Origin of the sequence: Tropicimonas sediminicola (assembly GCF_900188335.1) — a bacterium.
In the GTDB taxonomy this organism is placed as follows: Bacteria; Pseudomonadota; Alphaproteobacteria; order Rhodobacterales; family Rhodobacteraceae; genus Tropicimonas; species Tropicimonas sediminicola.
The window spans coordinates 336876-449606 of the sequence record NZ_FZOY01000003.1 but is presented as its reverse complement, the minus strand read 5'-3'; the positions used below and the strand labels follow the sequence as shown (position 1 = coordinate 449606).

The following is a 112731-nucleotide window of genomic DNA, read 5'->3' as shown; positions in this document are numbered from 1 at the left end:
GTGCGGGTAGTTCACCGTGGCCTTGGGCGCGAAGAAGTATTTCAGCCCGAGCTGAAAGCCCTTCAGCATGTCCATCAGCAGGAAGTACTTGGTGGCGCGGGTCCAGTCGATAGCGGTCATGGGATCAGCCTCCAATCGCCCAGCGGGCCCAGAAGCCGCCAAGCACCTCGAATTTCGCCAGGAAGGCCACGATCACCACCCAGCCCAGCGACATCGGCAGGAACACCTTCCAGCCGATCCGCATCAGCTGGTCGTAGCGGTAACGCGGCACGATCGCCTTCACCATCGCGAAGATGAAGAAGAAGAAGCACATCTTGGCGACCATCCAGAGCACGCCGTCGGGCAGCCCCGGGATCGGCGACAGCCAGCCGCCGAAGAACAGCAGCGTGACCAGCGCGCACATCAGCACGATCGCGATCAGCTCGCCCATCATGTAGAGCAGGAAGGGCGTGGAGGAATATTCCACCTGGTAGCCAGCGACGAGTTCCGATTCCGCTTCCGGAAGGTCGAACGGCGGCCGGTTCGTTTCGGCCAGCGCCGAGATGAAGAACAGGAACACCATCGGGAAGTGCGGCAGCCAGTACCAGTTGAAGAAGCCGAAGGAGCCGTCCTGCGCGCGCACGATCTCGGTGAAGTTCATCGATCCGGTGGAGATGATGACGCCCACGATGATCAGGCCGATGGAGACCTCGTAGGAGATCATCTGCGCGGCCGAGCGCAGCGAGCCTAGGAACGGGTATTTCGAGTTCGACGCCCAGCCGCCCATGATCACGCCGTAGACCTCGAGCGAGGACATGGCGAAGACATAGAGGATGGCGACGTTCAGGTTGGCGATGGCCCAGCCGTCGCCGAAGGGGATCACCGCCCAAGCAATCAGCGCCAGCACGAAGGAGATCATCGGCGCCAGGAAATAGACCGGCTTGTCCGCCCCTGCGGGGACGATGATTTCCTTGGCGACGTATTTCAGGAAGTCGGCAAAGCTCTGCAGAAGGCCGAAGGCGCCGACGACGTTCGGGCCCTTGCGCATCTGCACCGCCGCCCAGACCTTGCGGTCGGCATACATCAGGAAGGCGAGCGAGACGAAAAGAATGGTCACGAACAACAGGATCTGCGCTGTCACCAGCACGACGATCCCCAGATTCGTTTGCAGAAAATCAGCCATTTTGCCTCATCTTCCTCAGACCGTAGGTATGCCCCGGGCGGCACAGTCCTCGACGGTCACTTCCGCGTCGATTGTCTGCACCCCGTCCGGGAGCGCTGGCGAGATCGTGTAAACCGCATCCGCACGCCAAACACCAGCCTCTTGTGCAATTCGTGTGCGGACATGCCGCGCGAATCCGTAGCCCCGGATCAGCGTGTACTGGGCGGCGGCACAGCGGGCGTAGTCGGTCACGTCGGCATTCCCGCGCGCGCCCTCCATCTCGACGATGAACCCCACGAGGTTCTCGTCCAGAAGGCGTGTCTCGATGCCGCGGTAGACCGGCGCGAAAGGCTCGGCCGTGTCGACCGCCCCCTCGCTTACGCCACAGCCTGCCAGGGCAGCGGCCAAGGCCGCAGCGCCTGCTGCCCGCCGCCCCATGGGATCACTCCGCCGCCAGCGGTGCCGCGGCGCGCGCCTTTGCCTGCGCGGAAAGCTCGGCCATGAGCTGGCTCGCGCGGGCGATCGGGTTGGTCAGGTAATAGTCCCGGACCGGCAGGCGGAAGGACGCCTCGCCCAGCTTGCCGGGCTCGGGGCGCTCGCCGGTGTTCTCCGGAAGCTCGTCGACCTTGCCCAGATGCGGCACCGCCTTGACCAGCGCCTGGCGGAGCTGGATCAAGCTGTCCCAGGGCTGTGCCGCGCCCAGTTCGGACGACAGCGCGCGCAGGATGGCCCAGTTTTCCTTGGCCTCGCCCGGCGGGAAGCTGGCGCGCAGGGCAAGCTGCGGACGGCCTTCGGTGTTGACGAATAGCCCCTGTTCCTCGACCCAGGCGGCGGCCGGCAGGATCACGTCGGCGCGGTGCGCGCCCCGGTCGCCATGGCTGCCCTGGTAGATGACGAAGGGCCCGTCGGCGATCTCGACCTCGTCGGCGCCGAGGTTGTAGACCACCTCCGCCCCGTCGATCGCGGCCGCCATGCCGCCCTCGGTCACGGCGCCCACATCCATCGCACCGACGCGCGAGGCGGCGGTGTGCAGGACCAGCACCTTCGAGCCCGCGGCCTCGGCCATCTTCAGCGCCGTGGCCAGCACTTCCGCGCCATCGGCCTCGTTCAGCGCGCCCTGCCCGATGATCATGACGCCGGGCACGCCCTGCTTGTCCGAATGATCCATCGCAGCCAGTTCCGCCAGCGCGGCGCGGTCGGCGCCGATATGGCTGTAATCGTAGGTCAGGTCGACCGGCTGGCCGATCAGCGCCACCTTGGCGCCGGCCAGCCAGGCCTTGCGGATGCGCGCGTTGAGCACCGGCGCCTCGTTGCGCGGATCGGTGCCGATCAGCAGGATCATCTCGGCGGTATCGATATCCTCGATCGCGGCGTCGCCGACATAGCCGAGCCGGTTGCCGGCGGGCAGCTTCGCACCGTCGGTGCGGCATTCGACAGACCCGCCCTGCCCCTCGACCAGTTGCTTGAGTGCGAAGGCCGCCTCGACCGGGGCGAGATCGCCCACCAGACCGGCCAGCTTCCTGCCCTTCATCGCGGCGGCGGCGGCGGAGAGCGCCTCGGACCAGCTCGCCGGCTTCAGCTTGCCGTCGACGCGGACATAGGGCCGGTCCAGCCGCTGGCGGCGCAGCCCGTCCCAGACGAACCGCGACTTGTCGGCCAGCCATTCCTCGTTCACGCCGTCGTTGTTGCGCGGCAGGATCCGCATCACTTCGCGGCCCTTGGTGTCGACCCGGGTGTTGGAGCCGAGCGCGTCCATCACGTCGATGGTCTCGGTCTTGGTCAGCTCCCAGGGCCGCGCGGTGAAGGCATAGGGCTTCGAGACCAGCGCGCCGACCGGGCAGAGATCGATGATGTTGCCCTGCAGGTTCGAATCGAGCGTCTCGCCCAGGTAGGAGGTGATCTCCGCATCCTCGCCGCGTCCGGTCTGGCCCATCTGGCTGATGCCCGCGACCTCGGTGGTGAACCGCACGCAGCGGGTGCAGGAGATGCAGCGGGTCATGTGGGTCTCGACCAGAGGGCCGAGATCCAGATCCTCGGTGGCGCGCTTGGGTTCGCGGAAGCGCGAGAAGTCGACGCCATAGGCCATCGCCTGGTCCTGCAGGTCGCATTCGCCGCCCTGGTCGCAGATCGGGCAGTCGAGCGGGTGGTTGATGAGCAGGAACTCCATCACCCCCTCGCGGGCCTTCTTGACCATCGGGCTGTTGGTGCGCACCTGCGGCGGCTCGCCGTCGCGGCCGGGGCGCAGATCCTTGACCTGCATGGCGCAGGATGCGGCGGGTTTCGGCGGGCCGCCGACCACTTCGACCAGGCACATCCGGCAGTTGCCGGCAATCGACAGACGCTCGTGGTAACAGAATCGCGGAACCTCGATTCCCGCCTGTTCACAGGCCTGGATCAAGGTCATCGCGGGGTCGCACTCGACCTCCTGTCCGTCGATGATGATGGTGCGTAGGTCACTCATGCGCTGCCTCCAGCTCCGTCGAAGGATCGCCCCGCAGGGCCACCGGAGGCACGGCGCCGCGCCCGGATCCGGTTTCGGAACCTATCTAGCGATTTCCGATGGCAAGTCCAATCAACGATTTCGCCGCAATATGAATGCCCCTCCCCCCGCCGTTCGCACCCGGGAAACCCGGCATCTCCGGTCTCTGACGCGCCTCGCGCGGCCTGTCCGGGACCGGTCGGTCTGCCCCGCCGCGCCCCGACGCCCCGGACTCCCCGACCGTCGCATGGGCCGCATTGCGAGCGGCGCGCCCGAGGCTCTCACCGGGCGCGCAGAAGCAGGCCGATCTGGGATTTCTCCGCGATCTCTCGCTCGGCGACCCGGCAGACGCTGTCGGGGTCGCTCTCCACCCCGCCTTTCGCCCGCACATAGGCCCGCGCCTGGGCCTTCACCCGCTCCCTCTCGGCCTTCTCCTTCACGTATTGATGGACCTCGTCGCGGGGGTAGCCGAGCGAGACGGCGTGGCGCTCGAGCTGGCGGATCAGCTCGTAGCCGCGCCCGTAGCGGGCCGAGACGCTGGGGCAATGCAGGCTGATGCCGTAGGCCGCCGTCAGATCGGTCAGCGCCCGGTCGATGCGGGCATTCTCACGCAGCGCCCGGTTGGTGTCGGCCTGCCCGGCCAGGGAGTGGCTGGCGGTGACCAGCAGCATGAAGGCCGCAACAAGGGCCGTTCCTATCGTGAGGTACCTGAACATCTCTGCCTCGTCCTTTCTGCCTTGGAACCCGCGATTTGCTCGCGTCTTCAAGGTTCAAGCTGGGGCGAGGCCGCCGGGTTATTCAATAGCGGCGGGATGCGGACGGATAGCGATGGGCGGCGCGGCGCCCTTTCGCGGCGGAACCGGCGGCCGGCCGCCGGTGCGCGGGACCTGCCTGCTCCGTTGACATAAAAAGCCCGTGAGGCGGGCTCACGGGCTGCGGGATTGGGAAGGACCCGGGCGATTCAGAGCAACGAGGCGAAGGTCAGCCAGGCACCGATCACAAGGATCGCGATCAGCGCGACCGGCGCCAGCCACCGGATCCAGTAGGGGATGCGGTCGGCCATCGGATCGCCGGTGAACCGGCGCCCGCAATCGTCGCATCGGATGCTGCCGAAAGCCGGGGGATGCCGGTGCTGGCAATAGGGGCACCGCCCGGTGTTCGGCGTGCGGTTGATCATTCGGCCGCGATGCCCGGCTTGTTCCGGATGCGGTACTCGATCTCGTCGCGGAAGTGGCGAATCAGGCCCTGGATCGGCCAGGCGGCGGCGTCTCCCAGGGCGCAGATCGTGTGGCCCTCGACCTGCTTGGTGACGTCGAGCAGCATGTCGATCTCCTCGACCTCCGCCTCGCCGCGCACCAGGCGGTCCATCACGCGCATCATCCAACCGGTGCCTTCGCGGCAGGGCGTGCACTGGCCGCAGCTCTCGTGCTTGTAGAACTTCGAAAGCCGCCAGATCGCCTTCACCACGTCGGTGGACTGGTCCATCACGATGATTGCGGCGGTGCCGAGCCCCGAGCGTTGCTCGCGCAGCCAGTCGAAGTCCATGATCGCTTCCCGGGCGATATCGGCCGGAAGCAGCGGCACCGAGGAGCCGCCGGGGATCACCGCCTTGAGGTTGTCCCAGCCACCGCGGATGCCGCCGCAATGCTTGTCGATCAGTTCCTGGAACGGGATCGACATGGATTCCTCGACGACACAGGGCCGGTTCACGTGGCCCGAGATCGCGAACAGCTTGGTGCCCGCGTTGTTCGGACGGCCGAAGGAGGCGAACCAGTCGGCGCCGCGCCGCAGGATCGTGGGCACGACGGCGATGGATTCGACGTTGTTCACCGTGGTCGGGCAGCCGTAGAGGCCGGCCCCCGCCGGAAACGGCGGTTTCATCCGCGGCATCCCCTTCTTGCCCTCGAGGCTTTCCAGCAGCGCGGTTTCCTCGCCGCAGATGTAGGCGCCGGCGCCGTGGTGGACGAAGAGGTCGAAATCCCAGCCCGAGCCGGCGGCGTTCTTGCCCAGAAGGCCCGCGTCATAGGCCTCGTCGATCGCCGCCTGCAGCGCCTCGCGCTCGCGGATGAACTCGCCGCGGATATAGATATAGGCCTCGTGCGCGCCCATCGCGAAGGAGGCGATCAGGCAGCCCTCGATCAGCGTATGCGGATCGTTGCGCATGATCTCCCGGTCCTTGCAGGTGCCGGGCTCGGATTCGTCGGCGTTCACCACGAGATAGGCGGGGCGGCCGTCGCTTTCCTTGGGCATGAAGGACCACTTGAGCCCGGTCGGGAAGCCCGCACCACCGCGTCCGCGCAGACCGGAGGCCTTCATCTCCTCGACGATCTTGTCCCGGCCGCGCTTGATGATGTCCGCGGTGCCATCCCAATGGCCGCGGGCGCGGGCTCCGGCCAGGGTGCGCTCCTTCAGGCCGTAGATGTTGGTGAAGATCCTGTCCTTGTCCTGCAGCATCTCTTATCCTCTCATCCCTGATCGCCGGAGCGGCCGCGCCACATCCGAAGTGCCGCCACGAGCGCCCAGAAAAAGGCCGCCAGCGAGGCGAAATAGAACAACATTTCATAACGCGCCGGCAAGCCCGTGAGCTGTACCAGCACCGGCGCGAAGATGGCGAGAAGGCCGGCAGCGGCAATCACAAGCGCCACGATCCGCCCCTGCCGGGCGAAGGCGCTGTCGTTGTCGTGCTTGCCGGTCATCACCCTGCCCCGCGCCTCAGTAGACGTCGCCGTCCTCGACGCGTTCCGAGAACTCGGTCGTGCCGCCGGAGGCCAGGAGCTTCGCCTGCCCGACCCAGTCGTCGCGGGTCACCCGGCCCTTGAAGCCTTCGAGGTTCTGGTCGACCCAGGCGATCTCGTCCTCGCTCCAGCCGGCGATCTGGTCGAAGTGGTAGAAGCCGAGCGAGTGGCAGAGCTCCTCGAGCTTGGGACCGATCCCCTTGATCTTCTTGAGGTCGTCCGCCGTGCCGTCGCGCGGCGCGTCGAGGCTCTGCGGCCGGGTGCCTTCGGTGGCCGGGGTCTCGGCTGCGGGGGCCGGCTTGGCCTTGGCTTTCTTCTTTGCAGGTTTCTTCGCGGGCTTGACCTCGGCCTCGGGCTTCGCCTTGGACTCGGCCGGGGCCTCCTGTTCGGTGACGCCGGTTTCGTCCACCGGCACATCCTCGGCCGGACGCGGTTCGGACGCCGTTTCAGGCGCCGCGACAGGCACCGAGCGCGCGCCCTGATCGGTCCAGGGCTTCAGCAGCGGCACCTCGGTGCCGTCGATGCGCTTGATCGTGTCGCCGATGGCCATGGCCCGGGCTGCGGAGGCGTTGAGCGAGTCGGCGTTCTCGTTGCCCTCGGTCAGCGCGGTCGGCCCGCCGAGCGGCTCGGCGGCATAGCGGCCGTTCTGCGGCCCCGGCGTCGGCACCCGGCCGGCGGACAGCTCGTCGAGGATCCAGCCGAGCTTCTCGGCCGTCAGGTCCTCGTAGAAATCCTTGCCGATCTGGATCATCGGCGCGTTGGTGCAGGCTCCGAGGCATTCGACCTCTTCCCAGGAGAACTTGCCATCCGCCGAGATCTCGTGCGGGCGGTCGGCGATCTTCTCGCGGCAGACGGAGATCAGGTCCTCGGCGCCGCAGATCATGCAGGACGTGGTGCCGCATATCTGGACATGCGCCACCTTTCCAACGGGTTGCAACTGGAACATGAAGTAGAACGTCGCCACTTCGAGCGCCCGGATATGGGCCATGCCCAGCATGTCGGCCACGTATTCGATCGCCGGCCGCGACAGCCAGCCCTCCTGCTCCTGCGCGCGCCACAGCAGCGGGATGATGGCGCTGGCCTGCCGGCCCTCGGGGAACTTGGTGACCTGCGCCTCGGCCCATTCCTGGTTGGCGGGGGTGAAGGCGAAGCTCTCGGGCTGATCGTGATAGAGACGGCGTAGCATCAGCTGGTCCTTTGCGCGACGGTCTTGCAGCCCTCGTTGACGAGGTACTGCGCACCGACGAAGTCACTGAGCGCGGCAAAGATCTCCTTTACCTGCGCATCGGTTTCGGCCTGTCCGGCCAGATTGGGGTTCAGGGTCAGCAGCCGCTCGCCGAGGCCGGCGATCTGCTGGGCGAGAAAGGCGCGGTGCCGGTCGAGCGGGCCGAGGACGGAGGCCTTCATCAGCCCGTTCTCCAGGTGGGCCAGCAAGGGCGGCACACGGGTCTGGAAGCGCACCATCTCGTCGCGGCTGTCGGCCATCACCATCGGCGGCCAGACATCGGCGTGGCGGCCCTCCCGCGCCAGCTGTCGCAGCTCCGTGTCGAGGCGGCTGGCGGCGTCGAACGTGTCGAAACAGATGTCGAGCTGCTGTTCCAGCATCCGCGCGGAGGAGGCGTCGACCACCTGCACCCGGGCGTACCAGGCCTGGATCGCCACGAAGATCGCGGCAGCCACGGTCGAGACGGCGATCCAGAAGGTCGCCGAGCCAAGCCATGTGTTGCTGCCGGTGTCTCCGAACATCCGTCTCCGACCCTACCGGTCCACTTCGCCGAACACGATGTCGAGCGTGCCCACGATGGCGGCCATGTCGGCGAGCTGGTGGCCGCGGCCGATGTGGTCGATCGCCTGCAGGTGGGTGTAGCCCGGCGCCCGCAGCTTGACCCGGTAGGGCTTGTTGGTCCCGTCGGACACGATGTAGACGCCGAACTCGCCCTTCGGCGCCTCGACGGCGGCATAGAACTCGCCGGCCGGCACCTTGAAGCCCTCGGTGTAAAGCTTGAAGTGATGGATCAGCGCTTCCATCGAGGTTTTCATGTCGCCCCGCTTGGGCGGCGTCAGCTTGCCGCGGGCCAGCACGTCCCCCTGCCCCTCCGGCGCGCGCAGCTTGGCGATCGCCTGCTGGCAGATCTTCACCGACTGGCGCATCTCCTCCATGCGGATGAGGTAGCGGTCGTAGCAGCAGCCGTTCTTGCCGACGGGGATCTGGAACTCGAACTCGTCGTAGCATTCGTAGGGCTGCGCGCGGCGCAGGTCCCAGGCGAAGCCGGCGGAGCGGGCCATCGGGCCGGTCATGCCCCAGTCGAGCACGTCCTGCTTGGTGACGACGGCGATGTCGACGTTGCGCTGCTTGAAGATCCGGTTCTCGGTCAGCAGTTCGTCGAGGTCGTCGAGCACCTTGGGAAAGCGCTCGCACCAGGCCTCGATGTCGTCCAGCAGGTCCGGCGTCACGTCCTGGTGGACGCCGCCCGGGCGGAAGTAGTTGCAGTGCATCCGCGCACCAGAGGCACGCTCGAAGAACACGAAGAGCTCCTCCCGGCCGGGTTCGAAGCCCCAGAGCGGCGGGGTCAGTGCGCCCACGTCCATCGCCTGCGTGGTGACGTTCATCACGTGGTTGCCGATCCGGGTCAGCTCGCCGAACAGCACCCGCAGCAGGCTGGCGCGGCGGGGCGGCGTCACGCCGGTCATCTTCTCGATGGCGAGGCAGTAGGCGTGTTCCTGGTTCATCGGCGAGGAGTAGTCCAGCCGGTCCAGGTAGGGCGCGTTCTGCAGGTAGGTGCGGCTCTCCATCAGCTTCTCGGTGCCGCGGTGGAGCAGGCCGATATGCGGGTCGGCCCGCTCGACGATCTCGCCGTCGAGTTCCAGCACCATGCGCAGCACGCCGTGGGCCGCCGGGTGCTGGGGCCCGAAGTTGATGTTGAAGTTGCGGATCTTCTGTTCGCCGGTCAGCGCGTCCGTCGATCCGTCATCGTATCTGTTCACCCGGGTATCGCCGTCCATAGCTCCGCCCCCTATTGCTGCGCCTGCGCGGCCTTCGCGGCCACCTTGGCGTTGAATTTGTTCCAGCGCGTCACCGCCCGCTTGTGGCGGCCCGCGCCGATCATGTCCTGCCCGTCATGGCCCCGCACCCGGAAGGTTATGAAGCGGCCGTCGATCTCCTCGACCTCGGTGTCGACGGTGACCGTCAGCCCCGGCGGCGTCGGAGAGACGTGGGACAGCTCGAAACCGATGCCCAGCGAGCCCTCGCCCTCTTCGTAATAGGGCGCCAGCTGCTCCACGCAGGCCCATTCGAAGAGCCCGATCATGTAGGCGCTGGCCAGCACCTCCGGCATGTCGTCCATGATCCGCGCGTCCGGGAAAAGCCGGCAGACGACCTCCTCGGGGCGGATCTCGCGGCTGAACTGCGCCGTATCGCCAATGGAGAGCCCGGGCCGCATTCAGACGCCCTCCGCGATCACGCGGACCAGCCGAACGCTGGTGGCGCGGACAGTCCCCAGGACGACACATCTGCTACATTGGCGGCTTGCGTTCATCATGCCGGAGCCCTTTCGTCGGTGCTGGCCCCCGCGCGCTGCGGCGCGTCCCATCCGCCGCTGCGGCCCCAGGCCTTCGGCACGACCTCGCCGAATTTCTTCTGGATGAAGTCATAGACCGGAGCAAGCGGCGACCTCGACACCTCCACGAACGCCCGGCTGATCCCCCCGGTACCCTCTCCGACGTTGCGCGCATCGAAACTGGCCTCGACGCTCGGCAATCCGAGAAAGCCGAAGATCCGCGCGACACCCTCGCGGGTGAACAGCGTCTCGAAGAACTCGTAGTGGATCCGGTCCGCCGGAACCGCGGCTTCGAGGCGCGAGATCGTCCGGTCGTATTGCGACCGGGGCGGAAGGGCCCCGCCGTTCTCGCGGATCGTCTCTTTCAGCATCGCCACCACGTTCGCCTCCGAGACGGCAGAATGCCCGTGTCTCTTGCGCAGCTCGTGGCGGCATGCCGAGTGCAGCCGCTCCATCGGGTCCCGCATGAGATAGATGAAACGGGTGTCGGGGTTGAGCGAGGCCATTTCCGCGTAGGTCTCGGTCTGCAGCAGGGCGTAGGCCGGGGTCACCTCGCCCACGACCGGCTGCCTGCGATAGCCGCTGAACATCACGTCGGCATAGGCGGCGTGCCGGGCGTCGTGCCCGTGATGCATCCGCGCGGCGGCGCGGTAGTAGCGATAGGTCGGCGCACGCAGCACCCGTCGCCGCCAGAACGACTGCTTCTCCATCTCCGCCAGCTTGCGGCGAATGCTGTCGCGCGGGCCGGTGTGGAAGGGCGCGCGGACCACGTCCCAGTAGTGCAGCTCGCGCTGGTGGGCCACGTGCATCTTCGGATGGGACCGCAGCAGAGCGTTCAGCCAGCTGGTGCCGCACTTGGCGGCGCCGATGCCGAAGACGAGCGACCTCGGACGGGAAAACCGCGCGTCGCAACGCGCCGCCCCGCCTGCTGTCATCATCTCCGACGCCACCGCCATCAATCAGGCCTCCTCGCCCTTCTCGTCGCCGGGCAGGATGTATTTCGCACCTTCCCAGGGCGAGAGGTAATCGTACTGACGGTAGTCGTGGACCAGCTTCACCGGCTCGTAGACCACGCGCTTCTGCACCTCGTCATAGCGCAGCTCGACATAGCCGGAGGTCGGGAAGTCCTTGCGCAGCGGGTGGCCGCGGAAGCCGTAGTCGGTCAGGATGCGGCGCAGGTCCGGGTGGCCGGAGAACAGCACCCCGAACATGTCGAAGACCTCGCGCTCGTACCAGTTGGCGTTCGGGAACAGCTCGGTGATCGAGGCGATGCTCTCGTCTTCCCGCACCGCGGCGTGGATACGCACGCGCTGGTTCTGGTGCATCGACAGCAGGTGGTAGACGATCGTGAACCGCTTTTCCCGTTCCGGGTGGTCGACGGCGGTGATGTCGATCAGCTGGGTGTAACGGCAGCTGCCATCGGCCTTGAGGAACTCGATCAGCCCGGCGATCGACGCGGGCGCGGCCTCGATCGTCAGCTCGCCGAGCGTCACGTGCCAGCTGACGACGCAATCGGTGCGGCGGCTGGCGATGTGATCTCCAAGAACCTTGAGTGCTTCGTCGCTCATGTCGGCGGTGTCCTTGTCGTCGGTGCGCTTTGATGCGCGTCGTTCCTGCATCCGGTCCTGCGGCCGGCCGGTGCGATCAGCGGGTGATCGTGCCCAGGCGGCGGATCTTGCGTTGCATCTGGAGGATTCCATAGAGCAGCGCCTCGGCCGTCGGCGGGCAGCCGGGCACGTAGACGTCCACCGGCACGATCCGGTCGACGCCGCGCACCACCGAGTAGCTGTAATGGTAATAACCGCCGCCGTTGGCGCAGGAGCCCATCGAGAGCACGTAGCGCGGTTCGGGCATCTGGTCGTAGACCTTGCGCAGCGCAGGCGCCATCTTGTTGGTCAGCGTGCCGGCGACGATCATCAGGTCGGACTGGCGCGGCGAGGCGCGCGGCGCGGTGCCGAAGCGCTCGAGGTCATAGCGCGGCATCGAGACGTGGATCATCTCGATGGCGCAGCAGGCCAGGCCAAAGGTCATCCAGTGCAGCGAGCCGGTGCGCGCCCAGTTGATGACATCGGCGGTCGAGGTGACGAGGAATCCCTTGTCGGAGACTTCCTTGGCCAGCGCGCGGGTCGCGACTTCCTTGTCCGCGCCGGCGTCGTTGAGGGACGTGCTCACTCCCATTCCAGGGCTCCCTTTTTCCATTCGTAGGCGAATCCGACGGTCAGAACGGCCAGGAAGACCATCATCGACCAGAAGGCCGCCATCGAGATCTCGCCGAAGGAGACCGCCCAGGGGAACAGGAAGGCCACTTCGAGATCGAAGATGATGAACAGGATCGAGACGAGGTAGAAGCGGATGTCGAATTTCATCCGCGCGTCGTCGAAGGCGTTGAAGCCGCATTCATAGGCCGAGGTCTTCTCCGGGTCCGGATCCGCCGGGGCGACGAGCCAGGCCGCGACCACGAAAATAAGGCCAAAGATGATGGCGATGGCCAAGAAAATGAGAATGGGGAGGTATTCTCTGAGAAGATCGTCCACGCTTGGCTCCTTGGCTGCCTGCGCATGATGTAATGCGCCGGGTGTCTCGGGCTAGTTTGCGGTTTACGCGCGCCCCTTGGCCGGGTCAACTGGCGCCTTGGCAAAGGCGGCCGGGTAAAGCGTCGCTCCCCGGGAAAGCCGGGCACGCCCCGGCGGGGTCAGGGCGCCCCGTCCCCCTTCCAGCGCGGGCTGCGTTTCTCGAAGAAGGCGGCGATCCCCTCGGCGGCCTCCTCGCTCTCCCAGCGACGGCCGAGCGCCGCGACAGTCTCGGCGATCACGGCATCGTCGATCGGCGGACCGAGCCTGCGCAGTAGCGCCTTGGCCTCGGCGACAGCGCCGGGCGCCACCTGGAGATAAGGCGCGACCTCCGCCTCGACAGCGGCATCGAGGTGGTCGGCCGCGACCGCGCGGGCCAGCAGCCCGAGCGACACCGCCTCCGCCGCATCGAAGAGCCGCGCCGACATGAACACCCGCCGCGCCATCGCCTCGCCCATCCGGGCCACGACATAGGGGCCGATCGTCGCCGGAATCAGCCCCAGCCGGGTCTCGGTGAAGCCGAACCGGGCGCTGTCCGAGGCGACAGCCACATCGCAGACCGAGATCAACCCGAGCCCGCCGCCGAAGGCATTGCCATGGACCCGGCCGATCACCGGCTTGGGGCAGTTGTTCAGCACCCGCAGCATCCGGGCGAGCCGGCCGGCCTCGCGGGCGCGGCCGGCGCTGTCGGTGTCCCGCTGGGCCTGCATCCAGCCAAGATCGGCGCCGGCACAGAAGGAACGCCCCTCTCCGCACAGCACGATCGCCCGGACCGCCGGGTCCGCGCCAAGCCCCTGGGCGGCCTCGGTCAGCTCGTCCATCATGCGCGCCGACATCGCGTTGTGCTTGTCCGCCCGCGCAAGGGTGAGCCGCGCGACGCCGCGCGCATCCACATTCGTCTCGATCGTCTCCATCTTCGCTCCCCTTTCACCGCGCGAGGCCGGAAGCCGGGCTCTCCCGCCCCCTCGGCTCGCGGCAAAGCCGCTGCGCTCGGGGTTGGGCCGGGCAGCGCCTGCGGCGCTGCGGTCCCGCTTCACCCCGGCCGCCCGCGCATCCCTTTCGCCATCTCCGCCGCCCTGGCCACGATGTCCGGATCGAGCCCGGTGCGATATCCGAGCGCCGTGAGTCGCGCCAGCACGGCCTCGGTCGCCACGTTGCCCGCCGCGCCCGGCGCATAGGGGCAACCGCCAAGGCCGCCGACCGAGGCATCGAACACGCGCAGGCCGCGCTCCAGCGACACCTCGATATTGGCGAGGGCCCGCCCGGCGGTGTCGTGGTAATGCCCGGCCAGCCGGTCGGCCGGCGCCTCGCCCAGCACCGCGTCGAGCATCGCGCCGATGCGTTCCGGCGTCGCCTGTCCGAGCGTATCCCCGAGCGAGACCTCGTAGACCCCGAGCGCCGCCAACCGCCGCACGACCGCCGCCACCCGGTCCGGCGCGACAGGCCCGTCGAAGGGGCAGTCGGTGACACAGGAGACATAGCCCCGCACCGGCAGGTCCGACGCCTCGGCGCCAGCGATGACCGGGCCCAGCCGGTCGAAGCTCTCGTCGATGGAGCAGTTCAGGTTGGCCTGGCTGAACCCTTCCGAGGCGCTGACGAAAACCGCCACCTCGTCCGCCCGCGCCGCGATCGCCCGCTCCAGCCCGCGCGCGTTGGGCACCAGCGCCGCGTAGGAGACGCCTGCCTTGCGCGAGATCCGCGCCAGAACCTCGTCGGAGCCCGCCATCTGCGGCACCCATTTCGGACTGACGAAGCTCGCCACCTCGATCCGCCGGAACCCCGCCTGGCTCAGCAGGTCGATCAGCGCCACCTTCTCGGCCAGGGGAATCGCACGCGCCTCGTTCTGCAAACCGTCCCGCGGTCCGACCTCGAATATCTCCACGAACGCGTTCATCGCCGCTTCCCTCCTTCGAGCCGTCGCCGCGCGCGCGCAGCGCGCGCCACGCCCAACCCCGAGCAAGTGCGCCAGCACGCCGCCGAGGGGGCGGGAGCGCCCCGGCTCATGGCTCCCACGCGGCGTAGAAGTCCTGCGCGTAGAGCCGGTCCTCTCCCGGTGTCGGCAGGGCTGCGCGGAAGGCCGGTCGCGCCTCGCAGCGCCAGACCCAGTCCTGCAGGGCCTCGAACGGCTCGATCCTTGCGAAATGCCGGGCCATGTAGACCGCCTGCCCGACTGCCACGTCCGCCGCCGAGAACCCGCCGTCGAGCAGCCATTCCCGCCCGTCGAGCCGCCGCTCCAGCGCGGCGTAGCATTTGCCGAGCCGCGCCGCCTCGAGCTTCATCACCACCGGGCTGCGCATCGCATCCTCGTAGAGCGCGACATGCTGCTGGGTCAGTGCCGCCGAATGCTGGCTCACCGTCTCCGCGAAATGCAGCCAGATCAGCCAGTCCACCCGCTCCGGATCCTCGGTCGCCCGGCCCAGGCCGGCCTCGGGGAACCGCTCGCACAGGATCTCGATCATCGCGCCGCTTTCCCAGATCTTCCGCCCGTCGAGCTCCAGCGCCGGCACCCGGCCGGCGGGGTTCAGTTCGAGGAAGTCGGGGGCGCGCAGATTGCGGCCGAAGGCGTGGGTGACGACCTCGAAAGGGCAGCCGATCTCGTGCAGCAGCCACAGCACCCGCATGGAGCGCGTCTCCGGGCAATGGTGCAGGCGGATCATTTCGTCCCCTCCCCGTCCTCTTCGGCCAGCCGGATCAGCGGCGCATGGGCGGCGACCTGTGTGCCCGGACCGGCCAGCACCTCGGCCACCACGCCGTCGCGCGCCGCCAGCAGCGCATGTTCCATCTTCATCGCCTCCAGCACCGCCAGCCGGTCGCCGGCCCGGACCGCCTGCCCCGGCACGACCAGCACCTCGCGCAGCAGCCCCGGCATCGGCGCCTCCACCAGGTTGCCGGCCGGCCCCGCGTCTCCCTGCTGCGCCAGCGGATCGGGGATCGCGAATTCCCAGGGCTGCCCGGCAAAGACCACCACCGCCCCGTCCAGCAGCCGCGCCGGGCCGGGTTCGCGGGCCTCGCCGATCACCCAGCCGCCGGTCCGCCGGCGACAGCGCAGGACCTCCCCATCGAGGGTCGCATCCACCACGCCACCGCCACGGCAGGCAAGGTGCACCACCTGGGTTTCCCCGGAGCGCTCGAGGACCACGCGGCGCTCCAGCGGCGCCCAGAGCGTGAAGCCCTCCAGCGCCTCCGCCCCGTCGTCGAGCCCGGCCGCCGCCAGCGCCGCGCGCAGCACCACGGCCACGGGCGGCTCCTCCGGCCCGACGAGATGCGCCAGATCCCGCTCGATCAGCCCGGTATCCACGTCTCCCGCGGCGAAACCGGCGTGGCGCGAGAGGGCTTCAAGGAAGGCGATGTTGGTCACGGTGCCCCCGACCTCGGTCTCCGCCAGGGCCCGGGTCAGCCGCGCCAGCGCCACCGACCGCGACGGCCCATGCGTCACCACCTTGGCGATCATCGGATCGTACCACGGGCTGATCTCGTCCCCCTCGCGCACGCCGCTGTCGCTGCGCGCCCCGGGGCTGAACCGGAGGTGCCGCAGGATGCCGGTTGCCGGTAGGAAGCCCGCCGGCACGTCCTCGGCGTAGAGCCGCGCCTCGAAGGCATGGCCCGCGAGGCGGATTTCCTCCTGTGCCAGCGGCAACGGCTCGCCCGAGGCCACGCGGAGTTGCCATTCCACCAGGTCGAGCCCGGTCACCGCCTCGGTCACCGGATGCTCCACCTGGAGGCGCGTGTTCATCTCCATGAACCAGAACCCGTCCGGCCGCGGCGGCCCGCTGCCGTCGACGATGAACTCCACCGTCCCCGCGCCGACATAGCCGATCGCCTGCGCCGCCCGCACGGCCGCCGCGCCCATCGCTTGCCGAGTCTCGAGCGTCATCCCCGGCGCCGGGGCCTCCTCGATCACTTTCTGGTGCCGACGCTGCAGCGAGCAATCCCGCTCGAACAGGTGCACGGCACCGCCATGGCAGTCCCCGAAGACCTGTACCTCGATGTGCCGCGGCCGCAGGACGTATTTCTCGATCAATACCGCCGCATTGCCGAACGCCGTCCGCGCCTCGGCCTGCGCAGACGCCAGGGCGGCCGCGAAATCCTCCGGCCTGTCGACCTTGCGCATCCCCTTGCCGCCGCCGCCGGCCACCGCCTTGATCAGCACCGGGTAGCCGATCCGCTCCGCCTCGCCGGCCAGCAGATCGGGCGCCTGCTCGCTGCCGTGATAGCCCGGCACGACCGGCACACCGGCCTCCGCCATCAGCCGCTTGGCCGCGTCCTTCAGCCCCATCGCCCGGATCGCCGCGGCGGGCGGCCCGACAAAGATCAGCCCGGCCGCCTCCACCGCCTCGACGAAATCCGGGTTCTCGGACAGGAACCCGTAGCCCGGATGGATCGCCTCCGCTCCCGTCGACCGCGCCGCCGCGATCACCGCCGCCCCGTCGAGATAGCTCTCGGCCGGCGCCGCGCCGCCGATATGAACCGCCTCGTCCGCCATCTCCACGTGCAGCGCGCCCGCGTCGGCGTCGGAATAGACGGCCACCGTCGAGATCCCCATCCCCCGCGCGGTCCGGATCACCCGACAGGCGATCTCGCCGCGGTTCGCAATCAGCAGCTTGCGGATCATCTCGCCTCCCGCCGGGCGACAAGACCCGGCCTCCCTTTCTTCTGTCCCGAAATAACCCGGGGAGCACGAGGGGCTGGCCTCTTGCTCCCGCAACCGGCCACGCTCACATCCGGAACACGCCGAAGCGTGTCTCCTCCACCGGCGCATTCAACGCCGCGCGCAGCGAAAGCCCCAGAACCTCGCGGCTCTTGCGCGGGTCGATCACCCCGTCGTCCCAAAGCCGGGCGCTGGCATAGAGCGGATGGGCCTGGCGCTCGAACATCTCCTCGGTGGGCCGTCGGAACGCGGCCTCCTCCTCGGCCGACCACGCCCCGCCCGATTTCTCGATCGCCGCGCGCCGCACCTGGGCAAGGACCCCGGCCGCCTGCGCGCCGCCCATCACCGAGATCCGGCTGTTCGGCCATGTCCAGAGGAACCGGGGCTGGTAGGCCCGCCCCGCCATCCCGTAATTCCCGGCCCCGAAGGAGCCCCCGACAAGCAGGGTGACCTTGGGCACCGAGGTCGTCGCTACCGCCGTCACCATCTTGGCGCCATGCCGCGCGATCCCCTCGTTCTCGTATTTCCGCCCCACCATGAAGCCGGTGATGTTCTGCAGGAAGACCAGCGGAATGCGGCGCTGCGAGCAGAGCTCGACGAAATGCGCGCCCTTCTGCGCGGCCTCGGAGAACAGCACGCCGTTGTTGGCGACGATGCCCACGGGGCAGCCGTGGACATGGGCGAAGCCGGTCACCAGCGTCTCGCCGAACCGCGCCTTGAACTCGTCGAAACGCGAGCCGTCGACGAGACGGGCGATCACCTCGCGGATGTCGTAGGGGGTGCGCAGGTCGGCCGGCACCACCCCGAGGATCTCTTCGGGGTCGTGGGCCGGCGGCTCCGGGCTTGCCCAGTTGGCAGAGACGTCCGGGGCCGGCCCGAGCGAGCCCACCGCCCGGCGCGCCAGCGCCAGCGCATGGGCATCGTCTTCGGCAAGGTAGTCGGCCACGCCGGAGAGCCGCGTGTGCACGTCCCCGCCTCCGAGGTCCTCGGCGCTCACCACCTCGCCCGTCGCCGCCTTCACCAGCGGCGGACCGGCGAGGAAGATCGTCCCCTGGTCGCGCACGATGATCGTGACATCCGACATTGCCGGCACATAGGCGCCGCCCGCCGTGCAGGAGCCCATCACGACCGCGATCTGGGCAATCCCCTGCGCCGACATCCGCGCCTGGTTGTAGAAGATCCGGCCGAAATGGTCGCGGTCGGGAAAGACCTCGTCCTGCATCGGCAGGTTCGCGCCCCCGGAATCCACCAGGTAGACGCAGGGCAGATGGCATTCGGCGGCGATCTCCTGCGCGCGAAGGTGCTTCTTGACCGTCATCGGGTAATAGGTGCCGCCCTTCACGGTGGCGTCGTTGCACACCACCATGACCTCGCGTCCCATGACCCGGCCGATCCCGGCCACGACACCGGCGCAAGGCGCCGCGCCGTCGTACATGCCATGCGCCGCCGTGGCGCCGATCTCCAGAAACGGCGCGCCGGGGTCGAGCAGGTTGGCCACCCGCTCGCGCGGCAGCATCTTGCCCCGCGCGAGGTGCCTCTCCCGGGCGCCGGCGCCGCCGCCGGACGCGGCGAGCGCGGCGGCCTCGGCGACCTGCTCCAGCGCGGCGAGATGGGCGGCACGATTGGCGGAGTAATCCTCCCCGCTGGTGAGCACCGACGAGCGCAGACGCATCAATCGCCTCCCCGAACGGCGGCAGGCGCCGGGCCGGCGCAAAGCGGGGCCAGGCGACAAGCGGCACGGTGCGGCCGCGCGAAGTGGAACGAATGTCCGCCCATCATGCCTCTCCGGCTCCGTCGAGGCTCCGGTCCTCCAGCAGCCGCCGCTCCATCAGCCACCGCATCCGGTAGCCGTAGCGCGCGGCCCGGCTCACGTCGGTCTGGAAACTCGCGTTGACCACGGCGGCAACCGCGCCGCCGACGATCGGCACCACCTGCCCCGCCTTGCGGCTGGCGAGGGTGACGCCAAGCTGCCGGGCGATCCGTTCGATGACCTTTTCGGAGACCCAGCCGCCGCCCTTTTCCAGCACCAGGCGCCCCTCGGGGCTGGCGAGGAAAGCCGCCATGTCGGAGAGCGCCGCCAGCGTCTCGTCGCGCCCCTTGTTGGCCGTCTCCGTCGCGACCTGGAGCACCATCAGCCGATAGGCCCGCTCCTCCTCGCTGTCGCCGTTGAAGCCGAAGGCGGCCCCCGTCGCCCGCACGTTGCGGGCCGCCATGGCGATCGTTGCCGGGATGTCGGCGGTCATGCCGACCGCGCCGAACCAGCCCGCCGCCCCGCCCGAGGCGGCATTGGAACTTGCCGCCCAGGCCTGCACCCGCCGCGCCGCCGCCTCGCAGGCGGCCAGATCCTCCACCGAGTGGCGGGTCATCTCGGCCGGAACGGTGTAGCCCACCATCCGGTCGGCGATCCGCAGGCCCTGCTGCACCAGCCGTGGCGGCACCATCCGGGCCACCAGCCCGCCCACGGGCGCGGTGAACCGCTCCGCCCCCCGGCCCATGCGGGTCGGCTTGCGTTCCTCGAAGGCGCGCTGGCGCTCGAGCGCCTCGCGCAGGATGTCGGCCGCCAGGTGCGGGCGACGCTCGTTCGGCGGGGTCATGGTCTGGCTCCTTCGGCCGCGATGCGGCGCAGCTCGCGCCGAATGATCTTTCCGCTGATGGTCATCGGCAGGCTCTCCGCGAAATGCAGGATACGCGGATATTCATGCGCGGCGAGCCGCGTCTTCACATGCGCCTGGAGGGCGGCGCGGGTCTCGGCGTCAGGCGCGTGGCCCGGGCGCAGGATCACGAAGGCGGTCACCGCCTCGGTGCGCTCCGGGTCCGGCGTTCCGACCACGCCGCAACTCGCCACGGCGGGATGGGTCAGCAGGCAATCCTCGACCTCACCGGGCCCGATCCGGTAGCCCGAGGAGGTGATCACGTCGTCGTCGCGCCCCTTGAACCGCAGGAAAGCGCCCTCGCGGATGCCCCTGTCTCCGGTCAGCATCCAGTCGCCGCGAAACTTGGCTGCGGTCGCCTCCGGGTTGCGCCAGTATTCCAGCATCATCGACGCCGATCCCCGCCGCACGGCGATCTCGCCCTCGCCTCCGGTCGGCGCGCCGTCCGGCCCGATGACGTCGACCGCGTGCCCCGGCACCGGCTGGCCCATCGCGCCCGGCACCGGGTCGAACAGCGCGCCGCAGGCACTGACGATCATGTTGCACTCGGTCTGGCCGTAGAATTCGTTGATCGTGAGACCAAAGGCCCGCCGCCCCCAGTCGAGCATCTCCGCCCCCAGCGGCTCCCCGCCGGACGCAACCGAGCGCAGCCCCGGAATGGACATGTCCGCCGCCTTGAGCGCCCGCAGCGCCGTCGGCGGGAAAAAGACGTTGCGCGCCCCGGTCTGCGCCACGATCCGCGCGCAATCCTCGGGCGTGAACCGCGGCAGCCGCGCCGCGACCACCGGCACCCCGTGCCAGAGCCCCGGCATCAGCACGTCGAACAGCCCGCCGATCCAGGCCCAGTCGGCCGGGGTCCAGAGAACGTCGCCCGGCTGCGGCAGCATGTCGTGCGACAGCTCCACCCCCGGCAGGTGGCCGCGCAGCACCCTGTGGGCATGCAGCGCGCCCTTCGGGTTTCCGGTCGTCCCCGAGGTGTAGATCATCACCGCGGGGTCTTCCGCCCCGGTGTCGGCGGTGGCGAAAGGCGGGCCGCCGAGCGCGAGCCCCTCCGGCGTGACAAGCGCCACATCCGCCCCCAGCGCCGGCGCGAGATCTCCCCCGAGCCGCTCCGCGCCCCCCGCATCCGTCACGATCGCCCGCGCCTCGGCGTCGCCCAGCCGCATCGCCAGCGCCTCCGGTCCAAACAGCGTGAAAAGCGGGATCGAGATCGCGCCGATTTTCCACACAGCGACATGCGCAGCCGCCGTCCAGGGCGACTGGCTGAGAAACACGCCGACCCTGTCGCCGCGCCCGATCCCGACCTCGACCAGCCGGTGCGCCATCGCATCCGCCATCGCCCGAAGGTCCCCGAATGTCGTCCGGCGCAGGCCGCCGTCAGCGAGCGGCTCGATCAACGCCACCCGCTCCGGCTCCGCCTCGGCCCAGCGGTCGCAGACCTCCCAGGCCATGTTGAGCCGCTCCGGGATCTGCCACCCGTGCTCTTTCACGTGGCTGAATGTGGGCCCCTGGATCAAGACCGATGCTCCGGATTGTCATAGTCGAACCGGCACCCCGCGGCCCAGGCACGGCGGTCGTTGCCGTGGTTCGGCAAGCCCCCGGCCTGCTTCAGCATCCGCGCCATGTGCATCAGGTTCCACGTCATGATCGTGGTGTTGCGCTGCGTGAAATCGTTGTCGAACCCGGCGCGGGTGCCGTCCTCCAGCGCATCGCCGAAGGAGGGGCCGGGGCCGGCCTCGCCGATCCAGCCGCAATCGGCCTGCGGGGGGATCGTCACGCCGAGATGGGACAGCGCATAGCCTATGGTCATCGCCGCGTGCTTGATCCCGTCCTCGTTGCCGGTGACCACGCAGCCGCCGACCTTGCCGTAGTAGATCGACTGGCCCTTGTCGTTGAGCATCCCCGACATGCCGTAGAGCCGTTCGATGAGCACCCGGCAGAGCGAGCTTTCCTCGCCGAGCCAGAGCGGCGTACCGATCACCAGGATATCGGCGGCTTGCACCCTGTCCCAGATCGCGGGCCAGCCATCGCTGTCATGCCCGTGCTCGGTCATGTCCGGATAGACGCCCGCAGGCACGCCCGCGGAGGCCATGTTCACATGCTCCACCGCCACGCCATTGCGCTGCATCATCTCCGCGACGACGTTCAGCAGGATCTGGGTGTGGCTGTCGCCTGCATCGAGTTTGAGCGAGGTGTTGAACAGCAAAGCCGAAAGCCCCGAGAAATCGGTCTCGTTGGCGGTGCAAAGGGCTTCCTGTTTCTCGCTCAGCGTCATCGTCACATCCTTCCTTGTCTGTCGCGGCGTTCGCCGGGGAACGCCCGGCGCCACGTCAGAGTTCCGGATCCTCCTTGATCGCACGCACCTCCTGGCCCAGCAGGTGACTGACGGCGAAACGGATACCGACAAGGACACCGAGGAAGATCAGGTCGCCAAGATCGAGGCTCAGCGCGGTGTGGATGATGTCCGAGACGATGAAGATCATCAGCCCCGCAAGGATGTAACGCCCGAGCTGGATTCGCTCGCCGTTGATGATCCGCGCCCGCGCCGGCTCGTCGATCTTGGTTTCCGCACGGACGAACCCTGCCAGGAACCGCAGCGCGCCGACCAGCATGACCAGGATCGCCATCACGTCGATCATCGCCGCGACGAGCTCCAGCCCGTGCGTCAGTGTCGGGAAATCCGTGTGGAGCAGGCTTGGCGTTCCTGCCCAGAATGGTCCTTCGCTTTCCACCACTCACCCCATGGCCGCCATCATTTCGCGACCGATCAGCATCCGCCGGATCTCCGAGGTGCCGGCGCCGATCTCCATCAGCTTGGCATCCCGGAACAGCCGGCTCACAGGCGCGTCGTTCATGAACCCCGCCCCGCCCATCGCCTGCACCGCCTGGTGGGCCTGCGTCATCGCGGCCTCGGAGGAATAGAGCACGCAGGCGGCGGCGTCCGCGCGGGTCACTTCGCCCCGGTCACAGGCCTTGGCCACCTCGTAGACATAAGCACGCGCGGTGTTCATTGCAGCATACATGTCGGCGATCTTGGCCTGCATCAGCTGGAAGCTCCCTATCGGCTGGCCGAACTGCTTGCGGTCCTTCAGGTAGGGCATGATCTCGTCGAGGCAGGCCGCGATGATGCCGGTGCCGATGCCGGCCAGCACCACGCGTTCGTAGTCGAGCCCCGACATCAGCACGCGCACGCCCTTGCCCTCTTCGCCCAGCACGTTCTCGAACGGCACCTCCACGTCCTGGAACACCAGCTCCGCCGTGTTCGAGCCGCGCATCCCGAGCTTGTCGAAATGCTTGCTGGTGGAGAACCCCTTCATGGTCTTCTCGACAATGAAGGCGGTGATGCCGCGACTGCCGGCGTCCGGGTCCGTCTTGGCGTAGACGACCAGCGTGTCGGCATCCGGGCCGTTGGTGATCCAGTACTTGGTGCCGTTCAGCAGGTAGTGGCCGTTGCGCTTCTCGGCGCGGAGCTTCATGGACACCACGTCCGAGCCCGCGCCGGCCTCCGACATCGCGAGCGCGCCCACGTGCTCGCCGGAGATCAGTTTCGGCAGGTAGGTGCGCTTCTGCTCCTCGCTGCCATTCAGCTTGATCTGGTTCACGCAGAGGTTGGAATGCGCGCCGTAGCTGAGCGAGACCGAGGCCGAGGCGCGCGCGATCTCTTCCACCGCGATGGTATGGGCGAGATAGGACATGCCGGCCCCGCCGTATTCCTCCGGCACCGTGATGCCGAGCAGCCCAAGGTCGCCCATCTCGCGCCAGAGCTCGGCCGGGAACTCGTTGCCCGCATCGATCGCGGCGGCCATCGGCTTGACCCGCTCCTGCGCCCAGCGATGCACCATGTCACGCAGCGCCGCGGCCTCCTCGCCGATGTCGAAGCTCATCGTCGCGTTGAACATCGCCACAGGGCCTCCCCTCCCCGTTATTGAACGACTGTTCAAATACTAGACACGAGTCGCGTCAGCGGTCAATCGGGCTGATGCGGCCGGCACGCGGCGCCCCTGACGTGGCCCGGGCGGATCACATATTCAAAAACCGGGTGCTTGCCACAGAAATGCCCGCATTTCGAGCAAGCCTCGGCGGGACGGTCTCGGGGGCGGACCAGTTGCGAAGGGAGAGCGCCATGAAAATTCTCGAGTTGACGCTGGTCGCGGGCCTCGTCCTGACCCTGCCGGTCGCCTTGGGCGGACAGGCATATGTCGACTTCGGCGACCACGGGGCCGCCTATGCGAAAAACGGGGACAAAGGCGACAAGGGTGGCAAGGGCGACCGGGGCGACAAGGGCAACAACGGCCGGGGATCGGACAAGAGCAAGTCCGGCAAGGACAAGTCCGACAAGACGTCGCGCGGAGCCAAGGGCGCCTCGGGCAAATCCGACCGCTCCAGCGCGTCCAAATCCCAGAACGGCAACAACCCCTTCGCGAAGCTGAAGGAGAAGTTCGGCAAGGGATCGTCCGGCAAGTCGAAGGCTGCGGCGCCCGTGAGGACCGCGAAGAGCCCTTCGGTCAAGACCTCCCGGAAACCGTCGCCGACGCTCGTCACCCATTCCCCGAAACCGGCGAAACGGCCCGGATTTTCGCCGGAGAGGGCAGTCGCCGGCGGCGCGCTGGCCTCGCAACTCAAGAGCCTGAACTCTCTCAACCGCAACATCAACGGCCTGATGAACAGCTCCGATCCCAAGATGGCGCCGTTCCGGGACTACGTGATGGCGAGCGCCGACAGCGAGGCCGCGAAAGAGGCGTTGGAGCAGGCGCAGCGCGACCTCCTGGAGACCCAAACCGCCTATGACCAGATTGCCGAAGATCTTGCCCTCCCCGACGATCCCGATGCCGCGCTGACGGATCTGGACCAGCGGCTGCGCGATCACGCGGCGCTCGAACCCGAGGAACCGGTCAAAACGCCCGAGAATGCAGATACCTACGATGAACTGCTCAAGGAATGGGAAACCGCACACAAGGCCTGGGAGGAAGACGGCGCCGCACTGACGGAGGCGCGCGACACCGCCGAAGCCCTGTCCCGCGAGACCGACGCGGTGGCCGAGGCCGAGAAGGTCGCGGAAGAGGCGGCCGACGCCGTATCCGAGGAGGTGATGCGCCAGGCCATGGTCGACTCGCTGAATGCCACCGGCAACGGACCGGTCACCGAGGATGACATCACGCCGGAGATGGAGGATTGGGTGGCCGCACAGCTTGGCGTCGGAGAGGCGGACGGGCTGATCGACGACTACATCGCGCGCCAGCAGGAAGAGATGTCGGAGACGGACACGCCAGAGACCGCGGAAGCGGAGGACAGCGTGGAAACCGAGGCTCCGGAGGAAGAGGCGGAGGATGAGTCGACCACAGCCTCCGACGAGGACGGCGAAACGCCGGAGATCCTCGCGGCCTCGGCAACCGAGTGACGCCCCGCAGGGCAACCTCCCGACGCTGGCGGTTCCATCCGCCAGCGTTTCCCGTTTCCGGGAGCCCGCCTATTCCACTGTGACCGACTTCGCCAGGTTCCTGGGCTGGTCCACATCCGTGCCCTTGGCGATGGCCGCGTGGTAGGCAAGGAGCTGCGCCGGCAGTGCATAGAGGATCGGGGCGAGAAGCGGGTCGACCTCCGGCATGAGGATCGTCTTCCAGCAGCCGTCACCGGCCGCCCGCGCGCCCTTCGCATCGGTGATCAGCAGGACCTTGCCCCCCCGCGCCATCACCTCCTGCATGTTCGACACCGTCTTGTCGAAGAGGTGGTCGGAGGGCGCCATGACGATTACCGGCACCGTCTTGTCGACCAGCGCGATCGGTCCGTGCTTGAGTTCGCCCGACGCATAACCTTCGGCATGTATGTAGCTGATTTCCTTCAGCTTGAGCGCACCCTCCATCGCCAGCGGGAACATCGCGCCGCGGCCAAGGAACAGAACGTCGCGCGCCTCGGAAACGGATTTGGCAACGGCGGCGATCTCGTCCGAACTGGCCATGGCGATGTTCATCAGACCGGGGACCTGCCGCAGCGCCGCGATCCGCGCCTCCAGTTCCTCGGCATCGAGGCGACCGCGGTCATGGGCGGCCTTGAGCGCCAGCAGGAACAGCACGGTGAGCTGGCAGGTGAAGGCCTTGGTCGAGGCCACGCCGATCTCGGCGCCCGCCCGGATCGGCAGGACCAGGTCGCTCTCGCGGGCGATCGAGCTTTCGGTCACGTTCACCACAGAGGCGACGCGCGCGGCCTTGCCCTCGCAGTAGCGCAGCGCGGCGAGCGTGTCCGCGGTTTCGCCCGACTGGCTGACGAACAGCGCCAGGGTCCGGGGCGGGATCGGCGGCTCGCGGTAGCGGAACTCGCTGGCGATATCCACCTCGACCGAGATCCCGGCGAGAGATTCGAACCAGTATTTCGCAACCACGCAGGCGTAGTTGGCGGTGCCGCAGGCGACCATCACCATCCTGTCGAACTCGGTGAAATCGAGACCCGGCTCCGGCATCTCGATCCCCTCGCCTCGCAGGTAATGCGACAGCGCATCGCCCAGCACGATCGGCTGCTCGGCGATCTCCTTGGCCATGAAGTGCCGATAGCCGCCCTTTTCGACCTGGCTCAGGTCGATGTTCACCTTCTTGATCGGACGATTGACCAGCGTGCCTGCGCCGTCGCGGATCTCGACCGAGCTCCGGGTCAGGCAGGCCCAATCCCCCTCCTCGAGATAGGTGATGCGGTCGGTCATCGGCGCCAGGGCCATGGCGTCGGAGCCGACAAAGACCTCGCCGTCGCCGTGGCCGATAGCCAGCGGTGAGCCCCTGCGGGCGACGATCATCAGGTCGTCCTGCCCGTCGAAGAGCAGCGCCAGCGCAAAGGCCCCTTCGAGGCGGGCGATCGCGGCTGCAGCGGCGTCGCGATGGTTCATCCCCTTCGCCAGCATGTGCTGGACGAGGAGCGCAATGGTTTCCGTGTCCGTCTCGGTCTCGAAATGCAGCCCGGCATCGGCCAGGTCGGCGCGGAGTTCCCGGAAATTCTCGATGATGCCATTGTGCACAACCGCCACCGGCCCGGCGCGATGCGGGTGCGCATTGGCGACGCTCGGCGCACCGTGGGTGGCCCAGCGCGTGTGGCCGATTCCGGCCTTGCCCGTCAGCGGTTCATGCACCAGCAGATCCGAAAGGTTGACGAGCTTGCCCACGGCGCGGCGGCGATCGAGCACGCCGTCATTGACGGTCGCGATCCCCGCGCTGTCATATCCGCGGTACTCGAGGCGTTTGAGCGCCTCGACCAGCAACGGGGCCGCTTCGTGCCGCCCCAGAACTCCGACGATCCCGCACATCAGCTATTGCCCCCGCTCTGATTCCGTTTCGCCTCCCGAAGCCGCTCCATCAGCTTGCGGGCAAGATCCGGCTTGTTCTCCTGGCGCGCACGCCCAAGCGCGAGCGCGTCCGCCGGAACATCGGAGGTGATGACCGAACCCGAGGCCGTCATCGCCCCCGCGCCTATCTTAACAGGTGCGACGAGCATCGTATCGGAACCAATGAAGGCCCCGGCCCCGATTTCCGTGAAATGCTTGAAAACGCCGTCGTAATTGCAGGTCACGGTACCGGCGCCGACATTCGTGCCGGCCCCTATGGAGGCGTCGCCGATATAGGTCAGGTGATTCACCTTGGCACCGGCGTCGAGGATGCCGTTCTTGATCTCGACGAAATTGCCGACCTTGACGTCCTCTGCCAGTTCGGTGCCCGGGCGCAGACGTGCATATGGGCCCACCACGGCGCCGCGCGACACATGACACCCCTCAAGGTGGCTGAAGGCGCGGATTCGGGCGCCGGTCTCGATGGTCACGCCGGGGCCGAAGACGACGTGGGGCTCGACCAGCGCATCGCGGCCGATGACGGTGTCGTAAGCAAACCAGACCGTGTCCGGCGCCTGCAGGGTCACGCCTTCCTGCATTGCCTGTGACCGGGCGCGGTTCTGGAAGACCAACTCCGCGGCGGCAAGATCGGCCCGGGAATTGACGCCGAGGGTCTCGGCCTCCTCGCAGGCCACGGCCGTGGCCGACAAACCGCGGCTGCAGGCAATCGCTACGATGTCCGTCAGGTAGTACTCACCCGAGGCGTTGTCCTTGCCGACCGCCTCGATGAGCTCGAACAGCGTCGCGGCATCCACGCAGATCACGCCTGAATTGCAGAGCGTTATGGCGCGTTCCTCGTCCGTCGCGTCCTTGAACTCGACAATCCGTTCCAGGGCGTCGCCATTCATCACCAGCCGCCCGTAGCGGCCGGGATCGGCGGCCTCGAAGCCGAGCACGACGACCGCGTGATCGGCCCGCGCCTCGACCATCCGTTCCAGGGTCTCCGGCCGCACGAAGGGCGTGTCGCCGTAAAGCACGATCACATCGCCCTCCGCGCCCTCGAGCGCGGTGCGCGCCTGGGCGACGGCATGGGCAGTGCCGAGCCGCTCGGTCTGTTCGGCGATCAGGACCTGGGGATCGAAATCCTGCGCGGCGGCGGCGACATCTTCGGCGCCATTGCCGGTGACCACGACCACCCGGTCGGGCTGCAGCGTCGCGCCAGCCTGCATCGCATGGTGCAGGAGCGGCGCGCCGGCGACCTCGTGCAGGACTTTCGGAAGGTCGGATTGCATCCGGGTGCCCTGGCCTGCCGCCAGGATGACGAGGTTTGTCGGCATCGCAAATCTCTTTTCTTCAACCGGCTTCCGTAATACGCGAGGCCGGGCGCGCCGCAAGGGGCTTCCCGGTCAAATGCGGTGACACTCTGAAACATGGCTCGGCGGCGGCCCGCCGAAGCGACCTGGAGGGCACGGATGCGCACGGTGATCTTCGATCTGGACGGAACGCTCGCGGACACCAGCGGCGACCTCATCGCCGCGGCGAACCGGTGCTTCGAGAACCGCGGCCTCGGCGCGCCGCTCGATCCCCGGGCCGACGCCGCCACCGCCTTTCGCGGCGGTCGCGCCATGCTGCGGCTGGGTTTCGAGCGGCTGCAGGCGGACGACGCCGAAACGCAGGTGGACCGGGAATATCCCGCCCTTCTCGCCCATTACGGCGCCGCGATCGACGTGCACACGCGGCTTTACCCGGGTGCGATGGAGGCGGTGGAGGCGCTGACCGGGCGTGGCGTGGCCGTGGGGATCTGCACCAACAAGCCCCAAGGCCTGGCCGAGACCCTGCTGCAGCGGCTCGGCGTGCGTGGGGCCTTTGCCTCGCTGATCGGCGCAGACACGCTGCCGGTGCGCAAGCCCGACCCCGCCCCCTACCGCGCGGCGGTGACGCTGGCCGGCGGCGCGGTCGAACGCTCGCTGCTGGTGGGCGACACGGTTACCGACCGGGAAACGGCACGCGCAACCGGCGTTCCCTGCGTGCTGGTGACCTTCGGCCCCGAAGGCCGCGCCGTCGCCGGCATGGAACCCGAGGCGCTGCTCGACCATTTCGACGAGTTGCCGGCACTGGTCGACCGCCTGCTCGGCTGACACGGTCCGCGCCGGAGCCCTGGCGAGGCGGAACGCCTAACCTGCGAGCGCCTTTGCAAGACGCGGGAGGCGAGCCTTCTTGAGCAGCGGCCGCATCTCGTGCGGAACGTCGTCCATCTGCCGTGCCTGGCGCAGCACCTGTTCCGCCGCGCGGGCGACCTTTTCGGGGTGATCCTGCCAGAGCCGGTGAAGAAAGCCGTCCGGGTCGGCGCGGTCCAACCCTTCCTCGGAGAGGATATTCCGTGGGAAGTCGCGGATATTCAGGGTCAGGATCAGGTCGGCCGAGCCGGCCACGGCGGCGGCAAGAACATGGATGTCGTTCTCGTCGGGCAGCCAGAGCCGCGCAAGATCACCGTCGCGCGGCTGCACGCTGGCTTTGGGCCAGGCCGCGCGGACCAGCGCGATCTCGCCCCGTGCCTGCGCCTCGTCGAGCGGGCCACGGCGGGCGGCGGCGCGGGCCCATTCCTCCAGCAGCCGGTCCGACCAGAGCGGTTCGAACAGCCCCTGCCCCGCGACGCCCAGCACCACCTCCCGCATCACGGTCGGATAGAGCACGCAGGCGTCGATCAGCACCCGCATCAGGGCACGAGCCGGAAGAACAGCGCCTTGAGATAGCCGCTCTCGGCGAGTTGCGGCAGCATCGGGTGGTCCGGGCCGGCGAAGCCGGTGTGCAGCAGTTGCGCGCGCCGGCCGCCACGGCCGATGCCGCGGGCCGAAGCGTTACGGAACTTCGAGAGATCGGCGGCGTGCGAGCAGGAACACAGTCCCAGGTAGCCGCCTGGCGCCACCAGCGGTGCGGCGAGCCGCGCCACGCGCTCGTAGGCGCGCAGGCCGGCGTCCAGCGCCTGCCGGCTGGGCGCGAAGGCCGGCGGGTCGCAGACCACGAGGTCGAAGGTCTGCCCTTCCTCGGCCAGCGCCTCCATCACCGCGAAGGCATCGCCCTTGCGGGTCTCGAACCGGTCCGCGACGCCGGCCGCCGCAGCCCCGGCCTCGGCCAGCTCCAGCGCCGCGGCTGATCCGTCGACGCTGAGCGCCGATGCCGCGCCGGCCGCCAGAGACGCGAGGCCGAAGCCTCCCACATGGGAAAACACGTCGAGCACGCGCCCGCCTCCCGCCAGCCGCGCGGCGAAGGCGTGGTTCGGGCGCTGGTCGTAGAACAGGCCGGTCTTCTGGCCGCCCATCAGGTCGGCCATGTAGGTCGCGCCGTTCATCGGCACCGGCACCGGGCCATCCAGCGCACCTTCGAGCAGCAGGGTCTCCTCCGGCAGCCCTTCCAGCCCGCGGGCACGGCCGGTGCCGTTCTTGACCAGCACCGAGACGCCGGTGACGGCCTTCAGTGCCGCCGCGATCTCGGCGAGCCGCAACTCCGCCCAGGCGGCGTTGGGTTGGATCACCGCCGCGTCGCCGAAGCGGTCGATGACCACGCCGGGAAGACCATCGGCCTCCGCATGGATCAGCCGGTAGAACGGCGCATCGAAGAGCCGTTCGCGCAGCGCCAGCGCCCGCGCGATCCGCTCCTCGAACCAGGCGGCATCGATGGACGCCGCCGGGTCGCGGTCGAGCATACGGGCGATGATCTTGGACTGGCCGTTCAGCGCCACGAGGCCGAGCGGGCGCCGCTCGGCATCCTCCAGCAGGGCGATGGTGCCGGCGTCGAGCGCCCGCGTCCGCCGATCGACGACGAGTTCGTCGGCATAGACCCAGGGGAATCCGTGCCGCAGCGCGCGGGCATCGCCCTTGGGGCGCAGACGGACGGTGGGGAGAGGCAGATCTGTTGTCATGCGCGCGGTCTATCCGCTCGCGGCGGCTTGCGAAAGCCCGCCCGTGCGCGAGCGGCGCAGTTCGTCTACACTGTTCGGGCCGCCTGTGCCTCGCGCCCTAGTGCACGGCTCAGGCGGCGCATTTGCCGCGATCTTCCCGGCTGGGGAAGGATTTGATCCGTTAGCGCTAACCTGCTAAGTCACCGGCATCAGCAAGGGAGAGAGTTCCATGGACCTCAACGCCACGGTCGCCCGCGTCACCGAACGCATCCGCGAGCGCAGCCACGACAGCCGCCACGCCTATCTGGAACAGATGCAGAAGGCGGCGGAGGCCGGTCCGGCCCGGGCGCATCTGACCTGTGGCAACCAGGCCCATGCCTATGCGGCGATGGGCGAGGACAAGGCAGCACTTGCAGAGGGACGCGCGCCCAATATCGGGATCGTTACCGCCTACAACGACATGCTCTCCGCCCACCAGCCGTTCGAACGCTACCCTGACCTGATCCGCCGAGCGGCCCGCGAGGCCGGCGCCACGGCCCAGGTCGCAGGCGGCGTGCCGGCGATGTGCGACGGCGTCACCCAGGGCCAGACCGGAATGGAGCTGTCGCTCTTCTCGCGCGACGTGATCGCCATGGCCTCGGCCGTCGCGCTCAGCCACAACACCTTCGATTCCGCGCTCTTCCTGGGCGTCTGCGACAAGATCGTACCGGGGCTGGTGATGGCAGCGGCGAGCTTCTCGCACCTGCCGGCGGTGTTCCTGCCCGCCGGCCCCATGACGAGTGGCCTGCCGAACGACGAGAAGGCCCGCGTCCGCCAGCAATTCGCCACCGGCGAGGTCGGTCGCGACAAGCTGATGGAGGCCGAGATGGCCTCCTACCACGGGCCGGGCACCTGCACCTTCTACGGCACCGCGAACACCAACCAGATGCTGATGGAATTCATGGGGCTGCACCTGCCCGGCGCCAGTTTCGTCACCCCGAACACGCCGCTGCGCGATGCGCTGACCGTCGCCGGCGCCAAGCGCGCGGCCGAGATCACCGCGCTCGGCAACGAATACACCCCGGCGGGCGAGGTGCTCGACGAGCGGGCCTTCGTCAACGGCATGGTCGGGCTGATGGCCACGGGCGGGTCGACCAACCTGATCCTGCACCTGCCCGCGATGGCACGGGCGGCGGGGATCCGGCTCGGCCTGGAAGACTTCGCGGACCTCTCCGACGTCGTCCCGCTGCTGGCCAAGGTCTATCCCAACGGCCTCGCGGACGTGAACCATTTCCACGCCGCGGGCGGCCTCGGCTTCATGATCGGCGAGCTTCTCAAGGCCGGTCTGCTGCACCCCGACACACGCACCGTCGCCGGCGACGGGCTCGCACTCTACACCCGCGAGCCGAAGCTCCAGAACGGCGAACTGGTCTGGGAGGAAGGCGCCGGCGAGACGCTCAACGACAAGATCCTGCGCCCCGCCGCCAGCCCGTTCCAGCCGACGGGCGGCCTGAAACAGCTCAAGGGCTCGTTGGGCCACGGAGTGATGAAGGTCTCGGCCGTCGCGCCCGAGCGGCACGTGATCGAAGCCCGCGCCCGCGTGTTCCACGACCAGGAGGTAGTCAAGACGGCCTTCAAGGCCGGTGAGTTCACCGAGGACACCGTCGTCGTCGTCCGCTTCCAGGGCCCCGGCGCCAACGGGATGCCGGAACTGCACAGCCTGACCCCGACCCTTGCCGTCCTTCAGGATCGCGGCCTCAAGGTGGCACTGGTCACCGACGGGCGGATGTCCGGCGCTTCGGGCAAGGTGCCGGCGGCGATCCACGTCACACCCGAAGCCGCCTCCGGCGGTCCGATCGCCAGGGTGCGGGACGGCGACATGGTCCGCGTCGATGCGGTCGCGGGCACGCTGGACGTTCTCGAAGACGGTTTTGCCGAGCGCGCGCCCGTCCAGGCAGACCTCTCTGCCAATACCCACGGCCTCGGACGCGACCTTTTCGAGACCTTCCGCCGCAATGCAGGCCCCGCCACGGAAGGCGCCTGCGCCGTGCTCTGACCCGTGGCGCGGCAATAGTGCACTTGACTGATATGCTAGCTCAGGGTCTTTCTGCGCGCGTCAGGGTATTTTTGCCAAAGAGACGGAACAGAGGTCCTGCGCGGACAGTGATGGGGGGAGCAGACCGGCGGTGGCCGGCCTGTCTTCTTGGCTGAAATACCCAACCCGGCGCCGCGCTGACACGTGCCGTCCGGCCAATCAGAGGAACAGAGAATGACACCACAGGAAGCCAGCCTGAAGACCGCCGAGATCTGCCGCCTGGCGCCGGTCGTCCCCGTCCTGGTGATCGACGACGTCGCCAGCGCCCGGCCGCTCGCCGAGGCGCTCGTGGCCGGCGGCCTGCCGGCGCTCGAGGTGACGCTGCGCACGCCGGTGGCGCTCGACGCGATCCGCGAGATGTCGAAGGTCGAGGGCGGCGTCGTCGGTGCCGGCACCCTGCTCACCCCCGAGGACGTCGCGGCGGCCAAGGCGGCCGGGGCGCGGTTCGGCGTGTCTCCCGGCGCGACCGACCGGCTGCTCGATGCCTGCGAGGCGCAGGACCTGCCACTGCTGCCCGGCGCGGCAACCGCGAGCGAGGCGATGGCGCTCCTGGAACGCGGCTACACGACCCTGAAGTTCTTCCCCGCCGAAGCCGCCGGCGGCGCCGCGGCGCTCAAGGGCATCGGCGCGCCGATCCCGCAGATCAAGTTCTGCCCGACCGGCGGCGTCACGCCCCAGAACGCGCCGACCTATCTCGGCCTGTCCAACACGATCTGCGTTGGCGGAAGCTGGGTCGCACCGGCCAAGCTCGTCGCCGCAGGAGACTGGAAGGCGATCGAGGAACTGGCCCGCGAGGCCGCGGCGCTCAGCGCCTGATCTTCGTCAGGGTGCCGCGCTAATCTGCCGGCGGCACCCGCCCCCCGCGCCGTCCGCGCCATCCGCCCCGGCGGCTGGCGGGCCGGCCCTCCGCCAGCCCCTCGATCAGGACCCGGCTCATCGGATGCTCGGGCGCCTCGGCGCCATGGCGCGCCAGAAGCGCCTCCAGCGCGCCGCGCTGGTCGGTTTCCTCCGGCAGCGAAAGCGCCCAGTCCATGAAGATCGACCGGCATTCCGGCGCGCCGATCCCCTCGATACGATAGGCCTCGGCGATCAGCGCCTTGGGATCAGCCCAATCTCCCTTCACGCCGCACCCTCCGCCGTATCCGGCGGCAGACGCTCCAGCGTCGCATCGATGATGCCAGCAGCCGCCGAACGCTTCTCGGCGAGCGCAGCGGTCAGCGCCTCCACGCTCTCCAGCCCGGTCTCCCGCAGCAGCACCTCGCAGCAGCCTTGGCCGAGCGTCTCGGGATCGAGCGGCCCCTCCAAGATGAGCCGGCCCACGCTCTGCACGGAGCGCGCCAGCCTGTAGGCCGCGGCGAGCTGTTCGGCCTCCTCGCGGGTCAGCCAGCCAAGCCGCGCCCCCGCCTGAAGCTGCGCCACGGTCCGCCGGGCGCGCGCGCCGGAGAGCAGAGCGCCCGCCTGGGCCACCAGTTCGATGTCCTGCATCCCGCCGGGGCCGGTCTTGACGTCGAGCGGCCCCTGCTGGCCCTTGGCCTCGGCAAGCCTGCGGCGCATGTCGCGCACATCCTCCAGCACCTTTCCGGCGTCCCGCTTCGCACCGAGAACGGACAGCCGGATGCGCTCCACCTCCTCGCCCACGGCCGCATTGCCCGCCATCGGGCGGGCGCGGGTCAGCGCCAGGTGCTCCCAGGTCCAGGCCTCCTTGTGCTGGTAACTGTCGAAAGCCGAAAGCGAGGTCGCTACCGGCCCCTGCTTGCCCGAGGGCCGGAGCCGCATGTCGACCTCGTAGAGCCGGCCCTCCGCCGTCGGTGCCGTCAGCGCGGTCAGGATCGCCTTGGTCAGCCGCGCGTAATAGGTCGTGGCCGGCAAAGGGCGCGGGCCGTCGGACGTATCGGCCTGCTCGGCGTCGTAGATCATGATCAGGTCGAGATCCGACCGGGCGTTGATCCAGTGCGCACCGAGCGACCCCATCGCCACCGCCACCCCGCCGCGCCCGGGCGGCCGGCCGTGGCGTCGCGCGAAATTCTCGACGATTCGCGGCATCAGCCCGCAGAGCACGGCCTCGGCGACATCGGCGAACTGGCGGCCCGCCTCGGAGGCATCGACGATCCCGCGCAGGTGGTGCACACCGGCCCGGAAATGCCAGTCCTTCTGCCAGCGCCGGGCCGCATCGAGCTGTTGCTCGTAATCACCCGCGGCCTCCAGCCGATCGGACAGGGAGCGGGCAAGCTTGGCGCTTCCGGGCCACGGCTCGAAAAAGCTGCCGCCGATGACCGCGTCGAGCACGCCGGAGTTCTTCGACAGGTAGCTCGCCAGCGCCGGCGCGGTCGAGGCGATATCGACGATAAGCGCCCGGAGGTTGGGGTTCGCCTCGAACAGCGAGAAAAGCTGCACACCCGCCGGAAGCCCCGAGAGGAAGCCGTCGAAGGCGGTCAGCGCTTCGTCAGGCCGGGGCGCCTCGTTCAGGCGGGCCAGCAGATCGGGCTTCAGCCGCTCGAAGATTTCCTGCGCCCGCTCCGAACGCAGCGCCGGGTAGTGCCGCCAGCGCGAAACGATCTCCGGCTCCTCGACCGTCTCTCCCTCGCCCTTCGCCCCCTTCAGCCCCGGCGCAAAGAAGCTCTCCGCATCGGCGCGCACCTCGGCGAGGCGGTCCGAGATCTCGCGGCGGAACCGTGCCGTGTCGCCCTCGCCGCACATCCGCGCGATCCGGTCGAACCCCTCGTCGCTGCTTGGCAGGGCATGGGTACGGGCGTCGGCCACCATCTGGACCCGATGTTCCAGCTCCCGCAGCGCCCGGTAATGGCCGGTGAACCGCTCCGCGAGGTCCGCCGGGATCCAGCCGGTCTCGGCCAGCCTGCGCAGCGCGGGCACGGTAGCCCGGACCCGCAGGCTGGGATCGCGCCCGCCGGCGATGATCTGCCGGGTCTGGGTAAAGAACTCGATCTCGCGAATGCCGCCCGGACCGAGCTTCAGGTTGCGGCCCTCGAGGCAGCCGGTCTCGTGCAGGCCCTTGTGCTCCTTGATCTTGAGCCGCATGTCGTGGGCGTCCTGGATCGCTGCGAAATCGAGGTGCCTGCGCCAGATGAACGGCCGCAACCGCTCGAGGTAAGCCTCGCCGGCCGCGATGTCGCCGCCACAGGGACGCGCCTTGATATGAGCCGCACGTTCCCAGGTGCGCCCGACCGACTCGTAGTACCGCTCCGCCGCCTCCATCGACAGGCAGACCGGCGTGACCGACGGGTCCGGCCGCAGCCGCAGGTCGGTGCGCCAGACATAGCCGTCGCCGGTGATTTCGCTCAGCAGCGCCGTCATCCGCCGCGTTGCCTTGATGAATGCCGCGCGCGCTTCCTGGTAGTCGTCGTCCGAAAAGCGGGTGTCGTCGAACAGCATGATCAGGTCGATATCGGAGGAATAGTTCAGCTCCCCCGCGCCCATCTTGCCCATAGCCAGCGCGACCATCCCCGCCGCCGTCCCGAGATCCTCTTCACCCTGTCCGGGAAACTTGCCGCGCCTCAGCTCGCTCGCCATCGAGGCCTTCATTGCCAGATCGACGGAGAGATCGGCGAAATCCGTGAGCCCCCCGGTGACCTGCTCCAGTGTCCAGACACCGGCGAGGTCGGCCAGCCCGACATAGAGCGCCACCCGGCGCTTCGCCTGCCGCAGCGCGCCCTTGAGAGCAGTCCATTCGACCTGCCGGAGCGCCTCGAACTCGGCTTCCAGCACGCTTGCGGGATCGGCGGCGAGCGCGGCCTCCAGCCAGCCGGTTTCCTTCTCCATCAGGCCGCGCAGGAAACTGCTGCAGCCCGCCGCCCCGGCCAGCACCTCGCGCGTCTCCGCCGGCAGCGCGGCAAACCGGGCCGCGGCATCGGCCCCGGCAGCGGCGTCGAACGGGATGGGCGAGCGGGTGATGGCGCGGGCGAAGCTCATGCAGGAGTGATGGCGCGGCGGCGCGCGCCGGTCAATCCGCTTGACCGCCCCCCCGCCCGCGGCCCATGCACTCTGTCAAGGTGCGCTGCACCGGCCCAACCCACCGTCCGAACGGAGTCGCCGCGAGATGAGCAAGAGCCTGAAACGTGTCATCGCCGCCCTCGACGCGGCCGACACCCCCTACGATCTGCGCGAGATGCCCGACAGCACCCGCACCGCCCGCGAGGCCGCCGACGCGGTGGGCTGCGCACTCGACCAGATCGCCAAGTCGATCGTCGTGGAGGGCGAGATCAGCGGCAAGCTGACCCTCTTCGTCACCGCCGGCGGCAACCGCGTCTGCACGGAGACGGTGGCCGAGCTGCTTGGCGAAGGCAGCCATCCGGCCAGCGGATCGCGGATACGCGAGGTCACCGGCTTTGCCATCGGCGGCGTCTCCCCGGTCGGGCACCTCAACCCGATCCGCGCCTATTTCGATCCGCGGCTGACCGATTTCGAGGAGGTCTGGGCCGCCGCCGGCACGCCGCGCCACGTCTTCGGCATCGCGCCTGACCGCCTGCGGCGGCTCTGCCGGGGCGAACTTGCCGATTTCGTCGAAACCGACGCCTGAGCCCCGGAGGCCGGCCCCTACAAGAAAAAACCGCCGCTCGTCCGGGCAGGACGGCGGCGGCGAAGTGGCGACTCTGGTGGACCGGGTGGCAGGGTGCAGAGGCAGAGCACCGAGGCCGTTGGGGACAGGCAGAAACCAGGCAGCACATCGGTTTGGGGACGAAGATGTGCGCCGCCGGGCAGCAGGTCGCAGGCAGAAAACGGGTCAGACGAGCCCGGGCAGGTGCAACCCTCCGACCAGGATCACCATGAGCGCCACGACGCCAATGGCATCTTCAAGCAGCGTGGCTTCGGAGCGGGCAAGCAGGGCTTTGATCTCGGCGAGCATGGCGGTGTCCTCGTTTCGATATGGGCGCGTCTGTTGCTCCTTTGTTCTCACGCAGGGGAACAAAAGTAAAGAACTTTTTAAGAACAAACGTGAACAAGAAGGAACGCGGGTGTTCCACTTAGGGCGTGAACATCCCCGTCCTGCCACCGAAGTCCCCATGTAATCAGCGTCTTCCGCAGCGCAGCGCGCCCGCTACCCGACCGAGATCAGCCGGATCGCCTTGTCCTGTTCCATCAGCCAGAGCAGAACACGCACCGCCTGCCCGCGCTCGCCCTGCAGGGTCGGATCGTAGGCCAGCAGACGTCGGGCGTCCTGCTGCGCCATCTGCATCAGGCCGGTCTGCCGCTCCATGTCGGCGATTCGGAATTTCGGAAGGCCGGATTGCGCGGTGCCGATCAGGTCGCCCGCCCCGCGCATCGCAAGGTCCTCCTCTGCGATGCGGAAACCGTCCTCTGTCTCGCGCAGGATCTCCAGCCGCCGCCGCGCCGTTTCGCCCAGCGGCCCCTGGTAGAGCAGCAGGCAGGTCGACGCCGCCGCGCCGCGCCCGACACGGCCACGCAACTGATGCAACTGCGCCAGGCCGAAGCTCTCCGCCTGCTCGATCACCATGATCGAGGCGTTGGGCACGTTAACCCCGACCTCGATCACCGTGGTCGCGACGAGGACCGAAGTCTCGCCCTCCACGAAGCGCGCCATCGCGGCATCCTTCTCGGCCGGTGGCATCTGGCCGTGCACCAGCCCCACCCTGCCCTCGCCGAGCGTCGCGCGCAGGTGACGGAACCGGTCCTCGGCGGCCGTCATCTCGACCGTCTCGCTTTCCTCGACCAGCGGGCAGACCCAATAGGCCTGCTTGCCCTCTGCCACCGCACGCCGCAGGTGATCCACCACCTCGTCGATGCGGTCGGTGGAGACCAGCGCCGTCTTGACCGGGGTCCGCCCCGGCGGTTTCTCGTCCAGCACCGAGAGGTCCATGTCGCCATATTGCGCCAGCGCCAGGCTGCGCGGGATCGGCGTGGCGGTCATCACCAGAACGTCCACCGCATGGCCCTTGGCGCCCAGTTCCATCCGCTGCGCGACACCGAAGCGGTGCTGCTCGTCGATCACGGCGAGCCGCAGATCCTTGAACTCCACGTCCTTCTGGAACACCGCATGGGTGCCGACGAGGATCTGGATATCGCCCCGCGCCAGCGCCGCCAGCTTGGCCTGCCTCTCCGCGCCCTTGTCGCGCCCGGTGAGGATCTCGAGAACGACGCCGGCGCTCTCGGCCAGCGGCCGGATCGAGTCGAGATGCTGGCGGGCGAGGATCTCGGTCGGGGCCATCATCACGCCCTGCCCGCCGGCCTCCACCGCCACCAGGAGCGCCATCACCGCAACCAGCGTCTTGCCCGCGCCGACATCGCCCTGCAGCAGCCGTGCCATCCGCTTCGGCCCGCCCATGTCCTCCGATATCTCGCGCACCGCGCGCTCCTGCGCTCCGGTCGGGTGATAGGGAAGCGCCGCCAGCACCTTGCCCTGCAGCCGCCCGGTCGCCACCGAAGCGCGCCCCTTGCCGCGCCGCTCGACGCTCCGCGCCAGTGCCAGGGTCACCTGGTGCGCGAACAGCTCGTCATAGGCCAGCCGGCGCCGCGCCGGTGCGTCGGGCGACAGGTCGCGCACGCCCTGCGGCGCATGGGCCCCGGTCACCGCTGCGTGCCAGTCCGGCCAGCCCTCGCGCGCCGCCAGCGCCGGGTCGATCCATTCCGCCAGCTCCGGCGTCCGCGCCAGCGCCGAGCGCGCCGCCTTCGTCATCGTCTTCAGCGTGACCCCGGAGGTGAGCGGATAGACCGGCTCGTAGTCCGGGATCTCGCCGGCCTGCTCGGGGCGCAGGATGTGATCGGGATGGACCATCTGGGCCACGCCGTCGAAAAGCTCGATCTTGCCCGACACGATCCGCCGCTGGCCGGTGGGAAGTTGCCGCTGCAGGTATTCGCCATTGGCATGGAAGAACACGAGCTGAAAACTCGTTTCGGCATCCTCCACGTCCACCCGGTAGGGCCGTCCGCGGGACGCGGGCTGCCGGTGACGGCCGATCTCGACCTCGACCGTCCCGGTTCCCGGCAGGGTCAACGCCCGCACAGACGGAACAAGCCGCCGGTCGACGCCCGTGTGCGGCAGCGTGAACAGCAGATCGCGCGGCCGCTCGATGTCGATCTGCGCGAGGTGCTTGGCCGTTTTCGGCCCGACGCCCTCCAGCGTCTCCAGCTCCGCGAAAAGCGGGAACAGGATCGACGGACGGCCGCTCATGCCTGCCCGATCAGGGCCAGCCAGCCGTCTTCGTCGAGTGTCTCGATCCCCAGCTCGGCGGCCTTCTTGGCCTTGGAACCGGCCCCCGGCCCGGCAACCAGCAGGTCTGTCTTGGAAGAGACCGAACCGGAGACCTTCGCGCCAAGCGCTTCCGCCCGTGCCTTGGCCTCGGCGCGGGTCATCTTCTCCAGCGTGCCGGTAAAGACCACGGTCTTGCCCGCCACGGGGGAATCGGCCGTTGCCGGGGCCGCCACGTCCTCGATCTCGAGTTGCGCCACCAGACGGTCGATGACCGCCCGCTCCGCCGGCTGGCGCATGGCCGCGACCAGGGTCTGCACCAGCGCGTCGCCGATCCCGTCGACCGAGATCAGCTCCGACCAGGCCGGGCTCCCGGCCAGCGCGGCGCGGCGCGCCTTGGTGTCCATCGCCTCCACCGCCTCGGCCGCGGGCTCATCGCTGGCGCGGTCCACGGTGTCGCGCAGCGTCTCCCAGCTTCCGAAATGGCGGGCCAGGGTCTTGGCGGCGACCTCGCCCAGGTGACGGATGCCGAGCGCGAACAGGAAGCGGTTCAGCGGGATGCGCCGGCGCTCTTCGATCGCGGCGAAAAGGTTGGTGGCGGATTTCTCGCCCCAGCCTTCGCGGTTCTTCAACTGCTGCATCCCGCTGCCATAGCGCTCCTGCAGCGTGAAGATGTCGGCAGGCTCGGCGATCCAGCCGTCGGTGTGGAACTGCTCCACCTGCTTGGCGCCCAGACCTTCGATGTCGAAGGCGGCGCGCGAGACGAAATGCTTCAGCTTTTCGACGAGTTGCGCGGCACAGATCATGCCTCCGGTGCATCGGCGCACGGAATCGCCCTCCTCGCGGATCGCCTCCGAGCCGCAGATCGGGCAATGCGTCGGGAATTCGTAAGGCACGGACCCGTCGGGTCGCGCCGAGAGATCCACGTCGGCGATCTTGGGGATCACGTCCCCCGCGCGATAGACCTGCACCCGGTCGCCCACACGGATGTCGCGGCCCTCCCGGATCGGCGCGCCGGAGCTGTCGCGGCCGGCGATGTAATCCTCGTTGTGCAACGTCGCGTTGGAGACCACCACACCGCCCACCGTCACCGGCGTTAGCCGCGCCACCGGGCTCAGCGCGCCGGTGCGGCCGACCTGGATGTCGATCCCCTCGAGCCGTGTCCAGGCTAGCTCGGCCGGGAACTTGTGGGCGATGGCCCAGCGGGGCGTGGTCGAGCGAAATCCGAGGCGGCGCTGGAAGCCGAGATCGTCCACCTTGTAGACAACCCCGTCGATGTCATAGCCGAGCGCAGCCCGCCGGGCCTCGATGTCGTGGTAATGCGCCAGCATCTCCTCGGCGGAGGTGCAGAGCCGGGTCAGCGGGTTGGTGACGAAACCGAGCGTGGCCAGCCGCTTGATGGCAGCCATCTGGCTCTCTGCCAGTGGCTCGGAGGTCTCGCCCCAGGCATAGGCGAAGAAGCGCAAAGGGCGCGCTCGGGTGATCTGGGCGTCGAGCTGGCGCAGCGAGCCGGCGGCGGCGTTGCGTGGGTTGGCGAAGGTCTTGCCACCCGCCTCCGCCTGGCGTTCGTTCAGAGCCGAGAAATCGGCGTGGGTCATGTAGACCTCGCCGCGCACTTCCAGCACCTCGGGCGCGCCGTCGATCTGCTGCGGAATATCGTCCACGGTGCGGGCATTGGCGGTCACGTTCTCGCCGGTCGCCCCGTCGCCCCTGGTCGCCGCCTGCACCAGCCGTCCGTGCTCGTAGCGCAGCGACAGCGACAGCCCGTCGATCTTGGGCTCGGCCGTGTAGGCGAGCGGCGCATCGGGCGCGAGGCCGAGGAAACCGCGCACTGAGCGGTCGAATTCCGCAACATCCTCGTCCTCGAAGGCATTGCCGAGCGACAGCATGGGGACCGCGTGGGTCACCTTTGCGAACCCCTCCGCCGGGGCCGCGCCGACCTGGGCCGACGGGCTGTCGGAGCGAATCAGGTTCGGAAAGCGCGCTTCGATCTCCGCGTTGCGCCGGCGCAGGGCATCGAACTCCGCGTCGGTCATCACAGGCGCATCCTCGGCGTGATAGGCCCGGTTCGCCTCGCCCAGCACGTCTGCCAGGCGCGCCAGTTCCGCGCGGGCCTCCGCCTCGGTCAGCGTCTCGACGCTTCTCGTCTCGCTCATGATCCCTCCGCCTGATGCGCGCCCCAGAGATAGGCGGAGCGGTCGAAGGCGTCCAGTTCGAGTCGCGCCGGTCGGCAAACGCCAGTGGGCGGCCGGCGCGTCGGCGTATCGCGCTGCATCGTCCTCCGCATCAACTGGGTTCGGCGCGCTCGACGCCCCTCTGCATCGCACCGGTTCGACAGTGACAGCCGTTCGCCCACCGCCTCTGTCTCCAGAGCGCCCGGCTCATGCCGCCGCATGTCGCGCTGTACCGCCACATCCGAGGTCATTCCCCGAAAAAAAGGGCATGCCATGTCGCCATGAGCATGCCCAGAGATACACTGGAGTGGAATTTTTCTGTTCTTTTCCCGCGGAGAGGCCGCGCGGTGTCGTCTCGTGAGTGGTGCTGTCGTGAGTGGTGGGTATTGCGGGCTGCGAGCCCCGGCGCGCTCAGGCGCCGACGGCGTATTTCGCCCCCATTTCCATTGGCTCCGGGTCGCGCAGCACGTAGCCGCGGCCCCAGACTGTCTCGATATAGTTCTCGCCGCCGGTCGCCTGGCTGAGCTTCTTGCGCAACTTGCAGATGAACACGTCGATGATCTTGAGCTCGGGCTCGTCCATGCCGCCATAGAGATGGTTGAGGAACATCTCCTTGGTGAGCGTCGTGCCCTTCCGCAGGCTCAGAAGCTCCAGCATCTGGTATTCCTTGCCGGTCAGGTGCACGCCCTTTCCGTCGACATCCACCGTCTTGGCGTCGAGGTTGACCGTCACCTTGCCGGTGCGGATGACCGATTGCGCATGGCCCTTGGAGCGCCGGATGATCGCGTGGATCCGGGCCACCAGCTCCTCGCGGTGGAACGGCTTGGTCAGGTAGTCATCAGCCCCGAAACCGAAGCCTTTCACCTTGTTATCCGTATCGTCGGCGCCCGACAGGATCAGCGTCGGCGTCTCGACCCGGGCGAGACGCAGCTGGCGCAGAACCTCGTGCCCGGTCATGTCCGGAAGCCCGAGATCGAGCAGGATCAGATCGTAGTCGTAGAGTTTCGCGAGATCGATCGCCTCTTCACCAAGATCGGTGCAATAGACGTTCAGGTTCGCATGGGTGAGCATCATTTCGATGCTCTTGGCGGTCGCCGGGTCATCTTCGACGAGCAGGATGCGCATAATTGTTACTCCGCTTCGGTCCCTCTACTCGCGACCATGGCCCGAATTGGTTAATCCCCGATTACCGCTTCCGCACCCGATCACTCTCAACTGAAAGTTGCATTTTTCGGCGCATGGTTAACCTCGCTATTTCTGGGGACCTCGGAACTGCTGAAGGCACGTCGTTTTCAGGGCTGCCTCGCCAAATCGGGCAACCGCGCTCTGCCAGCTGTCGTATTCCTCGTCGGAAAGGCCATACCGGGATTTCGCCTCCTCCAGCGAGATCAACCCGCCGCAGACCGCCTTTACGACCGCCGCCTTGCGGCTTGCGACCCATCGCCGGGTGTCGCTCGGCGGCAGGTCGGCGCGGGTCATGATCGTGCCGTCGGGCAAGGTGACGGCTCGCGGGCCGTCTATCTTCTTGATAAACATGAGTTGCACTCCCATCTCACCACTCGACAGCAGCCTGTCGCCAACGCGCTTAAGGACAGGTGAAACGCCGCCTTGAGAGTGTCTCGAATTTTCCTATAAGGTCTGGCACTCTGGTTAATGGAGCCCCGAAATGCCGCTCGACAGCGACACGCCCTTGAATTCACTCGGCTTTGCCAAGCCCCCGTCGGAGACCCGGGTCGTCGTGGCGATGTCGGGCGGGGTCGATTCGTCCGTCGTCGCGGCGGAGCTCGCCCGCGAGGGCTATGACGTTGTGGGGGTGACCCTCCAGCTCTACGACCACGGCGCGGCGCTCGCCAAGAAAGGCGCCTGCTGCGCCGGCATCGACATCCACGATGCCCGCCGGGTGGCCGAGGACATGGGCTTCCCGCATTACGTACTGGATTACGAGAACCTCTTCCGCGACGCCGTGATCGACGAATTCGCCGATAGCTACCTTGCCGGCGCCACCCCGGTGCCCTGCATCCGCTGCAACGAGCGGGTGAAGTTCAAGGACCTGCTGCAGACCGCGCGCGACCTGGATGCAGACTGCATGGCGACGGGCCACTACATCCAGCGCAAGATGGGCGACAACGGCCCGGAACTGCACATGGCGGGCGACCCGCGGCGCGACCAGTCCTATTTCCTGTTCTCGACCACGCCGGAGCAGCTGGCCTTTCTGCGCTTCCCGCTCGGCCACCTCACCAGCAAGGCCGAGACCCGTGCGCTCGCGGCCAAGCACGGCCTGCCGGTGGCCGACAAGCCCGACAGCCAGGACATCTGCTTCGTGCCCGACGGCAATTATGCCTCGGTGATCGAGAAGTTGCGCCCGGGCGCCGGCGAGCCGGGCGAGATCGTCGACATGGAGGGCCGCGTCCTTGGCCAGCACGAGGGGGTCATCCACTACACGATCGGCCAGCGACGCGGGCTCGGCATCGGCGGGCTGGCAGACCCGCTCTATGTCGTGAAGCTCGATCCGGACGCGCGGCAGGTGATCGTCGGCCCGAAATCCGAGCTCTCGACGCGGATCGTACCGGTGCGCGAGATCAACTGGCTCGGCGACGAACCAATGGACTCGCGTGCCGAATGGCCGCTGTCGGTCAAGGTCCGCTCCACCCGCCCGCCGCGCGAGGCGATCCTGCGCCCCACCGGCCCCGACACCGCCGAGGTGGAACTGCTGACACCGGAGGAAGGCGTCTCGCCCGGCCAGGCCTGCGTCTTCTATGAGACCGAGGGCACCCGCATCTTCGGGGGCGGCTGGATCTGGCGCGGCTGATTGCCCGGCGGGACGCGACCCGATCGGCGCCTCCCGCCCTACCCCGGCCTTGACCTTGGGCCGCCGAGCGAAACATTGCGGGCAGACCCCCACGAGCAGGCAAGGAGCGTGCGCATGTCAGGACAGGTGATCATCGTCGGCGGAGGCTATATCGGCTACGCGCTCGCCCGCGAACTTGACAACGCGGCCGCTGTCACCCTGATCGAACCGCGCAGCCATTTCGTCCACGCCGCGGCGATGATCCGCGGGGTGGTGCAGCCGGATCTCGTCGAGCGCGCGCTGATGCCTTACGATGGCCTGCTGAAACGGGGCACGGTGTTGCAGGCCCGGGTCGAGTCGGTCTCCGGCACCGGGGTCACCCTGACGGACGGGAGCCACCTTGCCGCCGACGTGATCGTGGTGGCGACCGGCTCCGGCTATGCCGCGCCCTTCAAGCCCGCCGGTGACGACATCGAGGCTTTCCGCGCGGCTCAGGCCGAGGCCCATTCATCGCTCCAGCGGGCCGGGTCCGTCGCCATTGTCGGCGCCGGGGCGGTGGGCATCGAACTCGCGGGCGAGATCAAGGCCGCGATGCCTGCTTGCGAGGTCACGCTCGTCTCCGATACGCCGGCGCTTCTGCCGACCTATCCGTCGCGCCTCGGCGCCGAGCTCCGGAAGAGACTGGATCTCCTCGGTGTTTCCCTGCGGCTCGGGCACAGTGCCGTCTCGCTGGCCAGCACCTCCGCGCCCTTCTCCGGGCCGATCACCCTCGACACCGACGAGAAGATCGCCGCCGACCTGGTCTTCCCCGTGACCGGCGCACGGCCCCGGACAGAGCTGCTGGTGCCCCTGCCCGGCGCGAAAACCGGCCCCGACGGCCGCGTCATCGCCGACCGCTGGATGCGCCCCTCCGACCTGCCCAATGTGCTTGCCGCCGGTGACGCGGTGGACCTGGGCGACGCCATGACCATCGTCGGCACGATGCGGCAGGTGCCCTGGCTCGCCCGCGCCGTCCGTACCCTGCTGCGCGGTCAGGATCTCGGGCGCAGCTTCGCCTATGGTGCCTGGCCCAACCCGCCGATCCTTCTGCCGCTCGGGCCGAGGCTTGGCGCGAGCTACCTTCCGGTCGTCGGGGTGCGCGGCAATGGCACGACCCGGCTGATCAAGGGCAAGACGCTGTTCCTGCCCAAGCACCGCGGGCATTTCGGGCTGAGCTGAGGCTCACCCACCGTCTTCTGTCCGAGAAACCATCCGGGAAAGCGACCCGCCGACACCCGGAAGGCCGTCAGCCTTCCTCAGCGCCCGCGCGCTTCCAGGCCGTCGAGCACCGCCCGCGCGGCCCGCAGGCCCGGCGCTTCCTGCCCGAGTCCGAGCCGCTCCATGGTCAGCCGCATCGCCGCGTGCTGCGCCCCGCCGTTCTCAAGCACCTCCAGCAGAGCCGGGGCAATCGTCTCCGCCCGGCACGCCTTGCCGATGAACTCGGGCACGGCCCGCGTCTCCGACACCAGGTTGACCAGCGTCACCGTGTCCACCAGCAGCAGCCGTGTGACGTAGACCCGGCTCAGCCAGGGCCCGTCATAGCCGATCACCATCGGCGTATCGGCGGCCGCCAGTTCCAACGACACCGTGCCCGAGGCCGCCAGCGCCGCATCCGCCGCGGCAAAGGCTGCGCGCTTCTCGGCCAGCGCCTCGCCCGCATCGCGCCCGCGCGGATCGAGCAGGATCGGCGCGCCGGGCCAGTCGGCGATCATTTCCGCGGCCAGTTCCGCCCGCGCCTCCACCGTCGGCACCACGACCCGGACCTCCGGGCGCCGCTTGATGACGCGGGCCAGCGCCTCGCCGAAGACCGGCGCAAGCTTGGTGATCTCGCCCCGGCGCGAGCCCGGCAGCGCCAGCACCAGCGGCGCGTCCGGGGCAATCCCGTGCGCCGCCCGGAACGCCGCCGCCGCATCGGCATCGGCCCGCGGCTCGGCAACGACCGGGTGCCCGACGAAATCGCAGCGCATGCCCGCAGCTTCCATGTAGGGCGGCTCGAAAGGCAGCAGCGCCAGCACCTGGTCGATGTCCGGCGCCATCTTCTGCGCCCGCTTTGGCCGCCAGGCCCAGACCGTCGGCGCGACATAGTGAACGGTATGCTGGGCGGGCGACAGCTTGCGCACCCCCCGCGCGACCCGCAGGCCGAATTCGGGCGAATCGATCGTGATCAGCGCATCAGGTGCCAGGTCCACGGCCGCCGCTACCGTCTCGTCGAGTCGCCGCTTCAGCTGGAAATACTTCGGCAGGATCTCCGCCAGCCCGACCACCGAAAGCTCGGCCATCGGGAACAGACTCTGCATCCCCTCCGCCTCCATCAGCGGACCGCCGACGCCGTGGAACTCCACGCCCGGAGCCAACTGCTTCAGACCCGCCATCAGCGCGGCCCCAAGCTTGTCGCCAGAGGGCTCGCCGGCCACCAGGAAAATCCGCATCACCCCAACTCCCCGGTCGGCCGCACCCACAGAAAAAGCCCCGCCTCGTCCGCCGCCTGGATCGTTGCCGGACGGTCGAGGATCATCACCCCGCCCTCGGCCAGCGCCACGCCCGTCAGCCCCGCCGCCTGCGCCGCGCGGATCGTGTCCGGCCCGATGGTCGGAAGATCCACCCGGCGATCCTGCACCGGCTTTGGCGCCTTGTAGAGCACGCCGCCCGCGGGCAGGCCTTCGGGCCGGTCCCGCAGCGTCGCCAGCATCCAGTCGGTGCCGGGCATCGCCTCGATGGCCAGCGCCTGACGCCGCGCCACGACGCACCCCTGCCCCACGTCCGCGCGCCCGAGCGCCGAGACGATCTCCGCCGCGCGCGCCGCGTCCGCCCTGGCGTCCTCGTCCGGCGTCACCCGTCCCAGAACGCCCGCTGGCGGCAGCAGGTCCGGCAGGATCTCGTGCGCCGCGCGCACGGTCATGCCCCGCTCCTCGAAGAGCCCCAGCACCACCCGCAAGGCGCCATCGTCGCCCTTTCCGAGCGCCGAGACGAAACGGCCCAGCAAGGGAACTGTGGCAAGGTCCAGCGCCCGCGGGTCGAGCTTCGGCCTGCGGATACCGCCCGCGAAACAGGCCTCCGTCGCGCCGCGCTTTCCGAGCGCCTTGAGCAGCGAGCCCATGGTCTCGAGCCGAAATGTCAGGTCGGGCGTCACGGCGCCCGGCGCCGCGTCGTGATAGGCGCAGTAGATCACCTCGCGCCCCTCGGCCCTGAGCCGCTCGGCCAGGACCTCGGGCAGCCGCCCCTGCCCCGCAATCAGCGCCAGCGGCGGCACGCGGCTCACTCCGGTGTCAGGAAGCTGCGGTCGGAATCGCCCTGGATGAAATCGACGATCGCCTTGACGTACTCGCTCTCGGTCCGGGCCCCGAGCGCCTTCGCCCGCTCCCGGAACGTCCCTTCCTCGGCGGCCAGCACCCGGTAGGCGTCGCGCAGGGCGTTGATGTCGTCGCGCTCCAGCCCTCGCCGCTTCAACCCCACGAGGTTGAGCCCGACAAGTTCGCCGGCCGCGCCCTGGACCATTCCATAGGGGATAACGTCCTTCTCGACCTTCGACATGCCGCCGATGATCGCGCCCTTGCCGATGCGCACCCACTGGTGAACGCCCGAGATGCCGCCGACGATCACGTCGTCGTCGACCTGGACATGGCCCGCGAGCCCGACGTTGTTGACCAGGATCACACGGTTGCCGACCCTGCAGTCATGGGCCACGTGCACGCCCGCCATCAGCAGGCAATCGTCGCCGATGCTGGTGATCCCGCCACCGCCCTCTGTGCCCGGGTTGATGGTCACATGCTCCCGGATCCGGTTGCGGGCGCCAATAACGAGCTTGGTGTCCTCGCCATGGAATTTCAGGTCCTGCGGGATCTCCCCGATCACCGAGAACGGAAACAGCACGGTCTCCGCCCCGATCTCCGTGTGACCGGTGATCACGACATGGGATTTGATCTCCACGCCCGCGGCCAGCGACACCTTGGGGCCGATCACGCAGAACGGCCCGATCGAGACGCCGGGACCGATCTCGGCGCCCTCGTCGATCACCGCGGTGGGATGAATGCGTGCCGTCGTATCGATGGTCATGGGCTCAGCCCTCCACTTCCGCCTCTTTCGGCAGCTGGACCATGGCAGAGAACTCGGCCTCCGCCGCCAACTCGCCGTTCACCATCGCGCGCCCCTCGAACCGGCCGATGCGCGAGCCGGCCCGCTTGACCGTCACATGCAGCTCCAGCACATCGCCGGGCACCACGGGACGGCGGAACTTCGCCTTGTCGACCGTGGTGAAGTAGATCATCAGCTCCTCGGTGATGCCGCGCGACGCGCCGATCAGCACCGCCGAGGTCTGCGCCATCGCCTCGATCACCAGCACGCCGGGCATCACCGGATGGCCCGGGAAATGGCCCTGGAAATGCGGCTCGTTGAAGGTGACGTTCTTGATCCCGACAGCGCTCTTGCCGGCGTCGATGTCGCGCACGTGGTCGATCATCAGGAACGGGTAGCGGTGCGGCAGGATCTTCAGGATGGTCGCGTGGTCCGCCTCGAGCAGCGGGCTCTTTTCATCGGTCATGGGTCAGTGCCTTGTCTTTGTCGTCACGGGTCGCGGCCGCGCCCGCCGTTGCCTCGCTCCTACACGTCAACTCCCGCAACGGCAAGCGACGCGGCGGCGGCAACGGCTCTGAAACCGCCCAACCACAGGCACTTGCGCGAAACCTCGCCACCCGGCTCCGGCACCCGAAGGGTGCCACCCCCAACACGTCCCGACCGCCGACAGGCGGTCCGGACGTGGCGGGAGCCCTAGTTCTCGGTCGCGGGCGCGCCCCCCTCATCTGCGGGTGCCGCGCCCGTTCCATCCGACACCGGGGCAAGGTCGCCGCCGTCGCCGACAAGGCTGTCGATCCGCGCGATCGCGCTTTCAGTCACGTCGATCTGGTCGGCCGAGAGGATCACCGCACGCTCGTCGAGGATCGCCACGGCGCCGACCTCGCGCACCAGCTCGGAAAGGACCGGGATGACCCGCTGCATGAAGACGCGCCGCTCCAGTTCGCGCCGGCGCTGCAGGTCCCGGATGCGGGCGTCCTGCTCGTCGCGCAGTTGCACGACCTTGGCATCGAAGGCATCCGCCAGCGGCCGGAACTGCTCTGGGCTCATCGTCTGGCGCTGTTCGGTCAGCCGCTGCTCCTCGGCGGTGAGCTGGGCGCTGATCTCGCGGTTCAACTCCGCGAGTACGGACGACACCTGCTCCAGCTCCGCCAGGACCCGCTTGCCGTACAGAGTATCGGAAAAGAGCCGGTCCTGATCGAGCGTCAGGACCGGCGTTTCAAAGATATCCGCCGCCTGCTGTGCAATGGCCAGCGGCCCGCACAGGCTCAGCACCGTTGCAGCGACAAGCGCGCGGCCGGCCCGGAGAAATCCGCGCCGCCCCATGATCAGAAGCGCGTGGAGACGGTGAACTCGAAGTTCTGCTCCTCGTCGTAGTCTTCCTTGATCAGGGGACGCGAGAAGTTGAACCGGAGCGGACCGATCGCCGTATCCCAGAACAGCGAGACGCCGGCCGCAGAGCGCAGCGCGAAGTCGTCGTCGACCTCGTCGTCGCCGTTGGGTCCGCCGGAAGTCTCGTCGAGGCCCCAGACCGAGCCGATATCCCAGAACACGCCGCCGTTGAGCCCGTATTCCTCGGGCAGGCCGAGCGGGAAGTCCGCTTCGAACCGTGCGACCGCAAAGTAGTTGCCGCCCAGCACGTCCTCGTTCTCCACGTTCAGGTCGCGCGGACCCACGCCGTTGGCCTCGAAGCCGCGGATCTTGTTGGAGAGCGAGTAGCGCTCGGTGATCCGGCTGTCGCCGCCGGAGAACACCACACCGCCGGCCTCGAGTTCGGCCCGGAGCGTCACTTCCTCGTTCCAGATCGCCTTGCGAGCGCGAAGGGTCGCCTCGGTCCGGACGTAGCTGGCCTCGTCCTCCCGGTAGCCGAAGTCCTGGCTGAAGAACAGGCCGACACCCGCCGTCGGATCGAGCCCGTCGTCGAGCGTGCTGTAGGAGATCGTGTAGCCGGCAGAGAAGGAGCTCAGGCCGCCCATCTCCTCTTCCTGCTGCAGCACGTAGGAAGAGCCGGTCTCGAACTCGTCCTCATCGGTGTCCGGATCGTCCTCGGTGCCGGTATCGACGTTGTAGATGCGGCTGTAATCGTAGGCGAAGCGCACGCCGAAACGGGCGAGTTCGTTGAGCGGGAAGGTGAAGCTGGGCCGGAAGAGACCGTTGTCGGTGTCGTAATCCGAGTTATCCTGCTCCGTCTCGCGGTAGTAGGAGGCAATGCCGAAGGTCACGTCCCGCCCGAGGAAGGCCGGCTCGACGAAGTTGAAGCCGAAGACACTGGTGGAATCGGTGAAGCCGAGGCTGGCGCCCAGCGACTGTCCCCGCCCGAGGAAGTTGGTCTCCGAGAAGCTGAAGTTGATGCCGACACCGGAGTCGGTCGAGTAGCCCAGACCGAAACCGAGCGAGCCGGTCGGTTGCTCCTCGACGTTGACGTCGACGATCACCTGGTCCGGACGGGTGCCTTCGCGCGGCACCACCTCGGAATCCGCGAAGAAGCCAAGCGCACGGATCCGCTCCGCCCCTTCCCGCACTTCCCGCGGGTTGAACGGGTCGCCCTCGACGGTGTCGAACTGGCGCCGGATGACCTTGTCGAGCGTCGCGGTGTTACCCTCGATGTCGATGCGCTCCACGAAGACCCGCGGCCCGCGGCTGATCACGTATTCGACGTCGATGGTCAGGTTGCGGTCGTTGCGGTTCAGACGCGGCTCGATACGGATGAAGTTCAGGCTCTGGTCCACCGCCAGACGCTCCAGACGGGCGATGTCGGTGTCGATCGGAACCGGGGAGTACACGCCGCCGGACCGCAGCCGGGTCGCCTTCAGGTAGGCGTCCATGTCGATGCCGGGCACTTCGGAGCTGACGCTCACATTGCCGATCCGGTAACGCTGGCCCTCGCGGACGTTGAACGTCAGCAGGTAGCCCTTGCGGTTGCGGTCGAGCTCGGAGGTGACGCTGAGCACCTGGAAGTCGATAAAGCCGCGAGAGCGGTAGAAGTCGGTCAGCAGCTGCTTGTCGAACTCGATCCGGTCCGCGACGAAGGTGTCGCGGTTGATCACCTGCCGGATCAGGCCGGCCTGCTTGGTGGCCAGCACGCGGCGCAGGCGGCTGTCGGAATAGGTGCCGTTGCCGACGAAGGAGAGGCGCTCGATCTCGCTGACCCGCCCTTCCTGAATCTCGAAGACGAGGTCGACGCGGTTGTCGGAGCGGCGGATGATCTTGGGGGAGACGGCAGCGGCCAGGCGGCCGCTTTCGCGGTAGGCATCGGCGATGGCAGCAGCATCGGCCTCGGCGGTCGAGGGGGAGTAGACCCGGCGCGATTGAGACTGGACGATCTGCGTCAGAACTTCATCGTTCAGGCGCCGGTTGCCCTCGAAGGCGACCACGTTGATGGTCGGGAACTCCGTGACCTTGATCACGAGGGTGTTGCCAGAGGGCACCAGCTCGACCTTTTCGAACAGGCCGGAGGCGGCGATGTTCTGGTAGGCGTCGTTGAGCTCGGCCGCGCTGACCGCCTGGCCGGGCCCGATTCCGGCATAGGTCACGATCGTGGCCGGGTCGACCCGCTGGTTGCCCTGGATGTCCACGTTGCTGAAACGATAGCTCTGTGCCGATGTCTCAACCGGAAAAATACCCGTCATTACAGGAAACAAACTGACGATGGCGAGTGTCCTTGCCGGCGTCAGGCCGCCTTTGCGGTTCCGCCGGGCGTGCCTGCTCGCGCCGCCCGTATCTTTCTTGTGCATGCCGACGTCCCCCGACGCATGATGTAGATTATTATGCCTTTGCTAGCGTCCCTTGCCCCACTTGTCAAAACGACAAAGGGCGACGCGTGAGCGCCGCCCCCTCAAGGCTATTTCGGCAACACTCAGCCGATGGCCGAGCCAAGCGCGGCGGCGCCGAACAGCGCGCCGATGATGGCGGCAGCAAAGAACAGGCGGTCCCAGTTCAGCTGCACCAGAAGGCTCAGGCTCTGATATCCGGCGTTCATCGTTTGCATTGGTCGGTCCTGTCGGTTCGCCCTTGTTTCACTGGCCCCAATTTAAGCTTGGATTGTGACCACATTGGGGCGCAGAATCTGGCGTTTTCGCCGTTTTTCAGGGACAGAACAGGTCGTTCGTGAGGGCGAAGGCCATCAGCGCGAGCATCAGGGAAAGGCCCACGCCCATCAGCAGCCGCAGCGCCTTGTCACTGGGCGGACGACCGGCCAGCGCCTCGTAGGCGTGGAATACCAGGTGGCCACCGTCGAGCACCGGGATCGGGAACAGGTTGAGCATCCCCACCGCGGTGCTCAGCACGGCGATGAACCAGATGAAACTGTCCACGCCCTGGCTTGCCGCCGCACCGCTGGTCTCGGCAATGCCGATCGGGCCGCGCAGGTTGCAGGCCGAAATCGCGCCGGTCACCATGTGCCACAGCCCCGACAGCGAGCTCTGGATGATGAAGCCGGTCTGGTCCACACCGTATTGCAGCGATTCCAGCACGCCCGGCGTCTCGGTGGCCGGGGTGAACATCAGCCCGCCCGTCATCCCGATCAGCCAGCGCGTCTCGAACCCGCCATCGGCCGTCGGAAGGTCCACCCGCCGCGGCGCCAGCACGAACTCGAGCGTTTCGCCATCGCGCCAGATGTCGAGCGCCAGCGGCTTGCCGTCGGACTCGCCGACCGCTTCCTGGAGTTGCTTGAAGGCGATCAGCGGCGTGCCGTCGATCGCGGTGATCACGTCGCCGGTCTCGATGCCCACGTCCATCGCGGCCGAACCGGCCTGGAGCCCTTCGACCAGCGGGGGGAACGGATAGGGCCCCTCGACCGCCACCTGCTCCCCTGCCCGATCGATATCGTAGCGGACGCTTTCGGTGACCGGCATCTCGCGCACGACGTCGAAGAAGCCTTGGTAATCGGGCGTTTCGGTGCCGCTGACGGCAAGTATCGTGTCGCCCGGCAACAGCCCCTGCGCCGCCTCCGGCATGGGTTTCAGCGTCCCGATCTGAACGGGCTCCCGCGGGGTGCCCTGCCACAGCAGGATCGCGGCGAAGACCAGAATGGACAGGATAAAGTTGAAGACAGGCCCGGCCGCCACCGTCGCCGCCCGCGCCCAGAGCGGCGCGCCGTGCATGGTGTGGCGCTTGGTATCCTCGTCGAGCTGGTCGTAGGTGTCCGACGCCTTGTCGCTGGCCGCGCTGGCATCGCCCAGGAACTTGACGTAACCGCCAAACGGCAGCGCCGCCACCTGCCATTGCGTGCCGCGCCTGTCCGTCCGCTTGAGCAGAACCGGACCGAAACCGATGGAGAACACCTCGGCCCGGATGCCGGACCAGCGCCCGACGATGTAATGGCCGTATTCGTGCACGAAAACGATCACGCTGAGCGCCACGACAAAGGCGGCAAAGGTCCAGAGGGCGCCCCCGAACTGGGGGATCAACGTGGCAATATCCATGGGACCTCAGGCTTCCGTTGCGATCTGTTCGGCGGCTTCCGCCGCCCGCTTCCGAGCGAGATGATCCGTTTCCATGACATGATCAAGGCGCATCCGGTCACATTTCAGGGCGCCGTCGCGTTCCATCGCCTCCAGCACCTCCTCGACGACCGCCGCCATGTCGGTGAATCGGATCTGCCGCGCAAGGAAGGCATCGAGCGCCACTTCCTTGGCAGCGTTGAAGGCCGCGCCCGACACGCCGCCGCTCCGCATCACCTCGCGCGCCAGCCTCAGCGCCGGCCAGCGGCGCTCGCAGGGCTCGCGGAAATCGAGCCGGCCGATCTTCACCAGGTCGAGCCGCTCCACAGGCAGGTGACGCCGTTCGGGGTGGTGCAGCGCATAGCCGATGGCATGCCGCATGTCGGGCGGACCGACATGCGCCATCAGGGCGCCGTCGTTGAAGCCCACCAGCGCATGAATCAGCGATTGCGGGTGGACGACGACTTCGATCTGGCTCGGATCAAACCCGAAAAACTCTCGCGTCTCAATGAGTTCCAGAGACTTGTTGAACATGGAGGCCGAGTCGACCGTGATCCGCTGGCCCATGTCCCAATTGGGATGTTTGGCCGCCTGTTCCGGCGTCGCCTTGGGCAGGTCCTCCAGCGGCCAGTCCCGGAAAGCGCCGCCGGAGGCCGTGATGATGACCCGTTCGACGGAGGAAATATCTTCGCCAACAAGAGCTTGCGCGACGGCGCTGTGCTCGCTGTCGACCGGCAGAACCTGTGCTCCGTGAGCCCGCGCCGTCTCCATCAGCAGCGCGCCGGCGCAGACCAGCGACTCCTTGTTGGCCAGCGCCAGGGTCGCGCCCTGCTCCAACGCCGCCAGACCGGGTGCCAGCCCGGCCGCCCCGACGATGGCGGACATGACCCAGTCCGCAGGCCGCTCCGCCGCCTCGGCAATCGCCTCCGGCCCGGCACCGACGTCTATGCCGGTGCCTGAAAGGCGCGCCGCAAGCTCCTGTTTGCACTCGGAATAGCAGGTGACTGCAATCTCGGCATTGAGCGCGATCGCCTGCTCCGCCAAGCGGGCCACATTGCGCCCGCCCGACAGCGCGACGACATCGTATTCCTCGGGTGCGCGGGCAATAAGGTCGACCGTGTTCTCGCCGATCGAGCCGGTGGCGCCGAAGATCGACACCCGCCTCATATCCGTACCTCGGGCACATCGACGATCAGCGCCAGCAACAGCATGAAGAGCGACGCGCCGAGCAACCCGTCGAACCGGTCGAACAGGCCGCCGTGGCCAGGGATCAGGGCCGAGCTGTCCTTGACCCCCACCCGACGCTTCAACGCGCTCTCGGCGATATCGCCCATCTGCGAGGCCATCGACAGGATCATCGAGATCCAGATCAGGTCGCGCCCGGAATCGGTGAAGGTAAGGAACAGCGCACCGACAAGCGCCGCGCCGATCCAGCCGGCAATGGTGCCGGACCATGTCTTCTTGGGGCTGATCCGCGGCCAGAACTTCGGCCCGCCGAACTTCCTGCCCGCGAAATAGCCGGCGACATCGGTCACCACAACAACGATCACCATCCAGAAGAGCCAGGTGCCGCCATAGGTCTCCCGCGCCATGATCAACCCCCAGCCCGCCACGGTGATGCCGAGCGCGAACAGGAAGAACATGGGCCGCTCCCGCTGCATCGCCAGCGTGCCGACAGCCGCCGGAACAAGCAGAAGCACGAGGTGCCAGTCTGGTTTCTCCGACAACAGGCCGGAGATGACCGAGGCGGAAAAGGCCGCAAGGAGCATCGCGCCGACGTCGAGGCCCGGGCGGACCATGCGGGCCAGTTCCCAGATCATCACCGAGGTCACGAAGACCACGAGCATCTGGAACCAGACGCCGCCAAGCCGGATCGCGACCACGCCGATCAGCACCATGGCCAGTCCCGTCCAGGTGCGGGCGTTCAGATCGTCCCAGCGGGTCGCCCCGCCGGGCGCGGATTTCTTCTCGTCAGCCAATGACCGCTCCGAAGCGCCGCTCCCGCTTGCCGAAACGCGCGAGGATCTCGGCGAACTTGTCCGCGGTGAAATCCGGCCAGAGCGTGTCGACGAACTCGTATTCCGCATAGGCGGATTGCCAGAGCAGGAAGTTGGAGATCCGTGCCTCGCCGCTGGTGCGGATCACGAGGTCGGGGTCGGGCAGCGTGTGAGTGTCGAGGAAGCGGCCGAGGGTCTCTGCGGTGACGGAATCCGGATCGATCCGTCCTTCGGCCACCTCGCGGGCCAGCCGCCGGGTGGCGCGCGTCACCTCGTCCCGGCCGCCGTAGTTCAGTGCAATCGTCAGGTGGACGTGATCGTTGGCCTCGGTGAGCGCCTCCAGATCGTCCATCAGCCGCACCAGCTTGGGATCGAGCCGGTCACGGTCGCCGATAAAGCGCACGCGCACCCGCTTGTTCAGCAGCCGCTGCGCCTCCTTCAGAATATAGCGCCGGAACAGGGTCATCAGGCCCGAAACCTCGGCCTGGGTGCGCTTCCAGTTCTCCGTCGAGAAGGCGAAGATGGTCAGGTAGCGAACGCCGAGCTCCGGACAGGCCTCCACGATCTCGCTGACCCTGCGGGCGCCGGCCTGGTGACCGAAGAGCCGGGGGCGTCCCCGCGCGGTTGCCCAGCGACCATTGCCATCCATGATGATGGCCACGTGGTCCGGGGCCTTTGCGCGAGGGTCGTTGGCGGGCATGAATGGCCCCTTTCCTGGGCTGAAATGGGCAATAGCGGATCCGAGCCCTGGGGCTCAGACCTGCATGATCTCTTCCTGTTTGTGCGCCAGAGCGTCGTCGACCTGCTTGATGTGCTTGTCGGTCAGCTCCTGGATCTCGTCGTGCCAGATCCGCTCGTCGTCCTCGGGCATGCCGTCGGACTTGGCCTTCTTCAGCTGGTGCATGCCGTCCTGGCGCACGTTGCGGATGGCGATCCGGGCATTCTCGGCATAGGTCGCGGCGACCTTGGTCAGCTCGCGGCGGCGCTCCTCGTTGAGCTCCGGAATCGGCAGCCGGATGATCGTGCCGTCGACCACCGGGTTGATCCCCAGCCCGCTCTCGCGGAGGGCCTTCTCCGCCTTGGACACCATCGTCTTGTCCCAGATGTTGAGCGTGATCATCCGCGGCTCGGGCACGTTGACCGTCCCGATCTGGTTCAGCGGCGTCATCGAGCCGTAGGCATCGACCTGGATCGGGTCCAGCATCGACGCGGACGCCCGCCCGGTGCGGAGCGAAAGGAATTCATTTTTCAACGCCCGCAGCGCACCGTCCATGCGGTGCTTGAGGTCGTCCATATCGGGATCTTCGTAGTCTGCTGACATGTGCCTGTTCCCTTGCAAGCATCTCGTTCGTTCGGAAAACTTCTAACGCCGGGGAGTCTGAATGTATAGGTTGCATAATCGACCGCAACAGCCTGAATGCGGCGGTCCCGAGGCAAGTTGCTGTCCTTCGCCCGTGCCATCTGCACCGCCCGGCCCTGCACATCGGCACCGCCGCCGCGGTTCGCCAAAGGCGCCGTGATCGGCGGAGAACCGCCCCGGAGCGATCCGCCCTGCAAGATTCGCGTCGTCAATGGCCAGCGTTCGGCTACTGATGGGGCGTCCGGTTCTGCCGGTTCGCTCGACGCCCGCTGGGCATAGATGAAACCCGGAGGACATTTGCCCGTCAGAATACCTGCCCTGATGGCCCTTCTGGCCAGCACCTGCACCCCCGCCGCCACCTGGGGCGACCAGGCGGCCATCGCCGTATGCACGGATTACGTGATGCAGATCTGCGGCCCCGATACGCCGCCGGGCATGACCCTTCTCGGCGCCTTCGGACTTGGCGCGGCGACGCGGGTATCGCTGCGCGACGGCGCCGGAGAGATCTGGCAATGCAGCGGTCAGGCCAACGGGCTGATCGACGATGTCGAGATGGCCGAGTTCCCAGAACCGCGCCCGGTGCGGCTTGCGGCCGGCGCTCCCTCGGCTGTCCTGCAAGACACGATCGCCACGTCGGAGGCCACGCAATACGTCGTGCCGCTGATCGCGGGCCAGCACCTGTTTGCCCGCGTGGTCGAGCTGTCCCCCGGCCTGATCCTCGAAGTCCGCGACCCGGACGGGCAGCCGCTGGCGCTCCGGACCGTGACGGATCGCGTCTTTCTGGATCGTGCCGAGCGGTCGGGCGACTACGCCGTCCGCCTGATCAATCACGGCACGGCAAGCGCCTCGCCGCTCTCGATCATCGCCGTCTATTGAGACGGCATGCCAGCGCCGGAGCGGGTCAGCCGTGGACGCGGGTATAGGTACCCTCGCCCGCCAGGATGCCGCGGAACCCGCCCGGTTCGTCCAGCGAGAAGACGATGATCGGCAGGTTGTTGTCGCGGGCCAGCGCGATGGCCGAGGCGTCCATGACCTTCAGGTGCTTGGCCAGGCAATCGTCGTAGGTCACGGTGTCGTAGCGGACCGCGTCCGGAAACTTCACCGGGTCCTTGTCGTAGACACCGTCGACCTTGGTGCCCTTGAAGATCGCCTCGCAGGCCATCTCGTTGGCGCGCAGCGTCGCTGCGGTGTCGGTGGTGAAATACGGGTTGCCGGTGCCGGCGGCGAAGATGCAGACCCGCTTCTTTTCGAGGTGCCGCACGGCGCGACGGCGGATGTAGGGCTCGCAGACCTCGTCCATCCGGATCGCCGAGATCACCCGGGTGTAGACCCCGAGCCCCTCGAGCGCCGATTGCATGGCCAGCGCATTCATCACCGTGGCGAGCATGCCCATGTAGTCGGCGGTGGTCCGCTCCATCCCCTGCGCCGAGCCCGAAAGCCCGCGGAAGATGTTGCCGCCGCCGATCACCATGCAGATCTCGACGCCGAGTTCCTGGACCGACTTCACCTCGCGGGCGATCCGTTCCACGGTGGGCGGGTGCAGGCCGAAGCCCTGGTCACCCATCAGCGCCTCGCCGGATATTTTCAGAAGGACCCGCTTGTAGGCCGGTGCCGGTTGATCCTCGGTTGCGTCCAACATATCACGATCCCCCTGATCTGCTCCGGCGCCTTCCTGTCCGAAAACCGCGCCGGCATCAACAGCCAAGACGGAAGTAACGGTGATTGACCTCTCCGAGATCGACGACGAGCGCCCGGTCCTGATCGCCGGCCCCACCGCGAGCGGCAAGTCGGCGCTGGCGCTGGAGCTTGCCGCGTCCGGCGGCGGCATCATCGTGAATGCCGACGCGCTGCAGGTCTTCGGCAACTGGCGGGTGCTGACGGCCCGCCCCTCGGAGGCCGAGGAAACGCAGGCGCCGCACCGGCTCTATGGTCATGTCGGACGCTACGCGCCCTATTCGGTGGGGCACTGGCTGCGGGAGGTCTCCGCCCTTCTGGCGGGGCCGGAGCGGCTGATCGTGGTCGGCGGCACCGGGCTCTACTTCACCGCCCTGACCGAGGGGCTGGTCGAGATACCGCCCGTACCGGCAGAGATCCGCCGGGAAGCCGACGCGATGGATCACGCCGCCCGCCTGGCCGAGCTCGACGCCGAGACGGCCTCCCGGATCGACACCGCCAACCCCGCCCGCGTTCAGCGCGCCTGGGAGGTGCTGAAGGCGACCGGCCGCCCGCTCGCCGCCTGGCAGGACGAGACGCCCGCGCCGCTTCTGCCGCTCGAACAGGCCCAGGCGCTGGTGGTGGACGCCCCGAAGGCGTGGCTCACGCCCCGGATCGAGCGCCGGTTCGACCAGATGCTGGCCCAGGGCGCGCTGGAAGAAGCGCGGGCCAACCTCGCCGGCTGGGACCCCGCCCTGCCCTCGTCCCGCGCCATCGGCGCACCGGAACTGATCGCGCATCTGCGTGGCGAACTTTCGCTCAGCGAGGCCCGCGAGGCGGCGCAGGTCGCGACACGCCAATATGCCAAGCGCCAGAGGACGTGGTTCCGCGCCCGTATGAAGGACTGGCGGCCGGTTTCGCTGGCCGGCTGAGGGCAACGCCGCCCACCCGCTTGATTAACCATTTGCGGCGGTGCAGTGTCGCCCCTGTCGGGCCGGTGCCCGACCGGGGGTTCGCGATGTCCATTCTGCCTGCCGTTTCCACCGGGCCGCTTCGGCTGGTCCCCGTCCAGCGCCTGGCGCAGGGCGGCCGGTGGCGCACCGAGGCGATGCGCAGCTACCGGATGCCGCTCCTGTTGTGGTTCACCCGTGGCCAGGGCCGGATCACCGTCGCGGGGCTGACGCGCGGCTATGGCGCTCACAATGCCGTGTTCGTGCCGGGCGGGACGATGCATGGTTTCGACGTCTCCGGAAAGGTTTTCGGCACCGCGATCTTCTTCAACCAGAGCGACGGTCTCGACCTGCCGGCCGAGCCCTGTCACCTGCGGGTGCGCGACGCCCGCCACCAGAACGAACTGACCAGCCTGCTGGAGGCGCTGCAACGCGAGATCGACGCCGACCGCCCGCTCCGCGACCGCGCCATCGCCTGTCACGCCGGGCTGCTGTCGGTCTGGATCGCGCGGCAGCGCGCGGATTACGAGGACCGCCCCGGCGAGACCGCCGCGCGCGATCTCGTGCGGCGCTACACGCGGGCGATCGAGGAGCAGCTCTACACCGGCCAATCGGTTGGCGATTATGCCGAATCCCTCGGCGTCACGCCCACCCACCTGAGCCGGGTCTGCAACCAGACCTGCGGCCGCCCGGCCTCGGAACTGCTCGCCGACCGGCTCACCTTCGAGGCGCGCCGCCTGCTGCTCGACACCGCGCTGCCGGTGAAGCGCGTGGCCGAGATCCTGGGCTACGGCTCGGCCGCCTATTTCACCCGCGCCTTCCACAACCGCACCGGCCAGACCCCCACCGAGTTCCGCGAGAGACGACAGCCATGATCTGCCGAGAAACTCGGCTACCGTTAGGGAAATCGGCCCGGTTTTTGGTTGCGTCCATCAGACTTGTCGTTTTTGATCCCCCGGGATGTCGCAATCAGACCTCGACCTTCGCAAGCGATTGTTGACGCACGGCAAGTTCTCGTGCCGAATGCCGGGGTCGACAGGAAGACGGGGTGGCGTTTGACCGGGTCCACTGCAGGATCTCGGATCGTGGGAAACCACGGCCTGCCGTCTCAGAAAAACAGAATGAACGCTCGTGTGTCACAGGGAGACAAGAATGACGCATCCCACCCTTAACGGCCGCCCGGTGCATCCGGCAGCCCGAATGTATGCGGAAGAATGCAAGGCCGGGAAACTGAGCCGGCGCGAGTTCATGGCCCGCGCAACCGCGCTCGGCGTCACCGCCGCCGGTGCCTATGGCCTGATCGGTGTTCGGCAGCCGGCCGTCGCACAGCCCGCCATCGCCGAGGGCGGTGACATGAAGATGCAGATGGACGTTCTGCCCATCAAGGATCCGCGGATTTCCGACTTCTCGCAGATCGCCAACGCCGTGCGCGGCACGCTGGAATACCTCGTCGAATACAACAACGACGGCTCGATCCGCGGCATGTTGCTGGAAAGCTGGGAGATCAGCGAGGACGCCAAGACCTACACACTCAAGGTGCGCCCGAACGCCAAGTGGAACAACGGCGAGCCTTTCACCGCTGCCGACGTGGCCCGCAACATCGAGCGCTGGTGCGAAGCCGAGGTGCCGGCCAACTCGATGGCCAGCCGCATGGCCAGCCTCGTGGATCCGGACACCAAGATGGCCGGCGAGGGCGTGATCGAGGTTGTCGACGACATGACCGTCAAGCTCAACCTGCCCAAGCCCGACATCACCATCATCCCCGGCATGGCCGACTACCCGGCCGCCATCGTGCATTCCAGCTATGACGAGGCACTCGGCAAGGACAATGTCGGCACCGGCCCGTTCCTGATCGAGAGCCACGAGGTCGGCGTGCAATGCACCATCGTGCGCAACACCGAGCATGAATGGTGGGGAACCGAGGTCTATGGCGGCCCCTATCTCGACAGCCTCCAGTTCGTCGACTACGGCACCGACCCCGCGGCCTGGCTGGCGGCGCTCGAGTCCGAGGAGGTCGACGCCAACTACGAATCCGTCGGCGAATACATCGACCTGCTTACCGACCTCGGCTTCGTGAAATCCGAAGCCGTCACCACCCACACCATCGTCATCCGGCCCAACCAGCTGGCCGAGGTGGACGGCAAGAAGCCCTACGAGGACGTGCGCGTCCGCAAGGCGCTGGCGATGGCCGTCGACAACGCGGTCTGCCTCGAGCTCGGCTATTCCGACCGCGGCACCACGGCCAACAACGACCACGTCTCGCCGCTGCACCCCGAATATGCCGACATCGGCCCGGTGGAGCGCGACGTCGAGAGCGCCCTTGCGCTGCTCGAAGAGGCCGGAATGCTCGATTTCGAGCACGAGCTCATGTCTATCGATGACGACTGGCGCCGCAACACCACCGACGCCGTCGCCGCCCAGCTGCGCGACGCCGGCATCAACGTGAAGCGGACGATCCTGCCCGGCTCGACCTTCTGGAACGACTGGACCAAGTACCCGTTCAGCTCGACCAACTGGAACGGCCGCCCGCTCGGCGTCCAGATCTACGCCCTGGCCTATCGCTCGGGCGAGGCCTGGAACGAGTTCGGCTGGGCCAATGCCGAGTTCGACGCGCTGCTCGACGAGGCGCTGGCGATCGCCGATGCGGACAAGCGCCGCGAGGTCTCGGCCAAGATGCAGCAGCTCGTGCGCGACGAGGGCGTAACGATCCAGCCCTACTGGCGCACCGTCTACCGCCACACCCGCGAGGGCGTGGTCGGAGCCGAACGGCACATCTCCGACGAGATCCACGCCTACAAGTACGGTTTCGCCGCCTGATCCATCCGGTGTTCTGAAAACGGTCCCGGCCGCCATGCGGCCGGGCGCCTGCCGGGGTGAGGCGCAGGAACCGCACCCGGCACCGACCGACAGCCCGAGGCGTGCATTCAGCCCGTCCGCCAACAGGAAAACAGATGGGATTATTCATTCTCCGCCGGATCGTGATCATGATCCTCACGGCGCTCTGCCTCACCTTCATCGTCTTCGTCCTGACGAACCTCCAGCCGAACCTCGAGAAGCTGGCCAAGACGCAGGGCAACGTTCGGATGACCGACGAGCAGGTCGCCACCTGGCTGGAGATGAACGGGTACACGGACCCGATGCTCTCGCGCTATGGTCAATGGCTGGGCCTTCTGCCGGGCTGGACCAGAGAGGATGCCGAGGGCAATGTCACCGGCCGTTGCATCAGCCGCGACGTGCCCGCCGACGTGGCGCCGGAGCGCTGCGGCGTGCTGCAGGGCGACTGGGGCTGGTCGACCGTGCTGCGCGACGAGGTAAGCGCGATCATCGGCACGCGGTTGGGGCTGACCGGCATCCTGATGTTCTGGGTCATGCTGCTGATGGTGCCGATGGCGCTGATCATGGGGGTCCTGGCCGGAATGCGCGAAGGCTCGCGCCTCGACCGGTCGCTCTCCACCGTCTCGATCGCCTCCACCGCGACCCCCGAATATGTCTCCGGCGTCATCCTGATCGCCGTCTTCGCCTCCTCCGCCGTCGGCTTGAAATGGTTCAAGGGGACCGCGACCTCCGCGATGGACGGCATCACCTTCGAGAACTTCACCCTGCCGGTCGTGACCATCGCGCTCTACGGCATGGGGTACATCGCCCGGATGACGCGGGCCTCGATGACAGAGGTGATGACCGCGCAATATATCCGCACCGCGCGCCTCAAGGGCGTGAGCTTCCCGAACATCGTCCTGAAACACGCGCTGCGAAACGCGCTGATCGCGCCTTTCACCGTGATCATGTTGCAGATCCCCTGGCTGCTGAACGGCGTGGTGATCGTTGAGACGCTCTTCAACTACAAGGGGTTCGGCTGGACACTGGTGCAGGCCGCCTCCAACAACGACATCGAGCTGCTGCTGGGCTGCTCGGTCGTCGCAGTGGTCGTGGTTCTCGTCACCCAGCTCATATCGGATGTGGGGTATATCTTCCTGAACCCGCGCATCCGGATTTCGTGAGGGGACGTAGCAATGGAACCTTTGTCCTGGGGCGCCATCCTCGTCGAGATCCTGATCCGCTTCACCCCGGTCTGGATCGGCATGGCCGCGATCTTCGCGCTCTCGCTCACCTTCAAGCGCCGGCTTGGGCTCTACGGCAAGCTCTTCGACTCCACGATCGGCATGATCGGCTTCGCCATCGTGCTGTTCTGGGTGCTGACCGCGCTTTTCTCCAACATGATCATCACCCACGACCCGCTGGTGCAGGTCTCTGGCATGAAGAACAAGCTGCCCGGCACGCCGGTGCCGGAGGGCACCGAGGGGCTGGGGTACTACCTGCTCGGCGGCGACAACCTCGCCCGCGACGTGTTCAGCCGGATGGTGGCGGGCTCGACCATCGTGATGCAGATCGCGCCCGTCGCGACGCTCTTCGCCTTCATGGTCGGCATCACCCTCGGCCTGCCGGCGGCCTATTACGGCGGCGCGCTGGACACCTTCCTGTCCTTCCTCGCCAACCTGATCCTCGCCTTCCCGGTGATCCTGCTGTTCTACCTGCTGGTGACGCCCGAGATCGTGGCGACCGGGCTGCCCACCTACATGGCCGCGGTCCTGTTCCTGTTCCCGATCCTGTTCCTGGTGGTGCTCTGGAACTCCCGGTTCTTCACCCAGGCCGGCAAGCGCGCGGCCTATATCTCTGTGACACTGGTGCTCGGGCTATGGGTCTACCTCGGCGTGGCCTGGAACGCCGATCCGCTGGGCATCATCTCTGTCCCGCCCAACATCCTGATCGTCTTCGTCTCGGTGGTCTTCGTGAATGCGCCAACGGTCTTCCGTATCGTCCGCGGAATCGCGCTCGACATCAAGACGCGGGATTACGTCGCCGCCGCCCAGACCCGCGGCGAAGGTCCCTGGTACACCATGCTCTGGGAGATCCTGCCCAACGCGCGCGGGCCGCTCATCGTCGATTTCTGCCTGCGGATCGGCTACACCACGATCCTGCTCGGAACCCTCGGGTTCTTCGGCCTCGGCCTAGCTCCGGAAAGCCCGGACTGGGGCAGCACGATCAACGACGGCCGCAAGCTGCTGTCGATCTATCCGCACCCCGCGCTCGCGCCGGCCCTGGCGTTGATGAGCCTGGTGCTCGGCCTGAACCTGCTGGCCGACGGGCTGCGCGAAGAGAGCCTGAAAGATTGAGCGGCCGGTGCGGAACAGGCCGGCCCCTGCGCCGGCGGAGAGCGCGGACCGGAGGCCAGCCCCCGGACCCCCGGGATATCTTTGGACAGAAGACGTGGGGTCTGCGTCGCGTGCGAAGCACGCGCCCGGCCCAACGCTCTTTCCGAGCCCGCAAGGGCGAGGTGGAGCGGCGGGAGCCCTGCGCCCCGCGAGCGCTGCGGAATGAAGGGAGCGCGAGATGACCAAGTGGGATTATGACGGCCCGATTCTCGAGATCGACAAGCTCTCGATCTCCTTCTTCACCCGCCTGCGGGAGATCCCGGCGGTGATGGATTTCTCCGTCACCGTGCAGCCCGGCGAGGCGATGGGCCTTGTGGGGGAATCCGGGTGCGGCAAGTCCACCGTGGCGCTCGGGGTCATGCAGGATCTCGGCGTGAACGGGCGGATCGTCGGCGGATCGATCAAGTTCAAGGGGCGCGACCTTGGCGAGATGAGCGCCGAGGAGCTCCGCCACATCCGCGGCTCCGAGATCGCGATGATCTACCAGGAGCCGATGGCCTCGCTGAACCCGGCGATGAAGATCGGCAAGCAGCTGATGGAAGTGCCGATGATCCACGAGGGGATCTCGGCCAAGGATGCCTGGGACCGCGCGCTCGAGGTGGTGACGGATGTGCGCCTGCCCGACCCGAAGCGGATGCTCAATTCCTATCCGCACCAGCTCTCCGGCGGCCAGCAGCAGCGGATCGTCATCGCCATGGCGCTGATGTCGAAGCCCAGCCTGCTGATCCTCGACGAGCCGACCACCGCGCTCGACGTGACGGTGGAGGCTGCCGTGGTCGAGCTGGTGAAGGAGCTGGGCAAGAAATACGGCACCTCGATGCTGTTCATCTCGCACAACCTCGGCCTCATCCTCGAGACCTGCGACAGGCTGTGCGTGATGTATTCCGGCGAGGCGGTGGAGCGCGGCTCGATCGAGGACGTGTTCGACGAGATGCAGCACCCCTACACGCAGGCGCTGTTCCGCTCGATTCCGCTGCCGGGGGCGGACAAGAACGCCCGCCCGCTGGTCGCCATTCCGGGCAACTTCCCCCTGCCCCACGAGCGACCGCCGGGCTGCAATTTCGGTCCGCGCTGCGACTATTTCGAAGCGGGCCGCTGCGACGCCGGCGACATCCAGATGTTCCCCGTCCCCGGCAACGACCGGCACGCCACCCGCTGCCTGAAGTTCCAGGAGATCGACTGGAACGCGCCGATGGCGCGGGCGGTTTCTGCCGAGGCGGCTGAGATCGGGCGGACCGTGCTGAAGGTAGACAAGCTCAAGAAATACTATGAGGTCGCCGCCAACGCGCTCTTCAGCGGCCACCGCAAGGTGGTGAAGGCCAACGAGGAACTGAGCTTCGAAGCGCGCGAGGGCGAGACGCTGGCGATCGTCGGCGAATCCGGCTGCGGCAAGTCGACCTTCGCCAAGGTGCTTATGGGGCTCGAGACGGCGACCGGCGGCACGATCACGCTCGACAACAGCTCGATCGAGCAGATCCCGATCGAGAAGCGGGACACCGGCACGGTCTCCTCCGTCCAGATGGTGTTCCAGAACCCGTTCGACACGCTCAACCCCTCGATGACCGTCGGACGGCAGATCATTCGGGCGCTGGAGATCTTCCGCTTCGGCAACAGCGAGGCGGAGCGGCGCGCGCGGATGCTGGAACTGCTGGACCTCGTGAAACTGCCCCGCGCCTTTGCCGAGCGGATGCCCCGGCAGCTCTCGGGCGGGCAGAAGCAGCGCGTGGGCATTGCCCGTGCCTTTGCCGGCGGTGCTCGGATCGTGGTGGCCGACGAGCCGGTCTCGGCGCTCGACGTCTCGGTCCAGGCCGCGGTGACCGACCTGTTGATGGAAATCCAGCGGGAGGAGAAGACGACCCTGCTCTTCATCTCCCACGACCTGTCGATCGTGCGCTATCTCTCGGACCGGGTCCTGGTGATGTACCTCGGGCATGTCGTCGAGATGGGCACCACCGACCAGGTCTTCTCGCCGCCATATCACCCCTATACCGAGGCGCTTCTGTCGGCGGTTCCGATTGCCGACACCAGCGTCGCCAAGAAGCACATCGTGCTGGACGGCGACATCCCCTCGGCGATGAATCCGCCGCCGGGCTGTCCGTTCCAGACGCGGTGCCGCTGGAAGTCGGAAGTTCCCGGCAATCTCTGCGAGACGGAGGTACCGCCGATCCGCGATCTCGGAGACGGCCACCAGGTCAAGTGCCACCTCGCCGACGACTTGCTCGCCCGGATGGAGCCGGTGATCACCCTCGCAGCGGAATAGACGCCGGCGCGGGCGTCGTCCGGGGGGTCAGTCGCACTGGTTGTGACGGCGCCACATCTGCGGGTCGTGCCCCTCCGGCACGGCATCGCAGGGGTCGGCAGCGTAGCCGCGAAGCTCCTTGTAGCGCGCAATCTGCGCCTCGGTCAGGATTGCCGGCGTTTCGAGGTGCCGCGACAGGTGGACGTAGCGCAAGGCGCCGCGGGCCTCTGCCGCAGCCGACACCCGTTGCTCCAATATCTCCGGCGTCAGCCCGCCCGAGGCGAAGGCCGCATCGAGCGCTGCCTCGGCAGCGATGAAGCGGGCACCGGCCGCGATGGCCTCCTGCTGCATCTCCTCGAACAGCGCCTCGACCTGCGCGACCTGCTCCGGGTCGAGCCCCAGCTGTTCCTTCAGTTCCAGCAGGTGCGCCGGCCCGGGGAGCCCGTTCAACTCGGCCGGGAGCGCCAGCCCCCATCCCTGGCCCGCGCGGATCTGCGCGACGTCTTCCTCCGACAGGCTCTTGATCTCCCGCGCATCCAGCCCGGCGTAGGGCGCGGCTGCATGATCCTGCGCCGCGACCGCCCCCGCGGCCGTCAGCAGGATCGGAAGGGCAAGGGCGTGAAGGGCATGGCGCATGGGCTTGGGTCCTGTCTCGGTCGGTCTTCCCCACTCATGGCATCCCGAGGCCCGGACGCGAAGACGCGTTCCCGTGATCGGACCGTTCTGGTCCCCGCGCCCTACTCCCCGAGCAGATGCTCGTAACGCGCGTCGGTCAGGGTCTGGAGAAAGGCGACGATGGCGTCGACCCGCTGGTCGTCCAGTGCCGGGCCGGTCTCCAGATCCACCAGCGACAGCGTTCCGTCCACTTCCGGCGGCCCCCAGGGCTGGCCTGTCTCCGGGTTGATCTGCCGTTCGGGCGCTCTCGAATTGTACTTGTCGTAGAACAGAACCACGGTGCGCAGATCCTCGAAGACGCCGTTGTGCATGTAGGGCCCGGTGACAGCCACGTTCCGCAGGGTCGGCACCTTGAACTTCCCGGCCTGCGCCGGATCGTCGACGCCCGGATTCTGCAACAGGCCGGTGTCCACATGGTCCGCAGCCGACCCGTTGGCGCCGCGCAGCGCCACGTTCGCCGGCACGCCGATGTTGTGGAACTCGTAGTTGGTGAAGGTCTCCTGCGGGTCGATCTCGCTGCGGCCGAGCTGGTGGCAGATGTTGCAGTTGGTGAACTGCTGCGAGAAGAACAGCACCCGCCCCAGTTCCTCCTGATCGGTCAGGGTGTATTCGCCGCGCAGCGAGCGGTCGTACTTGCTGTCGAACGGGGCGAATTCCGGCGTCCGCTCGAAGGCGGCGATGGCACGGGTCATCGCGCCGTAGGCCGCGTCCGGATCCTCGAACAGGCCCTCGCCGAAAAGCCGGGTCATCGCCTCGACGTAATCGGGATTCTCCTCCAGCCGGGTGACGACGCTGGCCCTGTCCGGCATCCCCATCTCGATCGGGTTGAGCGGCGGCCCGCCCGCCTGCCCCTCCAGCCCGGCCTCGCGGCCATCGGGGAACTGCCCGCCCTTCCAGACGCCGGCGACCTCGTCGAAATGGAACTCCGGCGAGAACATCGCGTAGGCGGCCGTGGGCGCGTTGCGGTCTCCCAGGGACGTCCCGTCGTCACCGAGCGACGCGGCGCGACCGACCTCGCTCTCGCGCGGATCGGTAAAGGCGGCGGCCGGGTCGTGGCAGGTCGCACAGGCCTGGCTCCGGTTGAGCGACAGGTTCGGATCGAAGAACAGCGCCTCGCCCAGTTGCTCGAGATTGGTGAACAGGGGCTCGGTCGCGACCTGCGGGGCACTGGCAAGGTAGAGCCCGGCAACGACGGCGCCTGTCGCGGCAGGTAAGGCAATCGGTTTCAGGAGACCGGCCATGGATGCGTCCTTGGGTATCTGGCAGCTTTGGCCACAGCAGATACACCGGTTCCGGATCGGTGCAAATTGATCCAGAACAAATTCCGAGTGAATTAATCGGGAAATCGCAGCCTCAGCTGCCCCAGATCTTGCGGACGTAGTTCGTCGTCTCGCGGTAGGGCGGGACGCCGCCGTACTTGTCGACCGCGCCCGGGCCGGCATTGTAGGCCGCCAGCGCAAGGCGCCAGGAACCGTACCGGTCGTACATCATCCGCAGGTATCGCGCGCCGCCTTCGAGGTTCTGCCTGGGGTCGTGCGGATTGACGCCCAGCTTGGCCGCGGTGCCGGGCATCAGCTGTGCCAGCCCGATCGCGCCCTTGTGGGATTTCGCGCTGACCCGCCAGTTGCTCTCCTGCTGCACGAGACGCAGGAACAGGTCCTCCGGCACACCATGCTTGCGCGCCGCGCTCTTGGCGACAGAGAGGTACTCGCCCCGGTAGTTGCCGCGATAGTTCGGCACGGAGGCGATGGAGACGGACGCCTTGGAAGACGGCGGCTGGAGCCGAACCGAATTCTCGTATTGCTTGGCGGCGCGATTGTCGAGGAGACGGGTCTGGGAGGCGAACAGCCGGGCCCGCGATTTGGAGGATACGGAAGTTTCCGCGGAGACGGGCTCTGGAACCCATGTCACGACACTTGCGACCACCATGGCCGCGATGCCACCAGCACCTGCGAGCTTCACCATTCGGCTTTGCCTTGTCCCTCGTCCTACAGGTGCCGGAGTATATGGAAACGGCGTCGTTACGCCAGTGCAAGCCGGTCACGCCAGCGGATTTATGCGGTTTTTAACCGCGATCAGGTGGTGTAGCGTCGGGCTCCGAAGCGGAATCGATGCCTCGGAGCAACAGGCAAGAGACTCGTAAGCACAAAGGAGCAGCGCATGGCGGGGTCGGTGAACAAGGTGATCCTGGTGGGCAATCTGGGTCGCGACCCGGAGGTGCGCACCTTCCAGAACGGCGGCAAGGTCTGCAACCTGCGAATCGCCACGTCCGAGAACTGGAAGGACCGGAACACCGGCGAGCGCCGCGAGCGCACCGAGTGGCATTCAGTGGCGATCTTCTCGGAACCGCTGGCGCGGATCGCCGAGCAATACCTTCGCAAGGGATCCAAGGTCTATATCGAGGGCCAGCTGGAGACCCGCAAATGGCAGGACCAGTCCGGCCAGGACCGCTACACCACCGAGGTCGTGCTGCGCCCTTATCGCGGCGAGCTGACCCTGCTCGACAGCCGCGGCGGCGAAGGCGGCGGCGGTGGCGGCGGGTATGACGACCGGGGCGGCTACGGTGGCGGCGGCGGCGGATACGACGACCGCGGCGGCTCGCAGGGCGGCGGCTACGGCGGCGGCTCCCATGGCGGTGGCGGCGGCAGCGACCTCGACGACGAAATCCCGTTCTGATCGACCGGGCATCGCCCGGCCCTGCCCGCCCCGGACACACCACCGGGCACGGCGCGCAGGACCGGGCGTTCCCATGACAAGCGAAGGCCGGCCCCTTTCAGGAAGGGATGGGCCTTCAGGCGGTTACGCGCCGCCTCACGGCCGAGCCTGCAATATCCTCCAACAGGATGACGCTTCGGTCGGCACGTCCGACGGTGTCGGGCTCAGCCCGCGCGCCCGAGTTCGCTGTCCAGAAGTCCCAGAACCTTTTGACGCGGCACGTCCGAGGTGACGAAGGCACGGCCAATGCCGCGAGTCAGGATGAAGCGCGGCACACCATCCACGACCTTCTTGTCCTGCCCCATCAACTGCATCAGCTCCTCGGCGGACGGCAGCTCGCCGGGAATGTCGCTCAGATCGACCCGCATCCCCATCTTGCGGAGATGCGCCCGTACCCGGCTCGGATCCTCCTGCGCGCAGAGCCCGAGCTGCGCCGACAGCTCCACCGCCAGCGCGCAGCCGATGGCCACGCCCTCGCCATGCAGCAGCCGGTCGGAATAGCCGGTCGCCGCCTCCAGCGCGTGGCCGAACGTGTGGCCCAGGTTCAGCAGCGCCCGGTCGCCCTGCTCGGTCTCGTCACGGGTGACGATGTCGGACTTCATCTGGCAGGACCAGGTGACCGCCGCGATCCGCGCGCCGGTGTCGCCTGCCTTGAGGGCCGGGCCGTGCTCCTCCAGCCATTCGAAGAACGACTCGTCGCCCAGAAGCCCGTATTTGACGACCTCGCCATAGCCGGCGAGGAAATCCCGCTCCGTCAGGGTTTCAAGCACATCGACATCGGCCAGCACGAGGCTCGGCTGATGAAAGGCGCCGATCAGATTCTTGCCGGAGGGGGAGTTGATGCCCGTCTTGCCGCCGACGGAGCTGTCGACCTGCGCCAGCAGGGTCGTCGGCACCTGCACGAAGCGCACGCCCCGGCGCAGGATCGCCGCGGCAAAGCCCACGAGGTCGCCGATCACCCCGCCGCCAAGCGCGACCACCACGTCGCCGCGCTCGATCCGCTGCTCGAGCAGCCACTCGACGGTCTGCGTCAGGTAAGGCCAGGATTTCGTGGCCTCTCCGGGCGGAAGGATGTGCACGACGCTGTCGATGCCCTCGGCCGTCAGCGAGGCCCGCAGCCCTTCGAGGTGCAGCCCCGCGACCGTCTCCTCGGTCACGATCGCCACCCGCGGCCGGTTCAGCAGCGGCGCGATGCGATAGCCGGCGCGATCCAGGATTCCGGATCCGATCAGGATGTCGTAGGCGCGATCACCCAGCGGGACGTGCACGCTTTCTATCACTTCAGCCTTCCTCCAGAACGTCGGGCCGGCTGCGCAGCACCTCGACCACTTTCTCGACCATCTCGGGGATGGAATAATCCACTCGCGCCTTCACCGAAAGGTCCGCCAGCCCGTAGATCGGCGCCCGCACGGCGTAAATTTCCTCGAGCGTCGCACGCGGATCGGCGGTGCGCAACAAGGGCCGCGTGTTCTTGTGCTTCACCCGGCTCCACAGCAGGTCCACGTCGGCGTCGAGCAGCACCGAGACCCCGCGATCATGGATCATCCGCCGGTTGCGCTCCGCCAGAAAGGCGCCGCCACCGGTGGACAGGATGCCCGGGGTGCCGTCGAGCAGCCGGCCGATCACCTCGGTTTCGCGGTCGCGGAAGAACGCCTCGCCGTCGCGTTCGAAGATCTCGGCGATGCTCATGGCGGCGGCAGATTCGATCTCGGCGTCGCTGTCGAGGAACGGCACAGCGAGGCGCTTGGCGAGCCCGGTGCCGATGGCGGTCTTGCCGGCACCCATCATGCCGACCAGCACCACCGTCTTCCTCAAAATCGCCGCCACCGCGGTCCCCTCCCCGGCATCAAGCCGCCGACAGAAAATTTCCTGTCTGAATGGCGTGAAATCGTCCGGGATGCCATGTATAAATCGAATGGACCGCACGTTCGAATGCGGCAGACAAGAAAGACGGGCAGATATGCGTCGACTCCTCAAGTTTTTGCTCTTCCTCGTGGTCCTCGGGGCAGTGGCCCTGGTGGGCTTTGCCTATCTCGGCGATCTGACACCCACCCAGGTGCGGGTCAGCGACCCGGTGATGCTCGACGTGGATTAGGACAATGATCCGAACTGCGCTCACAGCGAGCCTATGCCTTTTTATTGCTGCGGGCGGCGCCAATGCCCAGCAACCCGCCGCGGTCGCCGCGTCGGACGCGCCGATCTCGGCAATCGACTGGCTGTCGCACAGCCTCGCACAGCCCCGCGAGCTGCCCTCGACCGAGGCGCCGATCACCAACGGGATCGTGACGGAAAGCATCTCCGTGCAGCCGCTCGACGACCCGTCGCCGGACGGCGTCGGCCTGCTGCCGGTCAGCGTCACCGGGTTGCCGCCCGATCTCTGGGGCGTCTCCGAGGTCGCGACCCTCGCCCCTATGATCGCCGCCTTCCCGGCCGAACCCTTGCCCGCGGTGCAGGACCAGTTCCGGCAGCTGATGCTGGCCGAGTTGAACCCGCCCAAGGGCTCGGCGCCGGCCGGCCCGATGCTGCAGGCGCGCGTCGACGCGCTGCTCGCCCGCGGCGCGGTCGAGGAAGCCGAGGCGCTGCTGGAACGTGCCGGCTCCAATGACCCGCAACTTTTCCGCCGGACCTTTGACGTGGCGCTGCTCACCGGGCGCGAACAGGCGGCCTGCGCCCGGATGCGCGCGGTGCCCGGAATCACCCCCTCCTTTCCCGTCCGGATCTTCTGCCTTGCCCGGACCGGCGACTGGAACGCCGCGGCGCTGACGCTGGAATCGGCCAAGGCCCTCGGCCAGCTCAGCCCGGAGGAAGACGCGCTGCTCGCGCAGTTCCTCGACCCGGAGCTGTCGGAGTTCCTTCCCCCGGTCGATCCCCCTGCCCGGCCGAGCCCGCTGAGCTTCCGGATGCTGGAAGCCATCGGCACACCGCTGCCCACGGCGCCGCTGCCGCTGGCCTTCGCCCATTCCGACCTGCGCCACACCGCCGGCTGGAAGGCCCGGATCGAGGCCGCGGAACGGCTGGCGCGGGCCGGCGTGTTGAGCCCTTCGGTGCTCCTCGCCGTCTACGGCGAACGGCAGCCGGCGGCTTCCGGCGGCGTCTGGGATCGTGCGGATCTGGTCCAGCAGGTGCAGAAGGACCTCGCGGCCCGCGATGCGGACGCCCTCGAGACCAGCCTGCCACGGGCCTGGAAGGCGATGACCTCGGCCGGGCTGGGCGTGCCCTTTGCGCGGGCGATCGGTTCCTCGCTCGACGAGCTCGAACTGTCCGGCGCGGCGGCGGCAATCGCGCCGCAGATCGGCCTGCTGTCGGATGACTACGAGGCCGCCGCGCTCGACATGGAGCCCTCCGACCCCAAGCTCGCCTTTGCCGCCTCCATCGCGCGCGGCCTTCCCGGCACCCCGCCGCCGGACCTCCTGTCCGAGGCGATCGCCACCGGCTTCTCCGCACCGCCCTCCGAGACCGGCGACATGGCCGCCCGCGCCGCCGAGAACCGGCTGGGCGAGGCGCTGTTGCTGGCGCTCGACACGCTGGCCGGCGGGGCGGAAGCCGACCCGGCGGACTTGAGCGCTGCGCTGGCCTTCCTGCGGTCGAACGGGCTGGAGGACACCGCCCGCCGCGCCGCCCTGCAAATCCTGCTGGAGGACCGGCAGGCATGAGCGGCGCCGGCCCGGCCGCCGCGGACAGCTGGATTTCGACCTTTCTCGAAGCCCAGGCGGCGGAGCTGGCGGCGGCGCGCAACACCCTGCTCGCCTACGGCCGCGACCTGAAGGACTTCGCCCAGTGGCTTGAGCACCGCGGCGGCAGCTTCGCGCGCGCCGGGCGCGACGACGTGGAGCGCTACCTGATCCATTGCGACGCCGAGGGCCTTTCGCAGGCAACCCGGGCCCGCCGTCTCTCCTCGATCCGCCAGCTTTACCGGTTTGCCTTCGAGGAAGGCTGGCGCGACGACAATCCGGCGATCCAGATCAAGGGGCCGGGCCGCCACAAGGCACTGCCGAAAACGCTGGAACTGAGCGAGGTCGATGGGCTGCTCCAGGCCTCCCGTACGATGGGCCGCACCGAAAGCGACCGTCTTCGCAATGCCTGCCTGATGCAGCTGCTCTATGCCACCGGGATGCGGGTGAGCGAACTGGTCTCGCTGCCCGTGGCCGCCGCGCGCGGCTCGCCCCAGATGCTGCTGGTCCGCGGCAAGGGCGGCAAGGAGCGCATGGTGCCGCTGTCGGCGCCGGCCCGGCAGGCGCTCGACGCCTGGCTGGCCGCACGGGACGAGGCGGAGGAAGCCGCCCGGGTCCGCGGCGTGCCGCCGTCGCGGTTCCTGTTCCCCTCCTCCGGCCAGGCCGGGCACCTGACGCGGCACCGCTTCTACGCGCTGATCAAGGATCTTGCCGTCGCGGCCGGGATCTCGCCGGCCAAGGTCACGCCGCACGTGCTCCGCCATGCCTTCGCGACGCATCTCCTGGCCGGCGGCGCCGATCTGCGGGTGATCCAGACCCTGCTCGGCCACGCCGACATCTCGACCACCGAGATCTACACCCACGTCCTCGACGACCGCCTCCGCGACCTGGTGCTGGATCACCATCCGCTCGCCGCCGCGCCCCCCTCTCCCCAACCGGAGCGCGAACCGGCAGCGAGCCCTCCCGCCCGAGCGCGACGCTGACGCGTCTTGCCCGGTTGGGCGTGGCACCTGCGGTGCGCCGCCCGGGCCCGCGGTCGCGCAAGCTGCCGCGCCACGCCCAAGGTTTCCGGCAGCCCGCAAGGGCGGCTGGAAAGCGCGGGAGCCCTGCCGGACGGGTCAGCCCCGTGTCACGTCGTGGGAATAGAGCCAGTCGAACCGGTCGGGCATGAACCCCGGCGCCAGTGCGCCCAGAATCCGCAGGCCGGTGTGGGCGATGCCACGGACCGGGCCGACGCGCAGGTGATAATTCCGCGCGTTGGCCGTGGCCGCATCCACGATCCGCCGGCAGCGCGGCTTGCGCACCGACTCGAAGTGATCGAGCGCCGCGTTGGCGCGGTCGTGCCGGACCAGCGATTCCGCCAGCACCCAGGCATCCTCAAGCGCCATGCAGGCGCCCTGCGCCAGGAAGGGCAGCGTCGGGTGGGCGGCATCTCCGATCATCACCGCATTCGACGCGCTCCACTGAGGCGCCACGCCGTGGCGAAACAGCCCCCAGACCATGACCTCCTCCAGCCGCTCGAGCCAGCCGCGCACCGGACCGCCGAACTCGCTGAAGAGCGAGCGGAACCGGGCCGGATCGCCCGGGTGATTCCACCCCTCTTCGGTCCATTCTGGCGTCTCCACAACGCCGACGATGTTCAGAAGCGTCCCGCCCCGGAGCGGATAGGCCACAAGGTGCCGTCCACGCCCCATGAAGACCTGCGCCTCCGCGGGAACCTCGCCCGGCTCGATCGGCAGCAGGGCGCGCCAGGCGACCTGCCCTGTGAATTGCGGCTGCCCCTCGCCCAGAAGCGCGGCCCGCAGCCGTGAGTGCAGCCCGTCGGCGGCGACCAGGAGCGCCTCGCGCTCCGCGTCGGCATTGTCGATGAACAGCACCGGGCGCCGGCCGTTCAGGTGCACCGATGCGACGTGGGTGTCGAGCTGGATCTCGACGCCGACCTCGCGGGCGCCGCGCTCCAGCAGCGCGATCAGGTCCGCCCGGTGCACCAGCCCGAACCGGCCGAAACGGGTCAGATCGAGTCGCAGCACCTCTGCCCCGCGCGCAAAATCCCGCAGGACGGCGCCGCGGGATTCGACCGAGATCTCCTCGAATTCCCGGCCCAGGCCAAGCGCCTCGAGCACGACCGCGCCGTTGGGCGAGATCTGCAGTCCGGCGCCGACCTCGGCGATCTCGGGGGCCTGCTCGAACACCTTCACCTGCGCGCCGCGCATGGCGAGGGCCCGGGCCGCTGCCAGCCCGGCTATGCCCGCCCCGAGGACGGTGACCTCCTGTCCGATCAGGTTCATGGATTCTCCAGAAAGACAAAACGCCGGAACCAATGGTCCGGCGTTTCTGGCAAAAGCCTCGGCTTTCGGCAAGCGGCGCGTGCGCCGGTGCCCTCAGTCGTCGCGATGGACCTTCTCGCGGCGCTCGTGGCGCTCCTGCGCCTCCAGGCTGAGCGTTGCGATCGGACGCGCGTCCAGCCGCTTCAGCGAGATCGGCTCGCCGGTCGCCTCGCAATAGCCGTACTCGCCCTCTTCGATCCGCCGAAGCGCGGCGTCGATCTTGCCCACCAGCTTGCGCTGACGGTCCCGCGTGCGCAGTTCCAGCGCCCGGTCGGTCTCCTCGCTGGCCCGGTCGGCCACATCGGGGATGTTGCGGGTACTTTCCTGAAGGCCCTCGATGGTATCGCGGCTGTCCGCCAGAAGATCTTCCTTCCATGCCAGAAGCTTGCGCCGGAAATACTCCAGGTGCCGCTCGTTCATGAAAGGTTCGTCTTCCGCGGGGCGATAGTCATCAGGCAGAAAGACTTCCTGTTTCATTCCTGCTCCCTCTCGCATTTCTTCCGGCGTCAGGTGGGTCTCGCCGTTGTCCGGCTTGGTGTGGCTCGCGCTATCGTCTGTCACAGGCATCCTGGCTCCCTTGGCGCGGTCATTACTCCATGCTGCATGGGTTGTCACTGCCAAAAAGCACGTGCAGGGTGGCGTGGATACGGGATTGACCAGCCGTGAAGGACGCAACCCAAGGGGCCGAAAAGTCAGATGAAATTCAACGGGACAGATTCGTACGTGGCAACCGACGACCTGAAGGTCGCCGTGAATGCCGCAGTTACCCTGGAGCGCCCGCTGCTGGTCAAGGGCGAACCGGGCACCGGCAAGACGGAATTGGCCCGCCAGGTATCCGGCGCGCTCGGCCTTCCGATGATCGAATGGCACATCAAGTCGACCACCCGCGCCCAGCAGGGGCTCTATGAATACGACGCGGTGAGCCGCCTGCGCGACAGCCAACTCGGCGACGAGCGCGTCCACGACGTGGCGAACTACATCAAGCGCGGCAAGCTCTGGGAGGCCTTCGCCGCGCCGGGCAAGGTGGTGCTGTTGATCGACGAGATCGACAAGGCCGATATCGAGTTCCCGAACGACCTTCTGCAGGAACTCGACCGGATGGAGTTCCACGTCTACGAGACCGGCGAGACGGTGCGGGCCGTGAACCGCCCCATCGTCATCATCACCTCGAACAACGAGAAGGAACTGCCCGACGCCTTCCTGCGCCGCTGCTTCTTTCACTATATCCGCTTCCCGGACATGGAGACGATGAAACAGATCGTCGAGGTCCATTTCCCCGGCATCAAGCAGTCGCTGCTGACCACCGCGCTGACCCAGTTCTACGAGATCCGCGATCAGCAGGGTCTCAAGAAGCGGCCGTCGACGTCGGAGGTGCTGGACTGGCTCAAGCTGCTCCTCGCCGAGGATCTCGATGCCGACGACCTGCGCCGCGACAGCGCCGAGGCCCTCCCCCGCCTGCATGGCGCCCTGCTCAAGAACGAGCAGGATGTGCACCTGTTCGAGCGCCTCGCCTTCATGGCGCGGCGCCAGCGATGAGGCCGCCCGAGGGCTCCGGCCAACGGCTTTTCCTTCGACAGACGATCCGGTAACCTGCGCGCCCAAGGCCAAGGACGGACCCATGACCAACAGCATTCTCGAAAGACTGGAGGCCAAGGGCCTGCGGATGACCGGTCAGCGTCGCGTGATCGCCGAGGTCCTGAGCGAGGCCGACGACCATCCCGACGTCGAGGAGCTCTACAACCGTGCCTCGGCCCACGACCCCAAGATCTCCATCGCCACCGTCTACCGGACGGTGAAGCTGTTCGAGGAGGCCGGTATCATCGACCGGCTCGAGTTCGGCGACGGCCGCGCCCGCTACGAGGATGCCGACCGGGAACACCACGACCACCTGATCGACCTCAATTCCGGCGAGGTGATCGAGTTCTGCGACCCCGAGATCGAGGCCCTTCAGGAGCGCATCGCCCAGCGGCTCGGCTACCGGCTCAAGGGCCACAAGCTGGAGCTTTACGGCGTGCCGACCAAGAAGGGCTGAGCCCTGGTACCGGGGCGCCCCCCAGGGGCGGCCCGACACGACATTTCTGCCGCCCCCGCGGGGCCGAGCCTTGCAGTCATTGCAGCGCGGCTTTTCAGGGAAAACGGCTCTAAAACCCTTTGTTATCGCCCCAAACAGGGCTAGAGCGAGGCCGAACCCGGCCACGACGGCCCGGATCCCGGAAAGCTGATGCACAACCTTCGCGGCGCCATTCTGATGATTCTGTCGATGGGCTTCTTTGCTCTGGAGGACATGTTCATCAAGCGCACGACCGAGACGCTGCCCATCGGCCAGATCATGATGGTCTCCGGACTCTGCGGCTTCGCCCTGTTCAGCATCGTGGTGGCGCTGCTGCGCCAGAGCCTGTTTCCGGCCGAACTCCTCGCTCCGGCGGTGATGCTGCGCAACGGCAGCGAGCTCCTGGCCGCGCTCAGCTTCTTCACCGCCCTCTCGATCATCCCGCTCTCCTCGGCCGCGGCGATCCTGCAGGCCGCCCCGCTCGCGGTGACCCTGCTGGCCGCCGTCGTGCTCGGCGAAACGGTCGGGCCGCGGCGCTGGATGGCGGTCGGGATCGGCTTCGTCGGCGTGCTGATGATCGTCCGGCCCGGCACCGGGGCGTTCGAGCCGGCCGCGCTTCTTGCCGTGTTCTCCGTCCTCGCGCTGGCCGTGCGCGATGTGGCGACGCGGGTCGTGCCTGCAACGCTGAGCTCGATGCAGATCACGCAGTGGAGCTTCGGCATCTTCGTGCCCGCAGGCGGCATCCTCCTGCTCTTCGGGCCCGGCCTGCAGCCGATGGACGCAGCGACCAGCCTGACCTTCGTCTGGATCGTCGGCTGCGGCGCCATCGGCTATTACGCGATGGTCATGGCATTGCGCATGGCAAGCCTCTCGGTCATCGCGCCTTTTCGCTATTCCCGGCTGCTCTTCGCCCTGGCCATCGGCATGGCCGTTCTGGGAGAGCGCCCCGACACCCTCACCCTGGCCGGCGCATGCCTGATCATCGCGTCCGGTCTCTACACCCTTGCGCGGGAACGCGCACTTTTCTCGGAGGCCTGACAAGGGTATGACGGCCCCGAGTTTCATGACCGCACGGAAAGGACCGTCGCAATGAGCACCATCATCGACATTCACGGACGCGAAATCCTGGACAGCCGGGGCAACCCGACCGTCGAGGTCGACGTCACCCTCGAAGACGGCACGATGGGCCGCGCCGCCGTTCCCTCCGGCGCCTCGACCGGCGTGCACGAGGCCGTCGAAAAGCGTGATGGCGACAAGGGCCGCTTCATGGGCAAGGGCGTCCAGCAGGCCGTGGCCGCGGTCAACGGCGAGCTGGCCGAGAACCTCGTCGGCTTCGACGCCACCGACCAGGTCGGCATCGATTCCGCGATGATCGAGATCGACGGCACCGAGAACAAGGGCCGCCTTGGCGCCAACGCGATCCTCGGCGTCTCCCTCGCCGTCGCCAAGGCCGCGGCCGACTACACCGCCCAGCCGCTCTTCCGCTACGTCGGCGGCACCTCCGCCCGCGTCCTGCCGGTGCCGATGATGAACATCATCAACGGCGGCGAACATGCCGACAACCCGATCGACGTGCAGGAATTCATGATCATGCCCGTCTCGGCGACCTCGATCGCCGAAGCCGTGCGCATGGGCTCCGAGATCTTCCACACGCTCAAGAAAGAGCTCTCCGGCGCCGGCTACGCCACCGGCATCGGCGACGAGGGCGGCTTCGCCCCGGCCCTGAGCTCCACCCGCGACGCGCTTGATTTCGTTCTGAAATCCATCGAGACCGCCGGCTACAAGCCGGGCGACGACATCGTTCTCGCGCTCGACGCCGCCTCCACCGAGTACTTCAAGGACGGCAAGTACGAGATGAAGGGCGAAGGCCTGTCGCTCTCGTCGGAAGAGAACGTCAAGTACCTCGAGGCGCTCTGCAACGACTACCCGATCTTCTCGATCGAGGACGGCTGCGCCGAGGACGACTGGGAAGGCTGGAAGCTGCTGACCGACACGCTGGGCGACCGCGTGCAGCTGGTGGGCGACGACCTCTTCGTGACCAATCCGGCCCGCCTTGCCATGGGCATCGAGAAGGGCGTGGCGAACTCCATGCTCGTGAAGGTGAACCAGATCGGCTCGCTGACCGAGACACTGGCCGCCGTCGACATGGCCCACCGCGCCCGCTACACCAACGTGATGTCGCACCGCTCGGGCGAGACCGAGGACGCCACCATCGCCGACCTCGCCGTCGCCACCAACTGCGGCCAGATCAAGACCGGCTCGATGTCGCGCTCCGACCGCCTCGCCAAGTACAACCAGCTGATCCGCATCGAGGAACTGCTGGGCGAGACCGCGCTCTTCGCCGGCAAGTCGATCCTCAAGTGACGCAGGCCTGACCGCCGTGATCCGGGGCCGTCCGCCATGCGCGGGCGGCCCCTTTTCTTTCCGCCCGAGGCTTGCCGACCAGACAGGAGGGCCCGCCCATGACCCCGGACCAGATCATCGCCCACCTCCGCCTCGCTCCGCATCCCGAGGGCGGCTGGTATCGCCAGACCTGGATCGACAGCTCGGCCAGCGGCCGCCCGTCCGGCACGGCGATCTATTTCCTGCTCGAAGAGGGTCAGACCAGCCACTGGCACCGGGTCGACGCCACCGAGATCTGGCATTTCTACGCCGGCGCGCCCCTGACCCTGCGGCTGAGCGAGACCGAAACCGGCCCTGCGACCCGGCATCGCCTCGGCCCTGACCTCGCAACGGGCGAGACGCCGCAACTGATCGTCCCGAAGGACCACTGGCAAAGCGCCTCTGCAACCGAAGGCTGGGCGCTGGTGGGCTGCACCGTGTCGCCAGGCTTCACCTTCGAAGGCTTCACCCTCGCGCCCCCGGACTTCGACATCCCCTGATCCGGACAGCGGCCTCCCACAATCTGTTCGCAAACATCCCCGCAGGAGACACGATCCTTCGTCCGAAGGATCGCCGCCCGGCTCAGCCGGTCTCCCCGGGATAGGAGATCTCGCCGCCGCCGACCGCCGCCCCGACCCCGGTTGTCGAAGGAAAGCTCGTCGGCAGTCCGCGCGCGACCCGGACGGCCAGATAGGCGAAGGCCTGCGCCTCCAGCATGTCGCCGTCGAGCCCCACCTCTTCCACAGCGTCCACCGGGCAGCTCATCCCTTCGGCGATCATCGCCATCATCACCGGGTTCTTCCGTCCGCCCCCGGTGACCAGCAGGCGCTCCACCGGCGCCGGGAAATGCTCCGCACCTCGCATCACCGCCACCGCCACGGCCGCCGTGAGGGTCGCCGCTGCATCAGCGTCCGGCAGTTCGGCGACCGCCGCATCCAGATTCGAAAAGTCATTTCTGTCCAGAGACTTCGGAGGCATCTTGAAGAAGTAGCGATGCTCGGCAAAGCGTTCGATCACAGGCTCCGACACCTCGCCCGTCGCCGCCAGCACGCCGCCCTCGTCGAAACCGACGCCGCGGCGCGCCTGCATCAGGTCGTCGAGGGGCGCATTCGCGGGGCCGGTGTCGAAGGCCAGCAGCGCCCCCTCCGCCTCGGGTCCGGGCTTGCGCGGGTCGACCCAGGTCAGGTTCCCCACGCCGCCGAGGTTGAGAAAGGCCACCGGTGCCTCGGCGCCGATCCACTTCGCCAGTGCGAAATGGTAGGCCGGCGCCAGCGGCGCCCCCTGCCCGCCAAGCGCCACATCGGCGCTGCGGAAATCCCAGACCACGGGCAGCCCGAGCGCTTCGGCCAGAACCGCGCCGTTGCCCGCCTGGTGCGTGCCGCGTCCCTGCGGGTCATGGGCCAGCGTCTGGCCGTGAAATCCTGCCAGCGCCACGTCGGAAAACCCCGCCATCAGCTCGGCATGGGCCTCCTCGACAAGCGCCGCGGCCTCGGCCACCCCCGGCTCGTCCGGCCAGCGCCCGAGCGCCGCGCGCAGAACCGCACGCTCCTCCGCCGAATATCGGCGGTAGCCGCTGTCGCCAAATGCCTTGATGGTCACGCCGTCGGTCTCGATGACCGCCGCGTCCACCCCGTCGAGCGATGTGCCGGACATGGTCCCCAGCACCCGCACCGCCCCCGATTTCAACATGCACTTTCCCTCGGCACGCCTCGCCGCTAGAAGAGCGGCACCCGCCGTCGACAATGGACCGAAAGACGCATGACCTACCACCCGAAATCCGACTTCATCCGCGTGATGGTGGAACGTGGGTTCCTGGCCGACTGCACCGATCTGCAGGGCCTGGACGAAGCCATGAGCAAGGGCGTCGTGCCGACCTATATCGGGTATGATGCCACCGCGGCCTCGCTTCACGTCGGGCACCTGCTCAACATCATGATGCTGCGCTGGCTGCAGAAAACCGGGCACCAGCCGATCACCCTGATGGGCGGCGGCACGACCAAGGTCGGCGACCCGTCCTTCCGCTCGGAAGAACGTCCGCTGCTCGGCCCCGAGCAGATCGACGCGAACATCGGCGGCATGCAGAAGGTCTTCGCCAGGTACCTGCGCTATGACGACAGCCCCGACGGCGCGTTGATGCTCAACAACGCCGAATGGCTGGACGAGCTCAACTACCTGGATTTCCTGCGCGACATCGGCCGTCACTTCTCGGTCAACCGGATGCTGTCCTTCGAGAGCGTCAAGTCGCGGCTCGACCGGGAGCAGTCGCTGAGCTTCCTCGAATTCAACTACATGATCCTGCAGGCCTACGACTTCCTGGAGCTCAACCGCCGCTACGGCTGCCGCCTGCAGATGGGCGGCTCCGACCAGTGGGGCAATATCATCAACGGCATCGACCTGACCCGCCGCGTGCTGGACCAGGAGATCTTCGGCCTCACCTCGCCGCTGCTGACCACCTCGGACGGCAAGAAGATGGGCAAGTCCCAGGGCGGCGCCGTCTGGCTCAACGGCGACATGCTCAGCCCCTACGAATTCTGGCAGTTCTGGCGCAATACGACCGACGCCGATGTCGGCCGTTTCCTGAAGCTCTACACAGAGCTGCCGGTCGAGGAATGCGAACGCCTCGGCGCGCTCGACGGCTCCGAGATCAACTACGCCAAGATCCGCCTCGCCAACGAGGTCACCACCCTGCTGCACGGCGCGGACGCTGCCGCCGCGGCGGAGGCGACCGCGCGCGAGGTCTTCGAGAAGGGCGGCATCGGCGACGACCTGCCCACGCTCGCGCTCTCGCCCGACGAGATCGGCGAAGGTATCTCCATCGTCCAGCTGATCGTCCGCTCCGGCCTCGCCAAGTCGGGCAAGGAGGCCAAGCGCCTGATCGCCGACAACGGCGCCCGCATCGACGACGCGCCGCTGACCGATGCCGGCCTGATGCTCGACGCGGCCGCCTTCGCCTCGCCGGTCAAGCTTTCGGCCGGCAAGAAGCGGCACGCGCTGGTCACGCTCGCCTCCTGAGCCAGCGACAGCGGCGGTGCGCGCCCGAAGGCGCGAACCGCTTTGAAGGAGCGCGCCGCAGGCGCACAATTGATCAAGCGGCACATCGGCCCGATTTCCCGCTGGCCTTTTCTGCGCCTGCACGCTACCTCGCGCCCAAACCACGAAGGACGCCCGTATGGATCTGCGCAACATCGCCATCATCGCCCACGTCGACCACGGCAAGACCACGCTCGTGGACGAGCTGCTCAAGCAGTCGGGCGCCTTCCGCGAGAACCAGGCCGTCGCCGAACGCGCGATGGACAGCAACGACCTGGAGCGGGAGCGTGGCATCACGATCCTCGCCAAGGCCACCTCCGTCGAGTGGCACGGCACCCGGATCAACATCGTCGACACGCCCGGCCACGCCGATTTCGGCGGCGAGGTGGAGCGGATCCTCTCCATGGTCGATGGCGTCGTACTGCTGGTCGATGCCGCGGAAGGCCCGATGCCCCAGACCAAGTTCGTCACCTCCAAGGCGCTCGCCCTCGGCCTGCGTCCGATCGTGGTGCTCAACAAGGTCGACAAGCCCGATGCCGAACCCGACCGGGCGCTGGACGAGGTGTTCGACCTCTTCTCCTCGCTGGACGCCGACGAGGACCAGCTCGATTTCCCGCATCTCTACGCCTCCGGCCGCTCCGGCTGGGCCGACGCGGACCTGGACGGCTCGCGCAAGAACCTCGACGCGCTGTTCCAGCTGATCGTCAACCACGTCCCCAAGCCGCGCCAGATCAAGCGCCAGGACGAGGATTTCCGCATGCTGGCGACCACGCTCGGCGCCGACCCCTTCATCGGCCGTACGCTGACCGGCCGCGTGGAGAGCGGCAAGCTCAAGGTCGGCGCGACGGTGCAGGCGCTCTCGCGCATCGGCCAGAAGATCGAACAGTTCCGCGTCTCCAAGATCCAGGCCTTCCGCGGCCTCGGCATGCAGGAGATCGACGAGGCGGTCGCCGGCGACATCGTCACCATCGCCGGCATGTCCAAGGCCACGGTCGCCGACACGATCTGCGCCCTGGCGGTGGACGAGCCCCTGCCCGCCCAGCCGATCGATCCGCCCACCATTTCCGTCACCTTCGGCATCAACGACAGCCCGCTGGCCGGCCGCGACGGCAAGAAGGTGCAGTCCCGCGTCATCCGCGACCGGCTGATGAAGGAGGCGGAGTACAACGTCGCCATCCGCGTCACCGACACGCCCGGCGGCGAGGCCTTTGAGGTCGCCGGCCGCGGCGAACTGCAGATGGGCGTGCTGATCGAGAACATGCGCCGCGAGGGCTTCGAGCTCTCGATCTCCCGCCCGCAGGTCCTCCTGCGCGAGGAAAACGGCGTGAAGATGGAGCCGATCGAGGAAGTCACCATCGACGTCGATGATGAATACTCCGGTGCCGTCATCGAGAAGCTGACCGGCCCCCGCAAGGGCGAGATGGTCGACATGCGCCAGTCGAACGGCAAGACGCGGATCATCGCCCACGTGCCGTCGCGCGGCCTCATCGGCTACCACGGCGAGTTCCTCACCGACACCCGCGGCACCGGCGTGCTGAACCGCGTGTTCTTCACCTGGGCGCCGCACAAGGGCGCGATCCCGGGCCGCCGCGCCGGCGTGCTGATCTCGATGGAACAGGGCGAGGCCGTGGCCTATGCGCTGTGGAACCTCGAGGAGCGCGGCCGCATGTTCATCGGGCCGCAGGAAAAGGTCTACCAGGGCATGATCATCGGCGAGCACAGCCGGGACAACGACCTGGAAGTGAACCCGCTGAAGGGCAAGAAGCTGACCAACGTGCGCGCCTCCGGCACCGACGATGCCGTGCGCCTGACCCCGCATGTCCAGTTCAGCCTCGAAGAGGCGATCGCCTATATCGATGACGACGAACTGGTGGAAGTCACGCCCAACGCGATCCGGCTGCGCAAGCGCTACCTCGACCCCCACGAGCGCAAGCGGCAGGCCAAGGCCGCCAGCTAAGCCCACAGTGCTTGAAACAAGCTCACCGCCCGCCAGGTCCCCCACCTGGCGGGCGGTTTTGCTTTAAGATTCCTGATTAAAATATAGGCGCCTCGCTTCATCAACGCGCATTCGAGGCGCTTGGTCGGCGATAAAGCGTCGCGGAGCCGATAGAGTCGACCTTTCCACAGCCGATAGCGACACCTTTTCACCTAGGGGCCACTTGCCAGCCCGTAATTTGCCCTTTTATCTTGCTATCCGGGAACCTGTTCCGGGGGGGGGCTTTGGTAACCAAGGCCATTTTTTCATGACGAGTGCGCTCGAAGAAGATCAGTTTCAAAAGCTCGTGCAACTCGCGGGCTCTGCCGCGTTGGACCAGCGAAAGTGGCGCTGGTTCCTGGAGGAGCTGCACCGCCTGTCCGGCGGCGTCCGGGTCCAATTGTTCGGACACGACTCCCGCGTATCCACACCGCTCGGCGTTCACGAATACGGCTATGACCCCGACTTCTTCCGCAGTTACGAAGCCTATTACGGGGCGATGAATCCCTGGGCCCCGGTCTTCGCGAAGTCGCAGGTCGGAAAGGTCATGCAAAGCGAATCCGTCCTGCCGTTGGAAACCCTCAAGACCACCGAATTCTACAATGACTGGGTTCGCCCGCAGGACGATATCGTCGGCGGGGCCGGCACCGTGCTCGAGCGTTCGGCGGATCGCGCAACCATGATCGGCGGCAACATCGCGCGCCGGGACCGGGAGAAGCTGGAAGTCCCCTTCGCGCAGTTGCTGCAACGGATCGTGCCGTTCCTCCAGCAATCGGTCGAGGTGTCCCGCATGCTCGGGGGGCTGACCCTGGAGAACCGGCTGCTCCGCGAGGGCATGGAGCCCGGAATCACTGCGATCTTCGCGCTGGACCTGCATGGCCGCGTCCGCTTCACCAACAGACAGGCCGATCAGATGGCCGGACGGGGAGACCTCGTCCGCATCGACGCGACCGGGCACCTGCGTTTCACCGAAGCGAAGCCGATGGTGGCGCTGCGGCGCTCCCTGCACGACCACGTCATGCCCGAAGCCTCCGTCAGCCTGCCTTTCTTTGCCGGGACCAACGGCACCAGGCACTACCTGTGTCGCACCACCGGGCTGTCGGAACGGGACGGGCCGCTGCCCTGGCTGTCCGCCTTCGGCGGCGCCTCCTCCAGCAGTTTCGTGCTGCTCCTGATGTCCCCTGTCGCACCGCGAGCCAAGCTCAAGCCCCGCCAGCCTACCATCGGCTGAGGACGGGCGGCCGCAGTGCGGCCGCGTCGCTGGCCTATTCCGTGGTCTCGACGATCAGCAGATCCCGCTCGGAGGCGCCACGCGCGTGGCTCAGCGCCTCCTGGTAGCGCTCCGAGCGGTAGCAGGCCTCCGCCGCCTCGACGCTCGGAAACCGCGCAACCACGTTCCGCGGCCGATCCCGGCCCTCCAGCTGCACGTAGCGACCGCCGCGGGCGATGAAGACACCGCCATGCTCGGCGATGGCCTCCGTCGCGATGGCGGCATATTTGCCGTAGGCTTCCTCGTCGGTCACCGTTACGTGGGCAATCCAGAGTGCGGGCATGGTCCTATCCTCCGATCACGGCTTCCGCCGCCTTGATGGCCGCATCGGCGTTTTCGGCATCCTTGCCGCCGCCCTGCGCCATATCCGGCCGGCCGCCGCCGCCGACGCCGCCAAGCTCGGCCACTGCCGCCTTGACGAGATCGATGGCCGAGACCTTCTCCACGAGGTCCGAGGTCACGCCCGCCGCCACGGCCGCCTTGCCGTCTCCATCGGCGATCAGCAGGATCGCACCGGAGCCGAGGCGTGTCTTGTGCTCGTCGATCAGGCCGCGCAGGTCCTTGCCGTTCACGCCCTTCAGAACCTGGGCCAGGAAAGGCACGCCGGCGATCTCGCGGACCTCGGGGCCGCTGGACGCGCCGCCGCCACCGGCCATCGCGAGGTCGCGGCGAAGCTGGGCGATCTCCGCCTGCATCGCCTTGCGTTCCTCGACCAGGCTGCGGACGCGCTCCACCACCTCGGCCTGCGGGGCCTTGACCGCGCCGGCCACCTCGGCAAGCCGCCGGTCCTGCCCGGCCAGGTATTGCCGCGCCGCTTCGCCGGTCAACGCCTCGAACCGGCGTACGCCGGCGCTCGATGCGCTGTCGCCGAGCGCGACGAAGAGCCCGATATCCCCGGTCTGGCGCACATGGGTGCCGCCGCAGAGCTCGATCGACCAGGTCTGGCCGTCCGCGCCCTTGCCGGTGGACTTGCGGCCCATCGAGACGACGCGGACCTCGTCGCCGTATTTCTCGCCAAAGAGCGCCTGGGCGCCAATGGCACGGGCGTCGTCGGGCGTCATGATCCGCGTCTCGACCGGCGAGTTCTGGCGGATGAAGGCGTTGACCTCGGCCGAGATCGCCTCGAGATCGTCCGGGCTCAGCGCCGCGCCGTGCGAGAAATCGAACCGGAGCCGGTCCGGTGCATTGAGAGACCCGCGCTGCGCGACATGATCGCCCAACCGCTCCCGCAGCGCCTCGTGCAGCAGGTGCGTCGCCGAGTGGTTGGCGCGGATGGCGCCGCGGCGGGCATGATCGACCTCGAGCTCGGCCCCGGCGCCCGGCAGGATCTCTCCCTCGATCACCGTCGCGAAATGGATGAAGACGCCCGAGACCTTCCGGGTATCCGTGATTTCGGCCTTGCCGGTCTCGGTCCGGAGCCAGCCCGTATCGCCGACCTGTCCGCCGGATTCCGCATAGAACGGCGTCTGGTTCAGGACGACCTGCACGCTCTCGCCCTTGGCCGCGCGCTCGATGGCGGCACCGTCCTTCACGACGGCAAGGATCTGGCCCTCGGCGGTTTCGGTGTCGTAACCGAGGAAATCGGTCGCCCCGTGCTTGTCGGCCAGGTCGAACCAGATCGTGGCGTCCTGGGTCTCCCCCGAGCCCGCCCAGGCAGCGCGCGCCTTGGCCTTCTGTTCGGCCATCGCGGCGTCGAACCCGGCGATGTCGACCGTCCGGTCCTTCTCCCGCAGCGCGTCCTGCGTCAGGTCGAGCGGGAAGCCGTAGGTGTCATAGAGCTTGAAGGCCGAAGCGCCGGGCAGCTCCGCCCCATCGGGCAGACCCGCCAGTTCGTCGTCAAGCAGCCGCAAGCCGCGCTCCAGGGTCTGCAGGAACCGGGTTTCCTCAGTCTTGAGCGTCTCGGAGATCAGCGCCTGCGCCCGGCCGAGTTCCGGATAGGCGCCGCCCATCTGGCGCACCAGTTCCGGCACCAGCCGGTGCATCAGCGGGTCCTTCGCGCCCAGCAGGTGGGCATGCCGCATGGCCCGCCGCATGATGCGGCGCAGCACGTAGCCCCGGCCCTCGTTCGACGGCATCACCCCGTCGGCGATCAGGAAGGAGGTCGAGCGCAGGTGGTCGGCGATCACCCTGTGATGCGTCCGGCCCGGCCCGTCGGGGTCGGTTGAGGTCTGGTTGGCGCTGGCCTCGATCAGGGCGCGCATGAGGTCGGTGGCATAGTTGTCGTTGGTGCCCTGCAGCAGCGCCGCCACCCGCTCGATGCCCATGCCGGTATCGATCGACTGGTTCGGCAGCTCCTTGCGGGTGCCGTCCTCGAACTGCTCGTATTGCATGAAGACGAGGTTCCAGATCTCGACGAACCGGTCGCCATCCTCTTCCGGGCTGCCCGGAGGACCGCCCCAGATGTGATCGCCGTGGTCGTAGAAGATCTCCGAACAGGGGCCGCAGGGGCCGGTCGGGCCCATCATCCAGAAGTTGTCGTTGGTCGGGATGCGGATGATCTTCTCGTCCGGCAGACCGGCCACCTTCTTCCACAGATCGGCGGCCTCGTCGTCGGTGTGATAGACGGTGACCAGCAGGCGGCTGGCGTCGATCCCAAGTTCCTTGGTGACCACCTCCCAGGCGTAGGGGATCGCCTGCTCCTTGAAGTAGTCACCGAATGAGAAGTTGCCCATCATCTCGAAGAAGGTGTGGTGCCGGTTGGTATAGCCCACGTTGTCGAGATCGTTGTGCTTGCCCCCTGCCCGCACGCATTTCTGCGCCGTGGTCGCGCGCTTGTAGTCCCGGTGCTCGACTCCGGTGAAAAGGTTCTTGAACTGAACCATGCCGGAGTTGGCGAACATCAGTGTCGGATCGTTCCGCGGCACCAGCGGAGAGCTGTCCACCACCTCGTGGCCCTGGCGGCGGAAGTAGTCGAGAAAGGTCGTGCGAATGTCGTTCAGGCTGGGCATCTTGGTCTCCGGCGGATCTGCCGCGAAGATGTAACGGCCACTGCGGGGGCTGTCCACAGCCGGAAAGCCGGGTTGTCGAGGCTTCAGCCGTCGGAGGGCCCGGGAGAGCTCCCGCCCGCCGGCGACGCATCAAAGATGCGGCTTCGTCGGTTGGGCCGGGCACCGCCTGCGGCGGTGCGGGCCTGCGATGCCGGAGGAAGCGGCAGAATCGACGACGGGGGCCCGTTTCCGGATGCCCCCGCCGCCTTTTTTGGGTTTTCCACCGCCGAACGCGCTACTTCCGTCAGGCTTCGACCACGTCGTCGCTGTCGTCGTTGTCGCTCATGTGGAAGTCGAGCCCGTGCGCAGCGCGGATCTTGTCCTCGATCTCCATCGCGACCGACTGGTTTTCCTTCAGGAAGGTCTTGGCGTTTTCCCGGCCCTGCCCGATCCGCTCGTCGCCATAGGAATACCATGAGCCGGATTTCTCGACGACACCGGCCTTCACGCCCAGGTCGAGCAATTCGCCGGTCTTGGAGATCCCCTCGCCGTACATGATATCGAACTCGACCTGCTTGAAGGGCGGCGCCACCTTGTTCTTCACCACCTTCACCCGGGTCGCGTTACCGACCACCTCGTCGCGATCCTTGATCGCGCCGATCCGGCGGATGTCGAGCCGAACGGAGGAGTAGAACTTCAACGCATTGCCGCCCGTCGTCGTTTCCGGGCTGCCGAACATCACGCCGATCTTCATCCGGATCTGGTTGATGAAGATGACCATGCATTTCGAGCGGGCAATCGAGCCGGTCAGCTTGCGCATCGCCTGGCTCATGAGGCGCGCGTGGACGCCGACGGAGCTGTCGCCCATGTCGCCCTCGAGTTCGGATTTCGGCGTCAGCGCGGCCACCGAATCGACCACGACGAGGCTCACGGCACCGGAGCGTACCAGCGTGTCGGTGATCTCGAGCGCCTGTTCGCCCGTATCGGGCTGCGAGATCAGCAACTCGTCGAGGTCCACCCCGAGCTTGCGAGCGTATTGCGGATCTAGGGCGTGTTCCGCATCCACGAAGGCGCAGACGCCGCCCTTTTTCTGTTCCTCGGCGACGCAATGCAGGGTCAGCGTTGTCTTGCCCGAGCTCTCCGGGCCGTAGATCTCGATGATCCGTCCCTTTGGAAGCCCGCCGATGCCAAGCGCGATGTCGAGACCGAGCGAGCCGGTCGACGTGGCCTCGATCTCCGCGACAGGGTTGTCCCCGCCAAGTTTCATGATCGAGCCCTTGCCGAACTGCCGTTCAATCTGGGCCAGGGCGCTGTCGAGCGCCTTCTGTTTGTCCGAATTCCGCTTGTCTGCCATGTCGAGAAGGTTCGCCGTCGCCATCGTTTTCGTCCTTATTTCACACGCCGCGCCCGGCGGCAATGACTGCCCATGTTCACCTCTTGTTCCGACCCTTATCAGGTCAAAACGGGAACATTTCAAGTCAATTCTTATGCTTTCCATCCTGCAACGGCAGAGGTTAAGGAGTTCTGAAGGTCTCCACGATCATTGTCGCGGGGGTATGCAGTACATGGAACCGCTCGCGCCATGATGATCTTCTGGGATGCTCGTCTCGTTCTTCTCGCCGTGCCAAAGACCGGCACGCAGGCGCTTCAGGCCGCGCTTGGCGCCGAGGCGGACATGATCATCCGCAACCCTCCCCTGCAGAAACACATGCCGCTTCGTTGGTATCAGCGGTCGGTCCTGCCGTTGTTCAGTGCCGAGGAAGGCATGCAGCTCGAAACCGTGGCTGTGATACGCGAACCGCTGGATTGGCTGGGGAGTTGGTACCGGTATCGACGGCGCGACTCCCTGAGTGGGCATCCGAACAGCACAATTGGCCTCTCGTTTCAGGAGTTCGTTACTGCCTATCTGCAGCCAAGCCGACCTCCCTGTGCAGATGTCGGGCGCCAGTCGCGTTTCGTCAGCACACCAAGCCAGGCGGTCGGCGTCGATCATCTGTTCGCCTACGAGCATTTCCAAGAACTCGTGCGCTTTCTCGAAGGCCGACTCGGTCACCGCATTCGCCTGGGACGGACAAATGTCTCGCCGCATGGAGAACTGGATCTTCCCGAGAACCTCGCCCAGCTGGCCGCGCGCGAGCTAAAGGACGAGGTCTCACTTCACGGGCTCGCTGTCGAGGCCACGTTGCGCCGACGAGACGCTCAAGGTTGAGCTCCCAGGCCGCTTACTAGATCTGGTCACGGACCGTCGCGGTCAGCTCATTGAGCGAGAAGGGTTTCGGCAGGAAGACAGAGTTCGGAATGCGCGATTGTTCGTCGGAAAGGCTTTCCTCAGCGTAACCGGATACGAAGACCACACGCACTCCCGGCCGCTGGACCAGCGCCTTTCGCACCCAACTCGGCCCGTCCATTCCCGGCATCACGACATCGGTCACGAAGACATCGACCTTCAGATCCGGATCTTCCAGGGTTTCGAGCGCGTCCTCTGCGTTTTCCGCTTCGATTACGGTATAGCCCCGCATACGCAGTGCCCGGGAGGCGAAGGCGCGGACCGGGGCTTCGTCCTCGACGAGCAGCACCACTCCATCCGCTGGCTGCTGTGACGTCGATGGGCCAACGGACCGTGCCGGCGTCGCGTCCACAGCCGGGCGGTCAAACGCGGGAAAATAGAGCGAGAAGGTCGTGCCGGAGGCGACGACGGAGTCGACAAAGATGTACCCGCCGGTCTGTTTCACGATGCCATAGGCGGTCGACAGACCAAGGCCCGTGCCCTCCCCCGTCCTCTTGGTGGTAAAGAAGGGCTCGAAAATCTTCTGCAGCTTGTCGGGCGGGATGCCGACACCCTCGTCGGTGACACGCACCACCACGTAATCTCCCGGCGCAACGACCGCCCGGTCGCGCGCCATCGGAGCGGCAATATGGCGGCTCTCGGTCTCGATGCGCACCTCTCCCCCCTCGGGCATGGCGTCGCGCGCGTTGACCACGAGATTCATGATCACCTGCTCGAGTTGCCGCTTGTCCGCCCGGATCAGGCGGAGGCCCGGGTCATGTGACAGCGACAGCGTGACCTTTTCACCGACCAGCCGGTTGAGCAGATGGGTCAGGTCGGACAGCGTATCGCGAAGGTCCATAACCTCGGGCTTCAGGTTCTGCTTGCGGGAGAAGGCCAACAGCTGCCCGACCAAGCTCGCCGCGCGGTTCGCGTTCTGGTTGATCTGGACCAGGTCGCCGTAATCCGGGTCCCCCTGATCGTGCCGCAGGAGCAGCAGATCGCAATGCCCCGAGATCGCGGTCAGCAAGTTGTTGAAATCATGGGCCACGCCCCCGGCGAGCTGGCCGATTGCCTGCATCTTCTGGCTCTGCACGAACTGGGCTTCGAGCGTCTTGAGTTCCGTCGCATCGTTCAGGACGGCGACCAGCAGGACTTCGTCCTGCTCGACGATCCGCCCGAGCGTGATCTGAAGGTACAGCTCCTTGTCCGGCATGCTCGCGCGCACGAATTCTGGACGGCCAAGTCCCCGCCCCTTGGACGCCTCCTCCAGCCAGTCCCGAACCGACCGGCCCAGCCCCTCGACCAGCTTCTGAAGTTCCGCTCCCGGCGAGGCGGCATCACCGAGCAAGTGCCGGGCGCTGGCGTTGGCGACCCGGATCTCGCCCGCGCTGTTGAGTTTCAGAACGGCAACCGGGAGGCCATCCATCCCGCCGGCGGACGGGTCGGCATGGTCCTCCACCGTTTCCGGGCCGGCAAAAGGCACGAGAAAGATCTCATGGCGGCCTCCGGTGCCCTCGATGTCGATCACCCGCACCCGAACCGGACCGTCTGCGCCATTGATCTCCTGGATGCTGTTGGACACCAGCGGCAGTTGCGTGAAGACGCGGTCAAGCGTCTTGACGCGACCGCCGAGAATCCGCCGCAGCGCATCGTTCATGAACAGGATCGTGCCATTCCGGCTTGCGGTCATCATGGGCAGGCTCAGGGCCTCCGCGCCGCGTCCGGCGGCGCCACGCTCCACCAGATCCTCGAGTCGCCAGAGAAACCTGTCGTCACCGACCTGATGCACGGCGATCCGGACATGGCCGCGTCGGGTCACGAGATCCTCTCGCGCGGAGCCGCGCGCCTCCGCCCTGTTCTGCAGCCGAAGCAGCACCGAAGCAGGGTTTGCGAACAGGTCGCGCAGGCAGCGGACCAGCGTCTCATCGATCTCCACGCCCTCCCCGAACCGGTCGCGCGCGGATCGGTTGCGGTGAAGGACCACACCATCGATATCGGTCATGAAGCTCGGGGAGCCGTCGTTCTCGATGAAACCTGCAAGCGCATTGCCCAGATCGTCACGCGCCGAACGATGTCGCGCCGAGAACAGGCCGATCAGAAGCGCCATGGCCGCGAGCGTGCCACCGGACGCCAGCAGGGACAGGGCGATCATCTGGCCGGGAACGAAGAAAGCCGCCCCCAGAAACACCAGCGCGAATACCGTCAGGAACGGAATGCGGCCGGAGAACGCCGCAGCGCTGCGGGTCATTGGGCTGGGGGCGAGAGCCGGGTGGGTCAATGCCTCTCTCCGTTTCGAATCTGGCCCCTTCATTTCCGACATAATTCGTTAAGTCCGGCTTAAGGCCAACTCGGGCCCGCCGTGAAGCGTACCATTCGCTCCGCCGGCCATCTCTCACCCCCCGTTGCGGAGGACGGCCAGGAAGAAACCATCGCCGCCGGAGGCGGGCGACAGACGGTCCATGCGCTCGCAGGTCCAGTCGTCGCTGCCTGCCAGAAACGCGGTAACCTGATCTTCATTCTCGGCCTTCAGGATCGAACAGGTCACGTAGGCGATTGCCCCGCCGGGCGCAGCCCGGTCGGCCACGCGCCGAAGAATCACGGCCTGGGTTTCGCAAAGCTGGTCGAGGCCCGCGCGATCGAGGCGCCACTTCGCCTCGGGCTGGCGCCTCCAGGCGCCGCTGCCGGAGCAGGGAACGTCCGCGACCACGAGGTCGAATGGCGCGCGCCCGTCGAGCTCGGCGCTGCGGAGCGTTCGGACCCGCGCGCCTGCACGGTCGGCGCGGGCGGGGATGTCGCGCATCCGCTCGGGCGATGCATCATGGGCGAGGATCTCGCCCGCGAACCGCGCGGCGAGCGCCAGGGATTTCCCGCCGCCGCCGGCACAATAGTCGAGGACCCTGCCGCCATCGGGGAGCGGAATGCGGTCGGACACGGCCTGCGATGCGGCATCCTGCAACTCCACCAGGCCCTCCTGGTAGCTGCGGGAGAGATGGACGCGCCGAGCGCCGTCGATCACACGAAGAGCGGTCGGCGAGAGGGGATGCGGTTCGCAGTCTATCCCCTCCTCACGCAGCGCCGCGCGGGCGGATTCGCGGTCCGAACGCGCAGAATTGACCCGCAGGAAAACGTCAGCCCGCGACCGCAAGACACTGAGAACCTGTTCGAAATCCGCTCCGAGGCTGGCTCGCAGATCCTCTTCCAGCCATTCGGGGCAATCCAGCCGCTCGGTCTCGGTCAAGGTGGCCACATGGCTCCGCTCGGCCTCGCTCATGGGCGCCAGGGCGTAGCCCTGTCCGGTCAGCACGCTATCGGGATCGATGCCCGCAAGCCGCAGGAGACCGATCACGAGGCCGCGGCCGGTTTCCGCCCCGCCGATGGCTGCCGCGGAGCGGCGCTGGCGGATGGCGTCAAACACGTGATCCCTTACCGCCGCCCGGTCGCGCGAGCCGGCGAACCGGCTGCGCCGCGCCCAGTTCGTCAGGACGCGCTCGGCCGGGTCGCCGGCGAGGTAGCTGTCGAGAATGTCTGCCGCGGCGGCATATCTTGCGTCCGGGGTCACACGTCCCTGCCTTTCCGGAACGGCCCGCGTCCCTCGCCTGCCCGTTGCATTCCAGCCTCCGGCCTGCTGTCTCCGCGATCCCGCCTCGGTGCGGTCGCAGCCCCTGTCTACGCCCCCGGTTCCGGTTGTGAAAGGTCCCGCAGCGGCGGCCTGCTAGCCCGCTTCGGGGCGCGCGGTCGCCGCGCCTTCGCCGAGCGGGATTACATCGACCGACTGGGTGGTGCTGTGTTCTCCGGCCAGCCGCATGACGCCCTTGACCGGCGCGACATCGCCGTAGTCGCGGCCATGGGCGATCACCACGTGGTCGCGGCTCACCGCAATCGCATTGGTCGGATCGTATTCGACCCAGCCCATCTGGTGCCCGCACCAGGCCCGGACCCAGGCATGCATCGCATCCGCGCCCTCCAGCCGCTCCTGCCCCTTGGGCGGGACGGTCCGCAGGAAGCCGCTGACATATCCCGCCGGTACGCCGATCCCGCGCAGGCAGGTAATCATCACGTGGCTGAAATCCTGGCAGACCCCGTGGCGCCGCTCGAAGGCGGTGAGCGCGGGGGTGTCGACCTCGGTGGCCTCCGGATCGAACTCGAACTCGGAGTGGATGCGATTGCCCAGCTTGCGGACAAGGTCGAGCACGGTGGCAGAGTTGTCCGCGACCTCCATCGCGTAGGAGGTCATCTCCGGGTGGGTCACGATCCAAGGCGACGGCCCGGTGAAATGGTGCGGCGCGTCGGCGTCGAGCCCCCGGTGCGCGGCAATGTCCCGCGGCAGGTCGGTCAGGCGCGGCGAGACGTCGAGCAGCCGCCCGGGCCCAAGGCGCTCGACGCGGGCCGACATCTCGAACCGGCTTTCCGCGTGAGGCTGGTCGATCGCCACCTCCACGGTCCGGTTGCCGAAGAAATCGGCCCCCTCCAGCCACTCCACCGGTTCCGGCAGAACCCGAAGCGTGGGCTCGCGCACCTCCTGCAGCCCGGGGATCTCGGCGGGCAGCAGGCGCAGAAGGTGCCGGCCGGAACTGGCAGCCGCCGGATAGTCATACGTGATCGACATGCGGATTTCGTACTGCATCGCCGGCCCCTATTTCAGATAGGCCAGCGTGAGCTGGTCCGACATGTCGGCGATCTCTGTCCGCAGCCGCTCCAGCGCGGGCGTGTCGAGCGTCTCGGGCTCGTGCAGCGCCAGATCCGTGCGCGCCCTGAGGACCGAGCGCGCGAAGGGCGTCATCTGGCGGTGATCGCCCGCCCCCGGAAGATGCGCCAGGTGCCCCTCGACGTCGTTGAGCTGGCACAGGATCGACCGCGGGTTCAGCGCGTCGAGGCCCAACAGGTCGATCACCGTCGCACGGTTCATCGCGACCGTGTAGCGGCGGTGATGGGTCATAACGCTGTCGGCGATCTCGATCGCGATGTCCAGGCTGCCCGGCGGCGATACCGGATCGGCGAAGGCCACGAGGCAGGCCGCGGTGTTGGAGGCACGCTCGAACGCGCGGCCGAGCGAGAGGAAACGCCAGCCGGTGAAACGGTACATGTTGTCATGGACCAGCCCCGAGAAACCGTTGAGCTTGCGGAGCAGCACGCTCATCGCCCGGGCCGCGTCATCGCCCGCCATCACCTTGCGCGCGAAACCCGACGCCGTGCGTTCGAGATCGGCCAGCGCCAGCGTGCCGTCGACGGAGAAGCGGTCTCCCACATGCCCGGCGCTGAGGTAGGCCGAATGGATCGCGCTCTCGAGCGCCTTCGGCACCGGTTCCGAGGCATCGCAATCGTAGCCCTCCAGATGCGCCGCCGCGAGCCGCAGAAGCTGGCTGTCCGGGGTATCGGTTTCGGCAAGGCGCGAATGGTAGGCGCGCAGCAGGCGGACGAGGTATTCCGAGCGCTCGACATAGCGGCCGAGCCAGAACAGGTTGTCCGCTGACCGGCTGGGCAGCGCGCCTGGCGGGGTCCGGGCCACACGTTCTCCGGCGGGCTGGGCGATCGAGACGACCTCGGCCTCCTCCTTGCCCACCACCCAGACATCCGCGACCCGGCCGCCGCGCTGCATCGCCAGCACGTTGGACGCGGCCGACCGCCCGATCCGGGCAAACCCGCCCGGCATCACCTGCCAGCCGTCGGCGGTGCGCGCGAGGAAGACCCGCAGGCTCATCGGCCGGGGCTGCAATGTGCCGTCGACCAGTGCCGGCGCCGTCGAAAGCCGCACCCGTTCCTGCCCGACCAGCGCGCCGCCCCGGCGCTCGATCCAGTCGCTGAACCCGGTGGCAGGCGGCGTCACGTCGCCGGTTTCATAGGCCAGCCCGGTCGAGAAGGCGTCGCCCAGCGTCATTCGCTCGGCATTCTCGCGCACGTAGGCGCGCTCGCTCTCCTGCCCGCACCACCAGGTGGCGATATTGGGCATCCGCAGCGGGCGGCCGTTCAGCACCTGGCTCAGGCGCGGCAGAAAGGCCATCAGCGCCCGGGTTTCCAGCACGCCGGCGCCGAGCGCGTTGAGCATCGTGAGGTTGCCCTCCCGCACCGCCCGCAGCAGCCCCGGCGTTCCGAGCTGGGAGCCGCCGTTGAGTTCCAGCGGATCGGCCCAGGCCGCATCGAGCCGCCGCCACAGCACCGAGATCGGCTGCAGCCCGTCGACGGTCCGGATCATCAGCCGGCCCTTGCGCACGGCGAGGTCCTCTCCCTCGAGCAGCGTCAGGCCGAGGTAGCGCGCGATGAAGGCGTGCTCGAAATAGGTTTCGTTCATCGGCCCCGGCGTGAGGATGCCGACCCGGCTTTCGCCGTTCTCGCGCATCGAGCTCAACTGGTCGCGGAAGGCGCGGAAGAAGCCGGCCAGCCGGGTGACGTTGGCGCTGGCGAAGATGTCGGAATAGACGCGCGTCGTCGCCATCCGGTTCTCGAGCGCGAAACCCGCACCGGAGGGGGCCTGGGTCCGGTCGCCCAGCACCCACCACTCGCCCCCCGGCCCACGTCCGATGTCGAAGGCGACGAAATGCAGGAAATGCCCCGAGCGCGGGCGCACGCCGACGAGCGGGCGCAGCCATTCGGCATTCTGCGCCACCAGCGCCGCCGGCAGGTGGCCCTGCTGCACCAGCCGGTTCTCGCCGTAGAGATCGGCGACGATCTTTTCCAGAAGGTCGGCGCGCTCGATCAGGCCGGCGCAGATCCCGCTCCAGTCTGTCTCGGAGATCAGCAGCGGGATGTGGCTGAGCGGCCAGTCCCGCCGACCGGTGTCCTGGGGACCGTAACGACGGAAATAGACGCCCGCATCGCGCAGGTAGCGGTCGCCATGCGCAATCCGCCCGGCCAGCTTTTCGGGCGTCATGGATGCAAGGCGGGCGATGAACGACTCCCAGACCGGCCGAACGGCCCCGTCCGGGCCGATCAGCTCGTCGGGCACGCCCTCGAGGGCCGCATAGCCCGAGAGAAACCGCTGCACCGCATCGGCCGCATTGCCGTCCATTGGCCCTCCATCGACCGTAAGAAACCCTGCGCCCGTCGCAGATCGGGCGTCAATAGAAACTCCCTATGGGGCAATCCCGCAGGGGGCAAGTGGCACCGGCCCAATGCACATGCGCCCTGAGCCGTGAAAGACGCAGGGTTTCGACCGCGTTTCTCGTGGATCGGGATACGGCACGCGAACTGCTCGATGCAGCGCCCTGCCACCGCAGACAATCGCGGCTGCCCGGGCCAGTGCAGCACGGGGAGACAAACGCGCGGGAAGCGGGCATCGCTTCGCCAATCGGAAACACACGCCCGTAATTGCCGTGGCAGAGGCCGCATTTCATCAGAAATCGCGCGTTTTTCTGGTTTCAGGCGGCGGCATCGCGCTGCAGGGTCTGCCGAAGCACGAACACCGGATGGAAAGACCCATGAGCCGATATGCCCTGACCGTGAAATGCCCCACCCGACGCGGCATTGTCGCGGCCGTCTCGACCTATCTCGCCGCCGCCGATTGCAATATCACAGACAGCCAGCAGTTCGACGACCTCGAGACCGCGAACTTCTTCATGCGCATCTCTTTCACCAGCGAGGGCGGCAAGGACATGGCGGAGCTCGCAGCGGCCTTCCAGCCCATCGCCGAGCAGTTCGAGATGGAGCACGCCTTCCATGATGCCGATGCCAAGATGAAGGTGATCATCATGGTGTCGCGCTTCGGCCATTGCCTGAACGACCTCCTGTATCGCTCGAAGATCGGCGCGCTCCCCATTGATATCGTTGGGGTGATCTCCAATCACATGGACTACCAGAAGGTGGTGGTGAACCATGACATCCCGTTCCACTGCATCAAGGTCACCAAGGCCAACAAGCCGCAGGCCGAGGCGCGTCAGATGGAAATCGTGGAGGAAACCGGCGCGGAACTGATCGTGCTGGCCCGCTACATGCAGGTGCTTTCGGACGACATGTGCCAGAAGATGTCGGGACGGATCATCAACATCCACCATTCCTTCCTGCCCAGCTTCAAGGGGGCCAATCCCTACAAGCAAGCCTTCGAGCGGGGCGTGAAGCTGATCGGGGCCACGTCGCACTACGTGACCGCCGATCTCGACGAGGGCCCGATCATCGAGCAGGACATCGTGCGCGTGACCCATGCCCAATCCGCGGCGGATTACGTCTCGCTCGGACGGGACGTGGAAAGCCTCGTGCTGAGCCGCGCGATCCACGCCCATATCCACCACCGCGTCTTCCTGAATGGCAACAAGACCGTGGTGTTCCCCGCGAGCCCGGGCGGCTACGCCTCCGAACGGATGGGCTGAACCCGGCCCTGCCCAGACACCGTCGGGACGGCGCGCTTTTTCCCTTCTGCCGTCGGGTGTTGGCCGATAGACTTCGGCCGACCGCCCGGAGCACCCATGCCTGACACCCCGACCAAGCCGCCGCTTATCAGCCCGGACGTGATCCGGATCTCGGCGCTCGTGCTCGCGACGGCGCTGATCACGCTGATCTTCTTCGGGATGATCCGGGGTTTCCTGATTTCGCTGCTGATGGCGGCGATCGTGGCCGAGATGTCGCGCCCGCTCTACCGGCGTATCCAGAGGATGGTCGGCGGGCGGCGCAATCCCGCGGCGGCGATCACCCTGACGCTGATCATCGTGCTGGGGATCGTGCCGATCTTCTTCATTGCAACGGTCGCCGCGGAACAGGCGCTCGGCCTGCCGCGGACGGTGGTGCGGGTGCTGGACGGCCTCGCCGAGCGCAGCGCCACCTGGGAATGGCCGGACTGGCTGCCCTACGAGGAGGACATGGACCAGATCGGCCCGGAGGTGATCTCCAAGATCGGCGATCTTGTCAGCGCCACCGCCCGCTACATGGTGGGCACGATGTCGGCGGTCACCCGGGGCACCGCGCTGCTCTTTCTCGACACCTTCATCTTTCTCTATGCCCTGTTCTTCTTCCTGAAGATGGAAACGCCGGTGATGAAGCAGATCCTGCGCTTCACCGGGCTGGCGCCGGAAACCCAGCACAAGCTTGCCGACCGCGCGGTCTCGGTCAGCCGGGCCACCATCAAGGGCGTGCTGGTGATCGGCGTGGTGCAGGGCGTGCTGGGCGGGCTGGGGTTCTGGGCGGCCGGGATCGACGGCGCGACCTTCTGGGGCGTCGTCATGGCGATCGTGTCGATCATCCCCGGCGTCGGGCCGAGCCTCGTGCTGGCGGTCGGCGTGCTGTTCCTGTTCGCGGCAGGCGACACGACGGCGGCGATCGGGCTGGCGCTCTGGGCCGGGCTGGTGGTGACCACGATCGACAACATCCTGCGCCCGATCCTGGTGGGACGGGACACCCAGATGCACGACATCCTGATCCTGGTCTCCACCTTCGGCGGCCTGGGGATGTTCGGCGCGGTGGGGCTGATCCTCGGGCCGGTGGTCGCCGGTGTCTTCGTTACGATCTGGGCGACGCTGGCCGAGGCGGTGATGGAACAGTCGGAACATCCCGAGGAAGCGCCCTCCGACGGGCCAGCCGCACAGTCGGGATAGGCCGCGCCCTGCCCCGGCGGCGCGTTGCGGACTGTGCGGAACCGGGGCGCTGCCCCGGACCCCGGGATATTTCCGGACAGGTGAAAGGGCGGGTCAGCCCGGCTGCGGGGCCGGATCGGTGGCGGGCTGCGCGGCGCTCCCCTGAAGGGACAGGACCTCGCTGCGGATGATCCGCGCGATCAGGGCGCAATCCTCGAGCGAGAAGGTCAGCGGCAGGCGCATGTCGATCAGCCCGGCCAGCACCCGGTCGGTCTGCGGCAGGGGCGCGGGCGCGGCGTAGCGCCAGTGATCGTAGCGCGAGGTGAAGGCGACGGGGCGGTCGGCCCCGAACCACTTGAGATCCACCCCGCGGGCGGCACAGTTTTGGATGAGCGTGCCGATCGCCCGCGCGTCCCAGTCCGGCAGCAGGAACTGAAAGGAGGAGCCGACGTAGGCCTCCGCCTCCGGACGCGCGATCAGGCTCAGACCGGGCAGATCGCGCAGCCCTGCCTCGACGCAGCGGTAGCGCGCGTTCCACGCGTCGCAGCGCGCCCCGAGCCCGGCGAGCTGCGGACGCAGGATCGCGGCGCGCAGGTTGTCCATCCGCGCCGACATGTTCGGCACGTCGAGCCGGAGCGGCTCGAAGGCCTCGGCCGGCGGCGCGGCACGGTGGCGCTCGTAGAGCATGTAGCTGCCGGACATCAGCACGGCGCGGGCCATCGCCTCGGCATCGTCGGAGACCAGCAGGCCGCCCTCGCCGGAATTCATGTGCTTGTACGTCTGGGTCGAATAGCAGCCCATCAGCCCGTGCCGGCCGGAGGGCGTGCCGTTCCACGCCGCTCCCATGGTGTGGGCGCAATCCTCGATCACGGCAAGCCCGGCGTCGCGGCAGAGTTCCATCAGCCGGTCCATGTCGCAGATATGGCCACGCATGTGCGACAGAAGCAGAACCCGTGCCTCCGGCGTCGCGCGGGCGCATTCTGCGAGGTGGTCGAGATCGATGGTAAGCGCCGGGGTGGTCTCGATCAGCACCGGCTGTCCGCCGACCGCGGCGATGGCGCCGGGCACCGGCGCCAGGGTGAAGGCATTGGTCAGCACCGGATCTCCGGGCTTCACGCCGGCCGCGCGCAGGGCGATGGTGATCGCCTGCCCGCCCGAGGCCACCGCGAGGCAGTAGCGCGCGCCCGTAGCGGCGGCGAACTCCTCCTCCAGCAGGGCCGTCTCGCCGGCCTCGCCCGGCACGGTGTTGTAGCGGTGCAGGCGGCCGTGGCGCAGCACGTCGAGCGCTGCGGCGATGCCCTCTTCGGGGATCGGCTCCTGCTGGGTGAAGCTGCCATCGAAACGTTCGGTCATAGCGCAAAGCTATGGGGGGAGGCGCGGGCGTCGTCAATTCCCGGGATGCCCTCGCGCCGCGGTTTTGCTCTCCGCTTGCCCCTGCCCGGCGAGTCGAAGAAACTGCGCCGAACGGACCCCATTCGGAAAGAGCGCAGCATGAAGATCGCCAGTTTCAACATCAACGGGATCAAGGCACGCCACCCCGCGCTCTGCGACTGGCTGGACGAAGCGCAGCCCGACGTGGCGCTTCTGCAGGAGATCAAGTCCGTCGACGAAGGCTTCCCGCGCGAGATGTTCGAGGAGCGCGGCTACAACGTCGAGACCCATGGTCAGAAAGGGTTCAACGGGGTCGCGATCCTGTCGAAGCTGCCACTGGAGGACGTGACCCGCGGCCTGCCGGGCGACGATTCGGACGAGCAGGCGCGCTGGATCGAGGCGACCGTGGTGGGCGAACGGACGGCGGTGCGGCTCTGCGGGCTCTACCTGCCGAACGGCAACCCGGCGCCGGGGCCGAAGTTCGACTACAAGCTTGGCTGGATGGAGCGCCTCAAGGCGCGCGCAAGGGACCTGCTGGCGCAGGAGGAGCCGGCCCTGATGGCGGGCGACTACAACGTGATCCCGCAGGACGAGGACGCCGCCCGGCCGGAGGCCTGGCGCGAAGACGCGCTGGCCCGTCCGGAAAGCCGCCGCGCCTTTCGCGAGATCCTGAACCTCGGCTTCACCGAGGCCTTCCGCGCCCGCACGCCGGGCCCCGGGCACTACACCTTCTGGGATTACCAGGCCGGCGCCTGGGACAGGAACGACGGCATCCGGATCGACCACCTGCTGCTGACCCCGCAGGCGGCGGACCTGCTGACGGACTGCCGGATCGACAAGGACATCCGGAACCGCCCGAAACCCTCCGACCACGTGCCGATCTGGGTGGAACTCGACGCCTGAGCCCTTGCCCGGCTTGACCGGGCGGCGTGGCACCGCATGCTGGCCTCAGAAGCCAGCGGAACGGAGGCGCCGATGCTCAGACATATCGTCCTGGTGACGTTCAAACCCGAGGCGACGTCGGAGGAACGCGCCGCGCTGCGCGCCGCCGTCGAGGGGTTTCGCGACAGCGTACCGGAGGTGCGGGCGCTGGAATGCGGCGACAATGTCGGCAAGGGGCCGAACCATCACGATTTTGCTGTGGTGGCGGATTTCGACGACATGGCGGCCTTCCGTCGCTACATCGAGAGCGATGCGCACAAGGCCTACGTGGCCGGGCCCGCCAAGGCCGTGGCACGGCTCGCCGCGATCCAGCACGAAATCTGAGGGCGGTTACCGGCTCCTGTCAGGAGGCTTCGAAGCTGATCCGGATGCTGCGCGCCCCGGGGAAGCGCTGGCGCAGAATCGCTTCGGGCACCTCGATCTCCCCTGCCCCTGCCTTCTGGGATGCGAATTGGAGGATCGCCGGAGCCTCGCGCCGGTGCCCCCCCAAGACGGACGTGGGCAGCGCCACCCGGTTGACCCCGGCGATCAGCGGCGTCGCGATCCGGTAGGTGATCTCGCGCCCCTTTCGGGCGATCGAATGCGGCACGTGGTGCCCGGCGGGCCGGCCCGCGGAGGCATCTTCCGCCGCACCATGCGCCTTCAGTTTCGCCTCGCACGCCTCGAGGATCTCACGGGACAGCGGGCTGACACGGGCGGCCACCTGCGGCCTGCGGACCGATGCATTGCGCGCCGGCGCGGTGCGCGTGGACCGGGCGAAAGCCGCGACGTCGAGGTCTTCCGGTTCGTTGTTGCTGAGCAGGTCATAGGCCGCCTTGGCCTGGGCAAACCGCCGCGTGTCGCCACCGTCCTGATCGGGGTGCAGAACCTTCGCAGCACGGCGCCAGGCCGCGCGCAGTTCCTCGAGGCTCGCATGGCTGCTCACGCCGAGGATTTCCGAAGCCGCCGCCTTTGCCCGCACCCGTTCGATAGGACTCATGATACCAATACCCACACACTCGCAAACCAATGGTCAGGATTGTGACCGAGCTGCCCCATTTTAGTCAAATTTCCCGACAGACAGGGCAAGATCACGCGACAGTTTGATCGACGGGGCCGGATTAGGCGCGACATGCCGACCAATCACGGGGTCACATCGCGGAAGATCGGCTCTCGAAGCCCCAGTTTCGCCACAAATCCTGACGGCCGGATCGCATGGAATCGCCCCGGAGGAAAACGAGAGCGTGGGCATGGCGATGTCACCCGAAGGTGATCGCTTCCGCCCCGCAGCCGTCGGGCAATCCGGCCTTTGGTACGGGGCGTGCGGCTGGCAAGTCGTGCTTGCCGGTCGATACACCGGTTTTGGTGGCCCTCGGGGTCTGGTATGGGACGGCATTCGCGGGAATGCGCGCGAGATCAGTGGATAGGAGAGCGTCTATGATCCGGAAATCGTTCGGTGTGGCCGGGTTGATGGCAGTGCTGGCCAGCTGCGAGCCCCAGTACACGCCCCCGTCGTCCGAAAGGGACGTTGCGGCGTCGCCCGTCTCCGTCTCCGGCACGGCTGTCATGGGGGTAGCGGGCGGTTCCGGGCAACCCACCCGTCCGGTCTCCGGGTTCAAGGACCTGGAGGTCTCTGTCGGGACCGTGGTGAACGGCTACTGATCGGACCACGCGGCGCTCGGCGACCCCAATGTCGCCCTGCCTGTTCTCGCTGCCGCATCGCGGCCCGCTGACGTTCCACAAGGCGACCGGGCGAGGCGTTGGAGCGTCGGTGCACGCGAACCGCTTCTTGCGCCTCCCGGAGACGACCCCACCCCTCCAAAAGAAATCGGGGCGCCGCAAGGGCGCCCCAGTCTGGCTTATCAGGCTCACTTGATTATACCGCCCGGTTTTCTGCCTGCGGCCTGATCCGCCCCGGGGCACAAGAGCCCCCCAACCATCCACACAGCGTTAACTGAGCGGAGTGGAAACACTTAGAATTGGCGCCTTGCAATCCTGATCACGTTCTCAGTTACGCCGAAATGCTTTGAAAGGCGCCTATCGTCATCCCCCAAGAGACTCCGCGCTGCACCAAAGGCCCCATCATCGAATAGAACCGCTGCGGCAAACTGATCGGCTTCGCGCTCCTCTTGCAGTTCTTCGTCTGAGTAGAAGTAGTTGCCTCGATCACGAAACTTCTCAGCGACGACAAATGGGTCATTCCTATCGACATGAAGATAGTAGTGACCAATTTCATGAAGCGCCGCCCAACGTTGTTGAAGCACGTCCAAGGTCTCGTTCACTTCAATTCGAAAACCATTTGGAGCGAAGCTGTCCGGGACAAGCCGTCCCTTCATGCCTCGCGGAAGTTCAACGCGTTCGACCTCAAATCCTAGCGTCTCCGCCAGTTCTTTGACCGACGGAACGCCGTTTTCGCCCTTCGGTGCAAGATTGAAGTTTCTTAAGGCGTGTCGAGCACCTCCGTCTGGAGGCAGCTTTTTCATTACGTCCCGAAGCCGGATCATAACATTGCTCCTCCTCAGCTACACCCGCTCGTGGCGCCGCAGGTGTTGCACTTCATGCAGGTGCCGTTGCGCACCAGCGTGTAGTTGCCACAATCGCCGCAGGCCTCGCCCTCGTAGCCCTGCATCCGGGCCTTGGCGCGGTCGTCCATCGAGGTGATGGCGCCCACCGAGGTAGTGGAGCCGGAGGCGCTGCCAGTCCCGGTCTCGGGCACCAGGGTCTGGAGCGTGGCGAGCGGGTCGAGCGCGGTGTCGAGCGCCATGCCGCCGGCCATGCCCTCGGCCCCGCCGCGCAGAACAACCAGTTCCTGCGGCAGCCGCTTGCGCAGGTAGCCCGTCGAGGAGATCTGCTTGAGCACCCGCAGCGACTTACTGGCGGCGGTGTCGCTCAGCTCGGCGATGTTGTTCACACCCTCGTTCTGATCTCCCTTGCCGAGATCGTCGAAGGTATGACCCGCCGGCTTCACATGGGCCAGGTCGGTCCGGTCGAGGTAGCTCACCGCCAGTTCGCGGAAGATGTAGTCCAGGATCGAGGTCGCGTTCTTGATCGTCTCGTTGCCCTGAACGATGCCCGCCGGCTCGAACTTGGTGAAGGTGAAGGCGTCGACGAATTCCTCAAGCGGAACACCGTATTGCAGGCCGACGCTCACTGCGATGGCGAAGTTGTTCATCATCGCCCGGAAGCCGGCGCCTTCCTTGTGCATGTCGATGAAGATTTCGCCGAGCGAACCGTCGGCATACTCGCCGGTGCGCAGGTAGACCTTGTGTCCGCCGACCATCGCTTTCTGGGTGTAACCCTTGCGGCGCTCCGGCATCTTCTCGCGATGCGAGCGGACGATCTCCTTGACCACCACCTTCTCGATGATCTTCTCGGCGAGCACTTCCGCCTTCTGCTGCGGCGTGCCGCTTTCCAGCACTTCCTGCGCGTCCTCGTCGTCCTCGACCAGCGCGGAGGCCAGCGGCTGGCTCAGCTTGGAGCCGTCGCGGTAAAGCGCGTTGGCCTTGGTGCCGAGCGACCAGGAAAGCTCGTAGGCCTTCTGGCAGTCCTCGATCGTGGCGTCGTTGGGCATGTTGATCGTCTTGGAGATCGCGCCCGAGATGAAGCTCTGCGCCGCGGCCATCATGCGGATGTGGCTGTCGACGGAGAGGAAGCGCTTGCCCTTCTTGCCGCAGGGGTTGGCGCAATCGAAGATGCTGTAGTGCTCTTCCTTCAGGTGCGGTGCACCCTCCAGCGTCATGGTCCCGCAGACATGGTCGTTGGCGGCCTCGATCTGCGCCCTGGTGAAGCCGAGGTCGGTCAGCAGGTCGTAGGTCGGATCGTTCAGCTTCTCGGCGGGGATGCCGAGAACGTCGGTGCAGAACTCCTGCCCCAGCGTCCACTGGTTGAACACGAAGCGGATGTCGAAGGCCGAGGGCAGCGCCGCCTCGATCTTGTCGATCTCCTTCTGCGAGAAGCCATTGCCGGCCAGTGTCGTGTGGTTGATGCCGGGTGCGTTGCCGAGCGTGCCGTGGCCGACCGCATAGGCGACGATCTCGTCGATCTGGGACGAGGTGTAGCCCTGCTTTTCCAGCGCGGCCGGGACCGACCGGTTGATGATCTTGAAGTAGCCGCCGCCGGCGAGCTTCTTGAACTTCACCAGCGCGAAGTCAGGCTCGATGCCGGTGGTGTCGCAATCCATCACCAGTCCGATGGTGCCCGTGGGGGCGATCACGGTGGCCTGCGCGTTGCGGTAGCCGTTCAGCTCGCCGAGGCGCAGCGCCTCGTCCCAGGCGTTCTTGGCCAGCTCGTTCAGCCGCTTGTCCGGGTTCGACGCGAGGTCGAGCGCGACCGGCTTCACTTCCAGCCCTTCGTAGCCCGCGGTGTTGCCATAGGCGGCGTTGCGGTGGTTGCGGATGACGCGCAGCATGTGCTTCGCGTTGCGCTCGTAGCCTGCGAACGGGCCCAGTTCGCCCGCGATCTCGGCCGAGGTGGCATAGGCCACGCCCGTCATGATCGCCGTCAGCGCCCCACAGAGCGCACGGCCCTCGTGGCTGTCATAGCTGTAGCCCATGTTCATCAGCAGGCCGCCGATGTTGGCATAGCCGAGGCCGAGGGTGCGGAAGTCGTAGGAGAGCTGCGCGATTTCCTTGGACGGGAACTGCGCCATGGTCACCGAGATCTCCAGCGTCAGCGTCCAGAGCCGGGTGGCGTGCATGTAGTCCTCGGCCTGGAACTCGCCGTCCTTGAGGAAGGTCAGCAGGTTCATCGAGGCCAGGTTGCAGGCCGTATCGTCGAGGAACATGTATTCCGAGCACGGGTTGGAGCCCCGGATCTCGCCGTCTTCCGGGCAGGTGTGCCAGGCGTTGACGGTGTCGTGGAACTGGATGCCCGGATCGGCGCAGGCCCAGGCGGCGTGGCCGATCTGCTCCCAGAGGTCGCGCGCCTTGATGGTCTTGGCGACCTTGCCGTCGGTGCGACGCAGCAGCTCCCAGTCGGCATCTTCCCGCACCGCCTTCAGGAAGGCGTCGGTGACGCGGACGGAGTTGTTGGAATTCTGCCCCGAGACCGTGTTGTAGGCTTCGCTGTCCCAATCGGTGTCATAGGTGGGGAACTCGATGGAGGCGTAGCCCTGACGCGCGTACTGGAGAACGCGGTTGATATAGGTCTCGGGGATGGCGACTTTCTTGGCCGCTCTGATTGCGCCCTTGAGGGCGTCGTTCTTCTTCGGGTCCGTCGCATCTTCGATCGCGCCGTCCCACTGCCCGATAGCCGCGAAGATCTCGTTGAGTTTCGACTCGTGCATCTTGGAGCCCGCGACGATACTGGCGACCTTCTGCTCTTCCTTCACCTTCCAGTTGATGAATTCCTCGATATCCGGGTGATCGGCGTCGCAGATCACCATCTTGGCGGCGCGGCGGGTGGTGCCGCCGGACTTGATCGCGCCCGCGGCGCGGTCGCCGATGCGCAGGAAGCCCATCAGGCCGGAGGACTTGCCGCCGCCCGACAGCGCTTCGCCCTCGGCCCGCAGGGAGGAGAAGTTGGTGCCGGTGCCGGAGCCGTACTTGAACAGGCGCGCCTCGCGGACCCAGAGGTCCATGATGCCGCCGTCACCCACCAGGTCGTCGGCGACCGACTGGATGAAGCAGGCATGCGGCTGGGGATGCTCGTACGCGCTGGAGGAGCGGGTCAGCTTGCCGGTCTTGTGGTCGACGTAATAGTGGCCCTGCGACGGACCGTCGATTCCGTAGGCCCAGTGCAGGCCGGTGTTGAACCATTGCGGCGAGTTCGGCGCGGCGCGCTGGCTGGCCAGCATGTGGCGCATCTCGTCATAATAGGCGCGGGCGTCCTCCTCGGTGGTGAAGTAGCCGCCCTTCCAGCCCCAGTAGGCCCAGGCGCCGGCCAGGCGGTCGAAGACCTGGCGTGCCGAGGTCTCGCCGCCGAAGCGTTCGTCCTCGGGCAGTTCGGCCAGCGCCTTCTCGTCGGGCACGGACCGCCACAGGAACTCCGGAACGCCCTTTTCCTTCACCGGGCGCAGACGCGCGGCGACGCCGGCCTTGCGGAAGTACTTCTGCGCGATCACGTCGCTGGCGACCTGGCTCCAGCCGGCGGGCACATCGATGCCTTCCAGGCTGAACACGACCGTCCCGTCGGGATTGCGAATCTCGGAGGTCGTGGTGGTGAAGGCCAGCCCCGCGTAGGCGTCGTCTCCGGCGGTGGTGAACTTTCTGTCGATCTTCATCTGGTGGTGCCCCGTGCGCCTTGTCCGCCCCTGCCGGCGGTGGTTTCGTCTTTGTTGGTTCGCCTCGGACCGGCCATCCCAGCCAGCCCCACGAGCGATCGCTTGCCTTGAGACACAAGAGGGATCCCGGCGCGCCGGCTGCCCGACGCACGCGACCGAGCGGCCCGCGCTCCGTCATGATCCTGAGATACTGGTCCCTCTTGCGTTCCGTCGACACTATATGTTGTGTCGTTGCCGGCTCGCCCATACAAACTGGCGTAGGATGGCACGACTGGTCAACGGAAAAATGTGACCCCGAAGGGAAAACTTTCACTTGACCGGGAGGGCCGGATGAGGGCCGGGGCGCCCCTTGCGATTCACAATCCGCACACCATGCCTCGTGGCCCCGCCCTAAGCGCAAACAAAATATAGGCTTGCGCCACGGCGCTCAGAGTCCAGCTCAGAATTAACCAAGATGAACACGCGCATCGGTTGCGACCGCACACCGCGACCGGTTGGCCACATTCAAGCGCCACAACATGTAGTCCCTGCATGCCCAGCTTGCGCCAAACGCAGCCCGTGCAAGTGCAGCATGACCGCAGCCCGCCCGTTCCAGGCCATCGGCGCCCGGAACCGCCAGACACAAGACCTGGCCCCTGCTCTGAAGTCGAGAAATGGTCGGGACGGCAAGATTCGAACTTGCGACCTACGGTACCCAAAACCGTCGCGCTACCAGGCTGCGCTACGCCCCGATCCACATTCACGGCGGCGGCACCGACCATGCGGGCGCCCACCCTTCGCGCCGAACCGGGCGGGCTCCTGCCCCTCGTTCCGTGCGACCCCCGCCCTCTAAGCGGAATTGACCGGGAATGCAAAAAAAACTTCAGCCCCTCCCGGGAGATTTTCCGGACCGGATCTCCGCGCGCCTGCTCACCTCCGGTGGACCGTCCCGGACGGCTGCGTTAAGGGAGGACAGAGGCGCCCCCGCAGCGTCACGGCAACCATTCTGCAGCAGCGAGGTCGGCACCGCCCATGATACGGGATGGCCGCAACGGAACCTTCCCGGAGGCGCTCGATTACGATCTGGTCATCGTGGGCGCCGGCCCCGCCGGAATCACGATGGCGCTGGAACTGGAAGCCACCGGCCTGCGCATCGCCCTGCTGGAAAGCGGCGGCGAGGAGTACGACGACGCCACGCAGGACCTGTACGACGGCCGCATCACCGGGCTCGACCGAACCGACCTGCTGACCAGCCGTCTGCGCTTTCTCGGCGGCACCTCGAACCACTGGGGGGGCCATTGCCTGCCGCTCGATCCGA

At 67.6% G+C, this 112731-nt stretch carries 102 protein-coding genes and 1 tRNA gene (2 of these 103 running past the window's edge); 33 read left to right on the top strand and 70 right to left on the bottom strand.

Annotation, left to right across the window (positions count from 1 at the left end):
• The 26 genes from nuoI to CHB86_RS10470 all read right to left on the bottom strand — a co-directional run.
• Window positions 1–120, bottom strand: the 5' portion of a protein-coding gene (gene nuoI, locus CHB86_RS10595; protein WP_089233000.1) for an NADH-quinone oxidoreductase subunit NuoI. Its footprint begins 375 nt before the window's first position; the window shows 120 of its 495 coding nt (coding positions 1–120); the start codon lies at window positions 118–120; its stop codon lies beyond the left edge, outside the window.
• Window positions 121–124: 4 nt separating this feature from the next.
• A complete protein-coding gene (nuoH, locus tag CHB86_RS10590) occupies window positions 125–1162 on the bottom strand; it encodes an NADH-quinone oxidoreductase subunit NuoH (RefSeq protein WP_089232999.1) in 1038 nt (345 codons plus the stop codon).
• A 15-nt stretch (window positions 1163–1177) separates the two neighbouring features.
• Entirely contained in the window at window positions 1178–1579 is a 402-nt protein-coding gene (locus CHB86_RS10585; RefSeq protein ID WP_089232998.1) for a hypothetical protein, read from the bottom strand.
• Window positions 1580–1583: 4 nt separating this feature from the next.
• Window positions 1584–3602 carry an NADH-quinone oxidoreductase subunit NuoG gene (nuoG, locus tag CHB86_RS10580; protein WP_089232997.1) on the bottom strand — a complete coding sequence of 673 codons (2019 nt, stop codon included), beginning with the start codon at window positions 3600–3602 and terminating at the stop codon, window positions 1584–1586.
• A gap of 299 nt (window positions 3603–3901) precedes the next feature.
• Window positions 3902–4336 (bottom strand): DUF5333 domain-containing protein, encoded by a 435-nt coding sequence (locus CHB86_RS10575; protein ID WP_089232996.1) that lies wholly within the window; start codon window positions 4334–4336, stop codon window positions 3902–3904.
• A 245-nt stretch (window positions 4337–4581) separates the two neighbouring features.
• On the bottom strand, window positions 4582–4797 hold the full coding sequence (locus tag CHB86_RS10570; protein WP_089232995.1) for a hypothetical protein: 216 nt from the start codon (window positions 4795–4797) through the stop codon (window positions 4582–4584).
• Complete coding sequence (nuoF, locus tag CHB86_RS10565) at window positions 4794–6074, bottom strand: NADH-quinone oxidoreductase subunit NuoF (RefSeq protein WP_089232994.1); 1281 nt, start codon at window positions 6072–6074, stop codon at window positions 4794–4796. The genes CHB86_RS10570 and nuoF overlap by 4 nt, the downstream gene beginning before the upstream one ends.
• 11 nt (window positions 6075–6085) lie before the next feature.
• Complete coding sequence (locus CHB86_RS10560; RefSeq protein ID WP_089232993.1) at window positions 6086–6316, bottom strand: DUF5337 domain-containing protein; 231 nt, start codon at window positions 6314–6316, stop codon at window positions 6086–6088.
• A 16-nt stretch (window positions 6317–6332) separates the two neighbouring features.
• The gene (locus tag CHB86_RS10555) at window positions 6333–7541 is read right to left on the bottom strand and encodes an NADH-quinone oxidoreductase subunit E (protein WP_089232992.1); all 1209 of its coding nucleotides are present in this window, start codon (window positions 7539–7541) and stop codon (window positions 6333–6335) included.
• Window positions 7541–8101, bottom strand: a complete 561-nt coding sequence (locus CHB86_RS10550; protein ID WP_089232991.1) for a hypothetical protein — start codon at window positions 8099–8101, stop codon at window positions 7541–7543. The genes CHB86_RS10555 and CHB86_RS10550 overlap by 1 nt, the downstream gene beginning before the upstream one ends.
• Before the next feature lie 12 nt (window positions 8102–8113).
• Window positions 8114–9358 (bottom strand): NADH-quinone oxidoreductase subunit D, encoded by a 1245-nt coding sequence (locus CHB86_RS10545; RefSeq protein WP_089232990.1) that lies wholly within the window; start codon window positions 9356–9358, stop codon window positions 8114–8116.
• Window positions 9359–9369: 11 nt separating this feature from the next.
• Complete coding sequence (locus tag CHB86_RS10540) at window positions 9370–9795, bottom strand: thioesterase family protein (protein ID WP_141134870.1); 426 nt, start codon at window positions 9793–9795, stop codon at window positions 9370–9372.
• A gap of 95 nt (window positions 9796–9890) precedes the next feature.
• On the bottom strand, window positions 9891–10868 hold the full coding sequence (locus CHB86_RS10535; RefSeq protein WP_141134869.1) for a sulfotransferase: 978 nt from the start codon (window positions 10866–10868) through the stop codon (window positions 9891–9893).
• Between the two features lie 3 nt (window positions 10869–10871).
• Window positions 10872–11480, bottom strand: a complete 609-nt coding sequence (locus tag CHB86_RS10530; RefSeq protein WP_089233103.1) for an NADH-quinone oxidoreductase subunit C — start codon at window positions 11478–11480, stop codon at window positions 10872–10874.
• A gap of 76 nt (window positions 11481–11556) precedes the next feature.
• Window positions 11557–12090 carry a NuoB/complex I 20 kDa subunit family protein gene (locus CHB86_RS10525; protein ID WP_089232988.1) on the bottom strand — a complete coding sequence of 178 codons (534 nt, stop codon included), beginning with the start codon at window positions 12088–12090 and terminating at the stop codon, window positions 11557–11559.
• Entirely contained in the window at window positions 12081–12446 is a 366-nt protein-coding gene (locus CHB86_RS10520) for an NADH-quinone oxidoreductase subunit A (protein ID WP_089232987.1), read from the bottom strand. Before CHB86_RS10520 ends, CHB86_RS10525 begins: the two co-directional genes overlap by 10 nt.
• Window positions 12447–12604: 158 nt before the next feature.
• The gene (locus CHB86_RS10515; RefSeq protein ID WP_089232986.1) at window positions 12605–13396 is read right to left on the bottom strand and encodes a crotonase/enoyl-CoA hydratase family protein; all 792 of its coding nucleotides are present in this window, start codon (window positions 13394–13396) and stop codon (window positions 12605–12607) included.
• 119 nt (window positions 13397–13515) lie between these two features.
• On the bottom strand, window positions 13516–14376 hold the full coding sequence (locus tag CHB86_RS10510) for a hydroxymethylglutaryl-CoA lyase (protein ID WP_089232985.1): 861 nt from the start codon (window positions 14374–14376) through the stop codon (window positions 13516–13518).
• A gap of 106 nt (window positions 14377–14482) precedes the next feature.
• Window positions 14483–15139 (bottom strand): glutathione S-transferase family protein, encoded by a 657-nt coding sequence (locus CHB86_RS10505; protein ID WP_089232984.1) that lies wholly within the window; start codon window positions 15137–15139, stop codon window positions 14483–14485.
• Window positions 15136–17094 carry an acetyl-CoA carboxylase biotin carboxylase subunit gene (locus CHB86_RS10500; protein WP_089232983.1) on the bottom strand — a complete coding sequence of 653 codons (1959 nt, stop codon included), beginning with the start codon at window positions 17092–17094 and terminating at the stop codon, window positions 15136–15138. The genes CHB86_RS10505 and CHB86_RS10500 overlap by 4 nt, the downstream gene beginning before the upstream one ends.
• Before the next feature lie 103 nt (window positions 17095–17197).
• Complete coding sequence (locus tag CHB86_RS10495; protein ID WP_089232982.1) at window positions 17198–18802, bottom strand: carboxyl transferase domain-containing protein; 1605 nt, start codon at window positions 18800–18802, stop codon at window positions 17198–17200.
• 103 nt (window positions 18803–18905) lie between these two features.
• Entirely contained in the window at window positions 18906–19724 is an 819-nt protein-coding gene (locus CHB86_RS10490) for an EcsC family protein (RefSeq protein ID WP_089232981.1), read from the bottom strand.
• Entirely contained in the window at window positions 19721–21298 is a 1578-nt protein-coding gene (locus CHB86_RS10485) for an AMP-binding protein (protein ID WP_425445418.1), read from the bottom strand. The genes CHB86_RS10490 and CHB86_RS10485 overlap by 4 nt, the downstream gene beginning before the upstream one ends.
• On the bottom strand, window positions 21295–22056 hold the full coding sequence (locus CHB86_RS10480; protein ID WP_089232980.1) for a flavodoxin family protein: 762 nt from the start codon (window positions 22054–22056) through the stop codon (window positions 21295–21297). The genes CHB86_RS10485 and CHB86_RS10480 overlap by 4 nt, the downstream gene beginning before the upstream one ends.
• Before the next feature lie 55 nt (window positions 22057–22111).
• Window positions 22112–22513: a DUF1622 domain-containing protein gene (locus CHB86_RS10475; protein ID WP_141134868.1), complete on the bottom strand. Its 402-nt coding sequence runs from the start codon at window positions 22511–22513 to the stop codon at window positions 22112–22114.
• Window positions 22514–22516: 3 nt separating this feature from the next.
• A complete protein-coding gene (locus CHB86_RS10470; RefSeq protein WP_089232978.1) occupies window positions 22517–23680 on the bottom strand; it encodes an isovaleryl-CoA dehydrogenase in 1164 nt (387 codons plus the stop codon).
• 224 nt (window positions 23681–23904) lie between these two features.
• Here CHB86_RS10470 and CHB86_RS10465 point away from each other — a divergent pair, with 224 nt between their 5' ends.
• Window positions 23905–25179: a hypothetical protein gene (locus CHB86_RS10465; RefSeq protein WP_089232977.1), complete on the top strand. Its 1275-nt coding sequence runs from the start codon at window positions 23905–23907 to the stop codon at window positions 25177–25179.
• Window positions 25180–25248: 69 nt separating this feature from the next.
• Here the strand turns inward: CHB86_RS10465 and glmS are convergent, their stop codons facing one another.
• Both glmS and glmU read right to left on the bottom strand, forming a co-directional pair.
• Complete coding sequence (glmS, locus tag CHB86_RS10460) at window positions 25249–27066, bottom strand: glutamine--fructose-6-phosphate transaminase (isomerizing) (protein ID WP_089232976.1); 1818 nt, start codon at window positions 27064–27066, stop codon at window positions 25249–25251.
• On the bottom strand, window positions 27066–28421 hold the full coding sequence (gene glmU, locus CHB86_RS10455; protein ID WP_089232975.1) for a bifunctional UDP-N-acetylglucosamine diphosphorylase/glucosamine-1-phosphate N-acetyltransferase GlmU: 1356 nt from the start codon (window positions 28419–28421) through the stop codon (window positions 27066–27068). Before glmU ends, glmS begins: the two co-directional genes overlap by 1 nt.
• Window positions 28422–28556: 135 nt before the next feature.
• On the opposite strand from glmU, the gene CHB86_RS10450 reads away from it, so the two are divergent.
• On the top strand, window positions 28557–29222 hold the full coding sequence (locus CHB86_RS10450) for an HAD-IA family hydrolase (RefSeq protein WP_089232974.1): 666 nt from the start codon (window positions 28557–28559) through the stop codon (window positions 29220–29222).
• Between the two features lie 36 nt (window positions 29223–29258).
• Here CHB86_RS10450 and CHB86_RS10445 read toward each other — a convergent pair whose 3' ends face one another.
• Both CHB86_RS10445 and CHB86_RS10440 read right to left on the bottom strand, forming a co-directional pair.
• On the bottom strand, window positions 29259–29801 hold the full coding sequence (locus tag CHB86_RS10445) for an RSP_2648 family PIN domain-containing protein (RefSeq protein ID WP_089232973.1): 543 nt from the start codon (window positions 29799–29801) through the stop codon (window positions 29259–29261).
• On the bottom strand, window positions 29801–31003 hold the full coding sequence (locus tag CHB86_RS10440; RefSeq protein ID WP_245837884.1) for an RSP_2647 family RNA methyltransferase: 1203 nt from the start codon (window positions 31001–31003) through the stop codon (window positions 29801–29803). The genes CHB86_RS10445 and CHB86_RS10440 overlap by 1 nt, the downstream gene beginning before the upstream one ends.
• Before the next feature lie 208 nt (window positions 31004–31211).
• On the opposite strand from CHB86_RS10440, the gene edd reads away from it, so the two are divergent.
• Both edd and eda read left to right on the top strand, forming a co-directional pair.
• Window positions 31212–33017, top strand: a complete 1806-nt coding sequence (gene edd / locus CHB86_RS10435; RefSeq protein WP_089232972.1) for a phosphogluconate dehydratase — start codon at window positions 31212–31214, stop codon at window positions 33015–33017.
• 213 nt (window positions 33018–33230) lie between these two features.
• Window positions 33231–33872, top strand: coding sequence for a bifunctional 4-hydroxy-2-oxoglutarate aldolase/2-dehydro-3-deoxy-phosphogluconate aldolase (gene eda, locus CHB86_RS10430; protein ID WP_089232971.1), 642 nt, complete (start codon window positions 33231–33233; stop codon window positions 33870–33872).
• A gap of 19 nt (window positions 33873–33891) precedes the next feature.
• On the opposite strand, the gene CHB86_RS10425 is transcribed toward eda, so the two are convergent.
• Both CHB86_RS10425 and CHB86_RS10420 read right to left on the bottom strand, forming a co-directional pair.
• Complete coding sequence (locus CHB86_RS10425) at window positions 33892–34179, bottom strand: hypothetical protein (RefSeq protein WP_089232970.1); 288 nt, start codon at window positions 34177–34179, stop codon at window positions 33892–33894.
• Window positions 34176–36983: a bifunctional [glutamate--ammonia ligase]-adenylyl-L-tyrosine phosphorylase/[glutamate--ammonia-ligase] adenylyltransferase gene (locus CHB86_RS10420; RefSeq protein WP_089232969.1), complete on the bottom strand. Its 2808-nt coding sequence runs from the start codon at window positions 36981–36983 to the stop codon at window positions 34176–34178. Before CHB86_RS10420 ends, CHB86_RS10425 begins: the two co-directional genes overlap by 4 nt.
• A gap of 127 nt (window positions 36984–37110) precedes the next feature.
• Here CHB86_RS10420 and CHB86_RS10415 point away from each other — a divergent pair, with 127 nt between their 5' ends.
• On the top strand, window positions 37111–37590 hold the full coding sequence (locus CHB86_RS10415; RefSeq protein ID WP_089232968.1) for a YbaK/EbsC family protein: 480 nt from the start codon (window positions 37111–37113) through the stop codon (window positions 37588–37590).
• A 204-nt stretch (window positions 37591–37794) separates the two neighbouring features.
• Here CHB86_RS10415 and CHB86_RS25220 read toward each other — a convergent pair whose 3' ends face one another.
• The 5 genes from CHB86_RS25220 to sciP form a co-directional block, all read right to left on the bottom strand.
• The gene (locus CHB86_RS25220; RefSeq protein ID WP_089232967.1) at window positions 37795–37917 is read right to left on the bottom strand and encodes a hypothetical protein; all 123 of its coding nucleotides are present in this window, start codon (window positions 37915–37917) and stop codon (window positions 37795–37797) included.
• A 192-nt stretch (window positions 37918–38109) separates the two neighbouring features.
• The gene (gene recG, locus CHB86_RS10405; protein WP_089232966.1) at window positions 38110–40200 is read right to left on the bottom strand and encodes an ATP-dependent DNA helicase RecG; all 2091 of its coding nucleotides are present in this window, start codon (window positions 40198–40200) and stop codon (window positions 38110–38112) included.
• On the bottom strand, window positions 40197–42374 hold the full coding sequence (gene ligA, locus CHB86_RS10400; RefSeq protein ID WP_089232965.1) for an NAD-dependent DNA ligase LigA: 2178 nt from the start codon (window positions 42372–42374) through the stop codon (window positions 40197–40199). The genes recG and ligA overlap by 4 nt, the downstream gene beginning before the upstream one ends.
• A gap of 429 nt (window positions 42375–42803) precedes the next feature.
• The gene (gene ctrA / locus CHB86_RS10395) at window positions 42804–43517 is read right to left on the bottom strand and encodes a response regulator transcription factor CtrA (protein ID WP_089232964.1); all 714 of its coding nucleotides are present in this window, start codon (window positions 43515–43517) and stop codon (window positions 42804–42806) included.
• A 126-nt stretch (window positions 43518–43643) separates the two neighbouring features.
• Window positions 43644–43928: a CtrA inhibitor SciP gene (gene sciP / locus CHB86_RS10390; RefSeq protein WP_089232963.1), complete on the bottom strand. Its 285-nt coding sequence runs from the start codon at window positions 43926–43928 to the stop codon at window positions 43644–43646.
• Between the two features lie 130 nt (window positions 43929–44058).
• Between sciP and mnmA the strand changes: the two genes are divergently transcribed.
• On the top strand, window positions 44059–45201 hold the full coding sequence (mnmA, locus tag CHB86_RS10385; RefSeq protein WP_089232962.1) for a tRNA 2-thiouridine(34) synthase MnmA: 1143 nt from the start codon (window positions 44059–44061) through the stop codon (window positions 45199–45201).
• 114 nt (window positions 45202–45315) lie between these two features.
• Window positions 45316–46398: an NAD(P)/FAD-dependent oxidoreductase gene (locus CHB86_RS10380; RefSeq protein WP_089232961.1), complete on the top strand. Its 1083-nt coding sequence runs from the start codon at window positions 45316–45318 to the stop codon at window positions 46396–46398.
• Between the two features lie 77 nt (window positions 46399–46475).
• On the opposite strand, the gene lpxB is transcribed toward CHB86_RS10380, so the two are convergent.
• The 12 genes from lpxB to frr all read right to left on the bottom strand — a co-directional run bounded on the left by lpxB (window position 46476) and on the right by frr (window position 58046).
• The gene (gene lpxB, locus CHB86_RS10375) at window positions 46476–47648 is read right to left on the bottom strand and encodes a lipid-A-disaccharide synthase (protein ID WP_089232960.1); all 1173 of its coding nucleotides are present in this window, start codon (window positions 47646–47648) and stop codon (window positions 46476–46478) included.
• Window positions 47648–48478 (bottom strand): LpxI family protein, encoded by an 831-nt coding sequence (locus tag CHB86_RS10370; RefSeq protein ID WP_245837883.1) that lies wholly within the window; start codon window positions 48476–48478, stop codon window positions 47648–47650. The genes lpxB and CHB86_RS10370 overlap by 1 nt, the downstream gene beginning before the upstream one ends.
• Complete coding sequence (lpxA, locus tag CHB86_RS10365; RefSeq protein ID WP_089232959.1) at window positions 48475–49272, bottom strand: acyl-ACP--UDP-N-acetylglucosamine O-acyltransferase; 798 nt, start codon at window positions 49270–49272, stop codon at window positions 48475–48477. The genes CHB86_RS10370 and lpxA overlap by 4 nt, the downstream gene beginning before the upstream one ends.
• A gap of 4 nt (window positions 49273–49276) precedes the next feature.
• Window positions 49277–49756: a 3-hydroxyacyl-ACP dehydratase FabZ gene (fabZ, locus tag CHB86_RS10360; RefSeq protein ID WP_089232958.1), complete on the bottom strand. Its 480-nt coding sequence runs from the start codon at window positions 49754–49756 to the stop codon at window positions 49277–49279.
• 227 nt (window positions 49757–49983) lie between these two features.
• Window positions 49984–50613 carry an OmpH/Skp family outer membrane protein gene (locus CHB86_RS10355; protein ID WP_089232957.1) on the bottom strand — a complete coding sequence of 210 codons (630 nt, stop codon included), beginning with the start codon at window positions 50611–50613 and terminating at the stop codon, window positions 49984–49986.
• Between the two features lie 2 nt (window positions 50614–50615).
• The gene (bamA, locus tag CHB86_RS10350; protein ID WP_089232956.1) at window positions 50616–52916 is read right to left on the bottom strand and encodes an outer membrane protein assembly factor BamA; all 2301 of its coding nucleotides are present in this window, start codon (window positions 52914–52916) and stop codon (window positions 50616–50618) included.
• Window positions 52917–53143: 227 nt separating this feature from the next.
• Window positions 53144–53275, bottom strand: coding sequence for a hypothetical protein (locus tag CHB86_RS25215; protein WP_281251215.1), 132 nt, complete (start codon window positions 53273–53275; stop codon window positions 53144–53146).
• Between the two features lie 97 nt (window positions 53276–53372).
• Window positions 53373–54710: an RIP metalloprotease RseP gene (gene rseP, locus CHB86_RS10345; protein ID WP_089232955.1), complete on the bottom strand. Its 1338-nt coding sequence runs from the start codon at window positions 54708–54710 to the stop codon at window positions 53373–53375.
• Between the two features lie 6 nt (window positions 54711–54716).
• Window positions 54717–55895, bottom strand: a complete 1179-nt coding sequence (gene dxr / locus CHB86_RS10340) for a 1-deoxy-D-xylulose-5-phosphate reductoisomerase (RefSeq protein WP_089232954.1) — start codon at window positions 55893–55895, stop codon at window positions 54717–54719.
• The gene (locus CHB86_RS10335) at window positions 55892–56707 is read right to left on the bottom strand and encodes a phosphatidate cytidylyltransferase (protein WP_281251214.1); all 816 of its coding nucleotides are present in this window, start codon (window positions 56705–56707) and stop codon (window positions 55892–55894) included. The genes dxr and CHB86_RS10335 overlap by 4 nt, the downstream gene beginning before the upstream one ends.
• Window positions 56700–57425 carry a polyprenyl diphosphate synthase gene (gene uppS, locus CHB86_RS10330; protein ID WP_089232952.1) on the bottom strand — a complete coding sequence of 242 codons (726 nt, stop codon included), beginning with the start codon at window positions 57423–57425 and terminating at the stop codon, window positions 56700–56702. The genes CHB86_RS10335 and uppS overlap by 8 nt, the downstream gene beginning before the upstream one ends.
• A 54-nt stretch (window positions 57426–57479) precedes the next feature.
• On the bottom strand, window positions 57480–58046 hold the full coding sequence (gene frr / locus CHB86_RS10325) for a ribosome recycling factor (protein ID WP_089232951.1): 567 nt from the start codon (window positions 58044–58046) through the stop codon (window positions 57480–57482).
• A gap of 360 nt (window positions 58047–58406) precedes the next feature.
• Here frr and CHB86_RS10320 point away from each other — a divergent pair, with 360 nt between their 5' ends.
• Window positions 58407–58961 carry a hypothetical protein gene (locus tag CHB86_RS10320; protein ID WP_089232950.1) on the top strand — a complete coding sequence of 185 codons (555 nt, stop codon included), beginning with the start codon at window positions 58407–58409 and terminating at the stop codon, window positions 58959–58961.
• Between the two features lie 25 nt (window positions 58962–58986).
• Here the strand turns inward: CHB86_RS10320 and pyrH are convergent, their stop codons facing one another.
• The gene (pyrH, locus tag CHB86_RS10315; protein ID WP_089232949.1) at window positions 58987–59724 is read right to left on the bottom strand and encodes a UMP kinase; all 738 of its coding nucleotides are present in this window, start codon (window positions 59722–59724) and stop codon (window positions 58987–58989) included.
• 79 nt (window positions 59725–59803) lie between these two features.
• On the opposite strand from pyrH, the gene miaA reads away from it, so the two are divergent.
• The 6 genes from miaA (at window position 59804) to CHB86_RS10285 (ending at window position 68158) form a co-directional block, all read left to right on the top strand.
• Window positions 59804–60670 carry a tRNA (adenosine(37)-N6)-dimethylallyltransferase MiaA gene (gene miaA / locus CHB86_RS10310; RefSeq protein WP_089232948.1) on the top strand — a complete coding sequence of 289 codons (867 nt, stop codon included), beginning with the start codon at window positions 59804–59806 and terminating at the stop codon, window positions 60668–60670.
• Window positions 60671–60756: 86 nt separating this feature from the next.
• A complete protein-coding gene (locus tag CHB86_RS10305) occupies window positions 60757–61563 on the top strand; it encodes a helix-turn-helix domain-containing protein (RefSeq protein WP_089232947.1) in 807 nt (268 codons plus the stop codon).
• A gap of 277 nt (window positions 61564–61840) precedes the next feature.
• Window positions 61841–63505, top strand: coding sequence for an ABC transporter substrate-binding protein (locus tag CHB86_RS10300; RefSeq protein WP_089232946.1), 1665 nt, complete (start codon window positions 61841–61843; stop codon window positions 63503–63505).
• 134 nt (window positions 63506–63639) lie between these two features.
• The gene (locus CHB86_RS10295; protein ID WP_089232945.1) at window positions 63640–64686 is read left to right on the top strand and encodes an ABC transporter permease; all 1047 of its coding nucleotides are present in this window, start codon (window positions 63640–63642) and stop codon (window positions 64684–64686) included.
• A 12-nt stretch (window positions 64687–64698) separates the two neighbouring features.
• Entirely contained in the window at window positions 64699–65859 is a 1161-nt protein-coding gene (locus CHB86_RS10290; RefSeq protein WP_089232944.1) for an ABC transporter permease, read from the top strand.
• A gap of 217 nt (window positions 65860–66076) precedes the next feature.
• A complete protein-coding gene (locus tag CHB86_RS10285; RefSeq protein ID WP_089232943.1) occupies window positions 66077–68158 on the top strand; it encodes a dipeptide ABC transporter ATP-binding protein in 2082 nt (693 codons plus the stop codon).
• Between the two features lie 27 nt (window positions 68159–68185).
• Here CHB86_RS10285 and CHB86_RS10280 read toward each other — a convergent pair whose 3' ends face one another.
• The 3 genes from CHB86_RS10280 to CHB86_RS10270 all read right to left on the bottom strand — a co-directional run bounded on the left by CHB86_RS10280 (window position 68186) and on the right by CHB86_RS10270 (window position 70777).
• Entirely contained in the window at window positions 68186–68773 is a 588-nt protein-coding gene (locus CHB86_RS10280) for a hypothetical protein (RefSeq protein ID WP_089232942.1), read from the bottom strand.
• A 101-nt stretch (window positions 68774–68874) separates the two neighbouring features.
• Window positions 68875–70053: a cytochrome-c peroxidase gene (locus tag CHB86_RS10275; RefSeq protein WP_089232941.1), complete on the bottom strand. Its 1179-nt coding sequence runs from the start codon at window positions 70051–70053 to the stop codon at window positions 68875–68877.
• 112 nt (window positions 70054–70165) lie between these two features.
• Window positions 70166–70777: a lytic transglycosylase domain-containing protein gene (locus CHB86_RS10270; RefSeq protein WP_089232940.1), complete on the bottom strand. Its 612-nt coding sequence runs from the start codon at window positions 70775–70777 to the stop codon at window positions 70166–70168.
• Between the two features lie 195 nt (window positions 70778–70972).
• Between CHB86_RS10270 and ssb the strand changes: the two genes are divergently transcribed.
• The gene (gene ssb, locus CHB86_RS10265; RefSeq protein ID WP_089232939.1) at window positions 70973–71488 is read left to right on the top strand and encodes a single-stranded DNA-binding protein; all 516 of its coding nucleotides are present in this window, start codon (window positions 70973–70975) and stop codon (window positions 71486–71488) included.
• Window positions 71489–71691: 203 nt separating this feature from the next.
• Here the strand turns inward: ssb and aroB are convergent, their stop codons facing one another.
• Complete coding sequence (gene aroB, locus CHB86_RS10260) at window positions 71692–72807, bottom strand: 3-dehydroquinate synthase (protein ID WP_089232938.1); 1116 nt, start codon at window positions 72805–72807, stop codon at window positions 71692–71694.
• 1 nt (window position 72808) lies between these two features.
• Entirely contained in the window at window positions 72809–73354 is a 546-nt protein-coding gene (locus CHB86_RS10255) for a shikimate kinase (protein WP_089232937.1), read from the bottom strand.
• A 133-nt stretch (window positions 73355–73487) separates the two neighbouring features.
• Here CHB86_RS10255 and CHB86_RS25210 point away from each other — a divergent pair, with 133 nt between their 5' ends.
• The 3 genes from CHB86_RS25210 to CHB86_RS10240 are packed head-to-tail and all read left to right on the top strand — an operon-like array spanning window position 73488 to window position 76181.
• A complete protein-coding gene (locus CHB86_RS25210) occupies window positions 73488–73622 on the top strand; it encodes a hypothetical protein (RefSeq protein ID WP_089232936.1) in 135 nt (44 codons plus the stop codon).
• A gap of 4 nt (window positions 73623–73626) precedes the next feature.
• Window positions 73627–75180 carry a hypothetical protein gene (locus tag CHB86_RS10245; RefSeq protein ID WP_245837882.1) on the top strand — a complete coding sequence of 518 codons (1554 nt, stop codon included), beginning with the start codon at window positions 73627–73629 and terminating at the stop codon, window positions 75178–75180.
• Entirely contained in the window at window positions 75177–76181 is a 1005-nt protein-coding gene (locus CHB86_RS10240) for a site-specific tyrosine recombinase XerD (protein WP_089232935.1), read from the top strand. Before CHB86_RS10245 ends, CHB86_RS10240 begins: the two co-directional genes overlap by 4 nt.
• Window positions 76182–76316: 135 nt before the next feature.
• On the opposite strand, the gene CHB86_RS10235 is transcribed toward CHB86_RS10240, so the two are convergent.
• Together CHB86_RS10235 and dksA are read right to left on the bottom strand one after the other, a co-directional pair.
• Window positions 76317–77486 (bottom strand): FAD-dependent monooxygenase, encoded by a 1170-nt coding sequence (locus tag CHB86_RS10235; RefSeq protein WP_089232934.1) that lies wholly within the window; start codon window positions 77484–77486, stop codon window positions 76317–76319.
• Window positions 77487–77579: 93 nt separating this feature from the next.
• Window positions 77580–78002, bottom strand: coding sequence for an RNA polymerase-binding protein DksA (dksA, locus tag CHB86_RS10230; protein WP_089232933.1), 423 nt, complete (start codon window positions 78000–78002; stop codon window positions 77580–77582).
• A 219-nt stretch (window positions 78003–78221) separates the two neighbouring features.
• On the opposite strand from dksA, the gene CHB86_RS10225 reads away from it, so the two are divergent.
• The 5 genes from CHB86_RS10225 (at window position 78222) to CHB86_RS10205 (ending at window position 82457) form a co-directional block, all read left to right on the top strand.
• Complete coding sequence (locus CHB86_RS10225) at window positions 78222–79061, top strand: AAA family ATPase (RefSeq protein WP_089232932.1); 840 nt, start codon at window positions 78222–78224, stop codon at window positions 79059–79061.
• Window positions 79062–79143: 82 nt separating this feature from the next.
• Window positions 79144–79557: a Fur family transcriptional regulator gene (locus tag CHB86_RS10220; protein ID WP_089232931.1), complete on the top strand. Its 414-nt coding sequence runs from the start codon at window positions 79144–79146 to the stop codon at window positions 79555–79557.
• 189 nt (window positions 79558–79746) lie between these two features.
• On the top strand, window positions 79747–80613 hold the full coding sequence (locus CHB86_RS10215) for a DMT family transporter (RefSeq protein WP_089232930.1): 867 nt from the start codon (window positions 79747–79749) through the stop codon (window positions 80611–80613).
• A 51-nt stretch (window positions 80614–80664) separates the two neighbouring features.
• Complete coding sequence (eno, locus tag CHB86_RS10210; protein WP_089232929.1) at window positions 80665–81939, top strand: phosphopyruvate hydratase; 1275 nt, start codon at window positions 80665–80667, stop codon at window positions 81937–81939.
• Window positions 81940–82037: 98 nt separating this feature from the next.
• Window positions 82038–82457 (top strand): cupin domain-containing protein, encoded by a 420-nt coding sequence (locus CHB86_RS10205; RefSeq protein ID WP_089232928.1) that lies wholly within the window; start codon window positions 82038–82040, stop codon window positions 82455–82457.
• Window positions 82458–82539: 82 nt separating this feature from the next.
• Here the strand turns inward: CHB86_RS10205 and CHB86_RS10200 are convergent, their stop codons facing one another.
• Window positions 82540–83646: an anhydro-N-acetylmuramic acid kinase gene (locus CHB86_RS10200; RefSeq protein WP_089232927.1), complete on the bottom strand. Its 1107-nt coding sequence runs from the start codon at window positions 83644–83646 to the stop codon at window positions 82540–82542.
• Window positions 83647–83715: 69 nt separating this feature from the next.
• On the opposite strand from CHB86_RS10200, the gene tyrS reads away from it, so the two are divergent.
• The 3 genes from tyrS to CHB86_RS10185 all read left to right on the top strand — a co-directional run bounded on the left by tyrS (window position 83716) and on the right by CHB86_RS10185 (window position 88193).
• Window positions 83716–84969: a tyrosine--tRNA ligase gene (gene tyrS, locus CHB86_RS10195; protein WP_089232926.1), complete on the top strand. Its 1254-nt coding sequence runs from the start codon at window positions 83716–83718 to the stop codon at window positions 84967–84969.
• Between the two features lie 157 nt (window positions 84970–85126).
• Window positions 85127–86944 carry a translational GTPase TypA gene (gene typA / locus CHB86_RS10190; protein WP_089232925.1) on the top strand — a complete coding sequence of 606 codons (1818 nt, stop codon included), beginning with the start codon at window positions 85127–85129 and terminating at the stop codon, window positions 86942–86944.
• A gap of 286 nt (window positions 86945–87230) precedes the next feature.
• Window positions 87231–88193, top strand: a complete 963-nt coding sequence (locus tag CHB86_RS10185; RefSeq protein ID WP_089232924.1) for a hypothetical protein — start codon at window positions 87231–87233, stop codon at window positions 88191–88193.
• Window positions 88194–88227: 34 nt separating this feature from the next.
• On the opposite strand, the gene CHB86_RS10180 is transcribed toward CHB86_RS10185, so the two are convergent.
• The 3 genes from CHB86_RS10180 to recA all read right to left on the bottom strand — a co-directional run bounded on the left by CHB86_RS10180 (window position 88228) and on the right by recA (window position 92537).
• The gene (locus CHB86_RS10180) at window positions 88228–88515 is read right to left on the bottom strand and encodes a DUF1330 domain-containing protein (protein WP_089232923.1); all 288 of its coding nucleotides are present in this window, start codon (window positions 88513–88515) and stop codon (window positions 88228–88230) included.
• A 4-nt stretch (window positions 88516–88519) separates the two neighbouring features.
• A complete protein-coding gene (alaS, locus tag CHB86_RS10175) occupies window positions 88520–91180 on the bottom strand; it encodes an alanine--tRNA ligase (RefSeq protein WP_089232922.1) in 2661 nt (886 codons plus the stop codon).
• A gap of 283 nt (window positions 91181–91463) precedes the next feature.
• A complete protein-coding gene (gene recA / locus CHB86_RS10170; RefSeq protein ID WP_089232921.1) occupies window positions 91464–92537 on the bottom strand; it encodes a recombinase RecA in 1074 nt (357 codons plus the stop codon).
• Window positions 92538–92741: 204 nt separating this feature from the next.
• Here recA and CHB86_RS10165 point away from each other — a divergent pair, with 204 nt between their 5' ends.
• Complete coding sequence (locus CHB86_RS10165) at window positions 92742–93368, top strand: gamma-glutamyl kinase (RefSeq protein WP_176442838.1); 627 nt, start codon at window positions 92742–92744, stop codon at window positions 93366–93368.
• Window positions 93369–93384: 16 nt separating this feature from the next.
• Here the strand turns inward: CHB86_RS10165 and CHB86_RS10160 are convergent, their stop codons facing one another.
• From CHB86_RS10160 to CHB86_RS10145, 4 genes are all read right to left on the bottom strand, one after another.
• Complete coding sequence (locus CHB86_RS10160) at window positions 93385–95676, bottom strand: hybrid sensor histidine kinase/response regulator (RefSeq protein ID WP_089232920.1); 2292 nt, start codon at window positions 95674–95676, stop codon at window positions 93385–93387.
• 144 nt (window positions 95677–95820) lie between these two features.
• Entirely contained in the window at window positions 95821–96987 is a 1167-nt protein-coding gene (locus tag CHB86_RS10155) for an RsmB/NOP family class I SAM-dependent RNA methyltransferase (protein ID WP_089232919.1), read from the bottom strand.
• Between the two features lie 153 nt (window positions 96988–97140).
• Window positions 97141–98052 (bottom strand): transglutaminase family protein, encoded by a 912-nt coding sequence (locus tag CHB86_RS10150; RefSeq protein ID WP_089232918.1) that lies wholly within the window; start codon window positions 98050–98052, stop codon window positions 97141–97143.
• Window positions 98053–98061: 9 nt separating this feature from the next.
• Window positions 98062–100431: a circularly permuted type 2 ATP-grasp protein gene (locus CHB86_RS10145; protein WP_089232917.1), complete on the bottom strand. Its 2370-nt coding sequence runs from the start codon at window positions 100429–100431 to the stop codon at window positions 98062–98064.
• A 409-nt stretch (window positions 100432–100840) separates the two neighbouring features.
• Here CHB86_RS10145 and purU point away from each other — a divergent pair, with 409 nt between their 5' ends.
• Window positions 100841–101725, top strand: coding sequence for a formyltetrahydrofolate deformylase (purU, locus tag CHB86_RS10140; RefSeq protein ID WP_089233098.1), 885 nt, complete (start codon window positions 100841–100843; stop codon window positions 101723–101725).
• A gap of 96 nt (window positions 101726–101821) precedes the next feature.
• Window positions 101822–102943 carry an AI-2E family transporter gene (locus CHB86_RS10135; protein WP_089232916.1) on the top strand — a complete coding sequence of 374 codons (1122 nt, stop codon included), beginning with the start codon at window positions 101822–101824 and terminating at the stop codon, window positions 102941–102943.
• A gap of 93 nt (window positions 102944–103036) precedes the next feature.
• Here the strand turns inward: CHB86_RS10135 and CHB86_RS10130 are convergent, their stop codons facing one another.
• Complete coding sequence (locus CHB86_RS10130) at window positions 103037–104275, bottom strand: DegT/DnrJ/EryC1/StrS family aminotransferase (RefSeq protein WP_089232915.1); 1239 nt, start codon at window positions 104273–104275, stop codon at window positions 103037–103039.
• A 138-nt stretch (window positions 104276–104413) separates the two neighbouring features.
• Between CHB86_RS10130 and xth the strand changes: the two genes are divergently transcribed.
• Complete coding sequence (gene xth / locus CHB86_RS10125) at window positions 104414–105196, top strand: exodeoxyribonuclease III (RefSeq protein ID WP_089232914.1); 783 nt, start codon at window positions 104414–104416, stop codon at window positions 105194–105196.
• Window positions 105197–105268: 72 nt separating this feature from the next.
• Window positions 105269–105559: a Dabb family protein gene (locus CHB86_RS10120; protein ID WP_176442837.1), complete on the top strand. Its 291-nt coding sequence runs from the start codon at window positions 105269–105271 to the stop codon at window positions 105557–105559.
• 19 nt (window positions 105560–105578) lie between these two features.
• Here CHB86_RS10120 and CHB86_RS10115 read toward each other — a convergent pair whose 3' ends face one another.
• Window positions 105579–106214 (bottom strand): J domain-containing protein, encoded by a 636-nt coding sequence (locus tag CHB86_RS10115; protein WP_089232912.1) that lies wholly within the window; start codon window positions 106212–106214, stop codon window positions 105579–105581.
• 437 nt (window positions 106215–106651) lie between these two features.
• Here CHB86_RS10115 and CHB86_RS10110 point away from each other — a divergent pair, with 437 nt between their 5' ends.
• The gene (locus CHB86_RS10110) at window positions 106652–106876 is read left to right on the top strand and encodes a hypothetical protein (RefSeq protein ID WP_089232911.1); all 225 of its coding nucleotides are present in this window, start codon (window positions 106652–106654) and stop codon (window positions 106874–106876) included.
• A gap of 311 nt (window positions 106877–107187) precedes the next feature.
• On the opposite strand, the gene CHB86_RS10105 is transcribed toward CHB86_RS10110, so the two are convergent.
• The 3 genes from CHB86_RS10105 to CHB86_RS10095 form a co-directional block, all read right to left on the bottom strand.
• Window positions 107188–107718: an ImmA/IrrE family metallo-endopeptidase gene (locus CHB86_RS10105; protein WP_089232910.1), complete on the bottom strand. Its 531-nt coding sequence runs from the start codon at window positions 107716–107718 to the stop codon at window positions 107188–107190.
• 14 nt (window positions 107719–107732) lie between these two features.
• On the bottom strand, window positions 107733–111434 hold the full coding sequence (locus CHB86_RS10100; protein WP_089232909.1) for a vitamin B12-dependent ribonucleotide reductase: 3702 nt from the start codon (window positions 111432–111434) through the stop codon (window positions 107733–107735).
• A gap of 654 nt (window positions 111435–112088) precedes the next feature.
• Window positions 112089–112165 (bottom strand) — tRNA-Pro (locus tag CHB86_RS10095).
• Window positions 112166–112445: 280 nt separating this feature from the next.
• On the opposite strand from CHB86_RS10095, the gene CHB86_RS10090 reads away from it, so the two are divergent.
• A protein-coding gene (locus tag CHB86_RS10090; protein ID WP_089232908.1) for a GMC oxidoreductase crosses the window boundary here: on the top strand, window positions 112446–112731 show its 5' end (the start). The gene runs 1307 nt beyond the window's last position; 286 of the gene's 1593 nt are visible here — the first part of the coding sequence; it begins with the start codon at window positions 112446–112448; the stop codon falls past the right edge of the window.

What these genes read in the sequence shown, in the direction of transcription:
- recG (WP_089232966.1), bottom strand. Translation starts at nt 40,200, where the DNA reads ATGAGCGGCCGTCCGTCGATCCTGTTCCCGCTTTTCGCGGAGCTGGAG.
- CHB86_RS10560 (WP_089232993.1), bottom strand. Translation starts at nt 6,316, where the DNA reads ATGACCGGCAAGCACGACAACGACAGCGCCTTCGCCCGGCAGGGGCGG.
- CHB86_RS10570 (WP_089232995.1), bottom strand. Translation starts at nt 4,797, where the DNA reads ATGATCAACCGCACGCCGAACACCGGGCGGTGCCCCTATTGCCAGCAC.
- CHB86_RS10555 (WP_089232992.1), bottom strand. Translation starts at nt 7,541, where the DNA reads ATGCTACGCCGTCTCTATCACGATCAGCCCGAGAGCTTCGCCTTCACC.
- nuoG (WP_089232997.1), bottom strand. Translation starts at nt 3,602, where the DNA reads ATGAGTGACCTACGCACCATCATCATCGACGGACAGGAGGTCGAGTGC.
- CHB86_RS10285 (WP_089232943.1), top strand. Translation starts at nt 66,077, where the DNA reads ATGACCAAGTGGGATTATGACGGCCCGATTCTCGAGATCGACAAGCTC.
- CHB86_RS10205 (WP_089232928.1), top strand. Translation starts at nt 82,038, where the DNA reads ATGACCCCGGACCAGATCATCGCCCACCTCCGCCTCGCTCCGCATCCC.
- CHB86_RS10470 (WP_089232978.1), bottom strand. Translation starts at nt 23,680, where the DNA reads ATGTTCAACGCGACGATGAGCTTCGACATCGGCGAGGAGGCCGCGGCG.
- eno (WP_089232929.1), top strand. Translation starts at nt 80,665, where the DNA reads ATGAGCACCATCATCGACATTCACGGACGCGAAATCCTGGACAGCCGG.
- CHB86_RS10525 (WP_089232988.1), bottom strand. Translation starts at nt 12,090, where the DNA reads ATGGGAGTGAGCACGTCCCTCAACGACGCCGGCGCGGACAAGGAAGTC.
- sciP (WP_089232963.1), bottom strand. Translation starts at nt 43,928, where the DNA reads ATGTTTATCAAGAAGATAGACGGCCCGCGAGCCGTCACCTTGCCCGAC.
- tyrS (WP_089232926.1), top strand. Translation starts at nt 83,716, where the DNA reads ATGACCTACCACCCGAAATCCGACTTCATCCGCGTGATGGTGGAACGT.
- CHB86_RS10465 (WP_089232977.1), top strand. Translation starts at nt 23,905, where the DNA reads ATGAAAATTCTCGAGTTGACGCTGGTCGCGGGCCTCGTCCTGACCCTG.
- CHB86_RS10150 (WP_089232918.1), bottom strand. Translation starts at nt 98,052, where the DNA reads ATGCAGTACGAAATCCGCATGTCGATCACGTATGACTATCCGGCGGCT.
- CHB86_RS10110 (WP_089232911.1), top strand. Translation starts at nt 106,652, where the DNA reads ATGATCCGGAAATCGTTCGGTGTGGCCGGGTTGATGGCAGTGCTGGCC.
- CHB86_RS10240 (WP_089232935.1), top strand. Translation starts at nt 75,177, where the DNA reads ATGAGCGGCGCCGGCCCGGCCGCCGCGGACAGCTGGATTTCGACCTTT.
- CHB86_RS10130 (WP_089232915.1), bottom strand. Translation starts at nt 104,275, where the DNA reads ATGACCGAACGTTTCGATGGCAGCTTCACCCAGCAGGAGCCGATCCCC.
- CHB86_RS10300 (WP_089232946.1), top strand. Translation starts at nt 61,841, where the DNA reads ATGACGCATCCCACCCTTAACGGCCGCCCGGTGCATCCGGCAGCCCGA.
- CHB86_RS10235 (WP_089232934.1), bottom strand. Translation starts at nt 77,486, where the DNA reads ATGAACCTGATCGGACAGGAGGTCACCGTCCTCGGGGCGGGCATAGCC.
- glmS (WP_089232976.1), bottom strand. Translation starts at nt 27,066, where the DNA reads ATGTGCGGGATCGTCGGAGTTCTGGGGCGGCACGAAGCGGCCCCGTTG.
- CHB86_RS10510 (WP_089232985.1), bottom strand. Translation starts at nt 14,376, where the DNA reads ATGAACGCGTTCGTGGAGATATTCGAGGTCGGACCGCGGGACGGTTTG.
- CHB86_RS10355 (WP_089232957.1), bottom strand. Translation starts at nt 50,613, where the DNA reads ATGGGGCGGCGCGGATTTCTCCGGGCCGGCCGCGCGCTTGTCGCTGCA.
- CHB86_RS10320 (WP_089232950.1), top strand. Translation starts at nt 58,407, where the DNA reads ATGGCCCTTCTGGCCAGCACCTGCACCCCCGCCGCCACCTGGGGCGAC.
- bamA (WP_089232956.1), bottom strand. Translation starts at nt 52,916, where the DNA reads ATGACGGGTATTTTTCCGGTTGAGACATCGGCACAGAGCTATCGTTTC.
- edd (WP_089232972.1), top strand. Translation starts at nt 31,212, where the DNA reads ATGGACCTCAACGCCACGGTCGCCCGCGTCACCGAACGCATCCGCGAG.
- CHB86_RS10480 (WP_089232980.1), bottom strand. Translation starts at nt 22,056, where the DNA reads ATGACGCTGAGCGAGAAACAGGAAGCCCTTTGCACCGCCAACGAGACC.
- nuoH (WP_089232999.1), bottom strand. Translation starts at nt 1,162, where the DNA reads ATGGCTGATTTTCTGCAAACGAATCTGGGGATCGTCGTGCTGGTGACA.
- typA (WP_089232925.1), top strand. Translation starts at nt 85,127, where the DNA reads ATGGATCTGCGCAACATCGCCATCATCGCCCACGTCGACCACGGCAAG.
- CHB86_RS10185 (WP_089232924.1), top strand. Translation starts at nt 87,231, where the DNA reads ATGACGAGTGCGCTCGAAGAAGATCAGTTTCAAAAGCTCGTGCAACTC.
- CHB86_RS10550 (WP_089232991.1), bottom strand. Translation starts at nt 8,101, where the DNA reads ATGTTCGGAGACACCGGCAGCAACACATGGCTTGGCTCGGCGACCTTC.
- CHB86_RS10275 (WP_089232941.1), bottom strand. Translation starts at nt 70,053, where the DNA reads ATGGCCGGTCTCCTGAAACCGATTGCCTTACCTGCCGCGACAGGCGCC.
- ctrA (WP_089232964.1), bottom strand. Translation starts at nt 43,517, where the DNA reads ATGCGCATCCTGCTCGTCGAAGATGACCCGGCGACCGCCAAGAGCATC.
- lpxB (WP_089232960.1), bottom strand. Translation starts at nt 47,648, where the DNA reads ATGCGGATTTTCCTGGTGGCCGGCGAGCCCTCTGGCGACAAGCTTGGG.
- CHB86_RS10160 (WP_089232920.1), bottom strand. Translation starts at nt 95,676, where the DNA reads ATGACCCGCAGCGCTGCGGCGTTCTCCGGCCGCATTCCGTTCCTGACG.
- CHB86_RS10495 (WP_089232982.1), bottom strand. Translation starts at nt 18,802, where the DNA reads ATGCGTCTGCGCTCGTCGGTGCTCACCAGCGGGGAGGATTACTCCGCC.
- CHB86_RS10215 (WP_089232930.1), top strand. Translation starts at nt 79,747, where the DNA reads ATGCACAACCTTCGCGGCGCCATTCTGATGATTCTGTCGATGGGCTTC.
- alaS (WP_089232922.1), bottom strand. Translation starts at nt 91,180, where the DNA reads ATGCCCAGCCTGAACGACATTCGCACGACCTTTCTCGACTACTTCCGC.
- CHB86_RS10200 (WP_089232927.1), bottom strand. Translation starts at nt 83,646, where the DNA reads ATGTTGAAATCGGGGGCGGTGCGGGTGCTGGGGACCATGTCCGGCACA.
- xth (WP_089232914.1), top strand. Translation starts at nt 104,414, where the DNA reads ATGAAGATCGCCAGTTTCAACATCAACGGGATCAAGGCACGCCACCCC.
- purU (WP_089233098.1), top strand. Translation starts at nt 100,841, where the DNA reads ATGAGCCGATATGCCCTGACCGTGAAATGCCCCACCCGACGCGGCATT.
- CHB86_RS10245 (WP_245837882.1), top strand. Translation starts at nt 73,627, where the DNA reads ATGATCCGAACTGCGCTCACAGCGAGCCTATGCCTTTTTATTGCTGCG.
- CHB86_RS10290 (WP_089232944.1), top strand. Translation starts at nt 64,699, where the DNA reads ATGGAACCTTTGTCCTGGGGCGCCATCCTCGTCGAGATCCTGATCCGC.
- CHB86_RS10530 (WP_089233103.1), bottom strand. Translation starts at nt 11,480, where the DNA reads ATGAGCGACGAAGCACTCAAGGTTCTTGGAGATCACATCGCCAGCCGC.
- CHB86_RS25210 (WP_089232936.1), top strand. Translation starts at nt 73,488, where the DNA reads ATGCGTCGACTCCTCAAGTTTTTGCTCTTCCTCGTGGTCCTCGGGGCA.
- CHB86_RS10585 (WP_089232998.1), bottom strand. Translation starts at nt 1,579, where the DNA reads ATGGGGCGGCGGGCAGCAGGCGCTGCGGCCTTGGCCGCTGCCCTGGCA.
- CHB86_RS10295 (WP_089232945.1), top strand. Translation starts at nt 63,640, where the DNA reads ATGGGATTATTCATTCTCCGCCGGATCGTGATCATGATCCTCACGGCG.
- CHB86_RS10505 (WP_089232984.1), bottom strand. Translation starts at nt 15,139, where the DNA reads ATGATCCGCCTGCACCATTGCCCGGAGACGCGCTCCATGCGGGTGCTG.
- eda (WP_089232971.1), top strand. Translation starts at nt 33,231, where the DNA reads ATGACACCACAGGAAGCCAGCCTGAAGACCGCCGAGATCTGCCGCCTG.
- CHB86_RS10535 (WP_141134869.1), bottom strand. Translation starts at nt 10,868, where the DNA reads ATGGCGGTGGCGTCGGAGATGATGACAGCAGGCGGGGCGGCGCGTTGC.
- uppS (WP_089232952.1), bottom strand. Translation starts at nt 57,425, where the DNA reads ATGCCCGCCAACGACCCTCGCGCAAAGGCCCCGGACCACGTGGCCATC.
- dxr (WP_089232954.1), bottom strand. Translation starts at nt 55,895, where the DNA reads ATGAGGCGGGTGTCGATCTTCGGCGCCACCGGCTCGATCGGCGAGAAC.
- CHB86_RS10165 (WP_176442838.1), top strand. Translation starts at nt 92,742, where the DNA reads ATGATGATCTTCTGGGATGCTCGTCTCGTTCTTCTCGCCGTGCCAAAG.
- CHB86_RS10575 (WP_089232996.1), bottom strand. Translation starts at nt 4,336, where the DNA reads ATGTTCAGGTACCTCACGATAGGAACGGCCCTTGTTGCGGCCTTCATG.
- CHB86_RS10490 (WP_089232981.1), bottom strand. Translation starts at nt 19,724, where the DNA reads ATGACCCCGCCGAACGAGCGTCGCCCGCACCTGGCGGCCGACATCCTG.
- recA (WP_089232921.1), bottom strand. Translation starts at nt 92,537, where the DNA reads ATGGCGACGGCGAACCTTCTCGACATGGCAGACAAGCGGAATTCGGAC.
- mnmA (WP_089232962.1), top strand. Translation starts at nt 44,059, where the DNA reads ATGCCGCTCGACAGCGACACGCCCTTGAATTCACTCGGCTTTGCCAAG.
- fabZ (WP_089232958.1), bottom strand. Translation starts at nt 49,756, where the DNA reads ATGACCGATGAAAAGAGCCCGCTGCTCGAGGCGGACCACGCGACCATC.
- ssb (WP_089232939.1), top strand. Translation starts at nt 70,973, where the DNA reads ATGGCGGGGTCGGTGAACAAGGTGATCCTGGTGGGCAATCTGGGTCGC.
- CHB86_RS10280 (WP_089232942.1), bottom strand. Translation starts at nt 68,773, where the DNA reads ATGCGCCATGCCCTTCACGCCCTTGCCCTTCCGATCCTGCTGACGGCC.
- CHB86_RS10305 (WP_089232947.1), top strand. Translation starts at nt 60,757, where the DNA reads ATGTCCATTCTGCCTGCCGTTTCCACCGGGCCGCTTCGGCTGGTCCCC.
- pyrH (WP_089232949.1), bottom strand. Translation starts at nt 59,724, where the DNA reads ATGTTGGACGCAACCGAGGATCAACCGGCACCGGCCTACAAGCGGGTC.
- CHB86_RS10270 (WP_089232940.1), bottom strand. Translation starts at nt 70,777, where the DNA reads ATGGTGAAGCTCGCAGGTGCTGGTGGCATCGCGGCCATGGTGGTCGCA.
- CHB86_RS25220 (WP_089232967.1), bottom strand. Translation starts at nt 37,917, where the DNA reads ATGCTCGCCGAGATCAAAGCCCTGCTTGCCCGCTCCGAAGCCACGCTG.
- rseP (WP_089232955.1), bottom strand. Translation starts at nt 54,710, where the DNA reads ATGGATATTGCCACGTTGATCCCCCAGTTCGGGGGCGCCCTCTGGACC.
- CHB86_RS10135 (WP_089232916.1), top strand. Translation starts at nt 101,822, where the DNA reads ATGCCTGACACCCCGACCAAGCCGCCGCTTATCAGCCCGGACGTGATC.
- glmU (WP_089232975.1), bottom strand. Translation starts at nt 28,421, where the DNA reads ATGCCGACAAACCTCGTCATCCTGGCGGCAGGCCAGGGCACCCGGATG.
- CHB86_RS10545 (WP_089232990.1), bottom strand. Translation starts at nt 9,358, where the DNA reads ATGGACGGCGATACCCGGGTGAACAGATACGATGACGGATCGACGGAC.
- CHB86_RS10145 (WP_089232917.1), bottom strand. Translation starts at nt 100,431, where the DNA reads ATGGACGGCAATGCGGCCGATGCGGTGCAGCGGTTTCTCTCGGGCTAT.
- frr (WP_089232951.1), bottom strand. Translation starts at nt 58,046, where the DNA reads ATGTCAGCAGACTACGAAGATCCCGATATGGACGACCTCAAGCACCGC.
- CHB86_RS10415 (WP_089232968.1), top strand. Translation starts at nt 37,111, where the DNA reads ATGAGCAAGAGCCTGAAACGTGTCATCGCCGCCCTCGACGCGGCCGAC.
- CHB86_RS10440 (WP_245837884.1), bottom strand. Translation starts at nt 31,003, where the DNA reads ATGACAACAGATCTGCCTCTCCCCACCGTCCGTCTGCGCCCCAAGGGC.
- ligA (WP_089232965.1), bottom strand. Translation starts at nt 42,374, where the DNA reads ATGAGCGAGACGAGAAGCGTCGAGACGCTGACCGAGGCGGAGGCCCGC.
- CHB86_RS10540 (WP_141134870.1), bottom strand. Translation starts at nt 9,795, where the DNA reads ATGCGGCCCGGGCTCTCCATTGGCGATACGGCGCAGTTCAGCCGCGAG.
- CHB86_RS10180 (WP_089232923.1), bottom strand. Translation starts at nt 88,515, where the DNA reads ATGCCCGCACTCTGGATTGCCCACGTAACGGTGACCGACGAGGAAGCC.
- CHB86_RS10445 (WP_089232973.1), bottom strand. Translation starts at nt 29,801, where the DNA reads ATGCGGGTGCTGATCGACGCCTGCGTGCTCTATCCGACCGTGATGCGG.
- nuoF (WP_089232994.1), bottom strand. Translation starts at nt 6,074, where the DNA reads ATGCTGCAGGACAAGGACAGGATCTTCACCAACATCTACGGCCTGAAG.
- CHB86_RS10420 (WP_089232969.1), bottom strand. Translation starts at nt 36,983, where the DNA reads ATGAGCTTCGCCCGCGCCATCACCCGCTCGCCCATCCCGTTCGACGCC.
- CHB86_RS10450 (WP_089232974.1), top strand. Translation starts at nt 28,557, where the DNA reads ATGCGCACGGTGATCTTCGATCTGGACGGAACGCTCGCGGACACCAGC.
- CHB86_RS25215 (WP_281251215.1), bottom strand. Translation starts at nt 53,275, where the DNA reads ATGCAAACGATGAACGCCGGATATCAGAGCCTGAGCCTTCTGGTGCAG.
- dksA (WP_089232933.1), bottom strand. Translation starts at nt 78,002, where the DNA reads ATGAAACAGGAAGTCTTTCTGCCTGATGACTATCGCCCCGCGGAAGAC.
- CHB86_RS10225 (WP_089232932.1), top strand. Translation starts at nt 78,222, where the DNA reads ATGAAATTCAACGGGACAGATTCGTACGTGGCAACCGACGACCTGAAG.
- CHB86_RS10220 (WP_089232931.1), top strand. Translation starts at nt 79,144, where the DNA reads ATGACCAACAGCATTCTCGAAAGACTGGAGGCCAAGGGCCTGCGGATG.
- CHB86_RS10515 (WP_089232986.1), bottom strand. Translation starts at nt 13,396, where the DNA reads ATGGAGACGATCGAGACGAATGTGGATGCGCGCGGCGTCGCGCGGCTC.
- CHB86_RS10120 (WP_176442837.1), top strand. Translation starts at nt 105,269, where the DNA reads ATGCTCAGACATATCGTCCTGGTGACGTTCAAACCCGAGGCGACGTCG.
- CHB86_RS10115 (WP_089232912.1), bottom strand. Translation starts at nt 106,214, where the DNA reads ATGAGTCCTATCGAACGGGTGCGGGCAAAGGCGGCGGCTTCGGAAATC.
- CHB86_RS10105 (WP_089232910.1), bottom strand. Translation starts at nt 107,718, where the DNA reads ATGATCCGGCTTCGGGACGTAATGAAAAAGCTGCCTCCAGACGGAGGT.
- lpxA (WP_089232959.1), bottom strand. Translation starts at nt 49,272, where the DNA reads ATGACCATCGATACGACGGCACGCATTCATCCCACCGCGGTGATCGAC.
- CHB86_RS10380 (WP_089232961.1), top strand. Translation starts at nt 45,316, where the DNA reads ATGTCAGGACAGGTGATCATCGTCGGCGGAGGCTATATCGGCTACGCG.
- CHB86_RS10500 (WP_089232983.1), bottom strand. Translation starts at nt 17,094, where the DNA reads ATGATCCGCAAGCTGCTGATTGCGAACCGCGGCGAGATCGCCTGTCGG.
- CHB86_RS10100 (WP_089232909.1), bottom strand. Translation starts at nt 111,434, where the DNA reads ATGAAGATCGACAGAAAGTTCACCACCGCCGGAGACGACGCCTACGCG.